The following is a 115,343-nucleotide window of genomic DNA, read 5'->3' on the forward strand; positions in this document are numbered from 1 at the left end:
GGCTATAAAGGCTGGATGGTGGTTGAGGCCGAGCAGGATCCGGCGCTGGCCAACCCATTCGAATACGCCGTAAAAGCGCGCAAGTATATCCGCGAGACGGCAGGAATCTAATCGTTGTTTTATTTTCAGGCCATACGTCGTATGGCCTGCTTTTTTTACCCCATCACTCAGCAGTAGCTCAAGACGTAGAACGAAAACAACACGTCGGTGAGGCCTCGGCCTCTGCATTCAGACTAGAGCAAATCTTCCCTCAAACAAGGCGGGTTACTGGAGTCTATTATGTCTAAGGAACAATATCTTACACTCAATAAAGCGTCGGGACCGAATAGCGAGACCCCGACAACGCCCTTTGTAAAAGTTGTCGCCCTGATCGCGACGCTTGGCGGTTTACTTTTTGGCTATGATACCGGGGTGATTTCCGGTGCCTTACTCTTTATGGGCACCGAGCTTCATCTTACTCCCTTTACCACCGGTCTGGTCACCAGCTCGCTGCTATTCGGCGCCGCCTTTGGCGCGCTGCTTTCTGGCAATCTGGCGAATGCGGCGGGCAGAAAGAAAATTATTCTGTGGCTGGCGGTGCTTTTTGCCATCGGCGCGATAGGCACTTCTATGGCGCCGGACGTTAACTGGATGATTTTCTTTCGCCTTATTCTCGGCGTGGCGGTCGGCGGGGCGGCGGCCACCGTACCGGTCTATATTGCCGAGATAGCTCCCGCGAATAAGCGCGGACAGCTGGTTACTTTGCAGGAGCTGATGATCGTATCCGGTCAGCTGCTGGCCTATATTTCTAATGCCACGTTCCATGAAGTCTGGGGCGGGGAAAGCACCTGGCGCTGGATGCTGGCGGTGGCGACGCTACCCGCCGTGCTGCTCTGGTTTGGCATGATGTTTATGCCGGATTCACCGCGCTGGTACGCGATGAAAGGGCGCCTGGCGGAAGCCCGTCGCGTGCTTGAGCGCACCCGGCATAAAGATGATGTTGAGTGGGAGCTGCTGGAGATCACCGAAACGCTGGATGAGCAGCGCAATCTCGGTAAGCCCCGGTTCAGCGAGATTATGACCCCGTGGTTGTTCAAGCTGTTTATGATCGGTATTGGTATAGCGGTTATCCAACAGCTTACCGGTGTAAATACCATTATGTACTATGCCCCCACGGTACTGACCTCGGTTGGTATGACTGATAATGCCGCGCTGTTTGCCACTATCGCCAATGGCGTAGTCTCAGTATTGATGACATTCGTTGGCATCTGGATGCTTGGCAAAATTGGCCGTCGCCCGATGACCATGATTGGTCAGTTCGGCTGCACCGCCTGCCTGGTTTTTATCGGTGCGGTCAGCTATCTGTTGCCGGAGACGGTTAACGGCCAGCCTGATGCGCTGCGCGCCTATATGGTTCTGGCAGGGATGTTACTGTTTCTGAGCTTTCAGCAGGGGGCGCTATCGCCAGTGACCTGGCTGCTCATGTCGGAAATATTTCCAACTCGCCTGCGCGGTATTTTTATGGGGGGGGCGGTATTTTCAATGTGGATTGCCAACTTCCTGATCTCCCTGTTCTTCCCGATACTGCTGGCGTGGTTAGGGCTTTCAGGCACCTTCTTTATCTTCGCCGGTATTGGCGTATTCGGTGCGATATTCGTGATTAAATGCGTACCGGAAACCCGCCACCGTAGTCTTGAACAAATTGAGCACTATCTGCGGGATAAGCTGGACACCAGTGAAGAAGGGCAGGCCGCCAGGGCCCGGCGAATAGTGGCTGAATCGCAGGCGGATAAAGTGTAACGCTGATTGCCAACGGTATCTGCAATGCTGGAGCGGTGCTCAGCGGTCTGCACGGACCGGGCTAACGAGCCGTATCGAACGATCCCCTCCCCTTGAAAAGGGGGAGGGGGCACACTGCTTCCGTACGGTATTGCAGAAGATACCTCAGCTATCTGCAGAGATAGTGAGGGAAAGGCCTACTTCACTTCCGCCAGCGCGGTCTTATCGACGTAGGGCTTCATCAGCGCATCGGCCTCCTTCTGTGCCGCCTGCACCGCGGCTTCCGGGGTGATTTTGGCATCGTTGACCACCGCGGCCAGCTGGTTTTCCATCGCTTTACGCACGGCAACGGTCTCCCAGGTGGAGTACCACGGATGGGCATACTTCAGCTGTTCGAGGGCGATAGCCGCGCGCGGATCCTGCTGCAGATACGCCTTCATTTCCGGCGTATCGTAGGCGGCCTTACGCGGGGAGAAGTAGCCGGTAAAGCGGCTCCAGGCGCCGTTGACCTGCGGGCTCACCAGATACGTCAGGAACTGATACGCCGCTTTTTTCTGCGCGTCGTTGATGCCCTTGAAGCTGACCAGGCTGGCGCCGCCGATCGGTACCGCGCGCTGCTCTTTGGCCGGCAGCATCGCCACGCCCAGCTCAAAATCTTTGCTGTTCTCGCGCATAAAGCCCAGCGCGCCGGTGCTCAGCATCGCCATTCCGACTTTGCCGGAGAAGAAGCTGGCGCAGATCTGTTTCGAATTCAGCACGCCGGAAGGCATGACTTTGTCTTTATAGACCAGGTTCTGCCAGAAGCGCAGGGCGCCGATGGTGGTTGGCGTGTTGTAATAGACTTCGCCCGGATAGTCCTCGTTAAAGTATTTCCCGCCGTTGGCGCGCACCAGCGCCGAGAAGATCCAGCCGCCGTAATCATCGTTGGTCGACGGCAGCATGATCCCCCACTGGCCTTTGCTTTCGTCGGTCAGCTTTCTGGCGTCCGCCAGCAGCTCGGCCCAGGTTTGCGGCGGCTGTTTGATCCCGGCCCGATCGAACATCGTTTTGTTGTAGTAGAGGATCGGCGTCGAGTTATGGAACGGGATCGCATAGGTGGTGCCCATCACCTGGGCGTTTTTATGCATTGCGGGCCAGAACGCCTTCACCAGAAAATCCCCCGCTTTTTGATCGCCATACTGGAACAGCTCGTCCATCGGCAGGATCTCACCCTTCAGCGCCAGATCGGTGGTGAAGTTAGCGGACATAATCACCAGCGCGGGCGGCTGCCCGGCCTTCTGCGCCGATTCGGCTTTGATCTTGGTGGTGTCGTAGTTGCCGGTAAAGATCCCGCGTACTTCGACATCCTGCTGCGACTCGTTGAATTGCTTAATGACGCGGGTCATCTCCATGGTCAGCTTGCCGTCCACCGGCGCCGGAAACATGAAGTCGATCTTCTCTTTCGCCAGCGCCGCGCCGCTCAGGGCAAGGCTGAGCCCAACCGCGAGAGCGGTGAGAGGTTTAAACATGGTTTGTCTCCATCAGTAAGCACCTGTCCACAGGCTATTTTATTTGCCAGTTTGGCCCTGGGCAGTGCTCAGACAAAACTCGTAGAGTTTTGAACACCCTTCAGGGTGGCCCGAAGGGGAAGCGTAGCGAATCATCCTCACGTACTACACGTACGCTCCGGTTCTTCCGCGCTGTCCGTGTCCAAACTGACTGCAACAATTACGCCTGATGTACCGGCGCTAAATTATGCTGTTTCTCAGCATGAAAAAGATGCACATCGGCAGGTGAAAAGCCGAGGATCAGCGAATCGCCTTTCTCCGGCACCGCGCCTCGATGGCGACGGCTAAAGCGTAAGGTGCCGATGGGGGTGCTGACGTGGAGCAAATAATCGGCTCCCATCAGTTCTCGTTGCAGCACGGTGGCGGGCAGGCGCAGATGGCTCTCCTCCACGCGGTCGCTGATATGTTCCGGGCGAATGCCTAACCATACCCGGGATTCTTCACGGTAGCGCGGCGGCAGCGGATAGCGCAGCTCACCCAGTAATACCTCACCATCAGCGCAGGGCAGTGAGAGCAGATTCATCGCCGGAGATCCGATAAACCCGGCGACAAACAGGTTGGCCGGGTTGGCGTACAGATACTCCGGTCGCCCGACCTGCTGTACGTGGCCGCCGTTCATCACCACGATGCGGTCGGCCATCGACATCGCTTCCGTCTGGTCATGGGTGACGTAGACGGTGCTGGTTCTGAGCTGCTGGTGGAGGTCCATAATGCTGTCGCGCACTTCGCTACGCAGGCGGGCGTCGAGGTTGGAGAGCGGCTCATCCATCAGGAACAGGCGCGGATTGCGCACAATCGCCCGCGCCATCGCCACCCGCTGCCGCTGGCCGCCGGAGAGCTTCGCCGGTTTGCGATCGAGCAGGGTATCCAGCTGCAGCATCTGCGCGACTTTATCCACCCGCGGCTGCCAGCTGGTCTTCTCCTCTTTGCGCACCTTCATGCCGAAGGTGATGTTGTCGCGCACCGACAGGTGCGGAAACAGCGCATAGTTCTGGAAGATCATCGCGAAGTTGCGCTCTCTGGGCGACATTTCGGTGATGTTCTCATCGTGCAGCCAGATCTCCCCCTCGCTGACCGGCTCCAGCCCGGCGAGCAGGCGCAGCAGGGTGCTTTTACCGCAGCCGGACGGGCCCACCAGCACCACGAACTCCCCTTCGCGAATATCCAGCGACAGGGCGCTGAGGGCCGGTTTACCGTCAAACTGTTTACTGATGTTTTGCAGACTAAGCATGGCGTTTAGCAATCTTCCGTTGGGCAGCTGATATTTTCGTCGTACATCCACGGTCCGGCGTAGTGGGTCAGAGGATGCTGATAGCTCACCCACTGCTCGTCGACCTGGCGATGCATCAGGCACGACGCCGGAGAGAGGTCGTAATACGGACGGGTATCTTCATGAAAGTAGGGCACCTGGTGGACGGTTCCCGGGATGGTGGAGATGATGGCCTGGCGATACTGGGTCATGGTCAGGCTGTGGTTATGGCCGCAGAAAATGCGCGTCAGCGACGGGAAACGCTCAACCAGCGCCAGCAGACGATGGCCGTTTTCGCAGGCGATAGGGTCCATCTGCGCGTTGCCCAGCGGCAGCGGCGGATGATGCATAAACACCGTCGCCGGTTTATCGCCGCCATCAAACAGCTGAGCCTCCAGCCACTTGATGGTTTCCTCGGTCAGCCAGCCTTTCGACGTACCCGCCCGGCTGGAGTCGATAAACAGCAGGCGAGTGGCAAAATCGTCTACCGCGTAGTGCATGTTTTGCGCATCGCTGCCGAGCTGCGGGCACAGCGGATGCAGATATTCCAGAAACAGCGCTTTATCGTCGTGGTTGCCGGGAATGAGATACAGCGGATAGTTCAGGCTGCCGAGGATCTGGCGGGCGACCTCATACTCTTCCGGGCGGCCGCAGTTGACGATATCGCCGCTCACCACCACTGCGTCCGGACGCTCCTGCAGGGCATTCAGCTGGGAGACGACGTCGGCATTGGCGGCGTTGACGTCAATAAAGCCGTACAGCTTCTGGCCGCGGCTGCGGAAATGGGTATCGGAAATTTGCGCTAACAGCATGAAGAGCTCCTTATTTGATCCCGGAGAAGCCGAAGCTTCGCAGGAACTGTTTCTGGAAGAGGATGAACGCCAGCATCAGCGGCAGGCAGACCATCAGCGTGCCGGCGCCGATGATGCCCCACTGACCGCCGGATTCGGCGCCCATGGCGAACGAGACCAGCCCCACGGTCAGCACCTGTTTGTCCGGGTCGTTCAGCATCATCAGCGGCCACAGATACTCGTTCCAGTGGTAGGTAATGCTGACGGTGGCGAAGGCCAGCACCGACGGCCAGGACATCGGCAGCAGCACGCGGAACAGCACCTGCCACCAGCGACATCCCTCCATCAGCGCCGCCTCTTCCAGCTCTTTGGGGATGGCCAGAAACGCCTGACGCATCAGGAACACGCCGAACGCCGAGGTGAAGTAGGGCATCATTACCCCGGTGAGGGTGTTGAGCAGGCCGAAGGTTTTCAGGGTCAGCATGTTCGGCACCATCATCACCACCGGCATGATCATCAGCTGGACGAGGAACATCAGGAACAGCGTCTTCTTGCCGCGGAACTCGTGGCAGGCGAAGACGTAGCCGGCGGTGGTGATGGTCAACAGCTGCACGAAGAAGGTGCCGAAGGTGAAGATAAGGGTATTGGCGTAGAGGCTCAGCCAGTCGGCGCTGGCCCAGGCATCGCGGAAGTTATCCAGCGTCAGCGGCATACGGGGCAGCAGCGAGGCCATATCCTCGCCGAAGGTCGTGGCGCTGAACGAGGTCGCCAGCATCCATAAAAACGGGCTCATCCACAGCAGCGCCAGGCAGCACATTAATACCGTGAGCGTAAAGGGCTGCGAGCGGCGCAGGCGCAGCCAGAGCGGGCGCGACGCGCTGTGCGATCGCAGCGCCAGCGGCGAGATTTCAGCGCTCATAGTGCGCTCCTTTCTCCAGCAGTTTGAGGTTAATCAGCGAGAAGGCAAACAGCCCGGCCAGCGTCAGGAAGGTGGCGGCGGAAGCTTTACCTAAATCATGGGTGTCCCAGGCGAGGTTCTGGATGTAGTAGAGCAGCACGGTAGTGGCGTTATCCGGCCCGCCGCGGGTCATCACCGCCACGTGGTCGATCTGGGTGATGGAGTAGATCAGCGCCGTGGTTATCACGAAGCTCAGGGTCGGGCGCAGCAGCGGCAGCGTGACCTTAAAGAACACCTGCGTGCGGGTGGCGCCTTCCACGATCGCCGCTTCGCGCGTGGAGGCCGGAATGCTTTGCAGCCCGGCGAGGAAAAACAGCATGTAGTAACCGGCGAACTTCCACACGCCAATCAGCGCCAGCGCCAGCAGCGCGCTGTTGCTGCGCCCCAGCCAGTTGTTGTTCATCGGGCCAAACAGCTTCGCCAGATAGTGGTCGAGCAGGCCAAGGCCGGGCATAAAGATAAACAGCCACAGCGCGGCGGCGCTGACCATCGGGATGATCATCGGGAAGAAGAAGGCGGTGCGCAGCCAGCGGTTGACGCGGTGATTCTCGGTCAGGGCGACCGCCAGCAGCAGGGCGAGGGTCACGCCCGGTACCACCGTCAGCAGGATATAAAGCAGGTTATTCACCAGCGACTGCCAGAAGACGCTGTCGGCGAACAGACGACTGAAGTTCTCCAGCCCGACATACTGGCCGCCGTCGCTGACCATGCGGGTATCGAACAGGCTGTCATAAATCGATCGCCCGAGGGGGAACCAGGTAAACAGCAATAAAAACAGCAGGGAAGGCGACAGTATCAGCCAGGGGAGCCAGGTTTTTCTCATGGTGGCGGACGTCTCATTCAGGCGTTTGTAGAAGCCCGGATTGTGAGAAGGATTGACTGCAAACGTATGGCGGGGAGATGACGGTTTAATGACCAGGGAAACAAGCGCCGGGCAGACGGGCCGCCCGGCATCACCCCGGTCAGTGGCGTTCAGGCCGCGCGGCTGCGGCCTGAAGCATGACGAGAAACGATCAGAAGTCGGCTTTCAGCACCACACGGTAGCGGGCCTTGCCCTCGCGAACGTGCTTCAGCGCCTCGTTGATCTGCGACATCGGGAACAGCTCGGTGGTCGGCGCGACTTTGCTGCGTCCGGCAAATTTCATCAGCTTGCGCAGCTCGGCCGGGTTGCCGGTGGCCGAACCGGAGATGCTGCGGTCGCCGCCAATCAGGGTAAAAGCGGGGACCGGGAACGGCTTCATCACCGCGCCGACGGTGTGGAAGTTGCCGCCGTACGCCAGCGCTTCAAAGTACGGCTGCCAGTCGAGGTCGACGGCGACGGTGTTGATAATCAGGTCGAACTGGCCGGCCAGCGCCTTTAAGGCTTCGGGATCGCGGCTGTTCACCACGCGATCGGCGCCCATTGCCAGCACTTCCTGCTCTTTCGCCGGATTGGAGCTAAAGGCGGTGACTTCCGCGCCCATCGCGTGCAGCAGCTTGATGGCGATATGGCCGAGGCCGCCAATACCGATGACGCCGACGCGGCTGTTGGCCGTGACGTGATGCATCAGCAGCGGTTTGAAGACGGTAATGCCGCCGCAGAGCATCGGCCCGGCGGATTCAAGATCGACGTTTTCCGGCAGCGGGATCACCCATTGCCAGTCGGCGCGCAGCTTATCGGCGAAGCCGCCGCGGTTGATGATGGTGGGCACCGAGCCTTCCAGGCAGTTCACGTGGTTGCCGCTGATACAGGCGTCGCAGTGGCCGCAGCTGCGCGCCGTCCAGCCAATGCCGACCTTCTGGCCAACCTTCAGCCCTTTATCCTGCGCCGCGCTGCCCAGCGCCGCCACCCGGCCAATCACCTCGTGACCGGCCACCAGCGGATAGCTCGACATGCCCCATTCATTGTCGATCATCGACAGGTCGGAGTGGCAGATCCCGCAGTACTCCACCTGCACTTCGACATCTTCCGGCTTAAGGTCGCCGGCATCGTACTCCCACAGCGACAGATCGGCGCCCGCTTCTTTGGCGGCGTAACTTTTAATAGTGCTCATGACAGTTTCCTTGGGTTTGGCGTAGTTAAGAAGGAAGTGTAGAGCATGGGGCGAGGGGACGCTTGGCAGAAGGAGGGGGGATGGGGGGGTATAGAGGAGGGAAAAATGTGCCCTGAAGAGGCTAACACACTGAGCCGATGAAAAATTCATCACTTGGTGGCAGGTGAATGCAACGTTGCTTGCATGGCAGCGTGCGACAGGTATAATCCAGAACGTTTTCCGTATCCTTTCCGTGCCGGAGTGGCGAAATCGGTAGACGCAGTTGATTCAAAATCAACCGTAGAAATACGTGCCGGTTCGAGTCCGGCCTTCGGCACCATACGATGCAATTAAGTCGCCTAAGGGCGGCTTTTTTTATTTCTGAAATCAGCTAGATACTCTAAATTCTGTTCGTTTCTTGTTCTCATAATATCTGATGGTATCTGTTGGCATATCGCATGATACAGGATACCGATCCGTATATCGGAAGTTCGATTTTAAGTGGTATACGGTTTTGAGCAATGTGAGCGGTTGAAAGAGGTAAAAGCCTGGAAGGTGGGGACGTCAGGGATGTGCCAAGAGGGGCGCTGTTAAGTCCGCACTGAACCGCCCCGGTTTTTTTGGAGAGTGTTTAGTCCGGAAGCTCAGGCTGCCAGATCATTATTTGTACTGGTAGCATAATAAGCTTTTTCGGCTTCTACCGGCGGTATGTGTCCTAGCCGTTCCAGTAACCTTCGATTGTTGAACCAGTCCACCCACGCCAGTGTCGCAAGCTCCACTTCCGTGTGGTTTTTCCAGCTTTTACGGTGGATCACTTCCGCTTTGTAAAGGCCATTGATACTCTCGGCCAGGGCATTATCGTAAGAGTCGCCTGTACTGCCTGTCGACGCCAACAGCTCCGCCTCCTGCAGCCGCTGGGTGTACGCCAGTGACACGTATTGGGAGCCCTTGTTCGAGTGATGGATTGTACCTGAGGGGCGACGTGCCCACAGAGCTTGTTCCAGAGCATCCAGCACGAATCTTGCTTCCATCGACGATGAGACCCGCCAGCCAACGATCGTGCCTGCGAACACATCGATGATGAACGCCACATAGGCGAAGCCATGCCAGGTGCTAACGTACGTAAAATCTGCACACCAAAGCTGATTGGGACGTTCTGCCACAAACTGGCGGTTTACCAGATCCGCTGCTGCCGCTGTTTTACGACCGATCGTGGTCTTGATGACTTTGCCACGGAGTACGCCCCGAAGACCTATTATTTTCATCAGGCGTTCAACAGTACACCGGGCGACGCTAAAGCCCTCGCGGAGCAACTGACGCCAGACTTTTCGTGCCCCATAGACACTGTAATTTTCTCCGTAAACGCGTTTTATCTCCTGGATGATTTGAGCATCGCACTTTTCTCGTTGGCTACATTTCTCAGGATGTAGCTGGCGTTGCTGATGCCAGTAATATGTCGACGGGGCAATATCCAGTTCGCGACATACCGGCCCGACCCCGTGTGTACCACTCAGACGCTGCATAAGTGGCATTATTTTTTCCAGTGGCGGTCGAGCTCCGCCTGAGCAAAATAAGCTGAGGCCTGGCGCAATATATCATTGCTGCGGCGTAGCTCCCGATTTTCACGCTCCAGTTCTTTTAAACGCTGGCGCTCATTGGTGCTCAGTCCACCATCATCAGTGCTGACGGGGCTGACACCACCACGGACATCATTTTTATGCTGACGCAACCAGGCTCGTAGGGTGTCGTAATGGCACCCGATTTTTGACGATATGGCACGAATGGCATCCGGCTCAGAGTCATACTCATCACGGTGTTCCAACAACATTCTGACAGCGCGCTCACGCAGTTCAGGGGGATAGCGTTTGGCGGATTGTGATTTCATTTTGGGTCTCCTTTCACTGAGAGTTTAGTCTCCAAGAAACCCGGTACGGTTCATAGATCATGCCTGTTCAGAACACTGAATGAAGCACGGGAAATTACCGAGCGCTGGCTGATGGAATATAACGGCGAGCGACCTCATGAATCTCTGAATAATCTGACGCCGGAAGAGTACCGGCTGATGGCTGAAAAACCGGAACTCTCAAAAAGTGCGTGGAACTAAAACAGGTGTGCTTACATTACGAGCTAGAGTAAAAAAAGGGTCAAGAGCAGTGAAGCGCTATGAGGCGAATAAACAGGCTGCTAAAACCCACCGAGGCTGACAACATCTGTCCCGACCACTTCCCTATGCCCCTGGCTTCCTCCGCTGGTGCGCCACCGCTCAGCCTGAAAAGGCAGTCGGAGGTAGGATGTTTTTACTACCGCTTTCAGGTGTTATAGCGCGGTACGTTCTCGATGCCGAAAGATTCCCGGAGACACCATGAACCTCAGACAACAGCAACAGCAGGCGTTTGACCGCAGCGGAGAAGCCCTTATTGTAGGCGACGTCAGCCACTGCCCGCTGCCACCGGAGACCCTCGCCGCGCTGGGCCCCGATTCACCGTATGTGGTGCAGGTATACGGTTCTGGCCTGACCGGTGAGGTTTACCGGTTGCGCATCGGCTGCGAGGAGTATAATTTAAAAAAACGACGCGCTGTCGCTGGCGTTGCCAACCTTAACGGCCAGCTGTCGTTTTTAAATGAAGTGCAGAGCCGGCAGGCATTGCTGCGGCTGAAGGATAACCCTGTCACCGCCCCGAGCTTCGCCCACATCGTCCCAACGCTGTATGCTGATTATCGTCTCGGCATTCTTCTCTCTCCGTGGATCGATGGCGAGCTGATTCACCAACTGACCCCGTCGCTGATCGCCCAGCTATTTACTACCCTGGAAGCTTGCGAAGAACAGGGGTTGATGGAGTGGGATCTTTGTAATGGAAATCTGTTGGTGGACCGGGAGGAGCATCTGTGGCTATTCGATTTTGGCTATATGTATCCCTTCGATCCGCTCAGGGAATTCAACAGCAACGGTCTGGCCGATCCCCTTTTTCACTTTGTCGAGCGCTTTGAGACCCGCTTCTTTTTTAACTGGCTGATGACCCAGGTCCCCGGCGCGGAGCAGCAGCTGGCGCACTATCGCGATTTGAAGCGACTAGCGGTTGAAAGCTACCGGCGTAAGCTCGCCTGGCTACGCGCCCGGTGGGCTGCCCCGCAGGTGCAGGCTCATTTACAGCAGATAACGGCACGCTGGGAATCAGCGCTGGCGGACTCTGCCGCGCTGAGCCAGTTATTTTTCCTGGAGGCCTTCCGCTCCCACGTACTGGATATCGAAGATGATCTGCATGGCCAGTCTTGTACCTTGCTCACCTTGCAACGCATTGACTGGGTTATAAACCAGATTGAACACCATTATCGCTTTATCGCCGATAAAGGCGGCCTGTTTTACGACAACGAAGGGAAATCAAAGCAAGTGCTGCTCAGCAACTATGCGCAGAAGCGGCAACAGGCGCAGCGGTACCTGCTGAACGCCTCCACGGCAGGTTAGCTACGCTCGCGCCCCTGCTTCTGCTTCGTGCTCTAGTCATTTTGAGACTGGCTCCTGTCAAAATCGATTTAGAATACTGCTATTTTGAACTGGCGAGCAATGCATCCAAGCCAATAATTTCACGACTGCTCTGAAGGTATAATGTCAGTTTAACAAAATGTGCTCCCAAGCCACCGGTAATATCCGGGTTAGTGCCTCAATACCCTTGTCACTGTTTTCGGCTTCCAGACCATCCTGCAATCGTGACAGGATCGCTGAGATGTAATAAACGATCTCGTTGGAAATCAGCCGCCCGCACCGATTACTGATGTCTGCTTCAATGTCATTTTTCACTGTTAACTCTTTCTTTCCACCGACTTTAGCGATGGCGGCACGTAGCTGGTGATAAGATTCAATCCAGTTCAAGGAACGCCGGATGTTGCGTTCCAGCTGCGGATCGCGCAAATATCTTAGCGTATAGGTGTTGCGTACCAGCCGGTCATATTCAAATACCGCCTGTCTTGTCGGATACGCCGTTGTATATGTGCACAATTTACGGATCAGCGTTCCCTGAGTCATTTCCTTCATCTCGAGCGTGGCGACGATACGCTCGAGATTGCTTTTTTCACGGGTGATAAGGTCTTCGCCACTACACCTGCAGAATCTGGAGTTGCGCAGCCATCGCATTAAGCTGATTTTTGCTATCTTAATTCTCGACATGAAGCCTTGTAATATCAGCTAATGTTTGCTCAAGGTTACACCCTGCATCAGTATAAATCTGGTTGAAGTCTTCAACGGTATTCATAATTCAATCTCATGAGTGCCTATCTTCGCCGGATAAGTAAGCTACATAGTCCCCTAGCTTATACAGTATTGCTTAACTTGAAGGCAATCGTAAGCCTTTAGTGGGTGCCATATTGCTAGTTATTTATCGGAAAAGCCAACGTCCACTGCAGGAGTTCATCAACTTAGTTGGCAGGCCTGTCACCAGAACGTAGCCAATAAAACAGTTGTAATCAATACTCGCAGGATATAAATATACTGCATCATATTCTTACATTTTTTTTGATGATATCGATAGTTCATCATTGACCATATCATTTTCAAGCTCATGAACGGTTAATATCCGGCATTTTCTTTCCGGTGCCATTTTTTCGTATTCAGTTAGATAAATATCACTATGAATATGTTCAGCCATGATTTTAACTAGTAATTTGTTATTGGTATATAAGCCATGTGTTTCTTCCCGATGGGAAAGCATTAGAGCATCTTTCATATCAATCACTAGCATGAAACGATGTGATGGATAAATCTTTTCATCTATTTCAAATCGAGAGTACAATTCGATAGATTCATGTGGTAGCGCGAGTCGGTTAAATGAGAACACGATAATCCGAACCCCGCGCTCAACGGCATTAATGAGTTCTTGAGCAATGAGTTCAAGATGGAAGTCAGTGTTCAGGTAAACTTCGATTTGAGCCAGTTCGAGCATTTCTCTGGCTTTTTGTAGTGAATTATCAAAACCAGAGACGTTATATATGAACTCTTTCTCTTCCTGTAGCATCATACGTGAGAGTTCTTTTTTTAATACATTGATGTTTTCAATGGTTTGCTTTTCTATGTTGCTGAAAATAAGCTCGGGAGATTTTGCTTGATACTCTTTAGTATTGCCATCGGCCATAAAAATGAAGCCATTTTTATATAGACTATCAATTGATGAGTAGACGCTAGAACGTGATAATGATATTTCTTTTGCTATCTTATAGCCGCTAGAACGACCGTTTTTTAGCAAGTTGATGTATACATTGGCATCTGTCTTTGTAAAGCCAAAACCCATAAGTTTTTTTACCAGTTCGTTCATTAACATAACCTCACATGCAACATAGCCCGTCTGTTAGTTTATCATTACTTACAACGCAAGGGTAGAGGTGTATTGCGCCTTTTCCTTATTAGCCATCGCCGCATCATAGGCAAAACGATATTCTTCATAATTTAAGCGAATTATTTCTGGTAGATAATTATTTGGACAGTGTCGGCTTAATACACTTTTTAGACTTAACGGAAAGTCTGAGTGTATTGTTGCTAATCCACTGAGCACTAACAATCTAGGTTTAAAAACCATTATTGGATCAAGTAAGGCTCTGGCTAGTTGATCCATCCACATTCGGTAGACTTTTTGCGCCCATGCATCACTGCCATCAACTCCCTGAATTATTTCTAAGGCACTCTTCCGCTGAAGAGAGAACTGAAAATACTGTCTTTCGATCCCGGATGTCGAAATGAATTGATGAACGCATCCTATCCCGCAGCATTCGCAAACCGGAGATATACCATCAATGAGTGGCTGATAATTTTTCAATGGGAGATGAGCCCAGGAAACATTTATTGCATGGTCAAATACGCTATCATCGTTGTATTTATCGACTACACAAAGTTCACAGCCAAAATCAACGACAATACTCATAATATTACCTTTTAGCCCTGATAATAAGGACGTATCTAGGTTTTGTAAAACAACAAGTGCTGGGCCGAAAGACTGGCAATGAATACCAGTCTTCTTATCTATAGCCATTTCGAAAAAATTGGTTATTCTATCTAACGGCCCCCAGCGGGACACGTTGCTTTGCATAATGCTGATACCGACAAAGTCAATATTTCCATAGGTCCGCTGGATACTAAAAATCATATGTAATACGGTATCTACACTTTGCTGGCAGTCTATTGGTGTTAATACCTGAGTACGATAACAAACTTCACCATCGTCTATTAACACGCCACGTATCCAGTCAATCGCAAGTGAGATACCGAGTTTCATGATATGATGTCCTTATGGTCCAGACCGATAATATAAAACCCAAAAGGTGTCAGAGATAGTGTTCTGCCCTGATAATTAATAGCTAAAGATTCATCACTATTATTAAGGAGGAAATGTACTTCTCCTCTGCTAAAAGCGACAACTGCCGGATGGTCGACATTATTCCAGTGTATTTTAGGATCATTCCATTCGGAATGTTTTTTCCTCCATAGAATAAGATCTTTAATAAATGACTTAAACTCTAAATCCTGCTTTTGTTCATCCCATATCATACATTTACGATTATCTTCCGATCCCATTGCTCTGCTGCCATTCATACCAACTTCGCTACCGTAATAAATACAAGGAGAACCCACCTGACTAAACATAAAGAGATAGGCTAACCGGGCTTTACGTTTATCATTACCACACAGACTTAATAAACGTGAAGTATCATGGCTTTCAAGAAGATTAAACATAACTTCATTAACGTTACGTGGATAGCAAAGATAGGCATGGGTAACAATATCTATAAATGTTTTTTTGTCATATGCTTGTAAAGCGAAATAGTCAGTAGTTGCTTGCATTAGAGGATAGTTCATCAAGGAGTCAAACTGGTCTCCGCGCAGCCATGGCATGCCTTCATGCCAAATTTCACCGAGAATATAACAATCAGGTTTTATGCTTTTTACCGTTCTACGGAAAGCTCGCCAAAATTCGTGGTCGACTTCATTGGCAACATCAAGGCGCCAGCCATCAATATCAAATTCTTCAATCCAATATCTCGCCACCTGCAGCAGATAATCACGACAAGCGGGGTTTTCAGTATTAAGTTTAGGCATTTCAATAACATTACCAAAGGTTTCGTAATTGAAATTACGGAAATCCCACTCATTTTTATCACCAGATGGGTATACCGGGAATTTTTTAATCCAGAACCAGTCTGCGTAAGGTGATTTATCACCATTTTTTACAACATCTAACCATAATGGTGATTGATTACCAATATGATTAAACACTGCATCCAGCATGACCTTCATTCCTCGTTGGTGAGCTTTTTGCACCAATTCTTTAAACCGATCGTTGCCACCGAAATGGGGATCAACGTTAAAATAATCTACGGTATCATATTTATGGCTAGCGTTAGCCGTAAATATGGGACAAAGGTATAAACCGTTAACGCCAAGATCTTGCAAATAATCAAGTTTGTTAATAATGCCCTGCAAATCACCGCCCATAAAGTTTTTTGAATCTGGAGGCGTTCCCCACGGTTGTACGTTTTCTGGCGATATCGATGGATCGCCATTGCAAAATCGTTCAGGAAAGATCTGATACCATATTGTTTTTTTAACCCATTCTGGCGTAGAAAGTACATCACCTGGATTGATATAAGGGAAGCAAAAAAAGTTGGACAAGTTACTCAGTTCTGTCTCTGCTACAGGTGGTTTACTTATATCAACACAGCGTCGTTCACCAAATAATAATTTTTCCCCGTTATTTCCGTATAATATAAAACCATAGCGGCTACGTCGTTTGCACGGAGTAAATGCGGCAAACCAGTGGTCATAGCTCTCGCTTTGTCCCTCTTTTTCCATGTGAACTTCGTTGCCGCCGCTCCATCCATGCGCGTCGCTGCCGCCAAGGTTTCCACCATCTAGGCCACCTTCCTCCCATTGATAGGGATCGCCGATCCACAGAGAGACTTTCGCGACCTCGCCTTTGACTGTGCGAAATCTAATATGTAGGGTTTCTTTATTATAAGCGTAGCTATCGGCACTCTTTGCGGAGTGGCTTAATGAACTAATTGTAATCATATCTTATCCTGATCTTATTCTTTTACCGCACCGCTAACCAGTCCGGTAGTAATATGTTTCTGTGTAACAATGAAAAGTAACGTTATTGGTACAGCAACTAATAATGCACCAGCAGCAAATAGCGTAAAGTTTTCAGCTGAGTTGGAGGATATCCAGCTAAAGATACCAATTGCCAGAGTCATTTTATCTTCACTGCGTAAAATTAGAGTTGGTAAAATAAAGTCCATCCATGGGCCGGTGAATGAAACCAATGCCACAAATACGAGAATAGGTTTAGCAAGCGGTAATATAATTTCAAAAAATATAGTTAGATGCCCTGCACCATCAATTTTTGCTGCTTCATCCAATGACGTAGGGATTGCATCAAAATAACCTTTAACCAGCCATGTCATAAAAGGTAGGGAACCAGTAACGTAGACTAATAGCAAACCAATGTATGTATCAATTAGATTCATCTTTGACAATAAGATATAAATTGCGGTCATGGAAAGAAATGCCGGGAACATCTGTAACACTAAAATGCTCATGAGTATTTTTTTTTTGGCTTTGAAACGATATCTTGAAAAAATAAATGCCGTTATTGTTACTACTACCAAAGAAATAAGCATGTTACAGGTTGCGAGTATAAAGGTGTTTTTGTACCATTTTAAATAAGGCGTTCCCGTAAGTAGATTATGGTAATGTTCTAATGTAAATGATATTTCAGTAAAACCAGAACTAAAAAGATTGTTCCCAGGCTTTAGCGATGACATAACTGTCCATATTACTGGCCCAAGGACAACAAGTGCATTTAATAATAAGAAAAGATAGACTAAAATCGTCATTATCTTGCTAATAATGTTTCTCATTTACATCCCCACATCTTCTTTGAATGATTTCATTCGCCTAAATTGCCAGATCGCAAATATCGATAAGAACAGGAAAATAATGATTGAGATGACAGAAGCAATTTGATATTGCTGAAAATCAAGGGTTAATTTATAGATCCACGTAATCAAAATATCAGTATGTCCGGCAAAGCGATATTCCGGGTTTATCGGCCCACCTTCTGTTAGCAGGTATATTGCACCAAAGTTATTGAAATTATGTGCAAAGGTCATAACCAATGAAGGGGCGACCTGGTGCAGAACCATCGGTAACGTGATTTCACGGAACTGTTGGAATTTACTAGCACCATCCACCTCACTTGCTTCGTATAGGTCACGGGGAATATTGGTCATTGCTCCGGTGATTAGCAGCATAAAGTAGGGAGCGCCAACCCATACACTTACCGCAATTACAGTCATTTTAGCTATTAATGGATCGGAAAGAAAACCAATTGAATCAATACCCCAGCTATTTAATGTACTATTTACTGGACCAATTCCATTCAGAAGCAGACGGAAAATAAGCAGGGTAACGAACGCCGGGATCGCATAGGGTAAGATGAATACGACTCGCCAGGCTTTCTTCGCTATAATTTTTTTGTTTTCTAACGCGAGGGCTAACAGAAATCCAAAGCTACAAGTGCATAGAGTTGCAAAAAAAGCCCATAGCACAGTCCACACACCAATACCAACGAACGTTTTAGACCAGATCCGAAGCTCAAAGAGGGTAATGAAATTCTTCAATCCGACCCAATCAACAAGATTTTTAGGTGGGATATGATGAGGAGCCGAGTAGTTTGTTAGTGATACCAAAACGGTGATGATCATCGGCATAATAATAAAGGCAATGCAGGCAATAAATGCCGGAGCCAACATGATAGTAGCAAAACGATTATCGTAAATCGTTCGTAACTGTTCCGTAAAGCTCTGATGGCACTTTTCACATACCTGCGCATCCTTAATATTTAACCAATAAACAAAAATTGAAAAAAATAAAAAAATGAATGCAACAACACCTTCAACCAACATAAAAATTGAATTGTCACCAGCTACAATATCAAACCCACTACGTGTTTGGGCCACGGTGCCTAAAGTGATGAGTCCCTGCGTTGCGTTGAGTAATAAATTGATGTTGCTAATAACTACAATCTGGAATAATAAAAAAACGGAGCCTTTTATCCAATGACCAGAAATGAGCTGCGTAGCGCCCATAATAAGAAAAGATGCCGGAAATATACGCATGCTTTTTCCCTCAGACAATAACATAGTTACTCCTGAAATTTGATTTGCTCATCAATGATATTACGAGCACGGTCAAGTGCTGCTTTTGGCGTTTGGTCATTGATCCACATATCGGTAATCGCATTTGCCAGTGGGGACCATAAATAACCCATTTCCGGAATAGATGGCATGGCATCAGAGTGAAGCCCTTGTTTAATAATTGCGCTCGTCGCTTCATTTGCAGTTGGTAGGATTTTGTTCATCAGATTCGGTACCGGAGGTATAGATTCTGTCATCTCATAGCGTTTCATTAACATTTCATCAGATGAGAGATAGTCAGCGAAAAGTTGTGCCGCCTTAGGCGATTTACTATAAGAAGAGACGACCGCCAGGCGAACCGTAGAAAACGAACGTGGCTGTTTTCCTTCAAGAGTAGGTATGGGAACAACGCCAAAATTAATTTTACTGTTGTTATATCCCTGGATTGCCCATGGACCGTCGATGATGGCAGCTACTTTGCCTTCAGAAAATAAGCCTCGACGCACCTGTGGATTACGCATATCTACCGGATTAGATGGGTTTGCAGTTTTAAGTCGTTTCATCGCTGCAAGCCCTTTTTGGGCTAATTCGGAGTTGATTCCTAGGTCCTTGACGTTTGTCCCTTCCTGACCAAATTCGTAAGCACCATACAGGGTTAGAAACATTCTTGACTCATAATAGTTTTGTACATCCCATAACAAGGTATATTTATTTTCCTTAACATTATTAAATTCAGCACTTAGCTGGATCAACTCTTCAAATTTATCTGGCGGCAACCGAAGGATATCCTTGTTATAAAATAATGCGACGGTTGCATAACTTACTGGAAAACCATAATTATTTCCTTCATAGCGTGAAGCATTTATTGCATTAGACATAAATTTTTTATTTATACGTTCTGCCGAGATCAGATTTTCCATTACGCCACCGGCAACAACCAGTCGGCCTAAAAGATCGTGCTCGATTTCGGCAACGTCAGCAACGCGCGTGGATCCACCATCCTGTATCATTCGCGAGGCGGCATCTATTGGCGCCAATCCCCTAAACGTAAATCTTACCTGGCTGTTATATGTTTTATTAAATTTTTCAGCAGCATATTTCATATAATCTAGCGTAGAAATATCCGTCCATATTAGAAGATTTGCTTGTTTTTCAGGTGCAATACTCTCTCCCCAAGCTGCGGGAACAAGGGCCGTCAGACCGAAGAGCAGAACAGCGTCTAGCAATTTTATTTTCATAGTTACTCATTTTAGTAGTACGTAGTGTACCACTATGATGCATGCGTCCTTTTTTATGTCAACATGCGGTCTACCCAGATAGGTTTATTTGTGATGTTTGTCAAAAAACATCAGATGTTTGAACAATTTTTGTGATTCTGTTTTCCATTTTTTAGGTATGAATCCAGTCCCTTATTGGCAGCAAAAAATAGGCTAAAAATGATATCCTGAATTTAAAAAAAACATAAAACGTGATTTTGGTCACAATTTTATCGAAAGATTAGTGACTTGAATCTCGTTTACGTTATTGCCATGAGGAAAAAAAAATTAAATGAGAGAAATTTAATAGGCGTCCATGAGGAACTACTAATCATGATAAAATTTAACGCTATCCCTCAGCATTCTCTTCCGATGTTGTGATAGCTGAATAAGGAAGCACTATGAAAAAAAAATTACTCTCTGCCTCTATTGCTCTTGCTCTCACAGCGCCCGTACATTCATTTGCAGCCAGCGATCAGCGTGGGTACAAACCTGAAGACGTCGCTTTTGATGAAAGTTTTTTTTCGTTTGGTGGCCATGTAGGGACTTCTGTTGAATATGAAGATAAGGTAACTCGTGGTTTCAATAACACGGATAAAAAGGAGAAGACGATTACCAATGAGGTTTTCAACTTTTTTTATAACAATCCACAATGGAATTTTATGGGTTTTTACTCTTTTAAAATAGAAAATAGAGAGCAAAAGGAGCCTGGTTATTATGAGAATGAAGATGGTATTAAGCAGCTTGTTTCATTGAATAAAGGTCATGATCTTGGTAACGGTTGGGCTACTGGTTTAATTTATGAGCTAGAATATACAAGAAGTAAAGTTTATTCTCCGGATGTTAGTGGTCTACGTAAAAACCTTGCCGAGCACAGCATTAGACCATATTTAACCTACTGGAATAATGATTATAATATGGGATTCTATTCTAATCTTGAATACCTTTTGAGTAAAGAAGATCGCAATGCATGGGGGAAAAGGCAAGAGCAGGGATATAGTGCATTGTTTAAACCCTACAAGCGTTTTGGTAACTGGGAGGTCGGTGTTGAATTCTATTACCAAATTAAAACTAATGATGAGAAGCAACCAGATGGAACCATTAATGAGAAAAGTGATTTTAATGAAAGATATATAGAGCCTATTGTTCAATATAGCTTTGATGATGCCGGCACGCTGTACACGCGGGTACGTGTCGGGAAAAATGAAACTAAAAATACTGATCGTAGTGGTGGCGGTAATGCTGGCATTAACTACTTCAAAGACATTAGAAAAGCTACCGTTGGTTATGAACAATCAATAGGTGAAAGTTGGGTAGCCAAAGCTGAGTACGAGTATGCTAATGAAGTTGAGAAAAAAAGTCGATTATCAGGATGGGAAGCTAGAAATAAGAGCGAGTTAACACAACATACCTTCTATGCTCAGGCACTATATCGCTTTTAGTCTTAACGTAAGGGGCGTTTATGTTCAGTGTTATGGAAATCGCCACTCTGTTATCCGGGAGCTATACCGGTGATGGAGCAATTCGGGTTAACTTTATACGGCCAATTCGCAGTCCTGATGTCGGCGGCCTGGCTATTGTTTTCGCCAAACAAGACTTGCAATTCTTATCTGGCTCACATGCTGACGTGCTGATAGGACCTGATGAAATACTGGATAGCCCAGCGAAGGCACATATTGTTATCTCACATTTGGATGTTGAGCGTCTTAATCTTTTTCTTCGTTCTTATAAAGTAAAAAGGTTTCATCTCAATGATCAAGGGAATACGTCGGCACTCTCAGATGTTTATATTGGAAAACATTGCCAAATTGGTGATGGCTGCATTTTTATGCCTGGTGTGAAGATCATGAATGGGGTTATTATTGGGGATAATGTTGCTATCCACTGCAACACTGTTATTAAAGAAGGAACTATCATCGGAAATAATGTAACTATCGACTCAAACAATTCGATTGGTAACTACAGTTTTGAGTATATGGCTTCAAGAAATGGTAAGTATCAACGAGTAGAAAGTGTGGGGCGAGTCATTATTTACGATGATGTAGAGATCGGGAGCAACAATACAATAGATCGTGGAACATTAGGTAACACGACGATTGGTCGGGGAACTAAAATAGATAATCAGATTCAGATTGGACATGACTGTCATATTGGTGAAAACTGCTTAATAGTATCACAGGCTGGGTTTGCCGGTCATACAACTCTTGGTGACCATGTTATCGTACAGGGACAGGTTGGGACCTCCGGCCATATAGCGATTGGTAGCCATTCTATTATCAAGGCAAAATCAGGTGTAAGTCACTCCTTCCCTGAGAATAGCGACTTATTTGGTTACCCGGCAAAAGATACCCGTGCTTATTACAAAAACATTGCCGTTCTTAACATTTTAACAAAAAATCATCAATTTAAAAAAAATCGATCTATATCGGACACATGGAGGAATCGTTTTTTTAATTTTTTAAACTCCTAAATTTTGAAGAGAATAGATTTTTATCGTGCCAGTACTTAGTCACTGACGTTTTTCGTCATTGTCCACTAAATTTTTGAAGGATGGTATTTGTTATGAAACGTTTAAATTTAATTATTGCTGCCGTATTCACTATGCTTTATGCCTCTGCTGTTTTTAGTACCTCAGTTAACGCACAGGGTTCCGCTGATAATCCTTTCTATAATTGTGCTCTGCCTTCCGTTGACGAGCGTGGACCGATTCGGCCTTCTTTATATGTTGTTGGTACCTTTCCTGAAGGACAATGGATTCAGCAAGAAAACCGTAAAATGCTCTATAAAGGCAATGGTATATATCAGTTAGTTATAGATGAAAAAGCCGGTAATCTTAGCGTTCAGTTCGCTACGATGAGCTGGAATCCGCAATTCACTGCAGCGGGTCTGGAGTTAACAGTTGGACAGGTTAAGGATCTGAAACGAGCAGGTTTTGCAAAAAATACAGCAGTAACGTTACCAGTTGCTGGCCGCTACGTCTGGACGGTCAAAATTGCTGAAGATAAAAAGCCACTTCAGGTTGCCGTTGCACAATGTAAATAATTAAGCTGCTTCCAGCAGAATAGTAAACATACGTCGTGGCTAATATTTGGACGATGGTAAGTATAGTCTTGTTAGCCACAGATGTCTTTCTTCTTATGGGGTAAATCATGGCAACGGTTAGTTTGCGGAAAATTGAAAAAAGATATGAAAATGGCTTTAAGGCTGTCCATGGTATCGATCTCGAAATCCATGACGGTGAATTTATGGTTTTTGTCGGGCCTTCCGGTTGTGCGAAATCAACAACTTTGAGAATGATTGCCGGTCTTGAAGATATTAGCGGAGGCGAAATTTATATCGGAAATAGAAAGGTTAATGACCTTCCGCCCAAAGACCGTGGTATTGCCATGGTTTTCCAAAACTATGCACTTTATCCGCATAAAACCGTTTTCGACAACATGGCTTTTGGTCTCAAAATGCAGAAACGACCTAAGGATGAGATTAAACGCCGGGTTGAAGACGCGGCCGAAAAACTTGAAATTACCGAACTGCTTTATCGTAAGCCGAAAGAAATGTCGGGCGGACAGCGCCAGCGTGTCGCTGTTGGCCGGGCGATTGTACGTAAACCTGATGTTTTTTTATTCGATGAGCCTTTATCAAACCTTGATGCCAAGCTCAGGGTATCGATGCGGATGAAAATTGCCCAACTACATCGTTCTCTGAAAGAGGAGGGGCATCCTGCTACAATGATTTATGTTACTCACGATCAGACTGAAGCGTTAACTCTAGGAGATCGCATTTGTGTTCTTAACCATGGGAATATCATGCAGGTTGATACACCTACTGATCTTTATAATTATCCTAATAATAAGTTCGTTGCCAGTTTTATCGGTTCACCATCAATTAATTTGATAGATACTGCTATCCGTAAGAATAATGAGAGGTTGTATGTTGAAATTGCTCCTGGCGTTGAAATATTAATTCCACATAGTAAGCAAGTGTTGCTTGAAGGTTATATTAATAAGCCTGTGTGTTTTGGTATTAGACCAGAGCATATCTCTCTTGCTAGCGATGATGATGACCTTAATACCTTTGAGGGAGTTTTAACGGTGGTTGAAAATATGGGGAGCGAAAAATTTTTATATTTTATCGTTGGTGGGAAGGAACTTATTGCCAGAGTTGATACACAAGATATTAATCCATTTCATATAGGGAAAACTTTAAGATTTAATCTTAATACTGCCTTTTGTCATGTTTTTGATTTCTATAATGAGAACAATCTGACAAATGTAAGAGTGTGATTTTTTCTTAGCTCACCTCATCACAATATATCACCACTGCACTGCAAAATATACGTGTGTAGTGGTTCCTGAATTCACGATCCTTATGAAATCGCTTTTATTGACGCTTCGATTATTTTCATCTCGCGTTGTAGTTGTAGTTGTAGTTGTAGTTGTAGTTATTTTTCAATTTAAGTGGAGTTAATATAAAGTAAAACTAATATTTTCACTAACTTTATTAGGACTAGATAATGAAAAGAAACCGTTTTTTTAATACCTCGGCTGCTATTGCCATTTCGATTGCATTAAATACTTTTTTTTGTAGCATGCAGACGATTGCTGCTGAACCAGAAGAAACTTATCTTGATTTTCGTAAGGAGACGATATATTTTCTATTCCTTGATCGTTTCAGCGATGGAGATCCAAGTAATAATGCAGGGTTTAATTCTGCAACCTACGATCCTAATAATTTAAAAAAATATACTGGAGGAGATCTCCGGGGGTTGATTAATAAACTACCCTATTTAAAATCACTTGGTGTTACTTCAATCTGGATTACTCCCCCAATCGATAATGTGAATAATACTGATGCTGCTGGCAATACTGGATATCATGGTTATTGGGGAAGAGATTATTTTCGTATAGATGAACATTTTGGCAATCTCGATGATTTCAAAGAACTGACTAGTTTGATGCATAGTCCTGATTATAATATGAAACTGGTTCTTGATTATGCCCCTAATCATTCGAATGCTAATGATGAAAATGAATTTGGTGCACTATATCGTGATGGTGTGTTTATTACTGATTATCCTACAGATGTTGCCGCCAATACGGGCTGGTATCATCACAATGGTGGGGTAACGAACTGGAATGATTTCTTCCAAGTGAAGAATCATAATCTATTCAATCTATCAGACCTCAATCAATCCAATACTGATGTCTACCAGTACTTGTTGGATGGTTCTAAATTTTGGATCGATGCTGGTGTGGATGCTATCAGGATTGATGCCATCAAGCATATGGACAAGTCTTTTATACAGAAATGGACCAGCGATATTTATGATTACAGTAAGTCTATCGGCCGGGAAGGATTTTTTTTCTTCGGTGAATGGTTTGGTGCCAGTGCGAATACTACAACAGGTGTTGATGGTAATGCTATCGATTACGCCAACACTTCCGGGTCAGCGTTGCTGGATTTTGGATTCCGCGATACTTTAGAAAGAGTTTTGGTAGGACGTAGCGGAAATACAATGAAAACGTTAAATAGTTATCTGATAAAAAGACAAACAGTCTTTACCAGTGATGACTGGCAGGTTGTTTTTATGGATAACCATGATATGGCACGCATTGGTACCGCTCTGCGTTCAAACGCCACTACTTTTGGTCCTGGAAACAATGAAACCGGTGGAAGTCAGAGTGAAGCTTTTGCTCAGAAACGTATAGACCTCGGTCTGGTTGCGACAATGACTGTACGTGGTATTCCTGCCATTTATTATGGTACTGAACATTATGCCGCTAACTTTACCTCTAACAGTTTTGGTCAAGTTGGCAGTGATCCTTACAACCGAGAGAAAATGCCAGGATTTGATACGGAAAGTGAGGCTTTCTCCATTATTAAAACACTGGGTGACCTAAGGAAAAGTAGCCCGGCAATTCAAAATGGAACTTATACTGAACTATGGGTTAATGATGATATATTAGTATTTGAGCGGCGTTCTGGGAACGATATTGTTATTGTTGCACTTAATCGTGGTGAGGCTAACACAATTAATGTTAAAAATATAGCGGTTCCTAATGGGGTATATCAGAGTTTGATTGGGAATAATAGTGTTTCAGTAGCAAATAAACAGGCAACACTAACACTTATGCAAAATGAAGCTGTTGTCATTCGCTCACAATCAGATGATGCGGAGAACCCTACAGTACAAAGCATAAACTTCACATGTAATAACGGTTATACGATTTCAGGTCAAAGTGTTTATATTATTGGTAATATACCCCAGTTAGGTGGTTGGGACTTAACTAAAGCGGTAAAAATATCACCGACACAATATCCACAATGGAGTGCGAGCTTAGAGCTTCCTTCTGACTTAAATGTTGAATGGAAGTGTGTGAAACGTAATGAAACCAATCCGACGGCTAATGTTGAGTGGCAGTCTGGTGCAAATAACCAGTTCAATAGCAATGACACACAAACAACGAATGGCTCGTTTTAATTAAAATTTAGTGGACCAGCGTTCCAATCGATGGTCCACTATTCGTACTCCGGCCATAATTATTTTTGACTAATACTCTTACAAATTTTCAACCTAGGCTGATGTGACTACATATTTTTGCTGTACGCGGACCTGGTCGTCTGCGTCTATTTAGAGTGAAGATGTATATCCATTTCACCCTCACGAAATACTAAATAGCTGCGGCTTTGTTGAATAAATCAGATTTCGGGTAAGTCTCCCCCGTAGCGGGTTGTGTTTTCAGGCAATACGCACGCTTTCAGGCATACCTGCTTTCGTCATTTTGTTCAGCGCTCGTACCAGGGCCATAGCCTCCGCAACCTGACCATCGTAGTCACGTAGCGTCAGTGAACCCCCCAACAGCTGTTTTACCCGGTACATCGCCGTTTCCGCTATCGAGCGACGGTTGTAATCTGTTGTCCATTTCCACCGCGCATTACTCCCGGTCATTCGCTGATTAGCCACTGCACGGTTACGGTCTGCATATTCACCGGGCCAGTAACCCGCACCTTTTCGGGGAGGGATAAGCGCGCTGATTTTCTTACGCCGCAGTTCATCGTGACAGAGCTGGGTGTCGTAAGCGCCGTCTGCCGATGCTGCCCTGATTTTTCTGTGAGTCTGCCGGATAAGACCCGGGAAGGCTTCTGAGTCCGTCACATTGTTCAGCGACAGGTCTGCACAGATGATTTCATGTGTGTTGCTGTCAACGGCCAGATGCAACTTTCGCCATATACGACGGCGTTCTTTGCCGTGTTTTTTGACTTTCCATTCGCCTTCACCAAAGACCTTCAGCCCGGTGGAATCAATCACCAGATGCGCGATTTCACCCCGGGTGAACGTTTTGAAACTGACATTAACCGACTTTGCGCGCTTGCTGACACTGGTGTAATCAGGGCAGCGCAACGGAACATTCATCAGTGTAAAAATGGAATCAATAAAACCCTGTGCAGCCCGCAGGGTCAACCTGAACACGCGTTTAATGACCAGAACGGTGGTGATGGCTGAAGTGGTTTACTGAATTTGGCCACCTGAACAGAGGTGATATGCTCACCTCAGAACAACACAGGTGTCATAATGAAAAAAAGAAATTTCAGCGCAGAGTTTAAACGCGAATCCGCTCAACTGGTCGTTGACCAGAACTACACCGTGGCAGATGCAGCCAGCGCTATGGATGTCGGCCTTTCCACAATGACGCGATGGGTGAAACAATTACGTGATGAACGGCAGGGCAAAACACCAAAAGCCTCCCCCATTACCCCGGAACAAATTGAAATCCGTGAGCTCAGGAAAAAGCTACAACGTATTGAAATGGAAAATGAAATATTAAAAAAGGCTACCGCGCTCTTGATGTCAGACTCCCTGAACAGTTCTCGATAATCGGGAAACTCAGGGCGCGTTATCCTGTGGCCACTCTCTGCCATGTGTTCGGGGTTCATCGCAGCAGCTACAAATACTGGAAAAACCGTCCTGAAAAGCCAGACGGCAGACGGGCTGTATTACGCAGTCAGGTACTTGAACTGCATGGCATCAGCCACGGCTCTGCCGGAGCAAGAAGCATCGCCACAATGGCAACCCAGAGAGGTTACCAGATGGGGCGCTGGCTTGCTGGCAGACTCATGAAAGAGCTGGGGCTGGTCAGTTGCCAGCAGCCGACTCACCGGTATAAGCGTGGCGGTCATGAGCACGTTGCTATCCCGAATCATCTTGAGCGACAGTTCGCCGTAACGGAACCAAATCAGGTGTGGTGCGGTGATGTGACCTATATCTGGACGGGTAAGCGCTGGGCGTACCTCGCCGTTGTTCTCGACCTGTTCGCAAGAAAACCAGTGGGCTGGGCCATGTCGTTCTCGCCGGACAGCAGGCTCACCATGAAAGCACTGGAAATGGCATGGGAAACCCGTGGTAAGCCCGTCGGGGTGATGTTCCACAGCGATAGTAATAATGCCGATGTCAGTCTTTACCACCACTTAGTTTGCCGTTTAACCAGATTGGTGTGATTACTGATGCAGTGAAGACCTTCCCGCATCCTGACTCACACAGCGATCGACCTTTTGTGTCCTGCCCTGGACCCGTCGGTTGCCGGAAGCGCCTTCATGCGAGGCATCTCCTCACCGATGCGCGTGACTCAAGAAGGGCCTGACGGCTTGTCTCGTTACTGTCCTGTCCGGGTTATCTGTCTGGAGATTCAACTCTGTTTCCTCACAGGAGCTCTGTCATGGTTGATAAAGTTACCGAAGCTGCCGTTGTGGGTGGCGTGGATACACATAAAGATTTGCACGTTGCCGCTGTCGTAGATCAGAACAATAAAGTCCTTGGGACTCAGTATTTCTCCACAACACGACAAGGTTACCGGCAGATGCTGGCATGGATGACCTCGTTTGGGACATTAAAGCGAATTGGTGTTGAGTGCACAGGTACCTATGGTTCCGGTTTGCTTCGTTATTTTCAGAGCGCCGGGTTAGAAGTTCTTGAGGTGACTGCTCCAGACCGGATGGAGCGACGCAAACGGGGTAAAAGTGACACAATTGATGCTGAATGTGCCGCTCATGCAGCATTCTCAGGCATCAGGACAGTTACTCCCAAAACGCGTGATGGCATGATTGAGTCCCTGCGGGTATTAAAAACTTGCCGAAAAACAGCAATATCAGCCCGCAGAGTCGCTCTCCAGATTATCCATTCAAATATTATCTCTGCCCCGGATGAATTACGTGAACAGCTCAGAAATATGACGCGCATGCAGCTCATCAGGACCCTGGGTTCCTGGAGACCTGATGCCAGTGAATACCGCAATGTAACCAACGTTTATCGCATTTCATTAAAGTCCCTTGCCCGACGCTATCTCGAGTTACATGACGAAATCGCTGATCTGGATGTCATGATTGCGGCAATTGTCGACGAGTTGGCACCTGAGCTGATTAAACGTAATGCTATCGGATACGAAAGCGCTTCACAGTTGCTGATCACTGCCGGAGACAATCCTCAACGGTTAAGATCAGAATCAGGATTTGCGGCACTGTGTGGTGTCAGCCCGGTCCCCGTTTCTTCTGGAAAAACGAACCGTTACCGACTTAATCGTGGTGGAGATCGTGCTGCAAATAGTGCACTTCACATCATCGCCATCGGACGCTTACGAACTGACGCAAAAACAAAGGAATATGTCGCCAGGCGTGTAGCCGAAGGACATACAAAAATGGAAGCGATACGCTGTCTAAAGCGATATATCTCCCGCGAAGTTTACACGTTACTGCGCAATCAAAACAGGCGGATCAACAGTATCCCGATAACAGCTTGACTCTTAGAAGGGCGTCCAAGGCAGCCATTATACGAGCAGGCAGTTCCGGCAGTTACTGTGGCGATACCGGATCAGGCAGAGTATGAGTCGGCGTGGAAACTGCTGGGATAACAGCCCAATGGAGCGCTTCTTCAGGAGTCTGAAGAACGAATGGGTGCCGGCGACGGGCTATGTAAGCTTCAGCGATGCAGCTCACGCAATAACGGACTATATCGTTGGATATTACAGCGCACTAAGACCGCACGAATATAATGGTGGGTTACCGCCAAACGAATCAGAAAACCGATACTGGAAAAACTCTAACGCGGTGGCCAGTTTTTGTTGACCACTTCAGGCGAGATCAGAATAGCGCTGAGGTCTTCCCCGTGATGAAGGCGTTGCCGACTCATACCAGGCCTGAATAGCTTCATCATCCAGCCAGAAAGTTATGGAGCCACGGTTGATGAGGGCTTTATTGTAGGTGGGCCAGTTGGTGATTTTGAACTTTTGCTTTGCCACGGAACGGTCTGCGTTGTCGGGAAGAAGCGTGATCTGATCCTTCAACTCAGCAAAAGTTCGATCTATTCAACAAAGCCGGCATGCGGTAATAACGATGAGCGCAAGATTGCTGTTATGTCTTGCTGATTTCGGAGCGCCTGCTTTTCGCTCAAAGCTGTCTGTCAGTTTATCAAAGAATGCCCAAATGACTTGCGAACAACAGTCAACTGACGAGCAAATGAAGCTCAAACGGTTACCATCCTGATTCAAATTGCCGTAGGATTTGTGTTAAAGAAGAATCATACGCCTCAAGGCTTACAAAAAATGCATCGCCTGAAGGCTCACTCGATAATGCTTTCACCATCATTAACGCTATGCGTTATATAAGGACTAGGCTGGGAGGCGTTGTACGGCAAGGGCTGAGAGGGAAAATGCGCAACTTAATCGATGCAACGTTGATTTTGCCATAACTTTTTATTAACTTAAAAGTATTAAGCCGTCCTTAGGGGCTGTCAGGGCTGAAACTGACAAATTACAACATCTCTGATGGCAAAGCCTGGCCGACAACAGGCAATAATGATTTAATGGCAAAACCTGGCCAGAACAGGTATCAAATCTATGGCTTTCCTAACTTTTCAGTAAGTTATGAATGTATGCCTCAAATCTATCAAATGCGATTTAGCTGCGTCATATTTCAATATGATTATGTTTTATAAGCATTTTATCAAATATACCTAACGCTAATAACTCTCACGCAGAACCCTAATCTGATGGGGATATTGCCTGCGGTAAAAACTCACAACTTTTCTTCCAGGGCGAGAACAGTCCGAGCCCGCCTGATACAGGCTAACCGGGGCGAACAGGCGCTATGGGTCATGCTATTCATAGTGGTCGCTGGCTGCAGACCGCGGACCAGATGTTCTTACAACTCAGCAGGCTTCTTATGTTCGATGCAGAAATGATAGTAAAGCAATTACAGGCAGAAACACGGCAGCGCAGGAAAAAGCCCTACAGGCGCAATAAATCGCGTCTGGACAGATATCGAATGGAAATACTTGCGCTAAGGCGGCATGGTGCTTCTGCATCTGAAATTCAGCGTTGGTTACGAAAAAAAAGAGTCTGTGTTGTTTTAACAACAGTCACACGCTGGTTGGAGAAGAATGATGGCCAAATTCTCAGTCAAAAAAACTGACCGGGAAATAGCAAAACGGCAGGCCGCTAACGTAATGAAAATTTTGCAGGCTGATGTTTTTCGCTCAGTTGGCACAGTGAGAAATTATCAGGCAGCCCTGACGCGGATTGCCCTGTATTTCAGAATAAATGGCGGAATAAACCTACAGGATGTTACGCCTGAAATGGCCACGGTTTATTTCCATCAAAGGGCTGCTGCTGTTGGTCAGAAAAGCCTGGATATGGAACGTCAGGCTCTACAGGCAATGATGATTCATCTGACGCAGGAATTACCCTCCGGAGAAGTTCTTGAGGTAGTGCATTCTTTGAAAGAGAAAGAATTATCATCGAGATCATATACATCAGAACAGATCTTCCTTATTTCATCGCATCAGTCCGATAAAAATGGTCTGGCAACACTGATTGCCTACAATGCGGGATTACGTAGCCACGAATTATTTACGATCTGTGAGTTACAGCAACGCCAACCGAATATCAGGCCTGTTTCGGCTAAAAAATTTATGGGACGGTCTGGGAAGGCGTACACGGTGCAGGGAAAAGGCGGGCTAATTCGGGAAATTAGGGAAGGTGCGAATAAGCAGGTCATTTCTTCCCAAGCTGACTCGCTGATTAAAATTTCGCGGATCTGGGCCGATTTTTTTCCCGCAAACACATCGAATCAGCCTATTTAGGCTATTTTTTCCACCATTTCTGGCGTTATTTCCGGTTTTTACTGAGATCTCTCCCACTGACGTATCATTTGGTCCACCCGAAACAGGTTGGCCAGGGTGAATAACATCGCCAGTTGGTTATCGTTTTTCAGCAGCCCCTTGTATCTGGCTTTCACGAAGCCGAACTGCCGCTTGATGATGCGAAACGGGTGCTCCACCTTGGCACGGATGCTGGCTTTCATGTATTCGATGTTGATGGCCGTTTTGTTCTTGCGCGGATGCTGCTTCAAGGTTTTTACCTTGCCGGGACGCTCGGCGATCAGCCAGTCCACATCCACCTCGGCCAGCTCCTCGCGCTGTGGCGCTCCTTGGTAGCCGGCATCGGCTGAGACAAATTGCTCCTCTCCATGAAGCAGATTACCCAGCTGATTGAGGTCATGCTCGTTGGCCGCGGTGGTGACTAGGCTGTGGGTCAGGCCACTCTTGGCATCGACACCAATGTGGGCCTTCATGCCAAAGTGCCACTGATTGCCTTTCTTGGTCTGATGCATCTCCGGATCGCGTTGCTGCTCTTTGTTCTTGGTAGAGCTGGGTGCCTCAATGATGGTGGCATCCACCAAAGTGCCTTGGGTCATCATGACGCCTGCTTCGGCCAGCCAGCGATTGATGGTCTTGAACAATTGACGGGCCAGTTGATGCTGCTCGAGCAGGTGGCGGAAATTCATGATGGTGGTGCGATCCGGCAGGGCGCTATCCAGGGATAATCGGGCAAACAGGCGCATGGAGGCGATTTCGTACAGGGCATCTTCCATGGCACCGTCGCTCAGGTTGTACCAATGCTGCATGCAGTGAATACGCAGCATGGTCTCCAGCGGATAGGGCCGTCGGCCATTGCCCGCCTTGGGATAAAACGGCTCGATGACAGCGGTCATATTCTGCCATGGCAGAATCTGCTCCATGCGGGAGAGGAAAATCTCTTTTCGGGTCTGACGGCGCTTAGTGCTGAATTCACTATCGGCGAAGGTGAGTTGATGGCTCATGATGTCCCTCTGGGATGCGCTCCGGATGAATATGATGATCTCATATCAGGAACTTGTTCGCACCTTCCATAATAAACGTCTTTAACCGCAAATTAAGAATTAACAGAATGCGTGATGCTATTAATTAGCGCCTGTGGAAAATGCCTTTCCTGATATTGCTGAAATAACCGCAAAGCAGATTCAAAAAACAAAAGCGAGATAATGCGCGCAACAGGATGCCTATGCCCAATTATGGGCACCCCATCTCTTTAGCCAGCGTCCCCTTCCGGGACTTCAGGCGGCGGGCGATACTTGTCGGCAGGGTGGACCAGAACGAGAGCGCCGGATGAGTCCGCTGCTCAATCTCCTCCACCGTCACTTGATAATCACAAAAACTGGCGCTTTTGGGCGTTGCCTGATCCAGCAAAAACGCCGCGTATTCGCCTTTATCCGGACTGGAGCCGATAAAAATAATCTTCCAGTAGCCGCTGGGAAGCTCCACCTCGGGCGCGGCGGGCAGGGTGGCGATATGCCGTTCGAACAGCGGCCCGGTAACGGACCACACCGCCGCCACGTCGCGGCGCTCGGCGAGGGCGCGCTCCTTATCCTCCAGCCGCGCCCACGCCCCCTGATTCAGGTCGGAGGCCTGCGGGGTGATATTGGAAAGATAGTTTAACGCCTGCCAGTCTGCGCTGGCGCCGAGCCCGGCGAGCGGCGCCTGATGCCCGCGATCGACCGCCAATGCTGCGCTGGCCCCTTTATATGCCACGGGGGCAAGGGTATCCGCAGCGGGTAAATCCGGATCGCGCTTCCAGCTGCGCGAACGCCCGCTGGCCAAGCTGGCTTTGGTGATTTTATACGCCACCCAATTAGCGAATTTGCGGTGGCTGTTGTTATTGAGCGTATAGGCTTCACGAACCAGCGTCTGCGCGCTTCCGCCGGTCGGGCAGCCCACTTCACAATGATCCACGCCGGATGATGCGGCAGCGCACGCGACGGCAAAAAATAGCGACGGCAGAACGCTGAATACTCGGGATAGCTTCATATTATTGATGACGTCAAAGAAAAGATGAACCGATGCATAAAAGAACACCCTGAATAGCCAGAGCGGAATTCACCTATGAATCGCAAAGATGAAGTGAGAGCGTAAAAAGAGTTAGCCGGTCGCAGCCGCGCGGAATATCACAAGATGATTTAACATCACGGCGGATGTTATTTTGTGAACCCAGAAATGATGTTGAATGAGGTAATCAGACTCGCTGCCCGCTATTTTCAGCCTGGCTGAACGGGTGGGAATATGCTCGACGAAGCGTAAAGCGGTGCGGCATCCATGTCGTTGTCTGAAAAATGTCGCGGCAGGGGAAAACGCTTCTCTCTGAGCGGGGGATTATTCAGACTACGCGGATGACCGATTAAGGAGAGAAGGTATGAAAAAGGAACTCTGGAGAGGCGTGCTGGCACTGGCCGTACTTAGTCTTCCCGCGCTGGCGGAAACAGGCGTTTCATTCAGCCACAAAGACTGGGAAGTGGTGTGTGATAACACGCTGACCTGCCGGGCGGCGGGATACAGCGCTGAAGAAGGAAGCGGAGGTTCGGTGCTGCTGACCCGCCAGGCCGCAGCGGGCACCGCCGTCTCGGGAGAGCTGATGCTGGCGGAGGTGACCGACGGCGACGTTCTGCCGGGCAAACTGACGCTGTGGATCAACGGCCAGCCGGCAGGCGATGTGAAGCCCGTAAAAGAGAGCTGGCCGCTGTCGGAGAATCAGGCCCGGGCGATCGTTAACACCATCAAAGGCAGCGGGAAGGTCGAATTTACAGGCGGGGAGGCGCCGTTTGAGCTTTCCGGCGAAGGTGCTTACGCGGTACTGCTGAAAATGGACGATGTTCAGGGGCGAATCGGCACGCCGGGCGCGTTGACCAAAAAAGGCGACAGGCCGGAAAGCAGCGTCCGGGCGGCGATTCCTGCCCCGATCATTCACCGGGTCATGCCTGAGAAGGCGCAGGAGAGAGCGTTAACCGCGCCTGAGCTGGCGGTGCTCAAGCCGAAGCTTCTGGCCACGCTAAAGAACGATGATTGGTGCGATCGCCTTCAGCCTGAGGAGGGAGAGAAGGCTGAAGCTATTAGCCTGACGCCGCTGGATAACGCGCATTCACTTATTTCGGCCTTGTGCTGGCGGGCGGCCTATAACGAGGGATATGGCTATTGGGTTGTGGATAGCAAACTTGAGGGCAATCCGACGCTTATCACCGTCTCCGGTTCTGAGTATGGTGACGGCGAGATTTTTATGAGCCAGAAAGGGCGAGGGCTCGGCGATTGCTGGGGGACGGCAAGCTGGCTCTGGGATGGCACAACGTTCCGTAAAAGCCGTGAAGCGACCACCGGGATGTGCCGCTATCTTCGCCTCGGCGGGACATGGGATCTCCCCACCTGGGTGACCGAGGTTAAACCGGCAAAATGAAATAGCGCGGCCAGAATCTCTCCCGGCACACATGCCGACAGAGAGGACAGGGAAGGATCTTAACGATCGTCCGCGTAGCGGGATCGCGATCGACAGCGCCAGTGGCGTCAGAAAACTGACGCCTTGTTCAAAATAACAGCGCGGCTAATGTATTGCTAACTCGAATTAGTTTATGATTAAGCCGTTCTGTTCGTTATGGAAAATGAGTTTATGGCCAAAACCGTTGAGCAAGTCGCCAGGGCGCTGGAAATTTCGATTACCACCGTGCGCCTGGTGCTGGGTGGCAAAGCTGAGCAGTATCGCATCAGCGCCAAAACGCAGCAGCGTATTAATGATTACATCGCCGAGAACGGGCTGGTCGTTAACCATATCGCCCGCAGCCTGAAGCTCAATAAAACCGAGACCTTAGGGCTGGTGATCCCGCGTTTATCCAACCTGTTTTTCTCCACCCTGGCGGAAAAGCTCGAAGCCTGCTGCCGTCAGGCGGGGTATCAGCTAATGATTGCCTGCACCTACAGCGACAGCGAGCATGAAAACAGTCTGGTTGAAGGGCTGCTGGCGCGCAACGTTGACGGGCTCTTCGTGGTGCCCTCTACCCGGGAAACGCAGCTGCATCACCAGAAGGTAGCGCGCAAGCGGCCGCTGGTGCTGCTCGACCGCGATTTTGGCGAGAGCGACGTGTCGCTGGTGGTGAGCGATAACTACAACGGCAGCAAAAAGCTGGTGCAGGCGATGACCCAGGCGGTGGACGTCTCGCCGATTTTTTTTATCGCCGGGGATACCCAGCAGCCGTCGATCCAGCGTCGTCTGCAGGGCTACCTGAGCGAGCTGCCCGCCGGCAAGGAGTGGATATTGTCCGCCAGCCATAACCGTCAGGAAGAGGGCAAACAGCTGATGCTCGATTTTCTCCGTCAGCACCGCGAGCCGCCGAAGGCGTTTATCGCCTCCTCTCTGCCCATTCTGGAAGGGACGCTGAGCGCGCTGCGGGAAACCTACGGCTTTATTCCGTCGGATATTCCCATCGGCACCTTCGATGAACATCAGATGCTGGGATTTCTGCCGAACGCGGTGTGGTCGATGCGCCAGGATGAGGACGCCTGGGCGCAGCACGCGTTTCATTTGATGCAGCAGAAGCTGCAGGGGGAAAATGCCGATGTGAAGATCACCGTGCCGATGACCCTGATTCACCGCCCGCTGTCGGTGGAGAAGCAGCGGAGCCAGTAAATGACACGGCTTGTGTGAACACGTCAATCCCCGGCTGCGCTATGCTGGCCGGGGCTACAGATACCGCATCCTGCGCGCGCTGGTAGCCTGGATAAGGCGCGGGCGCCGCAATCCGGGAACCCTTAACGATCCCTCATCAAGTCAATCGCTGAACAAACCGCGCCGCCAGCCCGGCGTCCAGCTCCGGCGGCAGGCCGCTGATCCCGACGCCGCCAATGGCCAGCCCGTCGACGATCACCGGCTCGCCGCCCGGCATCGCCAGCAGCTGCGGGTCGTTAAATACCGCCAGCTGCAGGGCGCCGGCGCTGACCTCTTGCGCCAGCGTTGCCGTCGGACGGCGAAAGCGCAGGGCGCTCCAGGCCTTGCGCTGTGCCAGCTGGCGCGGTAGCGGTGGGCAGCGAGCGTGCGCGCCAAAGGCGATGAGCTCGCCCTCCGGCCCGACAACCGCCACCGCCAGCCCCCGGGTTCGCGTATCGCTTTCCGTCTCCTGTAAAAACCGCGCGACCTGCTGGCATACAACGCTATCGTTCAGACGGACCTGGGGACAGAGCGCGTCATTGTCCGGCATCGGCGATATACCCCCGTAAGCGCAGATAGAGGTCATCCAGCTCGCCTTTCTGCGCCGCCGTCAGCGCCACAAACGGCTCGCGGGTGGGGCCGGTATCGACGCTCTCTTTCGCGGCAAGATATTTCGCCGACTGGAACACGCCGCGCGCGACCAGCTGCTCCACCACCTCGTTGATCTGCTGCTGCAGGCGCTGCGCCCGGGCGATGTCGCCCTGCTGAAAAGCGCTGCGCAGGGCGAGAAACAGCTCCGGCTGTAGGTTAACCGTGGTGCCAACCGTGGCCGTCGCGCCCGCCGCGAGGCTGGAAAGGAAGATCTCATCGAAACCGTTAAAAAAGACTTTCTCCGGGTAGCGGGCGATCATCCGTTCCAGCGAATAGAGGTTATGCGAAGTATGCTTCACCCCCAGAACCTGCTCATCGCCGAGCAGCGCGTCGGCGCTCTGGGCGTCCAGCTCGACGCCGGTAAACTGCGGAATGTTATACAAAATCACCGGAATCGAAATGGCGTCCAGCACTCGACGGTAGTAGGCGATAATCTCCTCGCGGCTATATTTGTAGTAGTAGGGCGGCACCAGCGACACCGCGCTGGCGCCGTCCTGCTCGGCGTGCTTCGCCAGCTCGACGGCATCCCGGGTGCGCGGCGTCCCGACGTGGGCGATCACCGGCACGCGACCGCCCGCCGACTGCACCAGCGTTGCCAGCACCTGCCGGCGCTCATTGAAACGCAGTAACGGCCCCTCCCCGGAGGAGCCGCAGCAGTAAAAGCCCTCAACCCCGCGCGCCAGCTGGGCGCGGGCGAGCGCGTCCAGCGCCGCGTAGTTCACCGACTCATCGGCGTGCATCGGCGTCACCACGGCGGAGATAATGCCGCGAAAAACCTGCCATTTATCGCTTACCATGCGGTCCAGCCTCCATCCACCACCACGTTGGAACCGGTCATATAGACCGAGGCGTCGGAGAGCAAAAACACCACCGCGCCGTTGTACTCGTGGGCTTTCGCCATCCGCCCGATGGGGATACGGTTGGTGTAGTTTTTCTGGAAGCGCGGGTCCTGATCGCTGCGCTCGACGCCGGAGAGGGTCAGAGTATTGACGCGAATGCCGTCGCGCCCCCAGTAGGTGGCGCAGTAGCGGGTAAAGTTATACAGCCCGGACTTTGCCGCCGAATAGGCCACCGGTTTGACGAACGGAATGCCGGTGTCCTCTTTTTTGTAGCTATAGATATCCTGCACAGGGGAGACCACGCCGTAGATCGAACCGACGTTGATGATCGAGCCGCCTTTGCCGGCCTGTTTCATGCGCTTGCCGACCTGCTGGGTCATCAGGAAGGTGCCGACCAGGTTCACTTCCACCACCTCGCGGAACACCTCTTCCGGAAACTCTTCAAACGGGCCGGAGACTTCCGGCGGCGCGCTGGGCTGGGTGTCGACGCCCGCGTTGTTGACCAGGCCATCCGGGACGCCCCACTTTGCTTCAATGCTATCCAGCACCCGGTTAATGCTGGCTTTATCGGTAATATTCACTTCCGCGCACAGCAGGCGGTCGGAGTCCTTGATCGCCCCCAGCACGCGGTCGACGCGCGCGGCATCGACGCGGGTGGCCAGCGCCGCCACCTTCGCGCCGCGGTCGTGTAACGTCTTCACGTACTGCGCCCCCAGCTGTCCCAGGCCGCCGGTCACGATGATGACCTTGTCTTTAACCGAGAATAACGTGTCTTCCATTGTCCTTTCCCCTCACTGCGTGGTTAGATTTTGTGGGTTGCGAGGTAATCACGATCGAGAATAATGCCGTGGCCCGGCCTTTCGCTCGGCACGTAGTAGCCGTCCACCTCTTCGCCCGCTTCGGCGATGATGCGCAGATCTTTCCAGCGCCCGCCGTCGGTCATCTCGGCGTATGAGATATTCGGCACCGTTGCCAGCAGGCTGGCGCTGAGCTCCATGACAAAATGCGGCGTCATTGGCAGGTTGTGCGCGCGGGCGACGGCGGCGATATCCAGATAGCCGGTGATCCCGCCGACGCGGCCGAGATCCGCCTGGATGTAATCCGCGCTGCCGCTCTCGATGTACTGCGTAAACTGGTTTAAGTTATAGACGTTTTCTCCCAGCGCGATAGGCGTGGCGCTGCGTTCGCGCAGCCGCAGGTGGCCGGCGATATCGTCGGAGGGCAGCGGCTCCTCAATCCACAGCAGGTTGAGCGGTTCGAACAGCTTGAACGCGCGCAGCGCCTGCGGGAAGTTCCAGCCCTGGTTGGCGTCCACCGCCAGCGGGAAGCCCGGCACCGCCTCCTGAATCTTACGCAGCCGCTCCACGTCCTCCTCCAGCGTCGGTTTGCCCACTTTCACTTTCGCCGCCAGGTAGCCGGTGCTTTTCCAGCGTTTGACCTGGTCAATCACTTCCTCAATGGACAGATGCAGGTTGATGCCGCTGCCGTACAGCGGAACGCGATCGCGTACGCGGCCAAGAATGTCGATAATCGGCGCATTGAGGGTTTTACCTAACAGATCCCAGTAGGCAATATCCAGCGCCGCCAGGGCATGGGTGGTGACGCCCGCGCCGCCGACGTCGTGTACGTGTTTATACGAGCGATGCCACAGGCCGCGCGGGGAGAGCGGCTGGCCAATAACGTCCGGGATAATCTCGGCAATCAGCGCGGAGATGGTTTTCCCGCACCAGCCGGAAGTGTGGCTAAAGCCGGTGCCGACGTGGCCGTTAGAACCGTAGACGTCAACAATCGCCACTTCGATATCGGTGACGTGGTGAATCTGATCCCCCCACGGGCCTTCCGGCAGCGGAACGCGGGCGGTCATCAGTTCGATATTTTCAATCACGGGCATTTTTGTGCTGTTCATCTGATTCCTTCCTTTATGGGTTCAGCGGGGGCCGCCCCTGCGGCCCGGGCGGTTAATGTTTGGAGGCCGGGGATTCATGCCCCTCCAGGGCGATTGCCGGGCTGGCGTCATGTTCTCGATCGTTCTCGTCGCCCACCGCATGGCCGAAGACTTCCGGCAGCAGGAAGATGGAGGCGAGGAAGGCGCAGAACGGCGCGATAGCGATAATCATCGAGGCGACCGGTACGCCGACCGCTTCAAACAGGGCCGGGAAGACCAGGGTGGTAACGAAGGCGGTGACCTTGACGATGGTGTAGCCGATGCCGGAGGCCACGCCGCGATAGCGCGGTTTTGCCACCAGCGAGATCACCGTCATGCCGCTTTCGGAATCCCAGTAGTGGCCCCACAGCATTAGCGCCGCGCCGAAGATGATAAATGCGAAGCTGCTGCTGTAGACGCCCCACGCCGATATCGAAATACCGATGGTGACCAGCAGGAAGCCGTATTTGCTCAGTCCCTTATGCCCGAGCTTCGGCAACAGCAGCGGGCCGACAAATGCCGAGAGCGCGGCGATACAGTTCACCGCCAGCAGGGCGAGGTTATTCTGGATCTGCCCGGAAATCCCGATGGTGACGAGGATCAGCGGCAGGAAGAAGGAGAAGGCGTAGTTTTCAAACGACTGCACGGCGCAGGAGAACCAGCCGAACAGGGTGGTGCGGCGGGTAAACGGACGGCGGAACAGATCGTGCAGCGTCTCTTTGAGCGTCGGGTCGGCGATAGTGACGTTTTCATTGGGCAGAATGTCGTCCAGCAGACGGCCATCCTGTTCGCCGTAATATTCACGGGAGGCTTTTTTCGCTTCGATAAAGCGGCCGCGTTCGACGAACCACGCTGGCGTCTCCGGCAGCTCCCGACGCATAAACAGCAGCAGGCAGGCCGGGATCGCCGGGACCGCCAGCACGATGCGCCAGATCATATCCGGGTGAACATCAAGCGCCACCAGCGTGGTGACCAGCAGAATGGCGGCGATAATCCCCAGCGCGAACATAAACTGCCAGCGGTTAGCCATTACTTCGCGCTTGCCCTTCGGCATCACCTCCATGATGTAGGTAAAGCCGTTAGCCACGTCCGCGCCCACCGGGATCCCGGCGAGGCAGCGAATAATCGCCAGCCAGTACATATTGGGCGCCAGGCCCTGAAGAACGGCGAAGATCGCGAACAGGATCATCGACCAGAGGAAAATTTTACGCCGTCCGAGCTTATCGGTCAGCCAGCCGCCGAGCAGCGCGCCGACCACCGCGCCGAGCTGGGTGCCGGCGGCGGTAAAACCAAGCAGCCAGCTGCTGGGCTCATAAATATCTTTCAGGGCGAATAAAATAAACGCCATGGAATAAATATCCCATGACTCAATTAATAATGCGGTGATCATTAGCCATCCCGCTTTGGTGCAGCCAGGGGCCTCCTGCAGATCGAGCCGTTTCTTTGCCTTCTGGATAATAAATTCAATATGTTGCTGCTGATACATATAATCCTCTCTTATCCGGGCAGGCGGAGAGCCCGCCCGGACAGATGCGCGTTGATCCGCTCTTTATGGGCGATAAAGAGACGAATGAAGCGGATGTTTGCCAGGATCGCTAACAACGTAAAAATTACATAAGCGAATCAGTTGTTATTTCATTAATAAATGCGCATCGCCTGCGATAAAGACTTTCATATTTTGCGTCAGCGCCTGGGCAATAAAGGCGTTCAGCACTTCGGATAATACCTCCTCCTCTACATAAGCCAGACTGAGATGGTTGCTCTGGTGGCCCGCCATTAAATCGTCGCGCGAAACCCCGTCGAGAACGGCGTTGAGTAACGGCCACTCGTAGTTGGTCGCCCGGCGGCGGCGTTCGAATTCGTCATGCGGCAGTTCGACGGCGGTGCCGGTGCCGATATGCAGGATCACCTGGGTGCCTTCGTAGTGCGCTCGCGCCCAGATAAAGCGTCCGGCTTTGCCCTGACCGGCAATGGTCGAGCCGCCATAGGGGAAGAACATCGCCGGCTGGCGATAGCCGGTTGCCCCGGCGATCCCGCCTTTCAGATGGGCGAACGGCACCGCGCCGGAGATCTCCAGATCCCAGTAGAACGTGCCGTTGTACTCGCTACCCCAGCGGATATCGTGAAGGGTGGTTTCGCTCGCCATGCCCAGCGCGCCGAGCAGCTTCGCCAGCATCACCTGCGGGATGGCGCTGCCCATATCCACCTCGTTGATGCAGGGGATCGGCGCGTCCGGACAGACGATCTCGCCATTCTCATCCGGGATCGGGAAACGTTCCGCGTTACCGATGGCGCCTTCGGCAAAATCCGAAGCGGCGCAGCTGTCTTTGAGCCCCTGCTGATACTGCACGCCCACTGCCGTCAGCCCGAAGCGCTTCACGAAGCGCGCCATGGCGATCATCATCGCGCACTGTTCCAGCACCTGCTCCCGGGTCAGATCCTTCGCCCCGTCGGCGCCGAACCGGAAGCGCATGCCGCGGGTCTCATACCAGTCGAGACAGGCTTCGCGCAGGGCGATCGGCACCTTGTTCATTTCAACCAGTAGCGCCGATTGCGACAGCGACTCCACCGGCATCCCTACGTCGATCATCGCTTTTTGCGGGAACACGCCGTTGATCATCCCCATACAGAAGGTATCGAACAGCCCGACAATGGCCTTGTGTTTGAGGATCGACTGCCCAACCTTCACGCCAATCTGCCCGGCTTCGCTGGCCAGCAGCGGCGCGCTGGGTGCAACCGGATGCAGATAGCCGAGCTTATGGCTGAGATGGCCGTCGCGCAGCCAGGTGTCTAAGCCACGAATAAACGCCTCGTCGGCGAAGGTTTCCGACCAAAGCCGCGAGTAGCTGCGCTCCAGGCTGGTGAGGCAGCCTGCCATACAGAGCATGCCGACGAGGCCCGGCCAGGTACCGTCAAAATTGGCGAGCAGCAAAATAGGGCCGCGATGATGTACCAGCGAAGGAGCAAGGTGATGGGAGTATTGCCAGGCGGTCAGCAGGACAATAACCGGCGCATCCGGATCGATCCCGGCGAACAGCTCGCTACCCTCTTTCTGGCTGCTGATAAACCCGTGACCGCGCTGCTCGTTGACCGGATGGGCGCGGCGCAGGCGATAGCCTAATGTTTCCAGCGCCGTTTCCAGACGCTGTTCAAACAGCTTCTGCGTGGGCCAGCAGGTGACGTTAGCCGGTTCGCGGAGATCCGCATTGGTCACCATCAACACTTCGCCTGGCTGCGGGGTAATAAGCCCGGCTTCCGCGGGTAACGTTAAATTCAGCATGTGAATTTCTCCTGTAGGGGATAGGTCGCTTGGTTATCGTTGAGCGTGCTGCGCCGGGGTAAGCGCGGCATCAATCGTTCTGTTGCTGGCTAATTTCTTTGGCTAACTCGAATTAGCAAATTAGGATAAAAAAAAGACAGGAACAAACTCTTTACCGGGGATTTGTGATGGCTATCAATGTGCAATTATTAACTTATTAATATTTAACTCTTTATTTTAAACGGTGGGTCGAGGTGACAGGGAACGCTTGCTGAGGCGGCATAAAGGCGGGCAGAAAAGCGGACGGGAAGCGCAGCGGGGACGGTAAATCAGCGTTAAATATATAATTGATTGAATTTGATAAATTATTTACGTTATGCCGTAAGCGATTTGTCTCGCGGCGCTAGGGCAGGTGTTAAAATTTAACCGATCCTGGTCACACTCTTTTAGCATTTACGTTGTGAATCTCCGTATCTTGTTATAATTAGCTAATTCGAGTTAGCTTACGGGCGATTTTCCCTCGCGACCGCGGTTAGCCAGGCGCTGCCCGACTTAACAATAATGATTCAGGACAGAGGATTTAATGATGACTATGCTTACCTCGCCCGCCATGACCCCTGCAAAAAATGAACAAACATCGCAACAAACGCATGAAAGAAGAAAGCTGCTCACCGTGCTGGGCTCCGGTCTTTCCGGCACAACGATTGAGTTCTATGACTTTTTTATCTACGGCACCGCCGCCGCGCTGGTGTTTCCGTCGCTGTTTTTTCCTAACCTCTCGCCGCTGATGGCGCTGCTGGTGTCCTTCCTGACGCTGTCGATTACCTTCGTCAGCCGGCCCATCGGGGCCATCGTATTTGGCCACTATGGCGATAAGATCGGCCGCAAAAAATCGCTGGTCCTGTCGCTGATGATTATGGGCATTTCGACTTTTTTCATAGGCTTAATCCCCAGCTACGACACCATAGGCAACGCCGCGCCGCTGATACTTATCTTTTTGCGCCTCTGCCAGGGCTTTGCCATCGGCGGCGAATGGGGTGGGGCGACGACGCTGATCACCGAGTATGCGCCGCGCCATCGCCGGGGCTTTTTCGGCACTTTTGTTCAGTTGGGCAACGTGCTTGGCCTGTTTATCGCCACAGGCGTTTTTGCGCTGGTGGTGATGCTGCCGGAGGATGACCTGATGTCCTGGGGCTGGCGCGTGCCTTTCCTGTTAAGCATCGCGCTGCTGTTTGTCGGGATGTTTATCCGCTCAAGGATCGAAGAGACGCCGGTGTTCCAGGAGAATCAGAAACAGCAGCAGAACGCGCCGAAAGCGGCGGAGCAGAAGTTTCCCATTCTCACCGTACTCAAGCATCACCGTAAAGCGGTGTTCCTGGCGATGGGCATGCGCATGGGGGAGATTGTTCTGGGCTGGCTGACGGTGGCGTTCTTTATGTCCTATGTGACAAGGGAACTCAACTTTACTCGCGAAACGGCGCTGAACGGGCTGCTGCTGGCCAGCTTTGTCGGCATTTTTACCTTTCCGTTCTTCGGCTGGCTGTCCGATAAAATTGGCCGCCGACCGGTCTATCTGGCCGGCGCCGCTATCACGCTAATCTTTGCCTTCCCGCTGTTCTGGATGATCGACTCTGGCTCGGTGAAGATGTTTATGTTCGCCACCACCTTCTGCTATTCCGTGGGGCTGGGCATGATGTTCAGCGTTCAGCCGGCCTTCTTTTCGGAGCTTTTTGACACCAGCGTGCGCTATACCGGCGTCTCGCTCGGCTTCCAGCTGGCGAACATCGTCGGCGGCCTAACGCCGATGATTGGTACCTTGCTGCTGGTGTGGTCCGGCGGCGCATCGTGGCCCATCTCGCTGTTTCTCGCCTGCATGGCGCTGATTACCATCCTGTGCGTCTGCGTGACGCGGGAAAGCTATAACGATGAGCTTAATGAGGTGAAGAAGTAGCCGGGGAGGGTTGCCCCGCCATGACCGGCGGGGTGGGCGTATCAGAACAGATTAAATTTATATTCGATAATCACTTCCGAAGAGAGCGAGTTGGCCCGGCTGTAATGGCCGTCGGTAAGCACCGGCGTTTTGCCATTCATCTTATAGGACCAGCCCGGTCCGAACATCGCCCAGACGGTGAGATTTTTCAGTCTTGGGTGCGTCGGCACCCAGCGGCTGAAGGCGTTAATTTCCCCGGTACGGACGTGGTTGCCGCGGTAGTTAAACTGGGCGATGTTGCCGGCGAGACCGATCGCCAGCTCCGGCGTCAGGTTATAATCCGACATATTAGAGAGAACCAGCTCACCGTCGCGCATATAGTCGTTACCGGCGTAAGCCATTGAGATAAAGGTCCCGCGCGAGTTTTTACTCATATGGCGCGGGTAGAAGCCCACTTCATTGGCCTTGTTCGCGTCGGTATAGCCCAGACCCCACTTGGTGCTCCAGTTGTCCGCCTGCCACTTCACATCCATGGCGATGTGCCAGGCGTCGTCGTCAAAGTCACGCTTATTCGCTGGCATCGCTTTATACTCGTCCAGCGCGTGAGTGGCGTAGACCTGAGTACCGATATTCAGCGCTTTTATCGGTTTAATATTGGTAAACAGAATATGGCGGCGCAGATAGTTATCGCTTTCACCATAGCCGTACTGCATGTTCAGGTGCTCGCTTTGCCACAGAATATCGCCGCTGGCGATATGGTTAATGTACTGTCCGCTGTTGGTCTGGAAGCGTTTCTTATCCGGCGAGTTACGATCCATCGCGCTTTCGATGTACGCGCCGCGCAGCGTGAAGGGGCCGTAGTTCACCGCGCCGGTCCAGCCCAAATAGGTGGTCGGGGAGAGGCGGGTGGAGTTGGAGATGACGCCAAAGTTTTTCATCGTCTGCCAGCCCCAGCGGGCGTTCAGATGAGTGTCCGCCAGGCGATACTGTAGCTTGATGTTGCGTTGACCAAATTTGGAAAAGCCTTCAGCGTTGCTCTTTTTATTCCCGCTGCCGTTGTTATACAGCACGCCGCGGGAGTTAAAGTAATCGCTGGCGCCGAGCTTTACCGCTCCGTAGTAAGTGGCATCAAAGCCAATAATATCGGCAAAATAGCCGGACTGATAATCGACGGCGACGCCCTGACCCCAGGCGTTATGGACTTTCTTTGGCTCGGTCTCTTCTTCCTTAAGATATTTCCAGTAGTTTTTAAACGATAAATTCATATGGGACTGGCTGAATAACGGATCGTCGAGCACGGTATCGATATAATCCCGCTCCTTCTGGCTGTTAGTGGTCGAAGCTGACCAGGCGCTGGCGGGAATAGCCAGCAGCATAATGGCGACTGTTGTCTTATTGATTTTCATAATAAACCCCAGAGTAGGGACGCAGCGATCCAGGCGAGGTGTTTTCGCCTGAAGTCTGCCGTAATAAATAATTAAGCGTGGGTATTATTTTTTATCGAGAGCCTGTTTTCCGGCTTCAACATATTTCATGGTGCCAATTTCTGGAACGGTATATTTGCCGTCTTTATAAACAATTTTAACCACCGCGGCATTGGCAAGCGGCTTGTTTTTCGCGTTATCGTCGGTTAAATCGGAAATCATAATCTGCATTGCGGTACCGGATGAAATTGCCAGCACGTTTTTATCGCCCCGGGCCTGCGCGTTTTCAACGATAGTATGCAGCGCTGCTTGGGTACGGGTTTTTACCTGCTGATAGTTTTCCGCCATACCCTTTGGGTCGGCCGCTGCCAGCGCGTTCTGGTTGGTATCGACGGCCAGGGTGCCCGCTTTCATTTGGCTGAACAGCGCAGCGCCGTCTTTAAGCCCCAGCTCTCTGGCGCCGGCGTCGGCCATATCTTTGTTATAGCCACCTTCGAAACCGCCGAAGAAGGCTTCCCGCAGGCCGCTGAGCTCAGTAAGTTTGTAATCACTTACTCCGGCTTGCTTAAGGATCACCTGCATGGTTTCACGCTGACGTCCGGCATCGCTGGAATAGAAGCTATCAAACGGAATACCTTTAAGCCCCTCGCCGAGATAACGGGCGACGCGAATGCCGTCTTCGGTAAGCGGTGAGTCCGCCCAACCCTGCACGCGGTCAAACGTATTCAGCAGCGTTTTGCCATGACGGGCGAAATAGATATTCACGCCGTCATCGTTTTTAACTTCCGCCGCAGAGCAGGTTGCCGCACCTGCCGCCATCATTAATGCTATTAGCCACTTCTTCATATAACGCTCCACCTGAATGGTCTTTTTATAAGCAAAAAAAAACCTACGTCAGATATTCGACGCGAAGCATAAATAAGATTATGTTCGCTCGAACGTCTATAACGTAGGTTTCGCCTGTTCTAAACAGTAACAATCCAACAAGGGCGACGTTAGCATTAATTATGAGAAAAGACATCCTCTATTTATTATGAATGTCAATAAATGTGATCGTCTTCATGGAGGTAATTTTGTCGATTGAGTTGTATCTTAAGTTTAATTTTCAGATTAATTAGCAGTTTTCGGCTTAAATAATTTTAGAGGATTGATCTCCGTCACAGAATAATGATGTTCGGGCTGGACTCTTTTACGCTCTGGCGTTATTTTCCCAGCACTCTGGGATTGTTACTGACCACAGGCAAAACCTAAGACCCCTGTCCGCCAATTTGGCGTGCGGCAGGAGTCTTAGGTTTTTTTTTGCGCCTAAGAAATACCTCTGCTACCCAACAAGGAGTGATGATGAGAACGAAAATCCTGACTGCCGCCATTCTGGCGTTATCTGCCGCTGGCGTACAGGCTGCTGAAAAACCGCTGAAAATACTGCTGGTTAACGATGATGGCTGCCAGTCTGTGGGGACCACTTCGCTGCAGGAAAAACTGACGGCCAAAGGGTATGACGTCTGGATGGTGGCGCCGGCAACGAATCAGAGCGGTATCGGGTCGGCAATTACCTTTAAAACGGGTAAAGTTTTTGATGTCAAAAAAGCCGCTGACAAACGCTACTGCTTCCCTGGAACTCCTGCCGATGCGCTGGATTTTGGCCTGTGGGGCGTACTGAAAGACGCGCCGCCGGATCTGGTGATTTCGGGCGTCAACGATGGTCCCAATACCGGTATGGCGCAGGTTAACTCCGGCACCGTGAGCGCCGCGGCCCGCGCCGTACGCTACGGTTTCCCGGCGATTGCCGCCAGCATTGGCTACCGCTTCACGGAAGAAGAGATGAAGAACAAATGGCCGAGCACGCATAAGTACTGGCCTGATTCGGTGGATTATGTCGTCTCGTTGGTGGATAAACTTAACGCCGCGCATAAACCGGGAAGCCCGATTATGCCGCAGGGGGCCGGGTTAAGCATTAACTATCCGCCGCTGCCGTCGGCTGAAATTAAGGGCGTTCATTATATTGAGAATGAACAATTCCCTGTGCCGCAGATTGGTTATGAACTTCTGGCGGACGGTACCGCCAAACAGACGATGAATCCGGAGGCGATGAAACCGGCGGAAGGGGATAATGACTCGGGCTGGCTCAACAAAGGATATATTACTTACACCCTGTTTGATGGTTCATGGAACGCGCCGCACTACCAGGCGCAGTTTGAGGCGCTGCTCGGTAAATGATGCTGTAGCGATAGTAAAGAAGAAGGCGCGGGCTCCGCGCCTTCTTTATATGAACCGATGATGAAGTGCTATTCGTCGAAGAACCAGTAGCCCTGGTTAATCAGGCGGGTCAGATCGGCGATAAAAGCCGGATTGCGCAGCGCGGCCTCGCCTAGCTCCTCTTTACCCAGCAGGGTATAGCGGCACAGCGCGTCCAGAGCCGCGGGATCGGTTGGCTCCAGCTGTTCGCTATTCACAAAGAAGCTGTCGCCGATGTGCAGTACACGCAGGCCGCTCAGACGAGTCAGCATTTCACCGCCCGCCAGCGCGTCGACAATCTCCTCTTCTTCAAAAGGCGGTTCAGCGGGCGCAATATCCAGCTCGTGGCGCGGCGTGGTGGCAAAACGCCCAAACCAGCGGCGGAAATCTTCCGGCTGGCTAATCATCTCGATCATCATGCCGCGCAGGCGTTCCAGTTCATACTCTTCTACCCGTCCCGGATGTTCGCGGCAGGTCAAATCCGGATCGCTGTAGTGCTCGCCGCCGAGATCGTTTTCCAGCGCGTAATCGGCAAAGCTGCTGATCAAATCGCGGCCGTTTGGCCCACGGAAGCCGACGGAGTAGTTCAGCGCCGTTTCGTGAGTGATTCCGTCGTGCGGGAATCCGGGCGGAATGTACAGAATATCGCCAGGTTCCAGATCTTCATCAATGATCGGCGGGAACGGGTCGACGTGCAGCAGCGCCGGATGCGGGCAGAACTGACGCATCGGTAGCTTATCGCCCACGCGCCAGCGGCGGCTGCCCATGCCCTGAATAATAAAGACGTCGTACTGGTCGATATGCGGGCCCACGCCGCCGCCCGGTACGGAAAAGGAGATCATCAGATCGTCTAAACGCCAGTCCGGCAGCACGCGGAAGGGGCGCACCAGTTCAGCGGCGGGCATATGCCAGTGGTTTACCGCCTGAGCCAGGAGCGACCAGCCGGTTTCGCCCAGGCCATCAAAATGTTCAAACGGCCCGTTGCTGGCCTGCCATTGACCGTTCTTGAGGCTCACCAGTCGACTATCGACTTCCGGTTCCATGGCCAGCCCGGCCAGCTCATCCGGCGTAATCGGATCGACGAAATTCGCGAAAGCCTTCTTTAATACGACCGGCTGCTTTTGCCAGTACTTTTCTAAAAACTCGGGCCAGTTAATGTTGAGTTGATAAGCCATAGGTTCATACCAATAAGAAGAAACGGGCCTGATTATAGAAATATGCACCCTCAAGCCGCTTTGTCATGGGTCAAGGCTGGTGCTTAATTCATCATCTGAAGTCACGACGCGGTAAGAGAGGGGGAAACGTAAAGCGGATAACGTTGATTTTCGCAAAATGTCGCTTTTGCCTGAATTCGCTGCAGCCCGCGTGGCATCTGGCTTTTCCCCATTTTTTCTGGCGTGGAGGGAGGGTGAGAAGTTTAAATTATGAGCGTTTGATAAGTTTTTTGTATTTTAAGGGTTGCTATATCCCGGCAGCTCCCTATAATGCGCTCCCACTGACACGGCAGATGTGAATCACTTCACAAACAACCGGGTCGGTTGAAGAGAAAAAATCCTGAAATAACGGGTTGACTCTGAAAGAGGAAAGCGTAATATACGCCACCTCGCAACGGTGAGCGAAAGCCGCGTTGCACTGCTCTTTAACAATTTATCAGACAATCTGTGTGGGCACTCAAAGTGACATGGATTCTTAACGTCCTCGGACGAAAAATGAATACCAAGTCTCTGAGTGAACATACGTAATTCATTACGAAGTTTAATTCACGAGCATCAAACTTAAATTGAAGAGTTTGATCATGGCTCAGATTGAACGCTGGCGGCAGGCCTAACACATGCAAGTCGAACGGTAGCACAGAGAGCTTGCTCTCGGGTGACGAGTGGCGGACGGGTGAGTAATGTCTGGGAAACTGCCTGATGGAGGGGGATAACTACTGGAAACGGTAGCTAATACCGCATAACGTCGCAAGACCAAAGAGGGGGACCTTCGGGCCTCTTGCCATCAGATGTGCCCAGATGGGATTAGCTAGTAGGTGGGGTAACGGCTCACCTAGGCGACGATCCCTAGCTGGTCTGAGAGGATGACCAGCCACACTGGAACTGAGACACGGTCCAGACTCCTACGGGAGGCAGCAGTGGGGAATATTGCACAATGGGCGCAAGCCTGATGCAGCCATGCCGCGTGTATGAAGAAGGCCTTCGGGTTGTAAAGTACTTTCAGCGGGGAGGAAGGCGATAAGGTTAATAACCTTGTCGATTGACGTTACCCGCAGAAGAAGCACCGGCTAACTCCGTGCCAGCAGCCGCGGTAATACGGAGGGTGCAAGCGTTAATCGGAATTACTGGGCGTAAAGCGCACGCAGGCGGTCTGTCAAGTCGGATGTGAAATCCCCGGGCTCAACCTGGGAACTGCATTCGAAACTGGCAGGCTGGAGTCTTGTAGAGGGGGGTAGAATTCCAGGTGTAGCGGTGAAATGCGTAGAGATCTGGAGGAATACCGGTGGCGAAGGCGGCCCCCTGGACAAAGACTGACGCTCAGGTGCGAAAGCGTGGGGAGCAAACAGGATTAGATACCCTGGTAGTCCACGCTGTAAACGATGTCGACTTGGAGGTTGTTCCCTTGAGGAGTGGCTTCCGGAGCTAACGCGTTAAGTCGACCGCCTGGGGAGTACGGCCGCAAGGTTAAAACTCAAATGAATTGACGGGGGCCCGCACAAGCGGTGGAGCATGTGGTTTAATTCGATGCAACGCGAAGAACCTTACCTACTCTTGACATCCACGGAACTTAGCAGAGATGCTTTGGTGCCTTCGGGAACCGTGAGACAGGTGCTGCATGGCTGTCGTCAGCTCGTGTTGTGAAATGTTGGGTTAAGTCCCGCAACGAGCGCAACCCTTATCCTTTGTTGCCAGCGGTTCGGCCGGGAACTCAAAGGAGACTGCCAGTGATAAACTGGAGGAAGGTGGGGATGACGTCAAGTCATCATGGCCCTTACGAGTAGGGCTACACACGTGCTACAATGGCATATACAAAGAGAAGCGACCTCGCGAGAGCAAGCGGACCTCATAAAGTATGTCGTAGTCCGGATTGGAGTCTGCAACTCGACTCCATGAAGTCGGAATCGCTAGTAATCGTGGATCAGAATGCCACGGTGAATACGTTCCCGGGCCTTGTACACACCGCCCGTCACACCATGGGAGTGGGTTGCAAAAGAAGTAGGTAGCTTAACCTTCGGGAGGGCGCTTACCACTTTGTGATTCATGACTGGGGTGAAGTCGTAACAAGGTAACCGTAGGGGAACCTGCGGTTGGATCACCTCCTTACCTTAAAGAACCTGCCTTTGTAGTGCTCACACAGATTGTCTGATAGATGTAAAGAAGCAAGACGGCTGCGAAGTCGCGACACCTCGTGTCCCCTTCGTCTAGCGGTTAGGACTCCGCCCTTTCACGGCGGCAACAGGGGTTCGAATCCCCTAGGGGACGCCACTTGCTGGCTGTGAGTGAAAGGCACAACCAACCGATATCTCAAAACTCATCTTCGGGTGACGTTTGAGATATTTGCTCTTTAAAAATCTGGATCAAGCTGAAAATTGAAACGACACACTGTTCAAGTGTGTTCGAGTCTCTCAAATTTTCGCGACACGACGATGTTTTACGAAACATCTTCGGGTTGTGAGGTTAAGCGACTAAGCGTACACGGTGGATGCCCTGGCAGTCAGAGGCGATGAAGGACGTGCTAATCTGCGAAAAGCGTCGGTAAGGTGATATGAACCGTTACAGCCGGCGATGTCCGAATGGGGAAACCCAGTGCAATTCGTTGCACTATCGTTAACTGAATACATAGGTTAACGAGGCGAACCGGGGGAACTGAAACATCTAAGTACCCCGAGGAAAAGAAATCAACCGAGATTCCCCCAGTAGCGGCGAGCGAACGGGGAGCAGCCCGGAGTCTGAATCAGCTTGTGTGTTAGTGGAAGCGTCTGGAAAGTCGCAGGGTACAGGGTGATACTCCCGTACACTAAAACACACAGGTTGTGAACTCGAAGAGTAGGGCGGGACACGTGGTATCCTGTCTGAATATGGGGGGACCATCCTCCAAGGCTAAATACTCCTGACTGACCGATAGTGAACCAGTACCGTGAGGGAAAGGCGAAAAGAACCCCGGCGAGGGGAGTGAAAAAGAACCTGAAACCGTGTACGTACAAGCAGTAGGAGCCCACTTGTTGGGTGACTGCGTACCTTTTGTATAATGGGTCAGCGACTTATATTCTGTAGCAAGGTTAACCGTATAGGGGAGCCGCAGGGAAACCGAGTCTTAACTGGGCGTTAAGTTGCAGGGTATAGACCCGAAACCCGGTGATCTAGCCATGGGCAGGTTGAAGGTTGGGTAACACTAACTGGAGGACCGAACCGACTAATGTTGAAAAATTAGCGGATGACTTGTGGCTGGGGGTGAAAGGCCAATCAAACCGGGAGATAGCTGGTTCTCCCCGAAAGCTATTTAGGTAGCGCCTCGTGAACTCATCTTCGGGGGTAGAGCACTGTTTCGGCTAGGGGGTCATCCCGACTTACCAACCCGATGCAAACTACGAATACCGAAGAATGTTATCACGGGAGACACACGGCGGGTGCTAACGTCCGTCGTGAAGAGGGAAACAACCCAGACCGCCAGCTAAGGTCCCAAAGTCATGGTTAAGTGGGAAACGATGTGGGAAGGCCCAGACAGCCAGGATGTTGGCTTAGAAGCAGCCATCATTTAAAGAAAGCGTAATAGCTCACTGGTCGAGTCGGCCTGCGCGGAAGATGTAACGGGGCTAAACCATGCACCGAAGCTGCGGCAGCGACACTATGTGTTGTTGGGTAGGGGAGCGTTCTGTAAGCCGTTGAAGGTGGCCTGTGAGGGTTGCTGGAGGTATCAGAAGTGCGAATGCTGACATAAGTAACGATAATGCGGGTGAAAAACCCGCACGCCGGAAGACCAAGGGTTCCTGTCCAACGTTAATCGGGGCAGGGTGAGTCGACCCCTAAGGCGAGGCCGAAAGGCGTAGTCGATGGGAAACAGGTTAATATTCCTGTACTCGGTGTTACTGCGAAGGGGGGACGGAGAAGGCTATGTTGGCCGGGCGACGGTTGTCCCGGTTTAAGCATGTAGGCGGATGTTCCAGGTAAATCCGGAACGTTACTAACGCTGAGGTGTGATGACGAGGCACTACGGTGCTGAAGTGACAAATGCCCTGCTTCCAGGAAAAGCCTCTAAGCATCAGGTAACATCAAATCGTACCCCAAACCGACACAGGTGGTCAGGTAGAGAATACCAAGGCGCTTGAGAGAACTCGGGTGAAGGAACTAGGCAAAATGGTGCCGTAACTTCGGGAGAAGGCACGCTGATGGTAGGTGAAGTGACTTGCTCATGGAGCTGAAATCAGTCGAAGATACCAGCTGGCTGCAACTGTTTATTAAAAACACAGCACTGTGCAAACACGAAAGTGGACGTATACGGTGTGACGCCTGCCCGGTGCCGGAAGGTTAATTGATGGGGTTATCCGTAAGGAGAAGCTCTTGATCGAAGCCCCGGTAAACGGCGGCCGTAACTATAACGGTCCTAAGGTAGCGAAATTCCTTGTCGGGTAAGTTCCGACCTGCACGAATGGCGTAATGATGGCCAGGCTGTCTCCACCCGAGACTCAGTGAAATTGAACTCGCTGTGAAGATGCAGTGTACCCGCGGCAAGACGGAAAGACCCCGTGAACCTTTACTATAGCTTGACACTGAACACTGGTCCTTGATGTGTAGGATAGGTGGGAGGCTTTGAAGTGTGGACGCCAGTCTGCATGGAGCCATCCTTGAAATACCACCCTTTAATGGCTGGTGTTCTAACGTGGGCCCCTGATCGGGGTTGCGGACAGTGTCTGGTGGGTAGTTTGACTGGGGCGGTCTCCTCCTAAAGAGTAACGGAGGAGCACGAAGGTCAGCTAATCCTGGTCGGACATCAGGAGGTTAGTGCAATGGCATAAGCTGGCTTGACTGCGAGCGTGACGGCGCGAGCAGGTGCGAAAGCAGGTCATAGTGATCCGGTGGTTCTGAATGGAAGGGCCATCGCTCAACGGATAAAAGGTACTCCGGGGATAACAGGCTGATACCGCCCAAGAGTTCATATCGACGGCGGTGTTTGGCACCTCGATGTCGGCTCATCACATCCTGGGGCTGAAGTAGGTCCCAAGGGTATGGCTGTTCGCCATTTAAAGTGGTACGCGAGCTGGGTTTAGAACGTCGTGAGACAGTTCGGTCCCTATCTGCCGTGGGCGCTGGAGAATTGAGGGGGGCTGCTCCTAGTACGAGAGGACCGGAGTGGACGCATCACTGGTGTTCGGGTTGTCATGCCAATGGCATTGCCCGGTAGCTAAATGCGGAAGAGATAAGTGCTGAAAGCATCTAAGCACGAAACTTGCCCCGAGATGAGTTCTCCCTGACCCTTTAAGGGTCCTGAAGGAACGTTGAAGACGACGACGTTGATAGGCCGGGTGTGTAAGCGCAGCGATGCGTTGAGCTAACCGGTACTAATGAACCGTGAGGCTTAACCTTACAACGCCGAAGATGTTTTGGCGGATTGAGAAGATAACAATTTCAGCTTAGATTACAGATTTTCGGGAACGAAAGATAAAAGATTCGTTTCTGACAACAGAATTTGCCTGGCGGCACTAGCGCGGTGGTCCCACCTGACCCCATGCCGAACTCAGAAGTGAAACGCCGTAGCGCCGATGGTAGTGTGGGGTCTCCCCATGTGAGAGTAGGGAACTGCCAGGCATCAAACAAGTGAAGAGCCCATCCTGACGGATGGGCTTTTTGCGTTTTTGTCGTCTGAGAAATCCGTATTAAAGCCCGGCAAGGATCCTTTACCAGACCTTTTTCACGATAGGGCATCCGCAGTACTTAAGCGAAATAAGTATATATCGCTTTGAAATAAAAGGTTTTTTGAACTTTACCTGGCGTCACAACGAGAGCGATGAATTGTGCGGAGAGCTTGCCGGCAAAACTACTGAAAGCCGTGACGGCGAATAGCATAGATCTATTTAAACTCAATTATTTATCGAAAACTCATCTACAAAGAATTTATTTTGTGAATAAAATAATTAGCATGAACGTTATATGAAAATAAAAATAGAGATAAACGCGTTTCTGAATATTAAACAGGAATTATATTAAGAATATTACCCGCATAACGCTTAAGTTATTCTAAAGTCATCAGGTTAACAAATAGATACGAAACCCTCTCCCCTGCCGAGCACACAGGCATAACAGCTGGACTTTTTCTGCGAAATGACTTAGTGTCCTTAACACTTTGTTAACTCGATCTGGTTTAAGTTAATTCAAATTTGCTAAAAACATAGGGTGCATTGCCTGTATGGAAGCTAACCCGGTAACGTCTTTTGACGAATAGTGCATGTTACCGGCTGGCAATATGAGAATATAAATGAAATTTCTGATTAACTGGCCTCCTTTGCGCCAACTGATACATTATATCCGGGAGCGTTTTACCTTTCTGGTCCTGCTCTGCTGGCCGGCGATCATCTGGCTGGTTTGCCGGGCGCTTGTCTGGTTAACGGATGGATTAATGGTTCTTCTGGGTAAACCCACCGACCACTCGTTTACCGTGTATCTTCAGCCGCTTATGACGCTAAGTGCGCTGCTGAGAATTTCCGTCAGCTGGGTGCTGCTGCTGTTTATCCTGTTCAGCATGGCGATGGGATTCACCTGGGCTCTGCGGCGCTTTATGAATCGCCATAAATAACGCCGATGCCGCGACCGGCAGAGCGACATCGGTATTGCCTCAGGCCATTTCCCCGATCGTCTTACGAAAACGCAGTAGGGCGATAGTAAAAAACACGCCACCGATAGCCAGCAGCGTCAGAAACTGCGGCCAGACGATAGAGAAATCAGCGCCTCGATAAAGAATGGCCTGCGCCAGGCTGACAAAGTGGGTTGTCGGCATGGTGAGCATAATATCCTGTACAGCCTGCGGCATACTTTCCCGGGGCGTGGAGCCGCCGGAAAGCATCTGCAGCGGCAAAAGCACCAGAATCATCAGCAGCCCCAGCTGCGGCATGGAACGCGCCACCGTGCCCATAAAAATGCCGATTGAGGTGGTGGCAAACAGGCTCAGGGCCACCCCAAGCATAAAGAGCGGTATCGAGCCTTCTATCGGTACCTGCAGCACGCCCTGAACCATCAGGATCAGGGAGAGTCCGGAAACCACCAGCACCACCAGCCCCATTGACCATATCTTCGCCATCATGATTTCAAACGGCGTGACCGGCATAACCAGCAGGTGCTCCACGGTACCATGCTCCCGCTCGCGTATCAGCGCCGAGCCGGTCAGCACGATCGCCAGCATGGTGATATTGTTGATAATTGCCATGACGGCGCCGAAACGCTCCTGTTCCAGGTTCGGGTTAAAACGCATCCTGACGGCCAGCTCAACCGGCAGCGTGCCGTTGTCCCGGTAGCGGGCGACAAAGCTGTTCACCTCGCCGGTGACGATATTCTGGATATAGCTATTGCCGGTAAACGCCTGGCTCATTCGCGTCGCGTCGACGTTAACCTGTAGCGCGGGCTGGCGTCCGGCCAGAACGTCGCGCTGGAAATCCGGCGGAATATTGATGGCGAAAGTATAGCGTCCCGCATCCAGTCCGGCGTCCATCTCATTAGCGGTGATCAGCGCCGGCGGCAAAAACCAGGGCCGGTAAAAACCATTGATAATACGCGATGAAAGCTGCGACTTATCCATGTCGGCAATAGCGATGGGCGCCAGATGCAGCGAACCCGGCATAACGGTCGCGGAGGAGTAAACCGAGATGGTAAAAGCAAAGACAATCAACGTCAGCATCGCTTTATCGCCCAGCAGGCTGCGTAGCTCTTTCATCCCCAAATTATAAATATTGCGTAGTCCGCGCATTATCCCTCCTGTTTTTTCAACAGCCACACGCTCAGGCCCAGCACCAGCGGAACCGCGATAAGCAGCGGAATAAAGGATCCCCACAGGTCGGTCAGATTCAGCGCTTTGGAAAACGTTCCTCGCGCGATGGTCAGAAAGTGGCTGGTTGGATAAATCTGGCCAATCCAGCGCCCGGGTCCTTCCAGCGAGGCGACGGGGTCGATCATCCCGGAAAACTGCGTCGCCGGGATAAGCGTAATGATCGCGGTGCCGAAAATCGCCGCAATCTGGCTTTTCATAAAGGTTGAAATCAGCAGGCCAAGTCCGGTGGCGATAGTGACGTAGAGCAGCGCGGCGAGGGTGAGCGTCAGAAAACTCCCTTTGTGCGGTACGCCAAAAACAAAGACCGACAGCGCGCAGAGCAGGAAGAAGTTGAACATCCCCAGCACGATATACGGCACCTGTTTACCCAGCAGAAATTCGCTGCGGGTGGTTGGCGTCACGTACAGATTGATGATTGAACCAAGCTCTTTCTCGCGGACCACGCTGAGCGCGCTGAGCATCGCCGGGATCATCATCAACAGCAGCGGAATCACTGCCGGTACAATCGCCGGCAGGCTCTTCACATCCGGGTTATAGCGATAGCGGGTCTCGATGGAAATCAGTGAGGTATCGCGATTGGGGCTGGCCTGGCGGCCGGCCATCTCCTGCAGCCAGGCCAGATGCATAGCCTGCACGTAGCCGCGCACCGTCTCCGCGCGGTTCGGCATCGCGCCGTCCACCCACACGCCAATCTGCACCGGCGTTCCCCGGGCGATATCGCGGCCAAAATTAGGGGGAATTTCAATCGCTACCGCCAGCTCGCCGTTGCGCATTCTTCTGTCCAGTTCGCTATAGCTTTGCAGCGGCGGCTGTTCGATGAAGTAGCGTGAGCCGGCGATATTTTGCGACCAGCCCTGGCTGCTGACGGTCTGGTCGCGGTCGAGCACCGCAAACCGCAGATCTTCGACGTCCATACTGATCCCATAGCCCATAATAAACATCAGGATCACGGTGCCGAGCAGTGCCAGAGTCGATCGCACCGGATCGCGGCGCAGCTCAAGCGCTTCGCGGCGGCTGTAGCTAAACAGGCGCTGCAGGCTGAACGCCTGACGCGGCGCCACGCTTTCGGCTTTATGTTCCATCGCGGGAACCGGTGCAGCCTGCGCATCAGGCGGCTGCGCGGCATCCGCCGCTTCCTGTAGCCAGGCGATAAACGCCTCTTCAAGGCTGGCCGATCCGCGCTGCTCCACCAGCGCCTGCGGCGTATCGCTGGCCAGCACTTTTCCGGCATGCATCAGCGAAATGCGATCGCAGCGTTCCGCTTCATTCATAAAGTGGGTGGAGATAAAAATGGTCACCCGGTCCTGACGCGCAAGATCGACCATCAGCTGCCAGAACATGTCCCGGGCTACCGGATCGACGCCGGAGGTGGGTTCATCAAGGATTAACATTTCCGGGCGGTGGATCACCGCGACCGCCAGCGAGAGGCGCTGGCGGATACCTAGCGGCAGCGAAGCGGGCAGGGTGTCCTCAACCTCTTCCAGCATAAAGCGCTGGCTCATTTCGGCGATCCGCCCCGGGATCTCCGCATCCGGGATGTGGAACAGGCGGGCATGCAGCTCGAGGTTTTGCCGTACGGTCAGTTCGCTATAGAGGGAGAAGGCCTGCGACATATAGCCAACGCGGCGGCGGGTTTCGATATCCCTGGGGTCGACCGGCTGGCCAAACAGCCACGCCTCGCCTTCGCTGGCCGGTAGCAGCCCGGTCAGCATTTTCATGGTCGTTGATTTGCCGCAGCCGTTAGAGCCGAGGAAGCCGAAAATCTCGCCGCGGGCAATGCGAAAGTTGACGTGGTCAACGGCGACAAATTGACCGAAGCGCATCGTTAGCCCGCGCGCTTCAATCGCAATTTCGCTTTCATCGGCATTGCGCGGCGGGATGATCACCTCTTTATGCGCCAGGCGCTGGGCTTCGGGAAGCAGGGCGATAAACGCCTGTTCCAGCGTCTGACTCGCCGTGTGCGCTTTAAGCTCATCGGCGCTGCCGGTCGCCAGAACTTCCCCCGCGTTCATGGCCACCAGCCAGTCAAAGCGCTCCGCCTCCTCCATGTAAGCGGTGGCGACCAGGACGCTCATCTCCGGCTGACGCTGGCGGATGCTGTCGATCAGATCCCAAAACTGCGCCCGCGAGAGGGGATCGACGCCGGTGGTGGGTTCATCGAGGATCAGCAGCTGCGGGTCGTGAATGAGCGCGCAGCACAGGCCGAGCTTTTGCTTCATCCCCCCGGAGAGCTTTCCTGCCGGGCGGTCGCGAAACGGCGCCAGGCCGGTACTCTGGAGCAGCTCATTGATGCGGATGTCGCGTTCGGCTTTATCATGGCCGAACAGACGGGCGAAGAAATCGACGTTTTCATAGACCGACAGGGTATGGTAGAGGTTCTTCCCCAGCCCCTGGGGCATCCAGGCGATTTTCGGGCAGACGTCCTGGCGATGACGTACCTCGCTCATATCGCCGCCGAGCACCATAATGTTGCCGTGCTCAATCACGCGCGCGCCGGAGATCAGCGATAGCAGGCTGGACTTGCCCACGCCGTCGGGCCCGATCAGTCCCACCATACGGCGGGCGGGAATGCTCAGCGTAATGTCCTTCAGCGCGACGGTTGCGCCAAAGTGCTGGCTGACGTTTTCCAGGCGGGCGACGGTTTTCATTGCGGCAACCTCACCGTCAGCGCTTCAGGCCACGCCTGCTGGTTATCCAGACGAACCCAGGCCATCCCGGGCAGGCCGGTCTTCACATACTCCAGATGCTCCGCCAGCAGCTCTGGCGGAATACGGGCTTTTACGCGGAACATCAGCTTCAGCCGTTCATCGCTGGTTTCCACCGTTTTAGGCGTAAACTGCGCCACGCTGGCGACAAAACTGATATTGGCGGGGATCACCAGATTCGGCGCGGCATCGAGGATAATTCGCGCTTCGCTGCCCAGCGCCAGCAGACCCGCCTGCTCGGTAGGCAGGAAGAAGGTCATATAGACATCGGATAAGTCGACCATATTCAGCACCCGGCCGCCCGCCGCCAGCACCTCTCCCGGTTCGGCGACGCGGTACTGAATGCGGCCATCGCGCGGGGCTTTCAGCTCGCTATCGTCGATATCGGCGATAATCCGCCGTTCGGTCGCCTGGGCGGCCTCGACCCGGGTTTGCGCCTGAATGATGCTGGTGCGCGCCGCCTCAATCGCGGCCCTGGCGGCAGAGACCTGCGCTTTGGCGGATTCCAGCGCCGCCCTGGCGCTTTCTGCCGCCGCCTGGTCGTCATCCAGCTGCTGCGCGGAGACCGCGCCGCGCTGCGAGAGCGTGCTGGAGCGGACGTGACGTTTAGCCGAGGAGTTCAGCTCCGCCTGCCGCTGCTTCACCACCGCTTCCGTAGCGCGCATTTCACTTTGACGCTGGTCGAGCAGGGCTTTCGCGGCGGCAATCGCGCTCTCTGCTTCCTTGATTTGCGCGGCGGCCTCCAGCCGTTGTTCGTTGAGTACCCGGGTGTCCATACGGGCCAGCACGTCGCCCTGGCGAACAAACTGCCCCTCTTTGACCAGGATGGTGTCGATACGCCCGGCGGTTTTGGTGGCGATATCGACTTCAGTGGCTTCAATCCTGCCGTTACTGCTGGCAAAACCCTCAGGAATTCCCGGTGGGCGCAGCATCCACCATGCCGCTGCGGCAATCACCACCGCTAAACCAATAACGTATCCAACCCAACGCCGTTTGATTTTGTCCATACGCGACTCGCTTTGTTCCATAGGCTGAGTGGTGCGCGCTTCTCCTCCGCATGGCGGAGTTTCGTCTCTTCAGGGAAGGGAGAAATCGGGGATAAGGCCGACCGGCGCAGGGAGCCTGCAGCGCTGCTAACCGGTCAGAAAGAGGTGCGATCAATGTGGTCATCATCAGCAATCCTCGCCTTAAATGAAACACGCATATTTATTGCTACCGTCAATGTCATACTAACACCCGCAATGAGTATGTCCATACACAAAGCAGGGTCTTGTCGTCGGGTTAACATAAAAACAGCGAGGAGCGCGATGGAACAATATTACCCATAATGCCTATTGGGGTTAATGCTCCGGATACCGGCGCAGATAATCTTAATCGTTCTTCATTAAATCATCGTACATATAAGCTATTCCTTAGCGCTAATAACCAGAGGATATTATTCCCTGGCGACTGGCGCATTTTTAATCTGGTTGCCCCAGGAGAACTGTTGTATGATCGGCGGCCCTGAAAATACACTCACGCCGGGCGAGCGCTTTATTCAATGAAAGATGAAAGCCAAAAATATATCTCGATTATTTTTAAGGAGTGGTTGCCGCTGTACGACAGCCTGACGCCGGAAGTGAGGGCGGTACTTAAAAATATTGCCGGGCAGCAGGCGGAGGCGTTAGCGACCCGTTTTTATGATTTTATTTTCCAGGACCCGGACATTGCGCGGCACCTTAGCTATGACTTAGTTCAGGAGCGGCTCAGCAGCTCGCTGGCCGGGTGGGTGAAAGATATCCTGATGTGCGATAAGGAAAATCTGCAGGCGCTGGCGGAGCGGCAGTACCTGATCGGCAGCATCCATTCACGCATCGGTATCCCGGCAGAGGCGGTACTGCGCGGCGCGCGCCAGCTGAAAGCCGGGCTGATTGAAAATATCCGCGATAGCCAGCTCGATCGCGAGACCAGCGTTGCCGCCATCTACTACGCCATCATGGCCATTAACATGGCGGTAGAAATGATGTGCCACGCCTATACCCTGTCGCACTATCGGGCGACGAAAAATGAAGAAGCGTACCGCCTGTATAGCCTGATGGATAACGTGCCGCTGGAATATGGCAAACAGCAGGCCTCGCTCTCCGGATGGGAAAATACCGCTATTTTTAATATCGTTAGCGATAATAAAAGCGATATTAACGGAGCGTTATTATCTGATTCTGAATTTGGCCTGTGGTTCCGCCATAAATGCGTGCGTTATTTTAACAAAAATCCGCAAATGCAGGAAATCGCCGACTTAATTAGCAAGGTGGATGCGCTGTTATCCGCCTGGAAATCCTCGTCTGAGGGTTCTGAGTATAAAAACACGCAGGCTTTGCTGCAGGGGATCCATATCCATTGCCAGCAGATCGGCAGCCAGATGGGGGTGCTGTTTAGCAGCCTGTCGCAGATGCAAAGCGGTAAGGATACGCTGACCAGCCTGCTTAACCGCCGCTATCTGCCGGTTGTCCTCAAGCATGAAGTGACGCTGGCGATGGAATATGAACTGCCGATGACGGTGGCGATTATCGACATCGACCACTTTAAAGAGATCAATGATAGCTGGGGCCACATGGTCGGCGACCGGGCGATTAAGCACGTTGCGGAGCTGCTCAGCGATAATATTCGATCCAGCGATTATATCTTCCGCTACGGCGGCGAGGAGTTTCTGCTGGTGCTGGTGGAGACCGGCGCCGCGGAAGCCTTTACTATCCTTGAACGGCTGCGTAAAAAAATCAGCCAGCTGGCGTTTAGCGTTGGCGCTGACAATGAGATTTCGATTACCGCCAGCATCGGCTACGCCGTCCACACCGGTCATCCGGATTACAATCTGCTGCTGCGCGATGCCGACAGCGCGCTGTACGTCGCCAAGCGCGATGGGCGCAACTGCGTGAAGCTGCATGAAGGCGACGGCAACTAAGCTGCCGGGTCCTTCCCGGAGGCGGCGCGCTGCGCCTGTCCGGGCTACTGGATCGCAGACGGCAGTAAACCCGTAGCCCCGGTAAGGCGACAGCCGCCACCGGGGAATAAACCGCAGAATATCTTCCGATCGGGCGCCATCCCGGAGGCGGCGCGCTGCGCCTGTCCCGGCTACCTGATCGCAGACGGCAGTAAACCCGTAGCCCCGGTAAGGCGACAGCCGCCACCGGGGAATAAACCGCAGAATATCTTCCGGTCGGGCGCCATCCCGGGGGCGGCGCGCTGAGCCTGTCCCGGCTACCTGACCGCAGATGGCTGTGAACCTGTAGCCCGGGCAAGGCGCCTCAGGCGCCGCCCCCGGGAGAGATGTGGCAGCGGATTTCAGTGCGGAGAGATCGCCGCGCCTCAAAACAGCACCGGCAGCCCCAGGCCGCGTTTTACTTCATGCAGCGTCCGTTGCGTCAGTTCGTGCGCCCGCTCGCTTCCCCGGCGCAGCAGCGCCAGCAGCATGCCTTTATCCTGAATATAGGTCGCCCGGCGTTCGCGTATCGGCGCCAGCAGCTCCTGTAAGCAGGTCTCCAGCGCGTTTTTGCACTGCCTGTCGCCCAGCCCTCCGCGCCGATAGTGGGCTTTCATCTCGGCAACGAAGGTCTTATCAGCATGAAAGGCGTCGAGATAAGTGAATACCACGTTGCCTTCTGTCTGACCCGGGTCGGCGACCCGCAGGTGATTCGGGTCGGTATACATGGCGCTGACCGCACGGTGGATCTCCTCTTCGCTGGCCGAAAGGGTGAGCGTGTTCCCCAGCGATTTCGACATTTTGGCGTTGCCATCAATGCCCGGCAGGCGGCTGACGTCGCTGAGCAGCGCTTTGCAGTGCCGTAAGATCGGCGTCGTCGTCAGGCTATTCATTTTGTGCACGATCTCATTGGTCTGTTCAATCATCGGTAGCTGATCGTCGCCGACCGGCACCAGTTCGGCCTTAAAGGCGGTAATATCGGCGGCCTGGCTTATGGGATAGGCTAAAAATCCCACCGGCAGCGAGCGGGAAAATCCCTTCTGGGCGATTTCATTTTTCACCGTCGGATTGCGTTCAACCCGGGCGACGGTGACGATATTCATATACAGCGCGCTGAGTTCGGCCAGCGCCGGCAGGGCGGATTGCAGGCAAATGGTGGTCTTCTGCGGATCGATGCCGACGGCGAGATAATCGGCCATCACCTCAAGGATATTGCTGCTGATTTTTTGCGGGTTGCTGCCGTTGTCGGTCAGTCCCTGGAGATCCGCGACGAGGATAAACTGCTGGTGGTCGTGCTGGAGCAGCACGCGCTGGCGCAGGGAACCGACGTAGTGGCCGAGGTGCAGCTGGCCGGTAGGACGGTCGCCGGTCAGGATCGTTTGGCTGGTGTTCATAAGTGACTCCTTAGGATGCTATCAGGCCGAAGGGCGACACTCAGAAACAACAAAGCCGCCTTCCGGCGGCTTTGAATAGAGGAAACGTCAAATCTTGCCGCCTGTTATGCAGGCAGCCACCAACGGCGGAGGTGAGAGATGACAACGTTTCTGTTCATCTTTTTATCCTGCCACGAAAAGCCGCGGCAGTAAAAGCCCTTTTTTATTCAGCGATAAACCGGCAGCAGGTTAAAGCTGGATAAAATATGAATTATTGCGTTGGCGCCGCCGAAGCACAAAATCAGGATAATCATGGCATTGCCACCCCAGACCCGATAGTTCGGGCTGCCGAAACGCCTGCGCGAGGCGCGCGCCAGCAGGGCGGGGACGATAGCGGCCCAGACGGTGGCGGCGAGACCGGCGAAACCAATGGCGTAGATAAAACCGTTAGGCCACAGCAGCCCGCCGGCGATCGGCGGCAGAAAGGTCACCAGCGCGGTTTTAAACCGCCCCAGCCGGCTATCGTCAAACTTAAACAGATCCGCCAGATAATCAAACAGGCCAAGAGTCACGCCCAGGAACGAGCTGGCGACGGCGAAGTTGGAAAAGACCGTCAGCAGTAAGTCCAGGGTCGAACTGTTCAGCAGGCCGCTTAAGGTCTGCACCAGCACGTCGATGTTGCCGCCTTTTTCGGCGATAGCGATAAACGCCGGGCGCGGAATATTGCCCATTGTGCCGACCAGCCAGATGATATACAGCACCAGCGCCATCAGCGTGCCGAGCAGCAGGCAGCGGCGAATGATAAGCGGGTCTTTACCGTAGTACTTCATCAGACTGGGGACGTTGCCGTGATAGCCAAAGGAGGCCAGGCAGAACGGCAGCGTCATCAGGACGTAGGGGAGATAGGACGCATTGACCTCCGCGCGGTTAAACAGAATCGCGGGCTCCACGTGCCACATCAGGCCGCCGAAGGTCATAAAAAAGGTGAGGATTTTGGCGCCCAGCACGATAGTCGTCATCCGGCTTACCGCTTTCGTACTTAGCCAGACGATAAAGGCGACCACCAGCGCGAACGCCAGCCCGCCCAGGCGTGCGGGAACCGCGAGGTTCATCTGCGCAAAAGTATGCTGAATAACTGAACCGCTTGCGGAAATATAGGCGTAGGTCAGGATATATAAAACAAAGGCGACGGTCAGGCCGTTAATAATATTCCAGCCGTTTCCCAGTAAATCCTTTGTAATCGTGTCGAAGCTGGCGCCAATATGATAATTGAGATTGGCTTCGAGGATCATTAACCCGGAATGCAGCATGCAAAACCAGGTAAAAATGAGCGCCAGCAGCGACCAGAAAAACCAGGCGCCGGACATCACCACAGGTAAAGAAAACATGCCTGCGCCAATAATCGTGCCGCCGATAATCATCGCTCCGCCAATTAGCGATGGCGTATTAGTTGAGACCGCTTTTGAGACTGATAGTGTAGCCATAAGGTGCATTCCTCACGTGGCTATATATTAAATAAGGGGCTGCGGGAAAACGGCTACCCGGCGCAACCCGAATGATTGAGCTTAAAGAGATGGAATTAAATTAATGGCGCTCTCATTGCGAGAGCGCCGTGATGCGGTTTATTTCACCGGTTTCAGTCTGGCGACGAAGTGGCGCAGTACCGGTGGTTCATAGGTGAAGGTCAGGCCCTTAATCGTGGCGGCGCGCGCCTTAACGGCGATCAGCGCATCAGCGATATAGTCCATATGATCGTTGGTATAAACCCGGCGCGGAATGGTCAGGCGCAGCAGCTCCATCGGCGACGCCTTCTGTTTGCCGGTTTGCGGGTCGCGGCCCAGCAGCAGGGAGCCGATTTCCACGCTGCGGATTCCCGCTTCCAGATACAGCTCGTTGTTTAGCGCGTGCGCCGGGAACTGCTCCGGTGGGATATGCGGCAGCAGCAGCTTAGCATCGACGAACACCGCATGGCCGCCGGTCGGATACTGAATCGGAATGCCGCCTTCGCGCAGGCGTTCGCCGAGGTATTCCACCTGATTGATGCGATAAGCGAGGTAATCCTCGTTGGTCCCTTCTTCCAGGCCGATAGCCAACGCCTCCATATCGCGCCCCGCCAGGCCGCCGTAGGTGACAAAGCCCTCCATCGGCACGCAGCGGATGCGCACTTCGTTGAAGAGATCTTCGTCATCGCGGAAGCAGCAGAGTCCGCCGATATTCACCATCGGGTCTTTCTTGGCGGACATGGTCAGCATATCGCCGTACTGGTACATCTCAAGAATAATCTCTTTCACCGATTTATCGGCGTAGCCCTCTTCGCGCTGTTTAATAAACCAGGCGTTTTCGCAGAAGCGGGCGGAGTCGATCACCACCGGAATATTATTCTGGCGGGCAATCTGATACACCTCGCGCATATTCGCCAGCGATACCGGCTGGCCGCCGGAGCTGTTACAGGTGACGGTGGTAATAATCGCCGCCACGTTTTCCGCGCCGTGTTCGGCGATGGTCGCTTTCAGCAAATCAATATCAAAGTTGCCTTTCCAGTCGTACCACGAGGTGGTATCGAAGGCTTTCGGCGTCACCACGTTAATGGCTTTTGCGCCGTTGAGCTCCACGTGCGCGGCGGTGGTATCGAAGTGGAAGTTGGAAATAAACACCGGATGCGCCGACTTGCGGCGAGCAATCAGGCTCGGGAACAGAATCTGCTCCGCGCCGCGCCCCTGATGGGTGGGAATGGTATACGGATAGCCGATAATCTCTTTGACCTTTTCGCACAGATGCTGATAGTTACGCGACCCGGCGTAGGCTTCGTCGCCCATCATCAGCCCGGCCCACTGATGGTCGCTCATCGCGCCGGTGCCGGAGTCGGTCAGCAGGTCGATATACACGTCCTGGCTATTGAGCAAAAACGGGTTATAGCCCGCCTCTTCCAGCGCTTTGACGCGATCGTCAAAGGTAGTCATGCGAATGTTTTCGACCATTTTAATACGGAACGGCTCAGGGATACGTTTCATTTATTTTCTCCATGGGGATGCTGTGCCGCGTTTGTCTATTTGGCGACAAATAAAAAGCGCAACAAATAGCGACTAAACGCAGTGCTGAATTAATTTTTTTTAGGGAGTAAACAGCAGCGGAGAATTAACGAGGGAAGTCGTTGGAGATGCGGTGATCTAAATTATACCAGTCGTCCAGGCCGCCCTGGGCAATGAGGCGATAAATCGATTTTTGCGTCATGACATCGTCCTCTGTGGGTGAAGGGATGCCATAAAAATAAGGTAAAATGAGAAAATAACCACGATTAAAATCACAAAAAATAATTTATCGATAAGCGGAGTATAAAAATTTGACGCTCGTCGTCTTTTTAGCGTTATTGATTAGCAGGCAATGGTTTTTTGTTTTTTTATTACGCCAATAACGGCTTATTGAGTGAGGTTATTAGCGCCTTCACCGCAATCAATGAAGGCGCAGGCGGGACTTACATGCTGGAGAAGACGTTCATAATGATGCCGCCGGAGATGATCAGCACCATGGCGAGAATAGCCGGGATATCCGGTTTTTGCTTATAAAGGATCATTGAGCAAATCGTGACGCCGACGATACCAAAGCCGCACCACAGCGAGTAGGCGACGCCGACCGGAATGGTGCTCATCGCGCGGGTGAGGGCGAAGTAGCACAGGCCGTAGGCGCAGATCACCAGCACCGACGGCGCCAGCTTGCTGAAGCCGTTGGTCTTTTTGATCATCGACGTGCCGGTGATTTCGGAGCCGATAGACAGCGCCAGCCATAAAAATCCGAGGTTAAACATAAGCGGTTCCTTTTCTGTTAGTTGGCGACTTTTTTGTCCAGAGATGCAGCGGCCGGCTGCGCGGGCGCTTCCTCGCTCTCTTCGCTACCCATTTTGGAAAACAGGTTCATGATCACGATCCCGCTGGCGATAACCGCCATACCGATAATGGCGGCGGTGTCCGGGTGCTGGCCGTAAAACGCCATTCCCAGGGTCGACACCACGAGGATGCCGGTACCGGACCAGGTGGCGTAGGCCAGACCGACGGGAATATCCTTCACCGCGCGGGATAGCGAGTAGTAGCAGGTGCAGTACAGCAGCACCAGCAGCCCGAGCAGCAGCATTTTGCTCATCCCTTCACTGCTGCCGAACATTTTGAGGGTGGAGGTGGCTGAGGTTTCGGAAACGATAACCAGCAGCATCCATAGCCAACACTTTGTTTTTGAAGACATAAGTTAAACTCCGGGTTTACTATTTAAGGTAAGGTTCTTTTTTTCTGTTTTTTAAAAAATCGATAGCGGCATCGGTCAACTGCGCTTCAGGAGCACAGGCCAGCGCCGGATTATTCACCACGTCTGTGACAGTGAGATAACGCCGCGGGCCGCTCGCCGACGGCGCCGCCGCTTCGCGACCCGACGCCAGCTTCTCCAGCAATTCGTTCATGGTGCACAGCGCGATGCCGCATTCGGCCAGGCGGGCCAGCGTGGCCTGCATATGTCCGGCGTAAGCGCTATCAGGCTGCGCCCCGCGCAGCTGGTTAAGCTCGCTGGCGGGATCGCAGTGATAGCGCAGCGCCAGCACCGGCAGGCCGCTCAGCAGGGCATCGTGCACGCGGCGGGCAACCGGACCGTGCAGGGAACCCTTCACCAGATCCGCCGCCAGCGGGTAGTCGAGAAACGGCAGCAGCAGCGCCTTATACGAGACCGAAGGCAGCTCCTGTTGCCAGTCGGCCGCTGGCAGCGTTTTACCGATAGCCCGCCACTGCTCTCCGTCGTCAATCCCGCTATCCAGCGCCAGGTGCAGGCTCTCGCCGCAGCCGGCCAGCCGCTGGCGAATAGCGTGCCGGTAGCCCGCCGCGGCGGTCACCATCACCAGTACCGGCGGCCGCAGACGCTGGATAATGCGTTCAACCAGGTCTTCCATCTGTTGGTCGGTCATGGCGAGCCTCCGTTAGCCGATGAGCGTGACCTGCGCGCCGTTTTTCAAGCCGGCGGCGTTGGCCTCTTCGGTATCAATATGAAACTCCAGCGCGAAGTCTTCGCGTACCCGCACCACCACTTCATCAAAGGTCAGCTGGCGTTCGCCGTCGCTGCGGACGCTAACCTTCTGGCCGTTGGCGACGTTCAGCTGGCGGGCGTCCTGCGGCGACATATGGATATGCCGCCAGGCGCAGATCACCTGCGATCGCAGCTCAACGTGGCCTGCCGGGCCGATCAACAGCGCGCTGCCCGCGTTCTCCAGCTGGCCGGATTCGCGAACCGGCGCTTTGATGCCGAGGGTAAAGCAGTCGGCGCGGGAGATTTCCAGCTGCGATACCGGGCGGGTTGGGCCGAGGACGCGCACCTGGGTGAGCGAGCCCTTCGGACCGACCACGGTGACGCACTCCTGGGCCGCGAACTGCCCCGGCTGGCGCAGCGGCTTAAAGGGCGTCAGGACGTAGCCCTTGCCAAACAGCGCTTCGACGTCCTGCTGCGCCAGATGGACGTGGCGGTTAGAGATGCCGACCGGGATAGCCGGCGCAGCGTGGCCCAGGCGGGCGGCGATTTTTTCATGGAGCAGGGTGTCGATCATGCCTTCTTCCCTTTCCTCATCGCCGCGTTTTTATCTTCCGTCGGCGCAGGCGCGGCGGCGGGTTCAGTGGGTTCCCTTGTTTCTACAGCGGCGGGCGCGACGGCTTCAGCCTCAAGCGGCGCGGCAGCTTCCGCGCGCGGCGGACGGCCTTTCAGGGTGCTGAGGGCGTCCACGACGCTGCGCTCCGGACGGGCGATCGTCAGGGATTTGACCTGCGGGTCGATGAGCGCGGCGACGGCCACGCCGCGTTCGATAGCGGTGTGAATCGCGCTGATCTCCCCTTCAAAGCAGACGCTCACCAGCCCCGAACCGACTTTGCGGTAGCCAATGCAGGACACGCCTGCGCTTTTGCAGGCGGCATCCACGGCCTGAACGGCGGCAACTAACCCTCGCGTTTCAATTACGCCTAAACTTTTCATTGTCGGCTCCTGTTAATGGCGGACTAAGCGAATATCAAAATCAAACTGCGTGAAGAACGTTTCCAGCCGGTCTAACTCCTCGGCGGAATAAGTTGGGTCTCGGGTAATGGGGTAAGGCATATCGAGGCGCTCATATTTTTTGCGCCCCAGCTGGTGGTACGGCAGCATATCGATGCGGCGGATATTTCCGCGCTTCGCCAGCTTTTGTACGTAATCAATGGCCCCGGTAATGGCATCGAACGAGTCGTTATAGCCGCGAACCAGCGGCATGCGGATAATGACGTTAGCGCCGGAGTCCACCAGCCACTCCAGGTTGCGGCGAATGCCTTCGTTACCGATGCCAAATAACGCTTTATGGTGCTCGCTGTTAATTTGCTTAATATCGAATAAGAAGGTGTCGGTCACCGGCGCCAGCTTTTGATAATTGGCCAGCGGCGTGGTGCCCTGCGTTTCCACGGCGGTATTGAGCATCATCTTTTTGCATTCGCTAAAGAGCGCGACGGCAAAATCGGTCTGCAGGCTCATTTCCCCGCCGCCGATGGTGACGCCGCCGCCGGAGGAGATATAAAAGTCGTAGTCCTGCATGATGATCTCCATCAGTTCGCTGACGGTGACATCTTTGCCCATAATATCCAGCGCGTTCTGGGTGCAGATCTCTTCGCACTTGCGGCAGCCGATACAGTCTTTATTGCGGTTGACGAAATGCTTCATTTCGCCGTTTTCTTCCGCCCGATAATGAATTCCCGCCGGGCAGACGTTGACGCAGTCGCCGCAGTTAATGCATTTATCCTGTGAGAACATCACCTGAAACTGGCTATTCAGCCCTTCCGGGTTAGCGCACCACGGGCAGCGAATATTGCAGCCTTTGAAAAAAACCAGCGTGCGGATCCCATCGCCGTCATAGATCGAATATTTCTGAATATTGAATATTCGCCCGGTTAATTCTTGTTTTGCGCTCACACATACCTCCAGAAAAACGATCGGGACATCCATGTCCAAAAACGTCCGTGTCTTTATCAGAACTTCTCGATGACCGTACGGCTGATAATCTCGTCCTGAACTTCTTTGCACAGCTCAACGAAGTAGGCGCTGTAGCCCGCGACGCGGACGATCAGGTCGCGGTATTTTTCCGGCTCCTGCTGGGCTTTTTTCAGCACTTCGTTATCGACATAGCTGAACTGCATCTGGCCGTTGCCGAGAATCGACGCGGTGCGCAGCAGGGTAATCAGGCCGTGACGACCTTCCGGGGTATCCAGCAGCCCTTTGAGGAACTTGAAGTTGTGCACCATGCCGATGTTCATGGTTTCGACGTTCATCTTGCTCACCGACTTGATGACCGCCGTCGGACCCTGCTTATCCGCGCCCTGAGTCGGGCTGATGCCGTCGGAGAGCGGCATCCACGCCAGGCGACCGTTCGGCGTGGCGTTGGTCAGCTCGCCGATCGGCGTGTTGTTGGAGATGGACAGGGTGCCGTGGCTCAGGGTGGAGTAGAGCATCTTGTACTTACGGCACTCGCGCTCGGTCCACTCGGTGATATCCAGCGCATACTGATCGACGTAGTTATCGTCGTTGCCGTATTTCGGCGCGTTGAGGCAGTCGCGGCGCAGGCCTTCAAAGCCTTCGAAGTTCGCCAGCAGCGCGTCGCGCACCTGCTCGAGGGTGTATTTCTTCTCTTCAAACACCAGCTTACGAATCGCCGCCATGGAGTCGACGTAGGTCGCCAGACCGGAGAAGATCAGCCCCGGGCCGTGGTTGATCATCGCGCCGCCGGCGGCAACGTCTTTGCCTTTTTCCATGCAGCCTTCCACCAGCAGCGACATCAGCGGCTTCGGCGCCACGTCGCGGTGCACGCGTTGGCTGATGACCGTCCCGATCGCCGACAGGCGTACGATATGGGCGATCTGTTTTTTCACCGCCGCGTCGAAATCCTCGAAGGTGTGCAGGTCGCGCAGGTCGCCGGTATCCAGCCCCTGATAGCTGTCAAACAGCACCATCCGACCTCGGTTTAAAACGAACTCAATGGCGATGGGCCACTGGGTGTAGCCGGTGGAGGTCCACTGATAGATGCGGCCGGATTTCTGCGGCTCGACGCAGCCCATCAGGCAGTAGTCGCGGGCGTCTTCGAAATCGAAGCCTTTACGCAGCATCATCTTGATATGGGAGTCGTCGAAGTGGCAGGCCGGGAAGCCCATCCCCGCTTTGACGACGTCGACGATTTTTTCCATATACTTCTGCGGCGACTGGTTGTGAATACGGCAGGCCAGCGACGGCTGGTAAACCTTCACGAAGCGCACGGCGTCCATGATCAGGTAGGTCAGGTCGTTACAGGCATCGCCGCCGGAGCGCTTCTGACCGCCGACGGTCAGGTTGATAAACGGCTGATAGCCGGCGAAATATTTCGCCCCCAGCTCGCTGGACATCCACATCAGCTCGGCGCATTTGATGATAAACGCCTGCAGCAGCTCCAGCGCGGTGTCGTGAGTCAGGCGGCCTTCGCGGATATCGGCTTCAAACATCGGGTAGCAGTACTGGTCTACGCGTCCCAGGGACAGTCCGGTCTGGTTCTCTTCAATTTCAAACAGCGACTCCACGGTCCAGATGCTCTGCAGCGCTTCCTGCAGGGTTTTCGGCGGATTCGCCGGCACGTTCTGGTTCACCTCGGCGATGGTCAGCAGCTCGGCGCGACGCTGGGCGTTCTGCTCAATCGCGGCCAGTTCACGGGCGCGGGCGGCGATGCGGTGCGCGTAGTTAATCACCCCTTCGCAGGTTTCAATGGCCGCTTTGTAGTAGTAGATGCGGTCGATATCTTCCGGGTTTTCCATACTCAGGCTGGCGAGATGCGCCTCGGCGTCGGCTTTAATGCCGTTCATCCCTTTGGTAAACAGCAGCACGTCGTAGCCCGGGCAGGTGTCGCCGCCGCCGTTGATCTGGTGGTAGGAGAGGTCGCTGACGAAGGTCTCGCCGCTGAACGCCCACACCCCCGCTTCGCGGTACTGGGCTTCGCAGATTTCATCCAGCGAGCGGCCTTCCCAGAACGGCACGATCTCTTCGCGGATGGTTTTTTTATCTGCTTCGCTGATTTCAAACGGATCCTGCGGACGGGTGCTCATGGTATCGAGTTCGTCGCGCACCCAGCGCCAGGCGATATCCGGCGAGAAGGCGCCCGCGCGCGGCTTGCCGCACGGATGACCGACGATCAGCTCATCGTCCTGAATCAGAATCGGCGCGGTTTCGCAGGCGTGGCGGAAGGCTTTGGCGCGCAGCAGAATCGTCGGCATGCCGGGGTTGGCTTTGACCACTTCGGTAAAGGCCAGCGCGCGGTAGATAGAGACGCTCGGGCGCACGGTCAGGTAGTTGTTACGCAGGCGCTGCATGCGCGGGGTCAGCCCTTCTGCTGCCGGCGTCTCGCCGGCGGCGGCAAACGGGGCGGCGGAAACGTGCTGGACGCCCTTGAACAAACGCACCGGCAGATGCAGGGCGCTCAGGTTGTGCTGCGCGCTGAGGAACATGTCGGAGAGTTCGTTAATGCGCGCGTTCTCAAGGCTTGCGCCGTGCAGCAGGGCGTCGAACATCGGATAACCGTCGATCGCGCAGGCGGCGCGCACTTCGCACAGCTCCGCCAGCTTGAACCACAGCGATTCGACGATTTCATACGCCTGCTGCGGGGAGAGCGCGCCGTTGTTGATATCGTGCTGGTAGTAAGGCAACAGGGCTTTGTCGGCGCCTTCCGGGTTGACGGCGTAGCTGCCGTTATCGAGCTGGAGCGCCAGCTGGAACAGATAAAAGGCCTGGCACGCCTCTTTGAAGCTGCGCGCCGGATGCGCCGGAACGTGGTGCAGAATGGCGGCGCTGTCCAGCAGTTCCGCCCGGCGGTAAGCGTTGGTTTCCGCGGCGGCCAGCTGTTCCGCGCTGTTGGCCAGGTTTTGCGCCAGCGCCAGCAGGGCATCGCAGGCGTAGATGGCCGCGCGGCAGCCGTTGACTTCATCCATGCCGCTGCGGCTGACGGCGCTGCCCAGCGCGCGGGTTTTCTCTTCCAGCTGATGTTTTATCGCCAGTACGCCTTTTTCGACCACCAGCTTGTAATCCGGGGAGTCGAGATCGCTATTCAGGTTGAGGAACTGGAACGCGGACGGGCGACGGACGGCGCTCTCGTCGTGGAAAATCGCCCCGTGCGGTTTGCGGGTCTGGTTGCCGACGATCAGCTCGTCGGCGCTGATGCACAGCGGCAGCTGGCGCATCAGTTCATAGAAGCGGCGCGCCGGTTTGACGGCGGCGGGAACCCCGGCGATATCGCCATCAAGGGCGTTGAGCGTGGTGGCATGTTCGGTGCACAGGGTGCTTTTTTGTGAGAGTAAACGTTCTGCCAACACTTTGACGCGCGGCGTTAAGCTGTAGTGTGCCATAGGTAAGGTTCTCCAAATCTTGTTATCAGTGGCCCTGAACGGCGTTGCCGGTCCATGCCCGGCGATAGAGTTCGGTCAGTGCGTGAGCGTCCGGCGCGCGTGGGTTCGTCGGGGTACAGCTGTCGCGTAGCGCCTGGCCGACCATCTCCGCCAGCCGCTGTTCAAATTCGGCGGCAATGACGCCGGTATCACGAATGCCGGCCGGCATGCTCATTTCGTCTTTTAGCGCCTGAATGGCGACCAGCAGGCTGGCGACGCCCTGGCGGGTAGTGGCCGCGGGCAGATCCAGCAGATGGGCTAATCGGGCGTATTTGCGGGCGGCATCGGTATCGCACTGCCCGTGATAATCGGCGTTCCAGGCCACCACGTCCGCCATCAGCAGGGCGTTAGCGCGGCCGTGGGGGACGCGAAACACGCCGCCGAGCGCGTGGGCAAGGCTGTGGGTAATGCCCAGCGACGCGTTGGTGAAAGCCATGCCCGCCATACAGGAGGCGTTGTGCATCTTTTCCCGCGCCAGCAGGTCGCCACCGTTGCGCCAGCAGGTCGGCAGAAAGCGAAATACCTGCTGCACCACTTTCTCCGCCAGCGCATCGGAAAAGTCGCTGGCGGCGAGGGAGACATAGGCTTCCAGCGCGTGACACAGCACGTCCATCCCGGTATCGGCGGTGATCGCCGGCGGCACCGAGGCCACCAGCGCCGGGTCAAGAATGGCGATATCCGGCAGCAGCGACGGGTCCACCAGCACCAGCTTCTCGGCGTGGGCTTTCACCACTGAAAAGGCGGTGACCTCAGAGCCGGTGCCGCTGGTGGTGGGGATCGCCACAAAGCAGGGCGGCTCGCGGTGAGCGTCCGGACGGGTTTGCGCCAGGGCGAAAATAACCGCTTTGGCTGCATCAATCACCGAACCGCCGCCCAGCGCGATAACCAGATCCGGATAGCTGTTATCCATCCGCTTCATACCGCGCACCACGGTGGCGATATCCGGGTCGGCCACCACGTCGTCCCAGACCTGGAAAGCGATGCCGCGCGCATCGAGGATCTGCGTGACGCGATCGGCGAGGCCAAACTTAACCATCGCCTGGTCGGTGACCAGCAGCACGTTGCGGGCGGGCAGCTCGTTCAGGATGGCAAGCGCATCCTGACCAAAGCGAATCCGGGGTTTCAGCAAAAATTCACTCATTGGGTTATTGACTCCTTAAGCGTCCCGAAACACGTTCTCGACAATGGCGACCACCGACATGGCCTTGTAGCGCTCTTTGTTGAGCGCCAGGTACTCTTCGGCCAGCACGATGTCGTGCATACCTGCGCCGACGCTATCAACGGCAACCCAGGTCTGGTCTTTCATCGGCTGCTGGTCATCATCTAATTTGACGATCAGCAGCAGGTTGCTGCCCCGTAGCTCATCGCACTTCTGCGTGGCGACGACATGTCCGACTACCTTTGCGAGAATCATTGTTTTTATCGCCTTATATCAATGTGTTACTTACCAAGGCGTTCCAGCACCTGGCGGATGACGCGTTCCACGTTTTGCTCATTAATCTCGCTGTCCGCGCCGACGGCGGCGGCAGACGCAAAGCGATCGTCGGCGCTGGCCGGGTGGGCTGCGGTGGCGGCGGTCGCCGGGGCGTTAAAGCGCTCATCGTCGAAGATGCTGCGGTTCGGGCCGGCCGCCGGGCTGACGATGGTCGGCTGCGGTTCCGGGCGGCTGCCCGGCGCGCGCAGCTCATCGATGGAGCGCACGCCGTAGCCCACTTTGCGGATGTTGAGCAGGTTCATCGGCCCGACGTTGTCTGAGCTGGAGCCGCCGCCGACCGCGCCGCAGCCGAGGGTCAGGGCCGGGGTGATATTGGTGGTCGCGCCGATGCCGCCCAGCGCCGCCGGGGTGTTGATCAGAATGCGGTTAACCGGTTTTTCCAGGCAGAACTGGCGGATGACGTCCTGGTTGCGGGTGTGGATCACCAGCGTGTGGCCGAGGCCTTCGTTGGTCAGCAGCTCCACGACGCGGTGGCAGGCGGCTTTCCAGTCCTCTTCGACGTACAGGCCGAGTACCGGGCACAGTTTTTCCCGCGAGTAGGGGTTGGAATGCGATACCGTGGTCTGCGCGGCAATCAGCACCCGGGTGCTGGCCGGGACGCAGAAGCCGGCCATCTGGCTCAGATAGAGCGCGGTTTTACCGACCACTTTGGGGTTGATGGTGCCGTTGGGGCGCAGCAGCAGGGCCGCCATTTTTGCCGCTTCGCTTTCGTTCATGAAGTACGCGCCCTGAGCTTCCAGTTCGCGATGCACTTCGTCGTAGATGCAGCGTTCGACGATAATTGACTGCTCGGAGGCGCAGATCACGCCGTTATCGAAGGTTTTACTGGTGATGATATCTTTCACCGCGTGGGGGATATCGGCGCTGCGTTCGATAAACGCCGGGCCGTTACCCGGGCCGCCGCTAATGGTCGGCGTGCCGGACGCGTAGGCGGCGCGCACCATGCCTTCGCCGCCGGTCGCCAGGATCAGCGACACGTCTTTGCTGTGCATCAGCTCTGAGGTGGCTTCGAGGGTCAGCTGGCTAATGGCGTCGACGCTACCGGCAGGTGCCCCTGCCGCTTCCGCCGCGCGCTTCACGATTTCAATCGCTTTCCAGCTGCACTGGCGGGCGCCGGGATGCGGGGAGAAGATAATCGCGTTGCCGGCCTTCAGGGCAATCAGCGTTTTGTAGATGACGGTGGAGGTCGGGTTGGTCGACGGCACCAGCGCACAAATGACCCCCAGCGGCACGCCCACGTCCATCACTTTTTGTAGCGGATCGTCATGAATGATACCGACGGTCTTCATATCTTTGATGGCGTCGTAGACGCGCAGCGAGGCGAAGCGGTTCTTCAGCACTTTGTCCTGCCAGTTGCCAAAACCGGTTTCTTCCGCGGCCATTTTCGCCAGCGCTTCGGCATGATGCGCCGCTTCCTGGGCCACGTTCTTCACGATGGCGTCGATTTGCTGCTGCGAAAAGGTGGCCAGAATCGCCTGCGCCTTTTTGGCATTGCGCACCAGCTCCCGGGCGTTCTGCCGGGACTGCAAATCGTTATCCAGTTCAATCATGAGTCTATCCTTCATCAGACTAAAAGAGTGGAGACGGGGCGCGCCCTGTCAGGTCATGCTTTGTGCTGCGCCGCGATTTTTTCGATGTCGTTATGCGGACGCGCGATGACGCGAGAGGTGACGACTTCGCCGATGCGTTTTGCCGCTTCCACGCCGGAATCCACCGCGGCATTCACCGCGCCGACGTCGCCTTTCACCATCGCGGTGACGAGGCCGGAGCCGACGTTTTCATAGCCAATCAGCTCCACGTTGGCGGCTTTACACATCGCATCCGCCGCTTCAATACAGGCCACCAGCCCTTTGGTTTCGATAAGCCCTAGCGCTTCTTTCATCAGGTTTTTCTCCGGTTAATCCATGATTTTGTAATGCGAGACGATTTTGTTGATGTCGTTATGCGGGCGGGCGATAACCAGCGAAGTCACCACTTCATCGATGCGCTGCGCGGATTCGACGCCGGAATCCACCGCCGCTTTCACCGCGCCGACGTCGCCTTTCACCATCGCGGTGACGAGGCCGGAGCCGACGTTTTCATAGCCAATCAGTTCCACGTTGGCGGCTTTACACATCGCATCCGCCGCTTCGATACAGGCCACCAGCCCTTTGGTTTCAATCAGACCTAATGCATCACCCATTTGCGTTCTCCTGGCCATCAGGCCTTGTGTTTAATGACGATTTTGTTGATGTCGTTATGCGGACGAGCGATAACCAGCGAGGTCACCACTTCACCGATGCGCTGCGCGGATTCGACGCCGGAATCCACCGCCGCTTTCACTGCGCCGACGTCGCCCTTCACCATCACGGTCACCAGCCCCGAGCCGATGTTTTCATAGCTAATCAGCTCGACGTTGGCGGCTTTACACATCGCATCCGCGGCTTCAATGCAGGCCACCAGACCTTTGGTTTCGATAAGCCCTAATGCATCACCCATGGTTTCTCCTCCAGAACAGTTTTGTGATTCGGAAAACCGACCGCGTAACGGCGTCAGGACGCGGATGCGGCGTTCGGAATTCACTATAGGGAATGGCGAGTGAAGGGAAATTTAAATCTGCTAGCGTGGTATTTTTAGTCTTTTGCTCTGTGATTTAGGTTGGTTAAGGCGCTGATTTATGCATTTGTGCTGCGATGGCGGGGCGAATTGAGTGACGATTGTGGCGCTTTTTTCACCATTTAACCGGAGGCGGATTGATGTTAATAAGTTGCTAATTTATTGCAGATCGGGGGTAATTTGACGATGTATGAAGTGTGGGGGGGATCGCGTTTTCTTCGGCAGGCTAAATGCAAAACGTGCGGTTTTACTAACGGGAAAGTGAGGAAGGAAAAGCGGGTGTGAGCTTAGTCAAGCTTGCTGCCGGACTTCAGCGTGCAGACGTAGAGCGGGGAGTTGATAGAGCTGAGAAGAATGGCTTTCTCATTGAGCTTCTGCGCGTTGAGGAACAGGCCATCGTGGCTGTCGGACATCTCGCGCATAAAATAGTCGAAGATCACGTCAGGCGACTCATCGATGGACGAGGCGCTGGATTCCCACTTGCTGATGCGATAGTGGCGCTCGGTGGTGGAGATGCGTTTGCTGGTGTAGCTAAATTTGACGTAGCGCTGGAGATAAAGCCAGCCGGCGGCGGAATCGGTGTAGCCCTCGACGACCATCGACCCTTTGCCGTTGGCGGCAAAGTTGAAATGGATATTGCCGTTGACGTTCTCTTTCTCCATGTTCTCAAAGCGCATAATCGCTTTGGTCGAGCAGCTCATCACCCCGCCGTTTTCGACCGGCAGCAGCTTCCAGGCGCAGAACCCGGCGGCGGCAATAAATACCAGGCTGGAGAGGGCGAAAAAGGGGCGCGGGGCGAGTCTCATTGCGGTTTCCATGAATAGTAAAAATAGTTATCGCAGTAGCTGAACGGGTTATCTTCATGCATCGCGCAGTGGGCGAGGAATACCCGGCCCAGGCCGTTGGTTTCCAGCCGGTCGCCATAGAAGAAGACGAAGCGTTCGCCGGGCTTGCATTCCAGCTTCAGGCGCTGGCGCACGGCATCAAAATTCTTGCCGTAGGCGGTTCCGGCAACGGAGCGCAGCATCTCATCGCTGGCCAGCAGCTCGCACTGGCTGTGGCGCATTTGCGTCAGGGTGATGGGGTGCGATGTGCTGCCGCCGAGAAAACTGCAGACCACCAGCAGCAGGGCGATAGTGAGCAGGCAGCCGCCGGCGAGATACCAGCAGGTACCGCGCGCGTGGCGGCTGGAAACGGTCTTTTGTTCTTCCGGGACTGCGGCCGGGTCTGGCTCGGCTTCTGGCGCGGGCGGCTGCTCCGGCTCCGGGCTGGCGTCGAGCCTCTCGATGGTGAGATCCGGATTGAGCTGCAGCAGTCCGCGCGACACGGTGACGATAATGTTGTCGATATCGTAGTGGCGGAAGGTTTTGCGCAGCATGCTCAGGTACTGATTGAGATTGCTGTTGGATGAGGTTAACCCGTTGTCATCCCAGACTTTTTTAAGCACCTCATCGCGGCTGACCACCTCGGTGTGGCGCAGGAAGAACCACAGCAGCGCGTTGGCGGTGATGGACAGCTGGCTGTCCGCCTCATCGCTTCCCGGTAACGTTAGCGTGCCGTCCATTGCATCATAAATAAGACGGCCATGGATGTTATAGCGCATCGTGGCCTCAATCTATCACGTCATACTTCACGTTGCTGGTGCGTTGGCTGCGTTCGCTCACCTTGGTCACATAGTTATCTATGCTCCCAGGGATTCGCTCCCTTGCCGCCTTCCTGCAACGCGAATTATTTAGTGTATATATGCTTCACGCAGGAAGCGTCATCTTCGTCAGATCGCTGACCAGCGACTGCCGGTGCCCGGGGCTCATGGTGCGCCCCTCGGTTAATTCCGATAGCCAGATGCCGTCCGCCGCATAGCGCACCAGCGTGCCGGTATGGCTATTGTCCAGTTCATCGCCCTTCGCCAGATGGTCCAGCATCCAGTCGCGCCAGCATTTTCGCAGCACCGGTTCATCCGGCATGGCCAGCGACAGCACCATCAGCTGGCGGCTCTCCTGGGTATCCGTGAGTTCCGGCGCCGACAGATAGCGCAGATAGGCGCGGGTAAAGCGGCCATAAGCTCTGCAATCGCCTCTTCCATAATCGCCAGCAGGCGGGCAAAGAGGGCGAAAATCAGCGCCTGCTTGTTGGGGAAATGGTGCAGTAAACCGCCTTTGCTGACGCCCGCTTCGCGCGCGACGGCGTTCAGCGACAGCGAGGCGATACCGTCCCGGCCGGCGATGGTGGCGGCGGATTCCAGCAGTTGCTTATGCAGGCGGACGGGATCTTTTTTACGATGTTGGGCTTCCATATTCATGGCCCGAATCATACCGACCAGACGGTATGATTATTCTTGATCGCTATCAATATGCGAAGGGGCGCAGCGGGGCGGGATGACGTTATTGCGTGGAGGCTCACAGTTCACCTTATGAATTGTGGTGATATTCGCCGCACCGCGAATATCACCCACCGAGATTCACACAGGCTTCACGTGGATAGCGAGGCCGTTTTCTCCCGGCGCCAGCTCCGGACGCAGGTTCAGAGAGGGGATCAGATAGTCGCCGTGATTCTGCCGACGGAAGGGAATGGGCGGCGTTTCGGAGAGGGTATCCAGCCGCCGGGCCAGCGCCTCGCGCAGCGCGGCGAAGCGCTGTTCATCGAGTTTGTCGGTGCGGTAGAACACCACCGGCGGCAGCACATCAAAGCCGGGATAGAACAGCATCCCGTGCTGAATGGGGAACAGGATGTCGTCGATAGACCCGTTAATTCCGCGCGGCGCGTAGTGTTCCGCCCATCCGCCGGCGGTAACGACCAGCATCGCCCGTTTCCCCGCGAACGTGCCTTCGCCGTAGCGATCGCCCCAGTGGGTTTCGCTGTGCTCGCCGACGCCGTAGGCAAAGCCGTAAGCGTAGACCCGATCAATCCAGCCCTTCATGATGGCGGGCAGCGAAAACCACCACAGCGGGAACTGAAAAATCACCGTATCGGCCCACAGCAGCTTCTCCTGTTCGCCCACGATATCCGCGCTTTGCGTGCCGTTAGCGAAGGCGTACTGCGAATCCCGCGTTGCCCGCCAGCTTTCACCGACGGGCGGGGCGCTGCTGTCATCGGCATCAAATCCCGCCTTCCAGCGCATGGCGTAGAGATCGGACACCTGCACGTCATGACCGGCGTTTTGCAGATGCTGCACGGCAAAATCCTTCAGCGCGCCGTTAAGCGAACGCGGTTCTGGATGGGCGTAAACCAGTAGTATTTTCATTGAAATCACCTCTGAGCAATGGAGAGCTGCAGAGTAGAGTCCGCGACGCTATAGTAGAAATGAATTGCTTCAATAACAGGTATAGTGATGATTAATCTGCAGGGGCTGGATCTCAATTTGCTGCGCACTCTGAACGTTCTGCTCAGCGAAAATAACGTCACCCGCGCGGCGCAGCGCCTCAACCTGTCGCAGCCGTCGGTCAGCGTGCAGCTGGCGCGACTGCGGGAGATTTTCGCCGACCCGCTGCTGCTGCCGGGGCCGCGCGGTATGCAGCCCACCGCCCGCGCCGATGAACTACGCGGGCCGCTGCGCGATGCGCTGCTGGCGCTGGAGCTGGCGGTAGCGCCGGTTCAGCCTTTCGACCCGGCCACGGCGGCGCAGACCTGGCGGGTGGCGGCGACGGACTATATGGCGTCGGCGATTTTGCTGCCGGTGCTCAGTACCCTGCGCATCGCCTCTCCGGCCAGCCGCCTGGCGCTGTTTGAGCTACAGCCCGCGCGGCTGGTACAGCAGGCGGATCGCGACGAAGTGGATCTGTTTTTTCACACGCGAGACGGCGCGCCGCCCGGGCTGCATCAGCGTTTGTTGTTCCGCGAACGCTACGTGCTGGCGGGCAGGGCCGGGCATCCGGCGCTGCGGTCGCCATTAAGCCTGGCGCAGTTCTGCCAGCTGGAGCAGGTGATTGTCTCGCCGGACGGCGGTGGATTCAGCGCCGCGACCGATAGCGCGCTGGCGAATCTCGGGCTTGCGCGGCGGGTTGTCCTTTCCGTGCCACATTTCCTGTTTATGCTGGAGACGCTGCGCAACAGCGAGCTGGTGGCGGTGCTGCCGGAGCGGCTGGTGCGTGGCGCTGGCGGCCTGACGGTGGTTGAACCGCCGCTGGCGGTCGCCGGGTTTGAGATGCTGATGCTGTGGCACGAGCGCTGGCACCGCGATCCGGCGCACCGGTGGCTGCGCCAGCAAATCGTAACGTCATTAGAGGAAAAGCCATGTTAAGCGGATTAAACCATCTGACCCTGGCGGTCAGCCAGCTGGCGCCGAGCGTGGCGTTTTATCAGCAGCTTCCGGGGATGACGCTGCGCGCGCGCTGGGATAACGGCGCATATTTTTCCTGCGGCGACCTCTGGCTGTGCCTGTCGCTGGACCCGCAGCGGCGCGTCATTTCGCCGGAGGAGAGCGACTACACCCACTACGCGTTCAGCATTGCGGAAGAGGATTTCGCGCTTGTTGTCGGGCGTCTGAATGCGGCTGGCGTTCCTGTTTGGAAAACCAATAAAAGCGAAGGCGCGTCGCACTATTTCCTCGACCCGGACGGCCACAAGCTGGAGCTGCACGTTGGCAATCTCGCCCAGCGCCTGGCGGCGTGCCGGGCGAAGCCCTATAAAGGTATGGTGTTTTTTGGCGAGGATGAACAGGCGGCTGGGAACCCGTAGCCCGGCTAAGCGCAGCGCGAGCCGGGGAAAAGTGGAGGCTGTATTGCGCGTTGTTTCCCCGGAGGCGGCGCTTGACGCGCCTTGTCCGGGCTACCGGCCCGAGCGCTCGGGTAGCGCGGCTAAACGCAGCGTGAGCCGGGAACATCCTTTACAATTCCCGCTTTAAAAATGTGAAGTTTTTTCCAACGTTGAGAGTATTATCGCTGGATAATTGTCTATACTTTTTTGTATATACAATCAGGATGAATATGATGCCAATGGAGTTTGAATGGGATGCAAACAAGGCAAGAAGTAATCTAAGAAAACATGGAATCCGGTTTGAAGAAGCGGTGCTCGTCTTTGACGATCCCCGGCATCTTTCCCGACAGGATCGTTATGAGAATGGTGAATATCGCTGGCAAACTATCGGTCTCGTTCATGGGGTCATTGTTATCATGGTTGCGCATTCGGTCCGTTTTGAAAGTGGAACAGAGGTCATTCGTATTATCAGCGCCCGGAAGGCGGACAGCAAAGAGAGAAATCGTTATGAACATGGTTAAACATAAACGTGACAATCCGGATACGCTTACGGCTAAGCGAGCTGATGAGCTTAAAGCGCTGGCCAACAAAACGGATGATGAAATCGATTATAGCGATATTCCCGCCACAGACGACGCACAGTGGTCAGATGCCGTACGCGGTAAATTTTACCGACCGCTAAAAACTCAGGCTTCTGTCCGTATTGATGCCGATATTATGGAGTGGCTTAAACGTCCCGGGAAAGGTTATCAAACGCGACTGAATGCGATCTTAAGAGAAGCGATGATTCGCGATCTTAACAAGAAATAGCCTGCCTCATGATTACCCCGGAGGCGGCGCTTGACGCGCCTTGTCCGGGCTACCGGCCCGCAGACGGCTGGGAACCTGTAGCCCGGCTAAGCGCAGCGCGAGCCGGGGAGATAAATCGCGTTAGCCTTCCAGCTTCAGTTCCACATTGCGCTTGAGCACCAGGCGCATCAGCAGGTAATAGACCACGCCAACCGCCAGCCAGCTCAGCCCCAGCACCTTGGCCTGCGCGTCCATTTCATAAATAACAAAGCCGATAATGCACAGGCCAATCACCGGGAACAGCAGGTGCATCACCAGATTGCGTGACTTATTGCGGATCAGATAGTGGTTGATGACCGCAATATGCAACACCAGGAAGCCCATCAGCGCCCCGAAGTTCACCAGACGGCTGAGGTTATCGATATCGCCGTAGAACCAGAGGCCGGAAGCCAGCGAAATCAGCGCCACAAACAGGGTGCTGACGTAAGGCGTTTTCAGCCGCGGATGCACTTTCGCCAGCAGCTGCGGCAGCTGCTTGTCGCGCGCCATCGCAAACAGAATACGCGACACGGCGGCCTGCGCCACCAGGGCGTTGGCTATCCCCCAGGAGATCACCGTCGACCACATGGTGACGTACTTCAGCCAGTTGCCTCCTGCCAGATTCGCGGTATCGTAGAAGGCGGTATCGAGGCTGCTGAACGTCATGCCCTGCGCCAGATCGGCGGCGATCCACGTTTGCAGGATAAACAGCGAACCGACCAGCATCAACGCGCCCAGCGACGCCTTACCCACGGTATCTACGCCGCCTTTCGTTTCCTCCGACAGCGTGGAGATCCCGTCGAAGCCGAGGAACGAGAGCACGGCGATGGAGACCGCGCCCATCACCAGCGGCAGGCTGAACTTATCGGCGTTGTAGAGCGGGTCGAGGGTCAGATGGCCCGCCCCGGCGCCGGAGTAGAGCGCAATCAGCCCCAGCACGACGAACACTGACAGCACCACGATCTCCGCGATCAGAATCGTGTTATTGGCGCGTGCGGTAAAGGTAATGCCGCGCAGGTTAATCAGGCTGTTAATCGCGATAAAGCCGACAATCCACAGCCAGCCCGGCACGCCCGGCAGCATGGGCGCCAGCGCCGCCGCGCTGACGATATAGAGCAGCGACGGCACCAGAATATAGTCCAGCAGGATCAGCCAGCCGGCAAAAAAGCCGACAATGGGATGAATCCCGCGTTGGGCATAGGCGTATACCGAACCGGAAACAGGGAACGCGCGCGACATCGACCAGTAGCTCATGGCGGTAAAGAACATCGCCACCATGCCGATGAGATAGGCCAGCGCCACCATACCCTGCGCGCCGTCCCAGACGTAGCCAAAGACGCCAAACGGCGCGATGGGCACCATAAAAATCATGCCGTAGACCAGCAGATCGCGGAAGGTCAGCGCCCGATGCAGCTCCTGCTTATAGCCAAATTGTTCAACGCTCATGCCTGCTCCCCTTCGATGCTCAGGGAGAGCTGTTCAGCCACTGATTTCGGTAAGGCATAACGACAGGTTTTCAGCGGATCGACTACCTGACAGATTTGCAGGTCGCCGGCGATGCTCAGAATACTGATCGCTTCAGCCAGCGTCAGGGAGGTATTGTCGGCGATAAAGTGCGCCATATTGCGGGTGGCCAGGGCGGCGGCATCATCGAGGGTCAGCGCCGAGGCGAGGGTAAACAGGGTCTCGCTGTTTTCGAGCATCGGCAGCGGCAGGCGGCGGTTTTTAACCACTGTCAGTTCGACCAGCACTTCGCCAGGGATTTCCAGACCGCAGACCGAGACTTCGCCATCGCCCATCGCGGCGTGTAAATCGCCCAGCCCGAACAGCGCGCCGGGGACGTTGACCGGCAGCCACAGGGTGCTGCCGGCGGTGATCATTTTGCAGTCCATATTGCCGCCGTGGCTATCCGGCGTGCCGCAGGAGATGGCTTCCCCGGCAGGCGCGACGCCGATCACGCCGACCATCGGGTTGAGCGGGACGCGCACGTTGCCAGGCAGCACGGCATGGTCATTCTCAATGGGCACGATAGTGACCTTCGGGGCATCAAGCTCGTCGCCAATCACCCCCAGCTGCGGCGCGGTGACCATCACTGCCTGATTGCTCGTCAGGGTAATGCGCTTGATGGTGACCTTGAGCGCATCGCCCGGCTCGGCGCCCTCGACGTAGACCGGCCCGGTCGCCGGGTTAATACGCTGCCAGTCCAGCTCGTTGAACACGGCATCGGCGGAGGTGATTTGGTCGGAGAAGCAGTCGCAGGTTTCGAACAGCACTTCGCTTCCGCTGCTGACGGTAGCGACAGGAGCGTTATCCCGCGACATGGCGTAAACCACCCGATCTTTGGTAATTTTCATGACATTCATCCCGGTTATATTGTTGTGTTTTTTATATTTAGAGTTTCCCGTATAGGGAATGAGTGAATTTATCGGGATTATCACAGGAAGGCAATCAGGTCAGTTTTTTCAAAAATAAATGATATATATTTGCTGGTGAATCAGGCGGTTGTATATTTTAATTTGATGTTTTTATATGCTGGTTATTAAGTCGTTTGACTATTCAATATCTTATTACTGGTTGTCAGTGTTTCATTATTTACTGCTATTAATCGTTTATATAGCAGATTACTCTGCGAAAATTTACGTGCTGGTAATTTAGCGCAATATGCCGTGGGGGTATTGATGATAATGCCAGAGTATTTGGGCTCTCACAGAGGGGAACCCGGAGGCGGTGCTTGCGCACCTGTCCGGGCTTGTATGATTACTCCGTCAGAAAGAACCGGCCAGTTCTCTCTGATGGCGGTCCGGATGCCGTGTCCGGGCTTAGGCTTTCGCGCCTGTTCCGTAGATCCTTTGCACCGGACCGCCGTTTTTTCTCATGTGATAAACCGGACAGTATCATGGACCGGCTTTCACCGGTAACCCGTATTTGCAAGGTTGGTTTCACTATGGAAAATGAACTCCACTTCATCGGTATTGATGTCGCCAAAGCTAAACTGGATGTCGATATTCTTCGCCCTGATGGCCGGCATCGTTGTAAAAAATTTGATAATACCCTCTCCGGACACGAAGCGCTGGTCCGCTGGCTTCGCGGCCATGACGTGAACCGTGCCCATGTCTGCATGGAGTCCACCAGCACCTACATGGAAGACGCGGCCGCGCATCTGAGTGATGCCGGGTATACCGTGTCCATCATCAACCCCGCCCTCAGTAAAGCTTTCGCACAGAGTGAGGGGTTGCGCAGTAAAACTGACAAAGTGGACGCCCGTATGCTGGCTCACTTCTGCCGGGAAAAACGCCCGTCAGCCTGGGAGGCCCCTCATCCGACAGAGCGGGCACTGAAAGCCCTGGTGTTAAGGCATCAGGCGCTGACAGAGATGCAGACGCAGGAGAAAAACCGGCGAGAAACCGCGCCGGAGGTTCAGCTGGCCAGCATTGACATCCTGCTGGGATGTCTGAGCGCGGAGCTGGCACGTATCGAAAAACAGATAAAAGACCTGACGGATAACGACCCGGATATGAAACGACGGCGGAAGCTGCTGAACAGTATCCCGGGCATCGGGGAGAAAACAGCGGCTGTTCTGCTGGCGTATACGGGCCTGAGGCTGAAGTTCGGTACAGCGCGGCAGTTCGCGGCGTATGCAGGACTGACGCCGGTGCAGCATGAGTCGGGAAGCAGCGTGATGCGGGCGAGCCGGATGAGCAAAGCGGGGCCGGTTCAACTGCGCAAGGCGTTATACATGCCAGCGTTATCGGCGCTGTACCATACGGCGTGGGGAAAAGCGTTCAGGAAAAGGCTGGAAGAGAGCGGAAAGCGGGCAAAAGTCATCATAGGGGCGATGATGCGAAAGCTGGCGCAGGTGGCTTATGGAGTACTGAAGTCAGGAAAGGCGTTCGATGCGTCACAGCATGAGCTGTTGATAGCGTAACAACGTTCCCTGAGAAAAAACGACAGCACCAGAGAGTGCTGTCGTTGGTGTGCCTGTCATCCGGGAGCCGGAGAAAGTATCGGCAACTAAAAATGGTTGCAGGCGTTCACAGTATCTACCGGCCCGCAGACGGCGGGGAACCGGTAGCACCGGCCAGCGCAGACTCACCCCGGCGCCCACTCCATCGCCACCTTCACCGCCATTCCCAGCTGCACCATCACCTCTTTATGTTTATCTGTCGGCGGCAGGGCGCAGTTGATCCTTAAGCAGTTGCGGTATTTCCCGGATGCTGAAAACAGCGATCCCGGCGCGACCTGGATCTTTAGCCGGCACAGCTGCTTCGCGACGCAGACCATGTCCACCTGCTCCGGCAGCTCGACCCACAGCATAAAGCCGCCTTTCGGGCGGGTAACGCAGATCCCGCAGGGGAAAAACTCCCGCAGCCAGCAGGTGTAGATCTCCATATTACGCTGGTAGATCTGCCGCATCCGCCGCACGTGGCGGTGATAGTGGCCTTCGCGAATAAAGTTACAGGCCGCCAGTTGGGTGGAGGGGACGTTGGTACCGCTGGCGGCATACTTCATCTGCAGCAGACGATCGTAATAACGGCCGGGGGCAATCCAGCCGATGCGCAGGCCGGGAGCGATGGTTTTGGTAAACGAACTGCAGAGCATCACCCGGCCGTCGATATCCCAGGAATGGATGGTGCGCGGGCGCGGGTATTCGGTCGCCAGCTCACCGTAGATATCATCCTCAAAGATAACGATATCGTGGCGCTGGGCGAGGCACAGCGCCGCCCGCTTGCGGGCATCCGGCATGATAAATCCCAGCGGATTATTGCAGTTGGGGACCAGGATCACCCCTTTGATCGGCCATTGATCGAGCGCCAGCTCTAACGCCTCGATGCTGATCCCGGTTTCCGGATCGGTGGGGATCTCGATGGTTTTTAACCCTAATCCGCGCAGCATCTGCATGGTGCCGTAGTAGCAAGGGGATTCGACGGCGACGATATCGCCGAGCTGGCACACCGACAGCAGCGCCAGCGACAGCGCGCTGTGGCAGCCGCTGGTGAGCACCAGGTCGTTGGCGGTGACCACCGATCCGCCGTCGAGCATCAGGCGGGCGATCTGTTCGCGCAGTTCGCGACGCCCGGCCAGCTCGTCGTAGTTCAGCACTTCGCTCAGGTTGTGCTGAATTGCCCGGCTCAGCTCGCGCCAGATAGGCTTCAGGCTCGGCTGAGTGACGTCCGGCGAGCCGCCGCCGAAGGGGATAATCGATTTATCGTGGCGGGCATCGAGCATGGTCAGCACCTGATCCCACTGGGTGATCTCGACGGGGCGCTGGACCGGACGCGACATCGGCGGTACCGGCGGCTGGGCTTTACGCGGGGCCACGAAATAGCCGGATCGCGGCTGCGGCACGATCAGCTGCTGCTGTTCCAGCGTCTGGTAGGCCTGCTGAACGGTGCTGATGCTGACGCCGTGTTCCTGGCTCAGGCTGCGTACCGACGGCAGCTTTTCGCCGGGGCGATACAGCCCTTGTTCGATGCGTTCTGCCAGCAGGCTGGCCAGATGTTGATAGCGGGTCATGCTGTATCCTTGATCGTCGCCATACAGATCAATAAACCAGTACAGATTGGCGGTAAAAATGAGGTCTGCTGTACGTTTTAGCGAATCTGTATGTTAAAGAAAAGTATTTTGTGAATCTGTATTGTTTGGCCCCGGATCCGTGAAGATAAAGCCTCTGGCAAGGTGAGGAGGTAGAGGATGGAATTTCACGAGAATCGGGCAAGACAGCCGTTTATCGGCTTCGTATTTCTGGCGCGGGTGATCAAAAAATGGTGGCTTCGCGAACAAACGCGCAGAACATTGCAGCGTATGAGCGACGAACAGCTAAAAGATGTCGGGCTGCGTCGGGATCAGATCAATTAAAAAGTGCGATTTGTTACCCGGCATTTTCCCGGAGGCGGCGCTTGACGCGCCTGTCCGGGCTACCAGACCGCGCAGAACTGTAGCCCCGGTAAGCGTGAGCGCAACCGGGGATTTCCCCGGAGGCGGCGCTTGACGCGCCTGTCCGGGCTACCAGACCGCGCAGAGCCGTAGCTCCGGTAAGCGTGAGCGCGACCGGGGATTTCCCCGGAGGCGGCGCTTGACGCGCCTGTCCGGGCGACCAGACCGCGCAGAGCCGTAGCCCCGGTAAGCGTGAGTGCGGACGGCGGGTTTCCCCGGAGGCGGCGCTTGACGCGCCTGGTCCGGGCGACCAGACCGCGCAGAGCTGTAGCCGTAGCCCCGGTAAGCGTAAGCGCGACCGGGGATTTCCCCGGAGGTGGCGCTTGACGCGCCTGTCCGGGCTACCAGACCGCGCAGAGCCGTAGCCCGGTAAGCGCTAGCGCGATCGGGATAATACATTCATAGAATTTATCAATTCATGCTTATCCACTCTTCGTTTCTTGATACTTACCGTGATAAGTATTATTTTCCTCACCGTTAAGTGAGGAAAAAAAGATGACCGAAGACGACCTGTTTGCCCGCCGCCCGATGGGGATGCGCATGGCGATGGTGGTGCGCCAGTGGCGCGCGATTATTGATTCTGCCATTACCGACACCGGCCTGACCCAGTCAAGCTGGACGGTGCTGATGCAGCTGCACCAGCTGGGTGATAACGTCTCGGTCAGCGAGCTGGCGGAGGTGCAGGGCATTGAACTGCCGCCGCTGATGCGCACCCTCACGCAGCTGGAAAAGCAGGGCTATCTGCTGCGTTCTACATCGCCTTATGACAAACGCATACGCCTGCTGACGCTGACGGCGGAAGGCCGCGCTATTCTGGAGAAGCTGAACCGCGTGATTGAGACCTATCAACAGCGCGTCACCGAAACTATCCCTGAAGCGCAGCTCGCCGCCTTTAGCGCTACGTTAAATCAAATCGCCTGCAATCTGCGGACTATCCGCGAAGAAGATAACAAGATCTAAAACACTATGATGACCCCTGAACAGAAATTTGCCCGCTGGGTAAGGGTGAGTATTGCCGCCTTCCTGGCCATATTCGCCTGGTTTGTCGTTGCCGATATCTGGATCCCGCTCACGCCGGACTCCACCGTGATGCGCGTGGTCACGCCGGTCTCGTCGCGCGTCTCCGGCTATGTCTCCCATGTCTATGTGCACAACAACAGCCAGGTGAAGAAGGGCGACCTGCTCTATGAACTGGATCCGACGCCGTTTATCAATAAAGTGGAAGCGGCGCAGATCGCCCTTGAACAGGCGAAACTCAGCAACCAGCAGCTGGACGCGCAGATCGCCTCTGCCCGCGCCAACCTGCGCACCGCCCAGTACACCGCGCGCAACGATAAGGTGACCTTCGATCGCTACCAGCGCCTGAGCACCATGCAGAACGTCTCTCAGTCGGATCTGGATAAAGTGCGTACCACCTGGCAGACCAGCGAGCAGTCGGTCAGCGCGCTCAACGCCAGTATCCAGAATCTGCTGATCCAGCGCGGCGAGCGCGACGATGAGCGCAACGTCACGCTGCAGAAGTACCGCAATGCGCTGGAAGAGGCGCAGCTTAACCTCGGCTGGACGAAGGTCCGCGCGGAGACCGACGGGATGGTGAGCAACCTGCAGCTTAACCCCGGTCTGTACGCCACCGCCGCCACGCCGCTGCTGGCGCTGGTGAGCAATCAGACCGATATCGTCGCCGATTTCCGCGAGAAGAGTCTGCGCCACACCGGCGTCAACACCGATGCCGCGGTGGTGTTTGATGCGCTGCCGGGGAAAGTCTTCCCGGCGCACGTCACCAGCAGCGATGCCGGTATTCTGGCCGGCCAGGAAGAGGTCAATGGCCAGCTATCGCAGCCGGAGCAGTCCACCCGCTGGGTGCGCGACGCGCAGCGCATGCGCATTCACGTCGCCCTGGACGAACCGCTGGATAAGCCGCTGCCCACCGGCGCCCGCGCGACGGTACAGCTCTATAACAGCGATGGCCCGTTCGCCCGTACCTTCGCCGGCGCGCAGATCCATCTGGTGAGCTTCCTGCACTATGTCTATTAATACCCTGGCGCGGGTCTTCACCCCGCACGGCAACATCGTCTACACGGCGAACGATTTTCGCCAGACGCTGCGCATCGCCGTGGCCGGCACTATCGCACTGAGCATTTCGACCTTCTACGACGTACAGTACGGCGTCTTTTTCGTGGTTTATCCGCTGATGCTGCTGTCGCTGGTGCCGGTATTTAACCGTCACGTGGCGCGGCAGTTTGTGTTCAGCGCAGCGGTGAACTGCGTCGAAATGGTGTTAATCGTCGGCTATCTGTCGCAGTGGCCGGTGATTATGACCCTGGTGGTGTTTGGCCTGTACGTTATGCGCTTTCGCTTTATGAGCCAGGGGCCGCTGTTTCTGCTGGGGTCGATGGGCGTGGTGTGTCAAAGCACGATGCTCAACTTTATGAGCTATCCCACCAGCAACTGGCACACCCTGATGTTCTCCAATATGGAGGCCTGCGTGATGGCGGTGGCGCTCAGCGCATTGCTTAACTACTTCATCCCGGACGTTGAACCGCGCAAGCCGCCGCCGCGCATTGAAAAAGATGCTGCCCGTATTCGCCACGAATCGCTGCTCTCCGGCAGCGTGGCGACAATGATTTTTGTGATCTTTCAGGTCTGCGACCTGAGCGACTCGCTGTCGGCGCTGATGGCGGGAATTTTAATTCTGTTCCCGATGCACTATCGCGGCGCGGTGATCAGCTCGATCTGGCGCGTGGTGGGGGTGGTGCTGGCCTGCCTTTATATCCTGGTGGTGCAGCTGATTATCTACGACTTCAGCAATCATATGGTGCTGATGATGCCGCTGATTGGTCTCGGCCTGGCGTTTAGCGCCCGCCTGCACGTGATGGAGAAGGTGGGGGCCGGCGTTGGCTTCGCCAGCATTACCACCATCGGCATCATGTTCGGCCAGAACCTGCATCCGGACCAGGACCTGGTGTTCAGCGATCTGTACCGCATCACTTCCGTCACCGTGGCGCTGATCGTCACGCTGACCATGGTCTTCCTTATGCATCGGCTGCTGAACTGCTTTGCGCCAACCCGATTCGTAGTGACCGAATAAGCTCAGGCCGCCAGCGCCCGCTGCGCGTCCCGAAAAGCGTTGTGCAGCAGCCGCCACATATGATGCGCCGCCGGGGAAAAGCGGCGGTCGGAGTTGCGTAGCAGGTGGCACTGGGCGCTGCTGGCGATGGGATGATCGATGGGGACCGCGGTCAGAATACCGTGGGCTATTGCTTCCCGGGCGGCGTATGCGGTCATAAAAGAGATCCCCAATCCCGCCTGGCTCAGGCTCATGGCGGTGGAAAAGAGGTTGCAGCGATAGGCCGGATGAAACTGCCGTCCGGCGGTTTTAAACATGGCGTTCATATGGCGCTGCAGGCCAAAGCTGTCGGTGAGCGCGATCAGGCGATATTGCGTAAGCTCATCGATGGTGACGGCGGGCAGGGCAGCGATGGGATGCTGTGGCGAGACCACGGCGCAGATAGGGCCCCACTGAAAGCTGTGGCGTTTAAGCTCCGGGTTGCCGATGGGGCCGAAGGCGACCGCCATATCCGCTTCGCCGCTGGCGATATCGTTGAGCATCTCCTGCATGCTGCCGACAATAATATCCACGAACACGTTAGGCCAGGACTGAGAAAAGGTGCTCATCACCGATTCAATAAAGGTGGTGACCAGCCCGCCGCCAATCCTCACCGAGATAGTCCCGCCGCGCATATGGCGTAAATCCTTCAGGTGACTTTCCAGCTTTTCCCGGCGCTGACGGCTTTCGTAGTAGTCCTCCGCCAGCAGACGTCCGGCTTCGGTCAGCACCACGTTTCGTCCCTGGCGTTCCAGCAGCGGCAGCTCCAGCGCCCGTTCCAGCTGCGCTATCTGGCGGCTGATGACTGACGGGTTGATGCCCAGCATATCGGCGGCCCGGCGAATGCCTCCCTGAATCCCGACTTCATACAGATAGCTCATCGGCCTCTCATGCAACATCGTTTCTCGCTCCTTTGTTGACCTGTAGTCAACAATAACACCCTTTCACAGGTATTTATCATCCCGGCAAGTTATAGATAATCGTAATTCGGACAAAAACTGACAGGGAGGAAAATTCTCATCGCTTATTCCCGGCGCGCTATTAAGGCGGCAAGGCTCGGGGAGTTGAAGAATAAGAAATGGTGATGATGCTGATTAAGGGAATATGGAAAAGCTTATCAGTGAAAATAATAAATTCGAATAACAATAAATTGACATAATTTCAAATTGCAAACAACCGCACTAACATTTCATTATGTGAGAGGACAGGGTATGAGTGAAAATAAAACGTTGGAATGTTCCTCCGACGAAACGACAAATGAGTGGAAAGTCGGGCCCGGAGCCTGGATTTCACTGATCGTCGTATTGTTAGTTTTCTCCGGGTTGCTGTTTAAGGTTGAGGGCATGGCCTGGCTGGGGGCGTTTGACTTTACCACCCTCGGCGGCGCGTTCGGCACCATGAAAACGCCGGAAACCAACACCTTTATCGGCAGCGGCGGCATCAGCGCCAAGGCCGGCTTCCTGTTTGCCCTGTCGCTGGTGCCGACGGTGATGCTGGCGCTGGGGCTGCTGGAGATATTTACCCACTACGGCGCGATCCGCGCGGCGCATAAGCTGCTGACCCCGCTGCTTCGCCCGCTGCTCGGGATCCCGGGTTATACCGGCCTGGCGCTGATTACCGACTTACAGAGTACCGATGCCGGGGCGGCGCTGACCAAAGAGCTGTATGACAGCGACAAAATAAATCGTAAGGATCTGGTTATTATGGGCGCCTGGCAATATTCCGGCGCCGGTCTGATTAATAACTACTTCTCGATTGGCTCAGCGCTTTTCGCTTCGTTAACCATTCCTATCATTATTCCGCTGCTTTTAATGTTTGTGCTGAAGTTTGTCGGCGCGGCAATCACGCGTCTGGTTCTGAATACCGCTTATAAAAGGGATTTTGAAAATGAATAATTCGGCAAAAGTCGGCAGTAACCCGTTCGATATTTTCGTTATCGGCGCGCGCAAAGGATTTAATATCGCCATCAACAATCTGATGCCGAATGTATTAATGGCCTACGTGATCGCTGAAATGCTGAATTTGCTCGGCGTGATGCAGATCATCGGCCACGTCTGCGCGCCGCTGATGGGCCTGTTTGGCCTGCCGGGTGAAGCTATTACCGTATTGCTGACCTCCTGGCTTTCCGCCTCTGCGGGAACCGGCGTGGCGGTGAGCCTTTTGAGCAAAGGCACCCTCAACGTGGCGGATATCACGATTCTCATCCCGGCGATTTTCCTCATGGGTTCGCAGCTTCAGTACATGGGGCGCCTGCTCGGCGTGGCGGATGTCCCGAAAAAATATTGGCCGCTGCTGATGGCGGTGAGCATTATCAATGCCGTCATCGCCATGCTGGTCATGCGCGTGATTGCATAATAGAAGGCAAGGAGTAAGACGTGTCGCGAACTTTAGAGCATTTCAATTATCTGCATCAAATCCCTGAACTGGGCTTTGAGGAGCACAAAACGTCGGCATACATCGGCGATGCATTAGAAGCCGCGGGGTTTCAGGTTCAGCGCAACGTCGGCGGCACCACCGGCATTGTTGCACTGCTGGATAGCGGTAAGCCGGGGCCGGTCGTGGCGCTGCGGGCGGATATGGATGCGCTGGGCCATATCATCGATGGCCGCTTAGAGGCTCGCCATACCTGTGGTCATGACGGGCACTCTTCGGTGGTGTTGACCGCCGCGGAAGAGATCCTCGCCGAAGGGCTGGTGAAGCGCGGGAAGCTGAAAATACTCTTTCAGCCCGCCGAAGAGCTGGGCACCGGGGCGATCGCGCTGACGGACGCGGGCGCGCTGGACGACGTGGAGATGCTGTTCGGCTTCCACCTCAGGCCGCTGGAGGAGTGTCCGAAGGGCAAGGCGGTGCCGGCGATGTACTACTCCGCCTCGGCGACGGTGATGGTCGATTTCCACGGCAAAGCCGCGCATGCCGCCCGGCCTCACCTGGGCGTTAACGCGCTGGATGCCGCGTCGCACGCGGTGCAGGCGGTAAACGGGATTCATCTGGCGCCTTCGCTGACCTGGAGCGCTAAAGCGACGCGCTTTCTGTGCGATGCAGGGGTAACCAACTCGGTGCCGGCAAAAGCGCACGTGTGCTGGGATCTGCGCAGCGCGGAAAATGACGGCATGGCAACGCTGAAAGAGCGGGTGGTGCGGGCGATAGAGAGCAGCGCGGCGGCTTACGGCGCCACCGTCGATATCCAGATCGTCAAGGAGATGCCCGCCGCGATTATCGACGAACAGGCTACGGCTATCGTCAGCCAGGCGATCCGGGAAACGTTTGGCGAAACCGGCTTAACGGCGGCGAAGAGTACGCCGGGCAGCGAGGACTTTTTCCACTACCTGCGCCTGCGTCCACAGGTGAAGGGCGGGTTCTGGGGGCTGGGCTGCGACCTGCTGCCGGGGCTGCATCATCCGGAGATGCGCTTCGACCGCGCCGCGCTGGCGGATGGCGTGCGGGTGTTTAAATCCTGCGTTCGCCAGCTGCTGGGCTGAGGGAACAAACCCGGATATTGTGCTCGCTGTACGCCGCCGGGCGATGATTCGCGCCCTGGTTACGCCTGCGGCGGAAACTGAGCCAGCAGCTGATAATCATCCCCGGCGACGCGAAACAGAGCTTCCGTTTGGCCGGGGAGAATCCACTTCTGTTCTTCGCCCGGCTCACAGCTCAGATAAATGCAAAGCCCGCAGCCGCCGCGCAGCTGGCGCGGAATGTCCTTCACCCGGAAGGACGCTCCCGCCGCCTGCAGGGCTTTGCGCATCCGCACTACCCCCACCGTTGAGTGAAATAAAAACAGATATTCCGTCACCGGCGGCTCCTCTGACGTAAGCCGATCAGCGCCGCGCCGATCGCCCCGGCAAACTGCGCGTCGGGATGCGTCTGCACCGCCATACCCACGTGCCACTCCAGCCTCCGCGCGAAGGCCGCGCAGTGGCTGACGCCGCCGGTAAACAGCAGCGGCCCCTGCGCCGACAGACGGCCAATAAAATTGGCGCTGCGTCGGGCCATGGCGTTGATCACCCCGGCGAGGATCGCCTCCGGCGGCACCCCGGCCGAACGCAGGCTGATGACCTCGGATTCGGCGAATACCGTGCACATGCTGGTAATCGCATGGGGTTCAATACCGTCGGTGATGCTGTCGAGCTGCTCGACGCTGGCCCCCAGCGTACGCGAAATCACCTCCAGGAAGCGCCCGGTACCCGCCGCGCATTTATCGTTCATCAGGAAATCGGTGAGATTACCCGCTTCGTCCAGCTGGATAACCTTACTGTCCTGGCCGCCGATGTCGATGACCGTCCGGGTCTGCGGGGCCAGCAGGCGCGCGCCGAGCCCGTGGCACGAGATCTCAGTGACCTGCTTATCGGCGAAATCCACCAGCTGGCGACCGTAGCCGGTTAAGGTTAAAAAGGGGCGCTCGCTCAGGCCTGCGCGGAGCGTTTCCCACGCTTCAACGATGGCGTCGGCGGGGCGAAACGGCGTCGGGCAGAGAAAGCGGCGCTGAATCACGCCGTCTTCAAGCAGGATGCCTTTGGTGGCGGTCGATCCGGAATCAATCCCTACGGTAATGGTCACGCGCGCTCCTAAAGCATCTCGATAAAGGCCGCCACGCGGGTGCTGAGCTGGCCGATATCCGCCGTCGAATAGTCGGTCTCAATGGCGATATAGGGGATGTCGTGCTGCTGGCGCACGTGGCGTTTTATCGCCAGCGATTCCACTGCGTAGGTGTGGCAGGCCTGCAAAATGACATCCACCACGCCGTCCGCCTGATATTCATCCACCATCTGGCTGAGCAGGGACAGGCGCTGGTCGTTCGGCGAAATACAGGAGCAGCCGATGGCGAGATATTTCTCGGTCAGGGCGTCGTAAACGTCACCCGTCTCCTCCACGCAGCGCTCGGTGGCTTTCGCGCCGGTGCAGTTTTCAAAACCGACCACCCAGCCGCCGTTGTCCTCAATGGCTTTCACCACTTTTTCCGCCGCGCCGCCGATCGGGCAGCCGGTGATCAGAATACGCGGCCGCGCCTCCAGCCGTTTGCCCTCTTGCCACTGCAGGCGTACCCGATCGGCCATGTCGTTGAGCTCATCGATCAGCGCCGCTTTATCGAAGCGGAAGGTCGCGCCGTAAACCACTTTTAAGATATCGCTGCCGCTGAGCGCGGGCGGGTTGAGCTGCCCGACGCGATAAAAGTTCGCCAGCGCCCGCCGTTCGCGGTTCTTGAGGATAATCGCCTCGCGTAGGGCGGCTTCGGTAATCGGCGTACCAAAGCGATCTTCCACCACCTTCTGCAGGCGCAAAATTTCCGCTTTCCACAACGCTCGCGAGGCATCATCGCTGGCGCTGTTCGGCAGCTGCATCACGTGCACGGCTTTGAATTCGGCCATGTATTCGTACATTTTCTTTTTGCCATCGCAGGTGGTTTCGCCCACCACGAGGTCGGAAAAGTAGAAGTAGGGGCATTTGTCGGTCTTGCCAAAACCGTAGCTGCTTTTTATCAGCGGACAGAGGTTGCGCGGCAGATCCTTTTCCGCCTCTTCAATCGTCTCGTCGGAGGTGGAGCACAGCGACACCACCACCGCGCCGGCGGCCAGCGGAATTTCCTGCGGCATAAAGGTGCAGTAGGTGCCAACCAGCGGTATGTTTTGCTCTTTAAGCTCCATGACCGTGAGGAAACCCTGCTGGCGGGCTGCGGAGAAGTGGTCAAAAATGGCGGGTAGATCGGTGATAAGCGACATGGTTTTCCTTCCCCGTACACGGGAGATGATGAAAGAGGTCGCATTATAACCCTGTTTAATGTGGGTATTTATTGATCTTCCGCTAGTAGACTTTTTTCAGATCCATCTCTTCCTGAATCCGATCGCCCCACGCAAGGTGGGTGGCGATGGCCGCATCAATCCCGGCGTTATAAAACATTGGACCCAGCTCTTTCGCAATAAAGTCGACAAAGAATTCCGCGTCAAATTGCTCCAGTTCCAGCTCAAAATTCTCTTCGCAGTATTTAGACAGCTTCTCGCGCAGCAGATCGCGTTGCGGCGGGCTGAGATCGATATCGCTCATGGCGTTCCTTAATCAATATTGTTACGGTGGATCGGGGCTGCTGATTATATCCGATTGCGGAGAGTCAGTTGCGATATGGCGTGATGTTTTTGGCCGCAATAAAGGATATTGATGACCTCGCTCGGCGGAGAATTGTGACTGAGATCACAGTACTCCCGAGAAAACGAAGATAATAGGAGTTATTCTCGTAACTTTATGAATTTAAATGAGATAACATGATTTTTATGGTGTGAATAACATTTAGTCGCGCTCGCCTTTTTTCAGCATGTTCGGTATCTGGATGAATAATCTATGAACCTGATTTCAGGTTATCTGGCTTACGGAATTTTTCTATAAGTACATTCTGACGGCGATTCATTTATCAGGGGTGAAGGATGAAACGCGTAAAACTGAATATGAATGTTTTTGACGCTGCTCTGATGCGCCTGGATTGGGTATTTGATACTTTCGAGCAGGTCTGTTTATCTTTTTCGGGTGGTAAAGACTCGACGGTATTATTTCATCTGGCGGCAGCCGTTGCGCGTAAAAAAGGGAAAAAGTTTGCGGTATTGTTCGTGGACTGGGAAGCGCAATATTTATTAACCATCCAGCACGTACAAAATATGAAAGAGCGCTATCAGGACGTGGTAAGCCGCTTTTACTGGGTGGCGCTGCCGATGACCACGGTGAGCGGCGTATCGCAGCATGAGCCGGAATGGGTCGCCTGGCGGGCCGGGGAAGAATGGGTGAGGCAACCGCCGGATGACGCCATCACCGATGCCGGTTTTTTCCCTTTTTATCAGCCGGAAATGACCTTTGAAGCGTTTATACCGGCCTTTTCCCACTGGCTGGCTGCGGGGCGCAGTCTCGCTTCGCTGATCGGCATCCGCACCGACGAGTCGCTGCATCGCTATATGGCGCTCACCTCGCCGACCAAACTGCGCTTTGAGGAAGATAAACCCTGGACCACCGCCTCGCCGGAAGGGTTCAGCTATACCTGCTATCCCCTCTATGACTGGCGGACCCGCGACATCTGGATCTTTAATCATAAGTCGCGCCTCCCCTACAATCCGCTCTATGACCTGATGCACCGCGCCGGCGTACCGCTGAAAAATATGCGCGTCTGCGAGCCCTTCGGCCCCGAGCAGCGGCGCGGGCTGTGGCTCTATCACATTCTCGAGCCGGAGACCTGGGAGCGGATGTGCCGTCGGGTATGCGGCGCGCACAGCGGCGCGATTTACGCCAACGCCAGCGGCGACTACTTTGCGCTGAAGACCAAAATCCGCAAACCGGTGCATTTTAGCTGGCGCGAGTATGCGCTCTTTCTGCTCGACAGCATGCCGGCAAAAACCGCCGAGCATTACCGTAATAAAATCGCTATTTATCTGCACTGGTACCAGACCCGCGGTTTCCCTGTCGATATTCCCGACGAGCAGGAAAAAGATCTCGGCTATCGCGATGTTCCCTCATGGCGCCGCATCTGCAAGACGCTGCTGAAAAACGATTTCTGGTGCCGGATGCTGTCGTTCAGCCCGACGCAGCCAAAGCACTATGAGCGCTACTGTCGGCTGGTGAGTAACAAACGTAAAGAGTGGAGGACGCTTTGATGTCGCCGGATGTGGCTAAGACAGTGATTGAATATCTCGAGTCGTTTGATGATGTTGACCTGAAAATCAAAGCGATTAACGAGCTGAAGAGCCTGATCCACCAGCACAGTCCCTTCTGCCGCGAGCCGGTGGACTGCGTGCTGTGGGTCGAGGCCAAAACGGTTGAGGCGAATGACTACAACCCCAACGTGATGGCGACGGTGGAAAAAAAACTGCTGGAACGCTCTATCGAACTGGATGGTTTTACCCAACCGGTAGTGGTGGCTCGCCAGCAGCGACGGCACCTGGTCGTGGACGGTTTTCATCGCCATCTGATTGGTAAGAGTCGCCCGGAGCTGAACCGGCGCCTGCATGGTTATCTTCCGGTGACGCTCATCAATGCCGAACGCGAAGGGCAGAAAGAGCGCATCGCCGCCACCATTCGCCATAATCGCGCCAGGGGCAAACATCAGATCGCGGCGATGTCCGACATCGTCCGCGATTTACATCGCCAGGGCTGGGACGATCGGCGCATCGGCGAAGAGCTCGGTATGGATGCGGACGAGGTGCTGCGCCTGAAACAGATCAGCGGCCTGACGGAGCTGTTCGCCGACGAGAGCTTTAGTGAAGCCTGGACCGTGGAGTAGCCAATGTGGGCTACTCCTGCGCCAGCTCGGCTTCCGGCTGCTGGCGTATCCGGCTTAATAAACCCGCCAGACAGCACGCGGCCGCAATCCCCGCCGCCACCCCCAGCAGATGAAAAGGCAGCCTGCCGCCGTTAAACCACAGCCAGCGCGCCGCTTCGATAGAGAGCGCGCTGACGCTGAGGATCACGATATTCAGCGAAGCGGAAACGGTGCCCTTTGGCAGATCGTTTGAAAACAGGGTAAAGCGGAACAGGGTCGGGAAGATCAGCCCAATGCCGAAGGCGTAGAAGCAGGTGCCGATCACCGACCACAGCCAGACGTGCGGCCACAGCAGGTTGCCGAGGATCAGGATCGCCAGCCCGGTCATCTGGATGGGCACCGCGCGCCAGATAAAGCGCGGACGCGTCGGGTCTTTTACCCAGCGCGCCACCGACAGGTTGGCAATAATCACCGCGCTGAAGACCGGCACCTGGGTCCAGGCGAACTCGGCGGTGGTCAGCCCGCCGTCGTCAATCAGGATAACCGGCGAGACCGCAACCCAGCTCATCAGTGGAATATAGCTGAGCGAGAGCGTGGCGGCGCCGAACAGAAAAACGCGGTTGCGGAAAACATCGCGGAAATCGCGCAGCACGCCGCTGGCGCTGAAGGGGACGTCGCCGCGCCGGACGGTCTCCGGCATATTCAGCAGTAGCCCCAGCCAGGCGATAAACCCCATGACGGCAATAATCCCGAACAGCACTTTCCAGTGCACGAAGTGCATCAGCGCCGCGCCGGAGAGCGGGCCAATTATTGGCGCGATCAGCACGATCGAGGTAATAATCGCCATCAGCTTAATGGCTTTTGTCTGGCCGAACGCCTCCTGCACGGTGACGTAGCCAACCGTAGCGATAAAACAGATGCTGGTGCCCTGAACAAAGCGCGCGGCGAGGAACTGCTCCATTGAGGTGGTGAACAGGGTCGCGAAGCAGGCCAGGGTAAAGATCAGCGCGCCGGTGAGCAGCACCGGACGGCGGCCGATACGATCGGAGAGCGGCCCGAGCAGCCACTGTAGCGCCATGCCGCCGGCCATATACAGGCTGACCGAGGCGGGAGCCAGCGCCACGTCGGCGTCAAAGTCGCGCACCACGTGAATAATCCCCGGCTGGATAAGATCGGTGGTCAGATAGGCGGCAAAGTCATACAGGATCAGCGCCGCCGGGAAGAACAGCGTGGCGGAATGGCGGGCGAAAAAACGGGTCATCCATTGCAACATCGGTGGGCTCCTTGTTGAGTCTCTACGCCATAAATAGCCGTTTATGCGCGCACTATTTCAGCACTTCACACTGCAATAAATTTAGGGTCAACCTAAATATCCATGTGTTTTTAATGGTTAATATGTATTCATATAAGAAATACATTAAAAACAAAAAGTTGAATTAAATATGTAAATGCAGCAGCGAAGGAATTTGTGAAAACAGCCACAGCAGCAGACCGATAGTGCCGCCAACCAGCGTGCCGTTGATGCGGATAAACTGCAGATCCTTACCAATGTTCAGCTCGATTTGTCGCGACATATCGCGGGAGTCCCAGCTTTTGACCGTATCGCTGATATGGCGCGTCAGGAAGGCGGCAAACTCCGGGGCCACCCGGTGCGCCGCCTGCTCAAGATGTTCGTTCAGGGATTCGCGCAGCGCCTCATCGTGGAGCAGCGTTTCGCCAAACCACTGACCGGCTTCGGCAATGCGCTGCTTAATGCGTGAATCGTCGCTATTAACATCGTTTTTAACCCAGCCGCGCAGATCGGCCCATACCTCGCCCAGATAGCGGTTAAAGGTCTCATCGTTTTTCAGATACGCTTTGATATTGTCCGCTTTTTCCGCCATCAGCGGATCGGACTTCAGGTTGTCGATCAGCTTCAGCGCCGCGCGATCGAAGGCATGGCGGATCTGATGGGCGCGATCCTGACTCACTTCGTCGAGCAGCGTGTTAACCGCATCGGTAACCATTTCAGCGCTGTGCTCACCGAGCCATTCGGTAGGCAGCAGCCTGGCTTTAAGCGGATGCTCGGTCTCCAGCCAGTGCACGATACCGCGGGCAATAAACGCCCGCGAGCTGTCGCGCTGGAGCAGGGCGATCAGCTGGCTAATCAGCGAATCCAGCAGCTTCTGGTGGCGGTTATCGCGCGTCAGCCCTTCCAGCATCATAGCGCTGGTTTGGGTTAAATCGACCTTATCAATCGCTTTATGTACCGCCCGACGCAGCAGGCGCTGAATGCGCGCGTCGTCGGTTAGCTCCAGGAAGCCGCTCATCACCTGCAGCAGATGCTGGCCGACCCGACGCGCGTTTTCCGGCTGGCTGAACCAGTTACCGAGCATCAGCGCCGGTTCATAGCGCCGGATCAGCGCGACCAGAGAGGGCGTATCGAGAAATTTTTCCTGCACGAAATAGCCGAGATTATCGGCAATCCGGTCCTTATTACGCGGAATAATCGCCGTATGCCGCGCAACGAACGGCAGCGGAATACGGCGAAACAGCGCCACGACCGCAAACCAGTCCGCCAGCGCGCCGACCATCGCCGCTTCGGAAATAGCCTTCAGCGCACCGACCCATGGCGTCGGCGGCAGCACGAGGGTAGTGATAAAAATAGCGGCTGCAATCAGCAGCAGCGAGAGCGCCAGCAGCTTGGCGCGTTTCAGTTCAACGAGTTTTTCCATAAGCTTAAGCATATAGCCTGACGGCTAATGCGTAAAATCTTGGCCATTTGACGCCCTGGTCATTCGGATTCCTCTTTTTCCGACGAGAGAGACGATGAGGGTTAATTTAATTTACGTAGCTTAAATTCTATTTTTAAATAATTAAACTTAAATACATTCATAATATATATTCCACATGAGTTTTTTCTTAAGTTAGTTATTAATAAGTGATCTTAATCACATTATATTCAAGGTTAAATAAGGCATTGTTTATTTCAGAGGAAACGTTAATCAATTTCTCTTGCTACTGGTCTTTTATAAAAGGAGTTTTTCATGATTGGTATATTTAAATATGCAGCAAAAAAAGACATGGTATTAGGTATTAGCGATCAGCAAGCCGGGGCTAAGGCTGTTATCTTACCGACGTCCTCACCGTTAAATAAAATTCTGTGGTCGGTTGATGACAGGACCGGCGAGATCGTCCTGGCCGCCAGCGAGGAGCTGCTGCTGGGCATTTGCGGGGATCGTATGGGCTCAGGCGCAGCGATTGAGCTCCAGGTTCGCGGGAATAAAGCGACGCAGCGGTGGGATTTAGTCAGCTCACGTCGCTTTATTAAAAGCAAACAAAACCCGAGCTTTGTTATGGACAGCTACAACCGCGGCACGAACCAGGGGAATCCGATTATTCTTTTCGAATTTAACGGCTCGGAAGCACAGCAGTGGGTATTTGTACCGATGGATATGTTGACGGCAAATAGTCCGGAATAATTATTGTGTAAGATGGCGATAGAGTGAAGCCTCGTTTATTCCCTGCTGGGGAACGGCGAGGCTTTGTCCTTATTTGATGATTGGTAATATTAATTAAAAATAAACTGCCACACAATCCAACAACCAAAAGCCATCAATACGCCGCCGGCCGTGCGCTCGACTCGCCAGACGACGGCGGAAAGGCGGCGCTGCACCGACGGTAGCGCAATCAGCGTGACCAGCAACAGATCCCATATCAACACCACGCTGGTCATCCAGGCTCCGCTGACGGCCTGCTGCACCAGCGTGACGTTCGGGCCCAGCAGGGAGGTCATCAGCGCGAGGTAGAACAGCGCGTTTTTCGGATTGAGCAGCGAAGAACCCAGCCCGAGAAAAAGCTGTTTCACCAGCGGCGGGCGCGAAGCCGAGGCGCCGTGCAGCGCCAGCGTGGTCGGACGGCTTCTGAGCAGCAGGCTGCCAATCCACAGTAAATACGCCGCGCCCAGCAGCTCAATCACCGTAAACAGCAGCGGCGCCTGGCGCAGGATCCCCCAGCCGATAATGGCCAGAAGAATATACAGACCGTTTCCGGCGGCAATGCCGATACACAGGCCGACGCTGCCGCGCAGGCGATAGCGGATGGCGTAGCCCACCAGCAGAAAAAAATCCGGCCCGGGACTTAGCAGGGCGACAAAATGGGAGAGCGCCAGCGCGGGGAAGGCGGAGGGAAAGAGCGTAGCGAGTATGTCCATAGCAACCTCAGTATTAATCTGAGGTCACCTTACGCCAGCGTAAACGCTAATTATTGTCTGTTATTGATCGGGACTGCGCATACTGGCGCGGCGTGGCGGCGGTATAGCTGACAAAGGTTTTATGAAAGTGGCTCTGGTCGGCAAACCCGGCCTGGTAGCCCACATCGGCGATATTATCCCCGGCCCGCAGGCGCGTTTTGGCGAACTCAATCCGCGCGATATTGATAAAGCTGGCGGGCGTCAGGCCGGTATCCTGCTTGAAGGCGCGGATCAGCGTCTCTTTGCGCAGCGCAAACTCATCGGCGAGGCTATCCAGCGTCGGCGGCGCCTGCAGATTGGTTGCCAGACAACTGAACAAACGCGCGCTGGTCTGGCTAAGCGCCACAGGCGCGAGCGGGCGCAGCGGCAGGTCGCGCAGGAACCGGGCGACGCTGGCGGGTAGCGCGGCGGTCTTTTGCTGAGTCATCAACGCCACGATCTGCAGATACCGGGCAAAGAGCCCGGCATCGCGAATCACCGGCTGGGAGGTTATCAGCCGCTCGTGATGCGCATCGTTTGCCAGCTGTCGCCAGCACCAGCTTAGCTCGAGATAGAGCATATGGTAGCTGCGCGGCTGGCCGTCGCGCGGATTGCAGCTGTGGGGCGCCTGGGCGGGGATAATAATCAGATCGCCCGGCCGCAGCAGATACTCCTGCCCGTTGCAGATACAGCGCGTTTCCCCCTCGATAATCGCCCCCACGGAGAGCTGCGGATGGCGGTGACGTTTATAGGCCTGACGGCTTTGCCAGGTGCTGCGCAGCTCCAGCCAGGGCAGCTGTTCGTCGCGCCAGAAGGTTTGCTGAATATCGCGCGTATGGCTCACGGTGGGCTCCTTAGCTGAGGGGGATAGCTGTTTATAACATGCCTTCATCCTGCGGGAGAACCGCGAGTCGCGTTCAACAAAAATGTCTCGCTTGCAGCTGAAGGAAGATATCTTTCGTCGCGGCTCGTAAAGGTCAGCAACAGTGTGTGTGATGAGAAAAATGGCGCAGTAGAGTGGCGGCAGGATTTTTTTACGCAGGCGGATAGCCATGGAAAAGGGTACTACGTCAACGCCGCACGATGCGATCTTCAAACAGTTTTTACGTCAAGCTGATACCGCGCGCGACTTTTTGGATATCCATCTTCCTCCGGCGCTCAGACAGCTTTGCGACCTGGATTCGCTGACGCTTGAATCCGGGAGCTTTATTGAGGAGAACCTGCGGGCATACTACTCCGATGTTCTTTGGGCACTGAAAACCGCGGCGGGAGAAGGCTATATCTATGTTGTCATCGAACATCAAAGCTCTCCGGATGCGTATATGGCCTTCAGAATGATGCGTTACGCCATTGCTGCGATGCAGCGCCATCTGGATAACGGACATAAAACGCTGCCGCTGGTTGTACCGATACTGTTCTATCATGGCGTCGCCACGCCTTATCCCTGGTCGTTATCCTGGCTCGACAAGTTTGCTGACCCTGCTCTGGCTAAGCAGCTTTATACCATGCCGTTTCCGCTGGTGGATATTACCGTCGTGCCTGATGACGAAATTGTCCAGCATCGAAGAGTCGCCTTACTGGAGCTGATGCAAAAACATATTCGTCAGCGCGATTTGCTGGGCATTGTGGAACATCTGACGGCCATTTTGCTTAGCGGATACGCTAATGACAGGCAGCTAAAAACGCTGTTTAATTACCTGATTCACTCGGGCAAAGCGCTTCGGTTGGGGAAATTTATCCGCGAAGTGGCTCAGCGTGTTCCGCAGCATAAGGAGAAGCTCATGACTATCGCCGAAAGGTTACGTGAAGTGGGGCGCAGGCAGGGGAAGCGGGAAGGTCGCCAGGAAGGTCTCGAAAAGGGACGACTTGAGGGCGTTGAGGAGGGGCAGCGCGCCGAAGCGCAGCGTATTGCTCAAACGATGCTCGCCGAAGGTATGGCCCTGGAAACGGTGCTGAGAATTACCGGTTTGTCGGAGGCGGATATCCGGGCGGTTACTCACTAAATTATTGATATTACGGTGTTGTTTATGGGCGATTTATGCCGATAGCGCGCTCCGTTCCATTTCGGGAAAATTCCGTATCTCTCTGAGTTTGGCCGCATCCTCAGCTATCTCGACTAACCTTAATATCCTGTGCGGTATTTATGACTGCGTTAACAGCGATAACAAGGAGACATGCGATATGGCTTATCAGACGGTGAATCCTGCAAACAATCAGCTTATCAAAGCGTACCCGGCACACAGCGACGCGGACGTGGAAGCGGCTCTGCAGAAGGCGGATGCGCTATATCATTCGTCGTGGTCGAAAGGCGATATAGCGCAGCGGCTATCGGTGCTGTACAAGCTGGCGGATCTGATCGACGGCCGGGTTGACGAGCTGGCGAAAATCGCCAGCCAGGAAATGGGCAAACTCATTGAGCAAAGCCGCGGTGAAGTGAAGCTGTGCGCGCAAATTGCCCGCTACTACGCCGACAACGCCAAACAGTTTTTGGCGCCGGTAAAGTATCCGTCCGAGCTGGGTGAAGCCTGGGTCGAACACCATCCCATCGGCGTACTGATGGCGGTAGAACCGTGGAACTTCCCTTATTATCAGCTTATGCGCGTGCTGGCACCGAACCTGGCGGCGGGGAACCCGGTTATCGCCAAACATGCCAGCATCGTCCCGCACTGCGCGGAAACCTTCGCCCACCTGGTACGCGAAGCCGGTGCGCCGGAGGGCGCGTGGACTAACCTGTTTATTTCTCAGGATCAGGTGGCGAAGATTATCGCCGACGATCGCGTACAGGGTGCGGCCCTGACCGGCTCGGAAAAAGCCGGTAGCGTGGTGGCGGCGCAGGCGGCTAAACACATCAAGAAAGCGACGCTTGAACTGGGCGGCAACGATGTCTTTGTGGTCCTGGACGACGCCGATCTGGCGAAGGCGGTGAAGATCGGCGTGCAGGCGCGGCTCAACAACGCAGGCCAGGTGTGCACTGCGGCGAAGCGCTTTATCCTGCATGAAAAAATTGCCGACTCGTTCCTGAGCCAGTTTACCGAGGCCTTCCGTCAGGTGAAAATCGGCGATCCGCTGGATGAGCGCACGACGCTGGGGCCGCTCTCTTCAAAAGATGCGCTGGACACGCTGACCAGGCAGGTGAACGACGCGGTGAAAAACGGCGCGAAGCTGCACCTGGGCGGCAAACCCGCGCAGCGGGAAGGCAGCTTTTTCGAGCCCACCATACTCACCGGCATTACCCGCGATAACCCGGCCTACTTCGAAGAGTTCTTCGGCCCGGTCGCGCAAATCTACGTGGTGAAAGATGACGATGAGGCGATGAAGCTGGCCAACGATTCGCACTATGGCCTTGGCGGAGCCGTATTCAGCCAGGATATCGAAAGGGCGAAACGCATGGCGTCGCGGATTGAAACCGGTATGGTCTATATCAACTGGCTAACCGATACCGCTCCGGAGCTGCCGTTTGGCGGCGTTAAGCGCTCCGGGTTTGGCCGCGAGCTTTCCGATCTCGGGATTAAAGAGTTTGTGAATCAGAAGCTGGTGGTCGTGCATAAATAACGGCGTGAAGACAAAAACCTGCCATCTGGCAGGTTTTTTTTGGCGTTCACTGAACTTCAATCTTATCCCAGCCGCTCTTAAACATGCAGCTGTCGACGAGCGTATCCCTGCGCCCCTCATTGGCGTCCTCAACCGTATAGCTGGTGGAAATATCCTTTTTCTTGTTCTTTTTGTCCGTTTTTTCCGAGCTTGAACCGGTGACGACGTTATCCGGGGGGAGATCGATCAGCGCCTGCGCTTCGCACTCCGTGAGCTTTTTATTCATCTCCGTATCGCTGACTCCCGGCTTCACCCATTTGTACTGGACGCAGCCTGACAGCAGCACGGTGAAGCTCAGAACGCAAAGCGCGGCGAAGCGGCCGTTCATCAGAAGGTAACCCCGCCGCCGACATAGGCGCCGTCAATCAGCGTGTGGCCCGGGCGGCCATCTTTGCCGTCGACGCTGACATGGCGATAGCCCACTTTCAGCGTGACCGGGGTGATTGGCGTCCAGCTTACGCCGCCGTTGGCTTCAACGTAGTTTTTGACGCTATTGTTCAGGCCCTCCGGTGCGGCATAGCCCTCACCATAGAGATGGATGCTGTCGGTCAGGGCCACGTTGACGCCGCCGCCGATGGGGAAGGCCACGCCGTTATCGCCTTTTTTAGGACCGAGGTAGATGGCTTTCGCGCCGGCATTGAACATTACCGGGCCGAGTTCCAGGTTATAACCCGCGCCTACGCCGCCTGTCTGGGTACCGTCATCGGTATTTTTGAGCCAGTTGCTTTCCACATACAGGCCAGAGGAGGATTTCCCCATTTCCAGATTCAGGTTGGTGAAGTTCTTGCCCTGCTCAACGGTGCCGCCCATCGCGAGTGCGGATCCCGAGACGGCAGTCAACGCCGAGAGAAGAAGGATATTCAGCTTTTTCATGTTTTATGCCTCATCATTACATTACGCGGAGGGCACCTTAACAATCGATTTTTATGACTGCAAATCAGCGAGTGATGATTGTTTTATGCTAATTTTGTTATTAGATATATTTATTTGTGTTGTTTGTTAGTTGTTTTTACTGCGGAGTCAATGGGTAATCTTTAGCCGTTGAGCGTGAGTTGAATCTTTTGGCTAAATATTCGCTGAACAGGCGCGAAAAAGCGGTTGTGGACGCAATAATTGGCTTTCTAATTATTTCCAAAAACATTTCTATTGTTACATATAAGAACGAAATTTTACATTTCAGCCGCGCATTCCCCCCTCCAGAAGAGGGGGGCGAGCGACATGACTACTTGCGCAGGCTCGCAAATGCGGTGCGAATCTCATCTTCCGGAAGCTGTATTCCAATAAACACCAGGGTACTGTGCGGCCGCTCATCGCCCCACGGCCGGTCCCAGTCGGCGCTGTATAGCCGTTGAACGCCCTGGAACAGCAGGCGGTTGGGCTCGCCGTCGATCCACAGCATCCCTTTATAGCGCATCAGCTGTTCAGCAAAGGTGAGCAGCAGGTTTTCCATTACCCGCGACACGTCGCTGATATCCACCGGATAATCCAGCTCCACCACGATAGACGACACGTCGTTCTGCTTATCGGCCATAAAGTGGAAGCGCGGTTTGCTGCTGACCACGTTCTCTTCCAGCATAAAGCCGCTGGTGTTAAACAGCAGATTCAGGTCGATATCGCCGTGGGTGACGTTGTAAATCGGCGCGCGGGCGTTAATACGCATCAGCCGTTCGCGGAGCTTGTCGCTGTCGCCCGCCACGTCAGTTTTGGTGAGCAGGATACGATCGGCGTAGCCCACCTGCGACTGGGCAATGGTGAACTGATTCATCTGCTGGTCGGCATGCACCGCGTCAACCAGCGCAATCACGCCATCCAGCAGATAGCGTTCACACAGCACATCGTGAGAGAAAAAGGTCTGGATGATCGGGCCGGGGTCGGCCATGCCGGTACATTCGATCACCAGCCGGTCAAAATCAATTTCTCCGCGATCGCGGCTGTCGAGTAGATCGAGCAGGGCGTCTTCCAGTTCGTTGGAACGGGTACAGCAGATGCAGCCGTTGGTCAGGGTTTTAATCTGCGTGGCGCGATCGCCGATAAGCTGGTCATCGACGGCGACTTCGCCAAATTCGTTTTCGATAACGGCAATTTTAAAGCCGTGCCGTTCGTTCAGGATATGGCGCAGCAGGGTGGTTTTACCCGCGCCAAGAAAACCGGTGAGCAGGGTGACTGCAATCGGTGCCATGTTTGCCTCCATTAGCAGCAGCGTACGCCGCCTTTGCCGTCGCCGCCGTAGCGGGCCTGCTGGCGTTCGCGAAAGAATTCATCGTAGGTCATGTACGGCTTGTCCGGATGGTTAGTCTGCATATGCTCGACGTAATTATCGTAATCCGGAATGCCAATCAGCATTTTCGCTGCCTGACCGAGGTATTTTTTTGCCTGACCTAAGTTACCAAACATTGTGAGTCCCAGAGAACGAATAAAGCCGGATGGCGGCTAGCGCCTCATCCGGCCTACAAACATTCGTTTGTGTAGACCGGATAAGCGTAGCGCCATCCGGCATTAAGGTTTAGTGATGCGAAGAGGTCTTCACGCCGCCTTCCGGTACCGGCACGTACGGGGTCTCTTTGTCGGTACGCATTTTATTGTTGCGCACGTTGAGCCAGGTTTTGATGCCGTAGAAGATGATGCTGTAGACCACCACCAGGAACAGAATGCTCAGACCCGCGTTGGTGTAGTTGTTCACCACGATATGGTTCATGTTGGCAATCTGCTGCGCGGTCAGTTCGCCGCCGGCAGCGATCTTCTCTTTATACTGCTGCGCCATGAAGAAGAAGCCTTCCATCTGCGGGTTGGTGCTGAACAGTTTCAGGCCCAGCGCCCAGGTGGTGCACAGCAGCAGCCATGCGGCCGGGATCACGGTGACCCAGATATATTTGGTGCGCTGCATTTTGACCAGCACCACGGTGCCGAGCACCAGCGCCACGGCGGCCAGCATCTGGTTAGAGATACCGAACAGCGGCCACAGGCTCTTCACGCCGCCCAGCGGGTCGACCACGCCCTGATACAGCAGGTAGCCCCACAGGCCGACGCAGCCCGCGGTACCGATAACACCGGCCACCAGCGAGTCGGTTTTCTTGAGGAACGGCACGAAGTTGCCCAGCAGATCCTGCAGCATAAAGCGGCCTGCACGGGTACCGGCATCCAGCGCGGTGAGGATAAACAGCGCTTCAAACAGAATACCGAAGTGGTACCAGAAGCCCATATCCGCCATCGGGATGATTTTGTGGAACACGTGAGCGATACCCACGGCCAGCGTCGGCGCGCCGCCCGCGCGGTTCAGTACCGACGGTTCGCCGATATCTTTCGCGGTTTGCAGGATTTGCTCAGGTGAGATCACGAAGCCCCAGGAGCTGACGGTCGCCGCCGCGTGTGCGGTGACATCCCTCAGCTGCGCGGCAATCAGCGCGGCGTTCTCACCGCCCATTTCGTGCAGGTTCGGCATGGTGATGCCCAGACCCGCTGGCGGGGTGTTCATCGCGAAGTAGAGGCCCGGTTCGATAATTGAGGCCGCTACCAGCGCCATGATAGCGACGAAAGATTCCATCAGCATCGCGCCGTAGCCGATAAAGCGGGCGTCGGTTTCGTTAGCCAGCAGCTTCGGCGTGGTGCCGGAGGCGATCAGGGCGTGGAAGCCGGAGACCGCGCCGCAGGCGATAGTGATAAACAGGAACGGGAACAGCGCGCCTTTCCACAGCGGACCGGTACCGTCAATGTACTGGGTCACCGCCGGCATTTTCAGGTCCGGGTTGAGGATAACAATGCCCAGCGCCAGGCCGACGATAACGCCAATTTTCAGGAAGGTCGCCAGGTAGTCGCGCGGCGCCAGAATCAGCCAGACCGGCAGCAGCGCCGAGATAAACGCGTAGCCAATCAGGGTAAAGGTAATAGTGGTGTCTTTAAAGGTCAGCGCCGGGCCCCAGTACGGGTCGTGGGCAATCACGCCGCCGAAGTAAATCGACGCTACCAGCAGGACGATACCAATCACCGATACTTCGGCTACGCGGCCCGGGCGCAGGAAGCGCATGTAGATCCCCATAAACAGGGCGATCGGCACGGTCGAGCAGACGGTGAAGACGCCCCACGGGCTTTCCGCCAGCGCTTTCACCACGATTAACGCCAGCACCGCAAGGATGATGATCATTATCAGGAAGCAGCCGAACAGCGCGATGGAGCCCGGTACCGGACCCATCTCCTGCTTGATCATTTCTCCCAGCGAGGCACCGTTACGGCGCGAGGAGATAAACAGCACCATAAAGTCCTGCACCGCCCCTGCCAGCACGACGCCCGCCAGCAGCCACAGGGTACCCGGCAGGTAGCCCATCTGCGCGGCGAGCACCGGGCCCACCAGCGGACCGGCGCCGGCAATCGCGGCAAAGTGGTGGCCAAACAGCACGTAGCGGTTGGTCGGAACGTAGTTCAGGCCATCGTTGTTAATCACCGCAGGCGTGGAGCGCGTAGGATCGAGCTTCATGACCTTTTGCGCAATGTACAGGCTGTAATAACGGTAGGCGACGAGGTAGACGGAAACCGAGGCCACCACGATCCACAGCGCACTGACGTGCTCGCCGCGGCGCAGAGCGACGACCGAGAGGCAAAATGCCCCGATGATTCCAAGAATCACCCAGGGTATGTGCTTGAATAACTTTTTAGTATCCATAGTAAAACCTGGCTTAATAAGATGAATAATGGGCCGAAGCCGTCTGGGTTTAGTTAGTGTTTGAGGAGGCATTGATTAGCTATGCTGGGGACCATCTTGCCAGAACGTCGCGCGCGTAAAGTTGGGTAAATCTGTGAGTGGTTATATTCGGGGTTAAGCGGTCACTTGCGAGGGTAAGCGGTTGGGCAGGAATCCCGGTAGGTTTAAATATGTGATTGAGATCACAGGAATATTCCCGCCGTGACGATGGGGGGAAGCGAGGTAATCCCCTCTCCCGCGAGAGAGGGGAAGGCAAAACTACGCCACGACGTCCATCTCCATCATCACCGGATGGAAGCGGCGCTTAAAGTAGATCAACCCGTGGCCCTGCTGGCTCAGGGTAATGTTGCTGATTTCCACCAGATAGACCAGGTGGCTACCGATGGTCTGCACCTGGCTAATCTCGCCCTCAAGGCTCGCCAGCGCGCCTTTCAGCACCGGCTGGCCCAGCGCGCCTTTTTGCCAGCCGCTGAGGCCGAAACGGTCATCCATCGTCATCCCGGTCATGCCGGCGAAGTGGCGGGCCATCTCCTCTTGCTCGTGGTTCAGCACGTTGATGCACAGCTTGCCGTTGCCCTGGAACACCGGATTCATCGCGCTGTTAGCGTTGATGCAGACCATTACCGACGGCGGCGTATCG

At 54.5% G+C, this 115,343-nt stretch carries 99 protein-coding genes, 2 tRNA genes, 3 rRNA genes, 7 pseudogenes and 1 other annotated feature (2 of these 112 running past the window's edge); of the genes and pseudogenes, 41 read left to right on the forward strand and 70 right to left on the reverse strand.

The genetic code is table 11. The annotated features are described in order from the left end of the window. Together iolE and CDA56_RS04230 are read left to right on the forward strand one after the other, a co-directional pair. Positions 1-111 carry the end of a myo-inosose-2 dehydratase gene (gene iolE, locus CDA56_RS04225; RefSeq protein WP_004098147.1) on the forward strand. The gene continues 789 nt to the left of window position 1, outside the view, so only the last 111 of its 900 coding nucleotides appear in the window; its start codon lies off the left edge, out of view; it ends in the stop codon at positions 109-111. A gap of 168 nt (positions 112-279) precedes the next feature. Then, complete coding sequence (locus tag CDA56_RS04230; RefSeq protein ID WP_014837228.1) at positions 280-1,779, forward strand: sugar porter family MFS transporter; 1,500 nt, start codon at positions 280-282, stop codon at positions 1,777-1,779. 176 nt (positions 1,780-1,955) lie between these two features. Here CDA56_RS04230 and CDA56_RS04235 read toward each other — a convergent pair whose 3' ends face one another. The 6 genes from CDA56_RS04235 to ahr form a co-directional block, all read right to left on the reverse strand. After that, complete coding sequence (locus CDA56_RS04235) at positions 1,956-3,266, reverse strand: ABC transporter substrate-binding protein (protein ID WP_103814248.1); 1,311 nt, start codon at positions 3,264-3,266, stop codon at positions 1,956-1,958. A 199-nt stretch (positions 3,267-3,465) separates the two neighbouring features. Beyond that, complete coding sequence (locus CDA56_RS04240; RefSeq protein WP_032694862.1) at positions 3,466-4,536, reverse strand: ABC transporter ATP-binding protein; 1,071 nt, start codon at positions 4,534-4,536, stop codon at positions 3,466-3,468. Between the two features lie 5 nt (positions 4,537-4,541). Further along, positions 4,542-5,366: a phosphodiesterase gene (locus tag CDA56_RS04245; RefSeq protein WP_025107467.1), complete on the reverse strand. Its 825-nt coding sequence runs from the start codon at positions 5,364-5,366 to the stop codon at positions 4,542-4,544. Between the two features lie 10 nt (positions 5,367-5,376). After that, positions 5,377-6,264, reverse strand: coding sequence for a carbohydrate ABC transporter permease (locus tag CDA56_RS04250; protein ID WP_004108826.1), 888 nt, complete (start codon positions 6,262-6,264; stop codon positions 5,377-5,379). Next, positions 6,254-7,126 (reverse strand): carbohydrate ABC transporter permease, encoded by an 873-nt coding sequence (locus tag CDA56_RS04255; RefSeq protein ID WP_014227687.1) that lies wholly within the window; start codon positions 7,124-7,126, stop codon positions 6,254-6,256. Before CDA56_RS04255 ends, CDA56_RS04250 begins: the two co-directional genes overlap by 11 nt. 190 nt (positions 7,127-7,316) lie before the next feature. Next, entirely contained in the window at positions 7,317-8,336 is a 1,020-nt protein-coding gene (gene ahr / locus CDA56_RS04260; RefSeq protein ID WP_004128305.1) for an NADPH-dependent aldehyde reductase Ahr, read from the reverse strand. A 234-nt stretch (positions 8,337-8,570) separates the two neighbouring features. Between ahr and CDA56_RS04265 the strand changes: the two genes are divergently transcribed. After that, positions 8,571-8,655: transfer RNA gene (locus CDA56_RS04265), tRNA-Leu, on the forward strand. 304 nt (positions 8,656-8,959) lie between these two features. Here the strand turns inward: CDA56_RS04265 and CDA56_RS04270 are convergent. Beyond that, positions 8,960-10,200, reverse strand: a protein-coding gene (locus CDA56_RS04270) for an IS3 family transposase (protein ID WP_165795153.1) whose coding sequence is annotated in 2 segments (ribosomal slippage) — positions 8,960-9,885 and positions 9,885-10,200 — 1,242 coding nt in all. Because the reading frame shifts where the segments join, the coding sequence is not laid out codon by codon here. Further along, positions 9,776-9,892, reverse strand: a sequence feature (AL1L pseudoknot). It overlaps the preceding gene by 117 nt. 63 nt (positions 10,201-10,263) lie before the next feature. Here CDA56_RS04270 and CDA56_RS04275 point away from each other — a divergent pair. After that, a pseudogene (locus tag CDA56_RS04275) lies at positions 10,264-10,419 on the forward strand (integrase core domain-containing protein); the annotation flags it as partial. 258 nt (positions 10,420-10,677) lie between these two features. Then, positions 10,678-11,778: a protein kinase family protein gene (locus tag CDA56_RS04280; RefSeq protein WP_049593807.1), complete on the forward strand. Its 1,101-nt coding sequence runs from the start codon at positions 10,678-10,680 to the stop codon at positions 11,776-11,778. A 79-nt stretch (positions 11,779-11,857) separates the two neighbouring features. Here the strand turns inward: CDA56_RS04280 and CDA56_RS04285 are convergent. From CDA56_RS04285 to CDA56_RS04315, 7 genes and pseudogenes are all read right to left on the reverse strand, one after another. Continuing rightward, positions 11,858-12,402, reverse strand: a pseudogene (locus CDA56_RS04285) (Tn3 family transposase); the annotation flags it as partial. 409 nt (positions 12,403-12,811) lie between these two features. Beyond that, positions 12,812-13,618, reverse strand: coding sequence for a TrmB family transcriptional regulator (locus tag CDA56_RS04290; RefSeq protein ID WP_101869237.1), 807 nt, complete (start codon positions 13,616-13,618; stop codon positions 12,812-12,814). Between the two features lie 48 nt (positions 13,619-13,666). Further along, positions 13,667-14,572 carry an ROK family protein gene (locus CDA56_RS04295; protein WP_004136089.1) on the reverse strand — a complete coding sequence of 302 codons (906 nt, stop codon included), beginning with the start codon at positions 14,570-14,572 and terminating at the stop codon, positions 13,667-13,669. Beyond that, positions 14,569-16,365: a glycoside hydrolase family 13 protein gene (locus CDA56_RS04300; RefSeq protein WP_026055970.1), complete on the reverse strand. Its 1,797-nt coding sequence runs from the start codon at positions 16,363-16,365 to the stop codon at positions 14,569-14,571. The genes CDA56_RS04295 and CDA56_RS04300 overlap by 4 nt, the downstream gene beginning before the upstream one ends. 14 nt (positions 16,366-16,379) lie before the next feature. Then, positions 16,380-17,213, reverse strand: a complete 834-nt coding sequence (locus CDA56_RS04305) for a sugar ABC transporter permease (RefSeq protein ID WP_004136085.1) — start codon at positions 17,211-17,213, stop codon at positions 16,380-16,382. Beyond that, positions 17,214-18,497 (reverse strand): carbohydrate ABC transporter permease, encoded by a 1,284-nt coding sequence (locus tag CDA56_RS04310; RefSeq protein WP_004136084.1) that lies wholly within the window; start codon positions 18,495-18,497, stop codon positions 17,214-17,216. Between the two features lie 2 nt (positions 18,498-18,499). Then, positions 18,500-19,729, reverse strand: a complete 1,230-nt coding sequence (locus CDA56_RS04315; protein WP_049593809.1) for a sugar ABC transporter substrate-binding protein — start codon at positions 19,727-19,729, stop codon at positions 18,500-18,502. Between the two features lie 419 nt (positions 19,730-20,148). Between CDA56_RS04315 and CDA56_RS04320 the strand changes: the two genes are divergently transcribed. From CDA56_RS04320 to CDA56_RS04340, 5 genes are all read left to right on the forward strand, one after another. Then, a complete protein-coding gene (locus CDA56_RS04320) occupies positions 20,149-21,189 on the forward strand; it encodes a hypothetical protein (RefSeq protein WP_049593810.1) in 1,041 nt (346 codons plus the stop codon). A 20-nt stretch (positions 21,190-21,209) separates the two neighbouring features. Next, on the forward strand, positions 21,210-22,217 hold the full coding sequence (locus CDA56_RS04325) for a UDP-3-O-(3-hydroxymyristoyl)glucosamine N-acyltransferase (protein WP_004136081.1): 1,008 nt from the start codon (positions 21,210-21,212) through the stop codon (positions 22,215-22,217). Positions 22,218-22,309: 92 nt separating this feature from the next. Next, positions 22,310-22,789, forward strand: coding sequence for an early set domain-containing protein (locus CDA56_RS04330; RefSeq protein ID WP_004136080.1), 480 nt, complete (start codon positions 22,310-22,312; stop codon positions 22,787-22,789). A 107-nt stretch (positions 22,790-22,896) separates the two neighbouring features. Next, positions 22,897-24,027 carry an ABC transporter ATP-binding protein gene (locus tag CDA56_RS04335; RefSeq protein ID WP_004136079.1) on the forward strand — a complete coding sequence of 377 codons (1,131 nt, stop codon included), beginning with the start codon at positions 22,897-22,899 and terminating at the stop codon, positions 24,025-24,027. A 230-nt stretch (positions 24,028-24,257) separates the two neighbouring features. Further along, positions 24,258-26,225, forward strand: a complete 1,968-nt coding sequence (locus CDA56_RS04340; protein ID WP_049593812.1) for an alpha-amylase family glycosyl hydrolase — start codon at positions 24,258-24,260, stop codon at positions 26,223-26,225. A gap of 258 nt (positions 26,226-26,483) precedes the next feature. Here CDA56_RS04340 and CDA56_RS04345 read toward each other — a convergent pair. Next, a pseudogene (locus CDA56_RS04345) lies at positions 26,484-27,245 on the reverse strand (IS5 family transposase); the annotation flags it as partial. Between the two features lie 72 nt (positions 27,246-27,317). Here CDA56_RS04345 and CDA56_RS04350 point away from each other — a divergent pair. The 3 genes and pseudogenes from CDA56_RS04350 to CDA56_RS04365 all read left to right on the forward strand — a co-directional run. After that, a pseudogene (locus CDA56_RS04350) lies at positions 27,318-28,186 on the forward strand (IS3 family transposase); the annotation flags it as partial. Positions 28,187-28,458: 272 nt separating this feature from the next. Then, entirely contained in the window at positions 28,459-29,535 is a 1,077-nt protein-coding gene (locus CDA56_RS04360) for an IS110 family RNA-guided transposase (protein ID WP_032448228.1), read from the forward strand. 16 nt (positions 29,536-29,551) lie between these two features. Then, positions 29,552-29,860 (forward strand): annotated as a pseudogene (locus CDA56_RS04365) (integrase core domain-containing protein); the annotation flags it as partial. Between the two features lie 8 nt (positions 29,861-29,868). Here the strand turns inward: CDA56_RS04365 and CDA56_RS04370 are convergent. Further along, positions 29,869-30,078: pseudogene (locus CDA56_RS04370) on the reverse strand (transposase); the annotation flags it as partial. Positions 30,079-30,955: 877 nt separating this feature from the next. Between CDA56_RS04370 and CDA56_RS04380 the strand changes: the two are divergent. Further along, a complete protein-coding gene (locus tag CDA56_RS04380; RefSeq protein ID WP_071530324.1) occupies positions 30,956-31,204 on the forward strand; it encodes a hypothetical protein in 249 nt (82 codons plus the stop codon). A 544-nt stretch (positions 31,205-31,748) separates the two neighbouring features. Here the strand turns inward: CDA56_RS04380 and CDA56_RS31525 are convergent. The 3 genes from CDA56_RS31525 to CDA56_RS04395 all read right to left on the reverse strand — a co-directional run bounded on the left by CDA56_RS31525 (position 31,749) and on the right by CDA56_RS04395 (position 33,827). Continuing rightward, the gene (locus CDA56_RS31525) at positions 31,749-31,931 is read right to left on the reverse strand and encodes a hypothetical protein (protein ID WP_306821287.1); all 183 of its coding nucleotides are present in this window, start codon (positions 31,929-31,931) and stop codon (positions 31,749-31,751) included. After that, complete coding sequence (locus tag CDA56_RS04390; RefSeq protein WP_000019441.1) at positions 31,913-32,893, reverse strand: IS5-like element ISKpn26 family transposase; 981 nt, start codon at positions 32,891-32,893, stop codon at positions 31,913-31,915. Before CDA56_RS04390 ends, CDA56_RS31525 begins: the two co-directional genes overlap by 19 nt. A 229-nt stretch (positions 32,894-33,122) precedes the next feature. After that, positions 33,123-33,827: a DNA/RNA non-specific endonuclease gene (locus CDA56_RS04395; RefSeq protein WP_103815550.1), complete on the reverse strand. Its 705-nt coding sequence runs from the start codon at positions 33,825-33,827 to the stop codon at positions 33,123-33,125. 472 nt (positions 33,828-34,299) lie between these two features. Between CDA56_RS04395 and CDA56_RS04400 the strand changes: the two genes are divergently transcribed. Next, positions 34,300-35,331, forward strand: a complete 1,032-nt coding sequence (locus CDA56_RS04400) for a DUF1176 domain-containing protein (RefSeq protein ID WP_102804020.1) — start codon at positions 34,300-34,302, stop codon at positions 35,329-35,331. A gap of 210 nt (positions 35,332-35,541) precedes the next feature. After that, entirely contained in the window at positions 35,542-36,555 is a 1,014-nt protein-coding gene (locus CDA56_RS04405) for a LacI family DNA-binding transcriptional regulator (RefSeq protein WP_004117622.1), read from the forward strand. A 136-nt stretch (positions 36,556-36,691) separates the two neighbouring features. Here the strand turns inward: CDA56_RS04405 and CDA56_RS04410 are convergent, their stop codons facing one another. The 6 genes from CDA56_RS04410 to CDA56_RS04435 all read right to left on the reverse strand — a co-directional run bounded on the left by CDA56_RS04410 (position 36,692) and on the right by CDA56_RS04435 (position 43,267). After that, complete coding sequence (locus tag CDA56_RS04410; protein ID WP_102804021.1) at positions 36,692-37,123, reverse strand: GlcG/HbpS family heme-binding protein; 432 nt, start codon at positions 37,121-37,123, stop codon at positions 36,692-36,694. Next, on the reverse strand, positions 37,110-38,021 hold the full coding sequence (locus CDA56_RS04415) for a dihydrodipicolinate synthase family protein (RefSeq protein ID WP_102804022.1): 912 nt from the start codon (positions 38,019-38,021) through the stop codon (positions 37,110-37,112). The genes CDA56_RS04410 and CDA56_RS04415 overlap by 14 nt, the downstream gene beginning before the upstream one ends. After that, a complete protein-coding gene (locus tag CDA56_RS04420; RefSeq protein WP_016809991.1) occupies positions 38,015-38,842 on the reverse strand; it encodes an SDR family oxidoreductase in 828 nt (275 codons plus the stop codon). Before CDA56_RS04420 ends, CDA56_RS04415 begins: the two co-directional genes overlap by 7 nt. 23 nt (positions 38,843-38,865) lie before the next feature. Beyond that, positions 38,866-39,969: a mandelate racemase/muconate lactonizing enzyme family protein gene (locus CDA56_RS04425; RefSeq protein WP_004108723.1), complete on the reverse strand. Its 1,104-nt coding sequence runs from the start codon at positions 39,967-39,969 to the stop codon at positions 38,866-38,868. A gap of 52 nt (positions 39,970-40,021) precedes the next feature. Further along, the gene (locus tag CDA56_RS04430; protein ID WP_014227730.1) at positions 40,022-41,473 is read right to left on the reverse strand and encodes an MFS transporter; all 1,452 of its coding nucleotides are present in this window, start codon (positions 41,471-41,473) and stop codon (positions 40,022-40,024) included. Between the two features lie 144 nt (positions 41,474-41,617). After that, the gene (locus tag CDA56_RS04435) at positions 41,618-43,267 is read right to left on the reverse strand and encodes a signal transduction protein (protein WP_102804023.1); all 1,650 of its coding nucleotides are present in this window, start codon (positions 43,265-43,267) and stop codon (positions 41,618-41,620) included. A 565-nt stretch (positions 43,268-43,832) separates the two neighbouring features. On the opposite strand from CDA56_RS04435, the gene CDA56_RS04440 reads away from it, so the two are divergent. Then, positions 43,833-45,197 (forward strand): MFS transporter, encoded by a 1,365-nt coding sequence (locus CDA56_RS04440; RefSeq protein ID WP_014227732.1) that lies wholly within the window; start codon positions 43,833-43,835, stop codon positions 45,195-45,197. A gap of 41 nt (positions 45,198-45,238) precedes the next feature. Here the strand turns inward: CDA56_RS04440 and CDA56_RS04445 are convergent, their stop codons facing one another. Together CDA56_RS04445 and CDA56_RS04450 are read right to left on the reverse strand one after the other, a co-directional pair. Next, entirely contained in the window at positions 45,239-46,582 is a 1,344-nt protein-coding gene (locus tag CDA56_RS04445) for an OprD family outer membrane porin (protein ID WP_048261908.1), read from the reverse strand. A gap of 84 nt (positions 46,583-46,666) precedes the next feature. Beyond that, a complete protein-coding gene (locus CDA56_RS04450) occupies positions 46,667-47,446 on the reverse strand; it encodes a histidine phosphatase family protein (protein WP_102804025.1) in 780 nt (259 codons plus the stop codon). A gap of 495 nt (positions 47,447-47,941) precedes the next feature. Between CDA56_RS04450 and surE the strand changes: the two genes are divergently transcribed. Then, complete coding sequence (gene surE / locus CDA56_RS04455) at positions 47,942-48,817, forward strand: 5'/3'-nucleotidase SurE (RefSeq protein WP_064406610.1); 876 nt, start codon at positions 47,942-47,944, stop codon at positions 48,815-48,817. A gap of 68 nt (positions 48,818-48,885) precedes the next feature. Here surE and CDA56_RS04460 read toward each other — a convergent pair whose 3' ends face one another. Next, positions 48,886-50,010: a ribosomal protein uL16 3-hydroxylase gene (locus CDA56_RS04460; RefSeq protein WP_025107488.1), complete on the reverse strand. Its 1,125-nt coding sequence runs from the start codon at positions 50,008-50,010 to the stop codon at positions 48,886-48,888. Between the two features lie 602 nt (positions 50,011-50,612). Here CDA56_RS04460 and CDA56_RS04470 point away from each other — a divergent pair. The 5 genes from CDA56_RS04470 (at position 50,613) to CDA56_RS04490 (ending at position 56,617) form a co-directional block, all read left to right on the forward strand. Then, positions 50,613-52,152: ribosomal RNA gene (locus CDA56_RS04470) — 16S ribosomal RNA — on the forward strand. Positions 52,153-52,239: 87 nt separating this feature from the next. Next, positions 52,240-52,314, forward strand: a tRNA-Glu gene (locus CDA56_RS04475). Between the two features lie 190 nt (positions 52,315-52,504). Next, a 23S ribosomal RNA gene (locus CDA56_RS04480) occupies positions 52,505-55,410 on the forward strand. 106 nt (positions 55,411-55,516) lie between these two features. Continuing rightward, a 5S ribosomal RNA gene (gene rrf, locus CDA56_RS04485) occupies positions 55,517-55,632 on the forward strand. Together the 16S, 23S and 5S rRNA genes with 1 tRNA gene alongside form the textbook arrangement of a ribosomal RNA operon. 667 nt (positions 55,633-56,299) lie before the next feature. Beyond that, positions 56,300-56,617 (forward strand): hypothetical protein, encoded by a 318-nt coding sequence (locus tag CDA56_RS04490; protein WP_004098189.1) that lies wholly within the window; start codon positions 56,300-56,302, stop codon positions 56,615-56,617. Between the two features lie 39 nt (positions 56,618-56,656). Here CDA56_RS04490 and CDA56_RS04495 read toward each other — a convergent pair whose 3' ends face one another. The 3 genes from CDA56_RS04495 to CDA56_RS04505 are packed head-to-tail and all read right to left on the reverse strand — an operon-like array spanning position 56,657 to position 61,574. Continuing rightward, positions 56,657-57,781 carry an ABC transporter permease gene (locus CDA56_RS04495; RefSeq protein ID WP_102804054.1) on the reverse strand — a complete coding sequence of 375 codons (1,125 nt, stop codon included), beginning with the start codon at positions 57,779-57,781 and terminating at the stop codon, positions 56,657-56,659. Then, on the reverse strand, positions 57,781-60,510 hold the full coding sequence (rbbA, locus tag CDA56_RS04500; protein WP_025108467.1) for a ribosome-associated ATPase/putative transporter RbbA: 2,730 nt from the start codon (positions 60,508-60,510) through the stop codon (positions 57,781-57,783). Before rbbA ends, CDA56_RS04495 begins: the two co-directional genes overlap by 1 nt. Beyond that, positions 60,507-61,574 carry an HlyD family secretion protein gene (locus CDA56_RS04505; RefSeq protein WP_004098195.1) on the reverse strand — a complete coding sequence of 356 codons (1,068 nt, stop codon included), beginning with the start codon at positions 61,572-61,574 and terminating at the stop codon, positions 60,507-60,509. The genes rbbA and CDA56_RS04505 overlap by 4 nt, the downstream gene beginning before the upstream one ends. Positions 61,575-62,107: 533 nt before the next feature. On the opposite strand from CDA56_RS04505, the gene CDA56_RS04510 reads away from it, so the two are divergent. Beyond that, complete coding sequence (locus CDA56_RS04510) at positions 62,108-63,505, forward strand: diguanylate cyclase (RefSeq protein ID WP_009652888.1); 1,398 nt, start codon at positions 62,108-62,110, stop codon at positions 63,503-63,505. Positions 63,506-63,909: 404 nt separating this feature from the next. Here CDA56_RS04510 and trpS read toward each other — a convergent pair whose 3' ends face one another. The 21 genes and pseudogenes from trpS to CDA56_RS04615 form a co-directional block, all read right to left on the reverse strand. Beyond that, positions 63,910-64,917 (reverse strand): tryptophan--tRNA ligase, encoded by a 1,008-nt coding sequence (gene trpS, locus CDA56_RS04515; protein ID WP_014227742.1) that lies wholly within the window; start codon positions 64,915-64,917, stop codon positions 63,910-63,912. A gap of 206 nt (positions 64,918-65,123) precedes the next feature. Then, positions 65,124-66,380 (reverse strand): tryptophan permease, encoded by a 1,257-nt coding sequence (mtr, locus tag CDA56_RS04520; RefSeq protein WP_004098211.1) that lies wholly within the window; start codon positions 66,378-66,380, stop codon positions 65,124-65,126. A gap of 138 nt (positions 66,381-66,518) precedes the next feature. Continuing rightward, positions 66,519-67,907 (reverse strand): tryptophanase, encoded by a 1,389-nt coding sequence (tnaA, locus tag CDA56_RS04525; RefSeq protein WP_004128455.1) that lies wholly within the window; start codon positions 67,905-67,907, stop codon positions 66,519-66,521. Positions 67,908-68,031: 124 nt separating this feature from the next. Next, positions 68,032-68,127: a tryptophanase leader peptide gene (tnaC, locus tag CDA56_RS04530; RefSeq protein WP_004098218.1), complete on the reverse strand. Its 96-nt coding sequence runs from the start codon at positions 68,125-68,127 to the stop codon at positions 68,032-68,034. A 241-nt stretch (positions 68,128-68,368) separates the two neighbouring features. Then, positions 68,369-68,698: a DMT family transporter gene (locus CDA56_RS04535; protein ID WP_102804055.1), complete on the reverse strand. Its 330-nt coding sequence runs from the start codon at positions 68,696-68,698 to the stop codon at positions 68,369-68,371. 17 nt (positions 68,699-68,715) lie between these two features. Next, positions 68,716-69,129, reverse strand: coding sequence for a DMT family transporter (locus CDA56_RS04540; protein ID WP_014227744.1), 414 nt, complete (start codon positions 69,127-69,129; stop codon positions 68,716-68,718). A 19-nt stretch (positions 69,130-69,148) separates the two neighbouring features. Further along, positions 69,149-69,835 (reverse strand): hypothetical protein, encoded by a 687-nt coding sequence (locus CDA56_RS04545; RefSeq protein WP_049078876.1) that lies wholly within the window; start codon positions 69,833-69,835, stop codon positions 69,149-69,151. 12 nt (positions 69,836-69,847) lie between these two features. Then, positions 69,848-70,468, reverse strand: coding sequence for a phosphate propanoyltransferase (locus CDA56_RS04550; RefSeq protein ID WP_102804056.1), 621 nt, complete (start codon positions 70,466-70,468; stop codon positions 69,848-69,850). After that, complete coding sequence (locus CDA56_RS04555; RefSeq protein ID WP_004098223.1) at positions 70,465-70,887, reverse strand: BMC domain-containing protein; 423 nt, start codon at positions 70,885-70,887, stop codon at positions 70,465-70,467. Before CDA56_RS04555 ends, CDA56_RS04550 begins: the two co-directional genes overlap by 4 nt. 12 nt (positions 70,888-70,899) lie before the next feature. Continuing rightward, positions 70,900-71,847 (reverse strand): choline TMA-lyase-activating enzyme, encoded by a 948-nt coding sequence (cutD, locus tag CDA56_RS04560; RefSeq protein ID WP_014227748.1) that lies wholly within the window; start codon positions 71,845-71,847, stop codon positions 70,900-70,902. 56 nt (positions 71,848-71,903) lie between these two features. Further along, a complete protein-coding gene (gene cutC / locus CDA56_RS04565) occupies positions 71,904-75,290 on the reverse strand; it encodes a choline trimethylamine-lyase (RefSeq protein ID WP_102804057.1) in 3,387 nt (1,128 codons plus the stop codon). 25 nt (positions 75,291-75,315) lie between these two features. Beyond that, positions 75,316-76,470, reverse strand: a complete 1,155-nt coding sequence (locus CDA56_RS04570; RefSeq protein ID WP_047724629.1) for a 1-propanol dehydrogenase PduQ — start codon at positions 76,468-76,470, stop codon at positions 75,316-75,318. Between the two features lie 15 nt (positions 76,471-76,485). Then, a complete protein-coding gene (locus CDA56_RS04575) occupies positions 76,486-76,743 on the reverse strand; it encodes a EutN/CcmL family microcompartment protein (RefSeq protein WP_004098229.1) in 258 nt (85 codons plus the stop codon). Positions 76,744-76,769: 26 nt separating this feature from the next. Next, complete coding sequence (locus CDA56_RS04580) at positions 76,770-78,374, reverse strand: acetaldehyde dehydrogenase (acetylating) (protein ID WP_053086066.1); 1,605 nt, start codon at positions 78,372-78,374, stop codon at positions 76,770-76,772. Positions 78,375-78,427: 53 nt separating this feature from the next. Further along, a complete protein-coding gene (locus CDA56_RS04585; protein WP_002442217.1) occupies positions 78,428-78,706 on the reverse strand; it encodes a BMC domain-containing protein in 279 nt (92 codons plus the stop codon). 15 nt (positions 78,707-78,721) lie between these two features. Next, complete coding sequence (locus CDA56_RS04590) at positions 78,722-79,006, reverse strand: BMC domain-containing protein (protein WP_104011295.1); 285 nt, start codon at positions 79,004-79,006, stop codon at positions 78,722-78,724. A 17-nt stretch (positions 79,007-79,023) separates the two neighbouring features. Further along, the gene (locus tag CDA56_RS04595) at positions 79,024-79,302 is read right to left on the reverse strand and encodes a BMC domain-containing protein (RefSeq protein ID WP_004098239.1); all 279 of its coding nucleotides are present in this window, start codon (positions 79,300-79,302) and stop codon (positions 79,024-79,026) included. A 404-nt stretch (positions 79,303-79,706) separates the two neighbouring features. Next, entirely contained in the window at positions 79,707-80,225 is a 519-nt protein-coding gene (locus CDA56_RS04600; protein WP_004098240.1) for a FidL-like protein, read from the reverse strand. Continuing rightward, positions 80,222-81,022: a winged helix-turn-helix domain-containing protein gene (locus CDA56_RS04605; RefSeq protein ID WP_046878031.1), complete on the reverse strand. Its 801-nt coding sequence runs from the start codon at positions 81,020-81,022 to the stop codon at positions 80,222-80,224. The genes CDA56_RS04600 and CDA56_RS04605 overlap by 4 nt, the downstream gene beginning before the upstream one ends. Positions 81,023-81,167: 145 nt before the next feature. Continuing rightward, a pseudogene (locus CDA56_RS04610) lies at positions 81,168-81,730 on the reverse strand (TetR family transcriptional regulator). 147 nt (positions 81,731-81,877) lie between these two features. Further along, the gene (locus CDA56_RS04615) at positions 81,878-82,660 is read right to left on the reverse strand and encodes an NAD(P)H-dependent oxidoreductase (protein WP_064378387.1); all 783 of its coding nucleotides are present in this window, start codon (positions 82,658-82,660) and stop codon (positions 81,878-81,880) included. An 87-nt stretch (positions 82,661-82,747) separates the two neighbouring features. Between CDA56_RS04615 and CDA56_RS04620 the strand changes: the two genes are divergently transcribed. The 4 genes from CDA56_RS04620 to CDA56_RS04635 all read left to right on the forward strand — a co-directional run bounded on the left by CDA56_RS04620 (position 82,748) and on the right by CDA56_RS04635 (position 84,921). Continuing rightward, positions 82,748-83,656 carry a LysR family transcriptional regulator gene (locus tag CDA56_RS04620; RefSeq protein WP_032747747.1) on the forward strand — a complete coding sequence of 303 codons (909 nt, stop codon included), beginning with the start codon at positions 82,748-82,750 and terminating at the stop codon, positions 83,654-83,656. Next, positions 83,650-84,093, forward strand: coding sequence for a FosA family fosfomycin resistance glutathione transferase (locus CDA56_RS04625; RefSeq protein WP_064375701.1), 444 nt, complete (start codon positions 83,650-83,652; stop codon positions 84,091-84,093). Before CDA56_RS04620 ends, CDA56_RS04625 begins: the two co-directional genes overlap by 7 nt. 251 nt (positions 84,094-84,344) lie before the next feature. Next, positions 84,345-84,632, forward strand: coding sequence for a BrnT family toxin (locus tag CDA56_RS04630; RefSeq protein WP_042933975.1), 288 nt, complete (start codon positions 84,345-84,347; stop codon positions 84,630-84,632). Then, on the forward strand, positions 84,619-84,921 hold the full coding sequence (locus tag CDA56_RS04635) for a BrnA antitoxin family protein (RefSeq protein ID WP_025108476.1): 303 nt from the start codon (positions 84,619-84,621) through the stop codon (positions 84,919-84,921). Before CDA56_RS04630 ends, CDA56_RS04635 begins: the two co-directional genes overlap by 14 nt. 120 nt (positions 84,922-85,041) lie before the next feature. On the opposite strand, the gene CDA56_RS04640 is transcribed toward CDA56_RS04635, so the two are convergent. Then, on the reverse strand, positions 85,042-86,385 hold the full coding sequence (locus CDA56_RS04640; RefSeq protein ID WP_102804074.1) for an APC family permease: 1,344 nt from the start codon (positions 86,383-86,385) through the stop codon (positions 85,042-85,044). Then, positions 86,382-87,293, reverse strand: a complete 912-nt coding sequence (locus tag CDA56_RS04645) for an acetamidase/formamidase family protein (RefSeq protein WP_102804073.1) — start codon at positions 87,291-87,293, stop codon at positions 86,382-86,384. The genes CDA56_RS04640 and CDA56_RS04645 overlap by 4 nt, the downstream gene beginning before the upstream one ends. 590 nt (positions 87,294-87,883) lie before the next feature. Between CDA56_RS04645 and CDA56_RS04650 the strand changes: the two genes are divergently transcribed. After that, positions 87,884-88,864 carry an IS110 family RNA-guided transposase gene (locus tag CDA56_RS04650; RefSeq protein ID WP_032747738.1) on the forward strand — a complete coding sequence of 327 codons (981 nt, stop codon included), beginning with the start codon at positions 87,884-87,886 and terminating at the stop codon, positions 88,862-88,864. A 164-nt stretch (positions 88,865-89,028) separates the two neighbouring features. Here the strand turns inward: CDA56_RS04650 and CDA56_RS04655 are convergent, their stop codons facing one another. Next, entirely contained in the window at positions 89,029-90,453 is a 1,425-nt protein-coding gene (locus tag CDA56_RS04655; RefSeq protein WP_102803607.1) for an aminotransferase-like domain-containing protein, read from the reverse strand. Positions 90,454-90,630: 177 nt separating this feature from the next. On the opposite strand from CDA56_RS04655, the gene CDA56_RS04660 reads away from it, so the two are divergent. The 4 genes from CDA56_RS04660 (at position 90,631) to CDA56_RS04675 (ending at position 93,961) form a co-directional block, all read left to right on the forward strand. Beyond that, positions 90,631-90,795, forward strand: a complete 165-nt coding sequence (locus CDA56_RS04660; RefSeq protein WP_064507003.1) for a DUF1127 domain-containing protein — start codon at positions 90,631-90,633, stop codon at positions 90,793-90,795. 573 nt (positions 90,796-91,368) lie between these two features. Next, positions 91,369-91,833 (forward strand): MarR family winged helix-turn-helix transcriptional regulator, encoded by a 465-nt coding sequence (locus CDA56_RS04665; protein WP_014227766.1) that lies wholly within the window; start codon positions 91,369-91,371, stop codon positions 91,831-91,833. Positions 91,834-91,839: 6 nt separating this feature from the next. Continuing rightward, positions 91,840-92,907: an HlyD family secretion protein gene (locus CDA56_RS04670; RefSeq protein ID WP_103814875.1), complete on the forward strand. Its 1,068-nt coding sequence runs from the start codon at positions 91,840-91,842 to the stop codon at positions 92,905-92,907. Then, on the forward strand, positions 92,897-93,961 hold the full coding sequence (locus tag CDA56_RS04675; RefSeq protein ID WP_004098265.1) for a DUF2955 domain-containing protein: 1,065 nt from the start codon (positions 92,897-92,899) through the stop codon (positions 93,959-93,961). Before CDA56_RS04670 ends, CDA56_RS04675 begins: the two co-directional genes overlap by 11 nt. Positions 93,962-93,963: 2 nt before the next feature. On the opposite strand, the gene CDA56_RS04680 is transcribed toward CDA56_RS04675, so the two are convergent. Next, positions 93,964-94,878 (reverse strand): LysR family transcriptional regulator, encoded by a 915-nt coding sequence (locus CDA56_RS04680; RefSeq protein ID WP_049102130.1) that lies wholly within the window; start codon positions 94,876-94,878, stop codon positions 93,964-93,966. A gap of 312 nt (positions 94,879-95,190) precedes the next feature. On the opposite strand from CDA56_RS04680, the gene CDA56_RS04685 reads away from it, so the two are divergent. Genes CDA56_RS04685 through CDA56_RS04695 form a run of 3 tightly spaced genes read left to right on the forward strand, consistent with a single transcriptional unit; the run spans position 95,191 to position 97,458 of the window. Continuing rightward, positions 95,191-95,874 (forward strand): nucleoside recognition domain-containing protein, encoded by a 684-nt coding sequence (locus CDA56_RS04685; RefSeq protein WP_014227768.1) that lies wholly within the window; start codon positions 95,191-95,193, stop codon positions 95,872-95,874. Next, entirely contained in the window at positions 95,867-96,334 is a 468-nt protein-coding gene (locus CDA56_RS04690) for a YjiG family protein (protein WP_004128539.1), read from the forward strand. Before CDA56_RS04685 ends, CDA56_RS04690 begins: the two co-directional genes overlap by 8 nt. Before the next feature lie 20 nt (positions 96,335-96,354). Beyond that, a complete protein-coding gene (locus CDA56_RS04695; RefSeq protein ID WP_102803609.1) occupies positions 96,355-97,458 on the forward strand; it encodes a M20 peptidase aminoacylase family protein in 1,104 nt (367 codons plus the stop codon). A gap of 59 nt (positions 97,459-97,517) precedes the next feature. Here CDA56_RS04695 and CDA56_RS04700 read toward each other — a convergent pair whose 3' ends face one another. From CDA56_RS04700 to CDA56_RS04715, 4 genes are all read right to left on the reverse strand, one after another. Further along, on the reverse strand, positions 97,518-97,772 hold the full coding sequence (locus tag CDA56_RS04700; RefSeq protein WP_014227770.1) for a putative Se/S carrier protein: 255 nt from the start codon (positions 97,770-97,772) through the stop codon (positions 97,518-97,520). Then, positions 97,769-98,536 carry a putative 2-hydroxyacyl-CoA dehydratase activator YjiL gene (yjiL, locus tag CDA56_RS04705; protein ID WP_102803610.1) on the reverse strand — a complete coding sequence of 256 codons (768 nt, stop codon included), beginning with the start codon at positions 98,534-98,536 and terminating at the stop codon, positions 97,769-97,771. The genes CDA56_RS04700 and yjiL overlap by 4 nt, the downstream gene beginning before the upstream one ends. A gap of 8 nt (positions 98,537-98,544) precedes the next feature. Next, complete coding sequence (locus tag CDA56_RS04710) at positions 98,545-99,696, reverse strand: double-cubane-cluster-containing anaerobic reductase (protein ID WP_048262610.1); 1,152 nt, start codon at positions 99,694-99,696, stop codon at positions 98,545-98,547. Positions 99,697-99,778: 82 nt separating this feature from the next. Then, positions 99,779-100,018, reverse strand: coding sequence for a DUF2164 domain-containing protein (locus CDA56_RS04715; RefSeq protein ID WP_009652824.1), 240 nt, complete (start codon positions 100,016-100,018; stop codon positions 99,779-99,781). 374 nt (positions 100,019-100,392) lie between these two features. Between CDA56_RS04715 and CDA56_RS04720 the strand changes: the two genes are divergently transcribed. Both CDA56_RS04720 and CDA56_RS04725 read left to right on the forward strand, forming a co-directional pair. Continuing rightward, on the forward strand, positions 100,393-101,604 hold the full coding sequence (locus CDA56_RS04720) for a phosphoadenosine phosphosulfate reductase (protein ID WP_049082917.1): 1,212 nt from the start codon (positions 100,393-100,395) through the stop codon (positions 101,602-101,604). Beyond that, positions 101,604-102,230, forward strand: coding sequence for an IbrB-like domain-containing protein (locus tag CDA56_RS04725; RefSeq protein WP_014227775.1), 627 nt, complete (start codon positions 101,604-101,606; stop codon positions 102,228-102,230). The genes CDA56_RS04720 and CDA56_RS04725 overlap by 1 nt, the downstream gene beginning before the upstream one ends. Positions 102,231-102,240: 10 nt before the next feature. Here the strand turns inward: CDA56_RS04725 and mdtM are convergent, their stop codons facing one another. Both mdtM and CDA56_RS04735 read right to left on the reverse strand, forming a co-directional pair. Further along, positions 102,241-103,482, reverse strand: a complete 1,242-nt coding sequence (gene mdtM, locus CDA56_RS04730) for a multidrug efflux MFS transporter MdtM (RefSeq protein ID WP_009652859.1) — start codon at positions 103,480-103,482, stop codon at positions 102,241-102,243. A gap of 163 nt (positions 103,483-103,645) precedes the next feature. Continuing rightward, entirely contained in the window at positions 103,646-104,935 is a 1,290-nt protein-coding gene (locus tag CDA56_RS04735; protein WP_103814871.1) for a DUF445 domain-containing protein, read from the reverse strand. Between the two features lie 300 nt (positions 104,936-105,235). Between CDA56_RS04735 and CDA56_RS04740 the strand changes: the two genes are divergently transcribed. After that, complete coding sequence (locus CDA56_RS04740; RefSeq protein ID WP_046877824.1) at positions 105,236-105,670, forward strand: RICIN domain-containing protein; 435 nt, start codon at positions 105,236-105,238, stop codon at positions 105,668-105,670. Positions 105,671-105,759: 89 nt separating this feature from the next. On the opposite strand, the gene CDA56_RS04745 is transcribed toward CDA56_RS04740, so the two are convergent. Beyond that, positions 105,760-106,401, reverse strand: a complete 642-nt coding sequence (locus tag CDA56_RS04745) for a LysE family translocator (RefSeq protein WP_047724601.1) — start codon at positions 106,399-106,401, stop codon at positions 105,760-105,762. Positions 106,402-106,447: 46 nt separating this feature from the next. After that, positions 106,448-107,263 (reverse strand): AraC family transcriptional regulator, encoded by an 816-nt coding sequence (locus CDA56_RS04750; RefSeq protein WP_102803611.1) that lies wholly within the window; start codon positions 107,261-107,263, stop codon positions 106,448-106,450. Positions 107,264-107,471: 208 nt separating this feature from the next. Here CDA56_RS04750 and CDA56_RS04755 point away from each other — a divergent pair, with 208 nt between their 5' ends. Both CDA56_RS04755 and CDA56_RS04760 read left to right on the forward strand, forming a co-directional pair. After that, on the forward strand, positions 107,472-108,422 hold the full coding sequence (locus CDA56_RS04755) for an Rpn family recombination-promoting nuclease/putative transposase (protein ID WP_102803612.1): 951 nt from the start codon (positions 107,472-107,474) through the stop codon (positions 108,420-108,422). Positions 108,423-108,600: 178 nt separating this feature from the next. Beyond that, positions 108,601-109,971, forward strand: coding sequence for an NAD-dependent succinate-semialdehyde dehydrogenase (locus CDA56_RS04760; RefSeq protein WP_102803613.1), 1,371 nt, complete (start codon positions 108,601-108,603; stop codon positions 109,969-109,971). Positions 109,972-110,017: 46 nt separating this feature from the next. Here CDA56_RS04760 and CDA56_RS04765 read toward each other — a convergent pair whose 3' ends face one another. From CDA56_RS04765 to CDA56_RS04790, 6 genes are all read right to left on the reverse strand, one after another. Beyond that, the gene (locus CDA56_RS04765) at positions 110,018-110,338 is read right to left on the reverse strand and encodes a hypothetical protein (protein WP_004098289.1); all 321 of its coding nucleotides are present in this window, start codon (positions 110,336-110,338) and stop codon (positions 110,018-110,020) included. Then, complete coding sequence (locus CDA56_RS04770) at positions 110,338-110,883, reverse strand: YfaZ family outer membrane protein (RefSeq protein ID WP_004098290.1); 546 nt, start codon at positions 110,881-110,883, stop codon at positions 110,338-110,340. The genes CDA56_RS04765 and CDA56_RS04770 overlap by 1 nt, the downstream gene beginning before the upstream one ends. Positions 110,884-111,232: 349 nt before the next feature. Further along, complete coding sequence (gene yjiA, locus CDA56_RS04775; RefSeq protein ID WP_014227783.1) at positions 111,233-112,189, reverse strand: GTPase; 957 nt, start codon at positions 112,187-112,189, stop codon at positions 111,233-111,235. Between the two features lie 11 nt (positions 112,190-112,200). Then, positions 112,201-112,404: a YbdD/YjiX family protein gene (locus CDA56_RS04780; RefSeq protein ID WP_004098292.1), complete on the reverse strand. Its 204-nt coding sequence runs from the start codon at positions 112,402-112,404 to the stop codon at positions 112,201-112,203. Between the two features lie 109 nt (positions 112,405-112,513). Next, entirely contained in the window at positions 112,514-114,664 is a 2,151-nt protein-coding gene (gene btsT / locus CDA56_RS04785) for a pyruvate/proton symporter BtsT (RefSeq protein ID WP_102803614.1), read from the reverse strand. A gap of 297 nt (positions 114,665-114,961) precedes the next feature. Next, positions 114,962-115,343 carry the 3' portion of a 4-hydroxyphenylacetate 3-monooxygenase reductase subunit gene (locus tag CDA56_RS04790; protein ID WP_047724590.1) on the reverse strand. The gene runs 131 nt beyond the window's last position, so only the last 382 of its 513 coding nucleotides appear in the window; its start codon lies off the right edge, out of view — the gene reads right to left on this strand; it ends in the stop codon at positions 114,962-114,964.

This window comes from Klebsiella michiganensis (assembly GCF_002925905.1).
In the GTDB taxonomy this organism is placed as follows: Bacteria; Pseudomonadota; Gammaproteobacteria; order Enterobacterales; family Enterobacteriaceae; genus Klebsiella; species Klebsiella michiganensis.

What these genes read in the sequence shown, in the direction of transcription:
- CDA56_RS04570 (WP_047724629.1), bottom strand. Translation starts at nt 76,470, where the DNA reads ATGAGTGAATTTTTGCTGAAACCCCGGATTCGCTTTGGTCAGGATGCG.
- CDA56_RS04745 (WP_047724601.1), bottom strand. Translation starts at nt 106,401, where the DNA reads ATGGACATACTCGCTACGCTCTTTCCCTCCGCCTTCCCCGCGCTGGCG.
- CDA56_RS04720 (WP_049082917.1), top strand. Translation starts at nt 100,393, where the DNA reads ATGAAACGCGTAAAACTGAATATGAATGTTTTTGACGCTGCTCTGATG.
- CDA56_RS04295 (WP_004136089.1), bottom strand. Translation starts at nt 14,572, where the DNA reads ATGAAACTCGGTATCTCACTTGCGATTGACTGGATACGTGGCGTGTTA.
- tnaC (WP_004098218.1), bottom strand. Translation starts at nt 68,127, where the DNA reads ATGACGCAAAAATCGATTTATCGCCTCATTGCCCAGGGCGGCCTGGAC.
- ahr (WP_004128305.1), bottom strand. Translation starts at nt 8,336, where the DNA reads ATGAGCACTATTAAAAGTTACGCCGCCAAAGAAGCGGGCGCCGATCTG.
- CDA56_RS04435 (WP_102804023.1), bottom strand. Translation starts at nt 43,267, where the DNA reads ATGCTGAATTTAACGTTACCCGCGGAAGCCGGGCTTATTACCCCGCAG.
- CDA56_RS04690 (WP_004128539.1), top strand. Translation starts at nt 95,867, where the DNA reads ATGAATAATTCGGCAAAAGTCGGCAGTAACCCGTTCGATATTTTCGTT.
- tnaA (WP_004128455.1), bottom strand. Translation starts at nt 67,907, where the DNA reads ATGAAACGTATCCCTGAGCCGTTCCGTATTAAAATGGTCGAAAACATT.
- CDA56_RS04685 (WP_014227768.1), top strand. Translation starts at nt 95,191, where the DNA reads ATGAGTGAAAATAAAACGTTGGAATGTTCCTCCGACGAAACGACAAAT.
- yjiA (WP_014227783.1), bottom strand. Translation starts at nt 112,189, where the DNA reads ATGGCACCGATTGCAGTCACCCTGCTCACCGGTTTTCTTGGCGCGGGT.
- CDA56_RS04505 (WP_004098195.1), bottom strand. Translation starts at nt 61,574, where the DNA reads ATGGACAAAATCAAACGGCGTTGGGTTGGATACGTTATTGGTTTAGCG.
- surE (WP_064406610.1), top strand. Translation starts at nt 47,942, where the DNA reads ATGAGAACGAAAATCCTGACTGCCGCCATTCTGGCGTTATCTGCCGCT.
- CDA56_RS04430 (WP_014227730.1), bottom strand. Translation starts at nt 41,473, where the DNA reads ATGTATCAGCAGCAACATATTGAATTTATTATCCAGAAGGCAAAGAAA.
- CDA56_RS04360 (WP_032448228.1), top strand. Translation starts at nt 28,459, where the DNA reads ATGGTTGATAAAGTTACCGAAGCTGCCGTTGTGGGTGGCGTGGATACA.
- CDA56_RS04390 (WP_000019441.1), bottom strand. Translation starts at nt 32,893, where the DNA reads ATGAGCCATCAACTCACCTTCGCCGATAGTGAATTCAGCACTAAGCGC.
- CDA56_RS04450 (WP_102804025.1), bottom strand. Translation starts at nt 47,446, where the DNA reads ATGAAGAAGTGGCTAATAGCATTAATGATGGCGGCAGGTGCGGCAACC.
- CDA56_RS04770 (WP_004098290.1), bottom strand. Translation starts at nt 110,883, where the DNA reads ATGAAAAAGCTGAATATCCTTCTTCTCTCGGCGTTGACTGCCGTCTCG.
- CDA56_RS04255 (WP_014227687.1), bottom strand. Translation starts at nt 7,126, where the DNA reads ATGAGAAAAACCTGGCTCCCCTGGCTGATACTGTCGCCTTCCCTGCTG.
- CDA56_RS04550 (WP_102804056.1), bottom strand. Translation starts at nt 70,468, where the DNA reads ATGATCGACACCCTGCTCCATGAAAAAATCGCCGCCCGCCTGGGCCAC.
- CDA56_RS04735 (WP_103814871.1), bottom strand. Translation starts at nt 104,935, where the DNA reads ATGCTTAAGCTTATGGAAAAACTCGTTGAACTGAAACGCGCCAAGCTG.
- CDA56_RS04410 (WP_102804021.1), bottom strand. Translation starts at nt 37,123, where the DNA reads ATGCCGGACAATGACGCGCTCTGTCCCCAGGTCCGTCTGAACGATAGC.
- CDA56_RS04555 (WP_004098223.1), bottom strand. Translation starts at nt 70,887, where the DNA reads ATGAAAAGTTTAGGCGTAATTGAAACGCGAGGGTTAGTTGCCGCCGTT.
- CDA56_RS04250 (WP_004108826.1), bottom strand. Translation starts at nt 6,264, where the DNA reads ATGAGCGCTGAAATCTCGCCGCTGGCGCTGCGATCGCACAGCGCGTCG.
- CDA56_RS04645 (WP_102804073.1), bottom strand. Translation starts at nt 87,293, where the DNA reads ATGAAAATTACCAAAGATCGGGTGGTTTACGCCATGTCGCGGGATAAC.
- CDA56_RS04535 (WP_102804055.1), bottom strand. Translation starts at nt 68,698, where the DNA reads ATGTTTAACCTCGGATTTTTATGGCTGGCGCTGTCTATCGGCTCCGAA.
- CDA56_RS04640 (WP_102804074.1), bottom strand. Translation starts at nt 86,385, where the DNA reads ATGAGCGTTGAACAATTTGGCTATAAGCAGGAGCTGCATCGGGCGCTG.
- CDA56_RS04240 (WP_032694862.1), bottom strand. Translation starts at nt 4,536, where the DNA reads ATGCTTAGTCTGCAAAACATCAGTAAACAGTTTGACGGTAAACCGGCC.
- mdtM (WP_009652859.1), bottom strand. Translation starts at nt 103,482, where the DNA reads ATGTTGCAATGGATGACCCGTTTTTTCGCCCGCCATTCCGCCACGCTG.
- btsT (WP_102803614.1), bottom strand. Translation starts at nt 114,664, where the DNA reads ATGGATACTAAAAAGTTATTCAAGCACATACCCTGGGTGATTCTTGGA.
- CDA56_RS04710 (WP_048262610.1), bottom strand. Translation starts at nt 99,696, where the DNA reads ATGTCGCTTATCACCGATCTACCCGCCATTTTTGACCACTTCTCCGCA.
- CDA56_RS04575 (WP_004098229.1), bottom strand. Translation starts at nt 76,743, where the DNA reads ATGATTCTCGCAAAGGTAGTCGGACATGTCGTCGCCACGCAGAAGTGC.
- CDA56_RS04765 (WP_004098289.1), bottom strand. Translation starts at nt 110,338, where the DNA reads ATGAACGGCCGCTTCGCCGCGCTTTGCGTTCTGAGCTTCACCGTGCTG.
- CDA56_RS04320 (WP_049593810.1), top strand. Translation starts at nt 20,149, where the DNA reads ATGAAAAAAAAATTACTCTCTGCCTCTATTGCTCTTGCTCTCACAGCG.
- CDA56_RS04420 (WP_016809991.1), bottom strand. Translation starts at nt 38,842, where the DNA reads ATGGAAGACACGTTATTCTCGGTTAAAGACAAGGTCATCATCGTGACC.
- CDA56_RS04510 (WP_009652888.1), top strand. Translation starts at nt 62,108, where the DNA reads ATGAAAGATGAAAGCCAAAAATATATCTCGATTATTTTTAAGGAGTGG.
- CDA56_RS04340 (WP_049593812.1), top strand. Translation starts at nt 24,258, where the DNA reads ATGAAAAGAAACCGTTTTTTTAATACCTCGGCTGCTATTGCCATTTCG.
- CDA56_RS04235 (WP_103814248.1), bottom strand. Translation starts at nt 3,266, where the DNA reads ATGTTTAAACCTCTCACCGCTCTCGCGGTTGGGCTCAGCCTTGCCCTG.
- CDA56_RS04725 (WP_014227775.1), top strand. Translation starts at nt 101,604, where the DNA reads ATGTCGCCGGATGTGGCTAAGACAGTGATTGAATATCTCGAGTCGTTT.
- mtr (WP_004098211.1), bottom strand. Translation starts at nt 66,380, where the DNA reads ATGGCTACACTATCAGTCTCAAAAGCGGTCTCAACTAATACGCCATCG.
- CDA56_RS04400 (WP_102804020.1), top strand. Translation starts at nt 34,300, where the DNA reads ATGAAAAAGGAACTCTGGAGAGGCGTGCTGGCACTGGCCGTACTTAGT.
- CDA56_RS04715 (WP_009652824.1), bottom strand. Translation starts at nt 100,018, where the DNA reads ATGAGCGATATCGATCTCAGCCCGCCGCAACGCGATCTGCTGCGCGAG.
- CDA56_RS04585 (WP_002442217.1), bottom strand. Translation starts at nt 78,706, where the DNA reads ATGAAAGAAGCGCTAGGGCTTATCGAAACCAAAGGGCTGGTGGCCTGT.
- CDA56_RS04740 (WP_046877824.1), top strand. Translation starts at nt 105,236, where the DNA reads ATGATTGGTATATTTAAATATGCAGCAAAAAAAGACATGGTATTAGGT.
- CDA56_RS04590 (WP_104011295.1), bottom strand. Translation starts at nt 79,006, where the DNA reads ATGGGTGATGCATTAGGTCTGATTGAAACCAAAGGGCTGGTGGCCTGT.
- CDA56_RS04615 (WP_064378387.1), bottom strand. Translation starts at nt 82,660, where the DNA reads ATGAAAATACTACTGGTTTACGCCCATCCAGAACCGCGTTCGCTTAAC.
- CDA56_RS04290 (WP_101869237.1), bottom strand. Translation starts at nt 13,618, where the DNA reads ATGAACGAACTGGTAAAAAAACTTATGGGTTTTGGCTTTACAAAGACA.
- CDA56_RS04315 (WP_049593809.1), bottom strand. Translation starts at nt 19,729, where the DNA reads ATGAAAATAAAATTGCTAGACGCTGTTCTGCTCTTCGGTCTGACGGCC.
- CDA56_RS04600 (WP_004098240.1), bottom strand. Translation starts at nt 80,225, where the DNA reads ATGAGACTCGCCCCGCGCCCCTTTTTCGCCCTCTCCAGCCTGGTATTT.
- CDA56_RS04655 (WP_102803607.1), bottom strand. Translation starts at nt 90,453, where the DNA reads ATGACCCGCTATCAACATCTGGCCAGCCTGCTGGCAGAACGCATCGAA.
- CDA56_RS04675 (WP_004098265.1), top strand. Translation starts at nt 92,897, where the DNA reads ATGTCTATTAATACCCTGGCGCGGGTCTTCACCCCGCACGGCAACATC.
- CDA56_RS04670 (WP_103814875.1), top strand. Translation starts at nt 91,840, where the DNA reads ATGATGACCCCTGAACAGAAATTTGCCCGCTGGGTAAGGGTGAGTATT.
- CDA56_RS04245 (WP_025107467.1), bottom strand. Translation starts at nt 5,366, where the DNA reads ATGCTGTTAGCGCAAATTTCCGATACCCATTTCCGCAGCCGCGGCCAG.
- CDA56_RS04625 (WP_064375701.1), top strand. Translation starts at nt 83,650, where the DNA reads ATGTTAAGCGGATTAAACCATCTGACCCTGGCGGTCAGCCAGCTGGCG.
- rbbA (WP_025108467.1), bottom strand. Translation starts at nt 60,510, where the DNA reads ATGAAAACCGTCGCCCGCCTGGAAAACGTCAGCCAGCACTTTGGCGCA.
- CDA56_RS04760 (WP_102803613.1), top strand. Translation starts at nt 108,601, where the DNA reads ATGGCTTATCAGACGGTGAATCCTGCAAACAATCAGCTTATCAAAGCG.
- CDA56_RS04490 (WP_004098189.1), top strand. Translation starts at nt 56,300, where the DNA reads ATGAAATTTCTGATTAACTGGCCTCCTTTGCGCCAACTGATACATTAT.
- CDA56_RS04660 (WP_064507003.1), top strand. Translation starts at nt 90,631, where the DNA reads ATGGAATTTCACGAGAATCGGGCAAGACAGCCGTTTATCGGCTTCGTA.
- CDA56_RS04595 (WP_004098239.1), bottom strand. Translation starts at nt 79,302, where the DNA reads ATGGGTGATGCATTAGGGCTTATCGAAACCAAAGGTCTGGTGGCCTGC.
- CDA56_RS04650 (WP_032747738.1), top strand. Translation starts at nt 87,884, where the DNA reads ATGGAAAATGAACTCCACTTCATCGGTATTGATGTCGCCAAAGCTAAA.
- CDA56_RS04665 (WP_014227766.1), top strand. Translation starts at nt 91,369, where the DNA reads ATGACCGAAGACGACCTGTTTGCCCGCCGCCCGATGGGGATGCGCATG.
- cutC (WP_102804057.1), bottom strand. Translation starts at nt 75,290, where the DNA reads ATGGCACACTACAGCTTAACGCCGCGCGTCAAAGTGTTGGCAGAACGT.
- CDA56_RS04300 (WP_026055970.1), bottom strand. Translation starts at nt 16,365, where the DNA reads ATGATTACAATTAGTTCATTAAGCCACTCCGCAAAGAGTGCCGATAGC.
- CDA56_RS04280 (WP_049593807.1), top strand. Translation starts at nt 10,678, where the DNA reads ATGAACCTCAGACAACAGCAACAGCAGGCGTTTGACCGCAGCGGAGAA.
- CDA56_RS04495 (WP_102804054.1), bottom strand. Translation starts at nt 57,781, where the DNA reads ATGCGCGGACTACGCAATATTTATAATTTGGGGATGAAAGAGCTACGC.
- CDA56_RS04580 (WP_053086066.1), bottom strand. Translation starts at nt 78,374, where the DNA reads ATGATTGAACTGGATAACGATTTGCAGTCCCGGCAGAACGCCCGGGAG.
- CDA56_RS04540 (WP_014227744.1), bottom strand. Translation starts at nt 69,129, where the DNA reads ATGTCTTCAAAAACAAAGTGTTGGCTATGGATGCTGCTGGTTATCGTT.
- CDA56_RS04230 (WP_014837228.1), top strand. Translation starts at nt 280, where the DNA reads ATGTCTAAGGAACAATATCTTACACTCAATAAAGCGTCGGGACCGAAT.
- CDA56_RS04635 (WP_025108476.1), top strand. Translation starts at nt 84,619, where the DNA reads ATGAACATGGTTAAACATAAACGTGACAATCCGGATACGCTTACGGCT.
- CDA56_RS04440 (WP_014227732.1), top strand. Translation starts at nt 43,833, where the DNA reads ATGACTATGCTTACCTCGCCCGCCATGACCCCTGCAAAAAATGAACAA.
- CDA56_RS04335 (WP_004136079.1), top strand. Translation starts at nt 22,897, where the DNA reads ATGGCAACGGTTAGTTTGCGGAAAATTGAAAAAAGATATGAAAATGGC.
- CDA56_RS04620 (WP_032747747.1), top strand. Translation starts at nt 82,748, where the DNA reads ATGATTAATCTGCAGGGGCTGGATCTCAATTTGCTGCGCACTCTGAAC.
- trpS (WP_014227742.1), bottom strand. Translation starts at nt 64,917, where the DNA reads ATGAACACCAGCCAAACGATCCTGACCGGCGACCGTCCTACCGGCCAG.
- CDA56_RS04310 (WP_004136084.1), bottom strand. Translation starts at nt 18,497, where the DNA reads ATGTTATTGTCTGAGGGAAAAAGCATGCGTATATTTCCGGCATCTTTT.
- CDA56_RS04405 (WP_004117622.1), top strand. Translation starts at nt 35,542, where the DNA reads ATGGCCAAAACCGTTGAGCAAGTCGCCAGGGCGCTGGAAATTTCGATT.
- CDA56_RS04445 (WP_048261908.1), bottom strand. Translation starts at nt 46,582, where the DNA reads ATGAAAATCAATAAGACAACAGTCGCCATTATGCTGCTGGCTATTCCC.
- CDA56_RS04415 (WP_102804022.1), bottom strand. Translation starts at nt 38,021, where the DNA reads ATGGTAAGCGATAAATGGCAGGTTTTTCGCGGCATTATCTCCGCCGTG.
- CDA56_RS04630 (WP_042933975.1), top strand. Translation starts at nt 84,345, where the DNA reads ATGCCAATGGAGTTTGAATGGGATGCAAACAAGGCAAGAAGTAATCTA.
- CDA56_RS04780 (WP_004098292.1), bottom strand. Translation starts at nt 112,404, where the DNA reads ATGTTTGGTAACTTAGGTCAGGCAAAAAAATACCTCGGTCAGGCAGCG.
- CDA56_RS04425 (WP_004108723.1), bottom strand. Translation starts at nt 39,969, where the DNA reads ATGAACAGCACAAAAATGCCCGTGATTGAAAATATCGAACTGATGACC.
- CDA56_RS04380 (WP_071530324.1), top strand. Translation starts at nt 30,956, where the DNA reads ATGTTCGATGCAGAAATGATAGTAAAGCAATTACAGGCAGAAACACGG.
- CDA56_RS04755 (WP_102803612.1), top strand. Translation starts at nt 107,472, where the DNA reads ATGGAAAAGGGTACTACGTCAACGCCGCACGATGCGATCTTCAAACAG.
- CDA56_RS04325 (WP_004136081.1), top strand. Translation starts at nt 21,210, where the DNA reads ATGTTCAGTGTTATGGAAATCGCCACTCTGTTATCCGGGAGCTATACC.
- CDA56_RS04680 (WP_049102130.1), bottom strand. Translation starts at nt 94,878, where the DNA reads ATGTTGCATGAGAGGCCGATGAGCTATCTGTATGAAGTCGGGATTCAG.
- CDA56_RS04545 (WP_049078876.1), bottom strand. Translation starts at nt 69,835, where the DNA reads ATGACCGACCAACAGATGGAAGACCTGGTTGAACGCATTATCCAGCGT.
- CDA56_RS04460 (WP_025107488.1), bottom strand. Translation starts at nt 50,010, where the DNA reads ATGGCTTATCAACTCAACATTAACTGGCCCGAGTTTTTAGAAAAGTAC.
- CDA56_RS04605 (WP_046878031.1), bottom strand. Translation starts at nt 81,022, where the DNA reads ATGCGCTATAACATCCATGGCCGTCTTATTTATGATGCAATGGACGGC.
- CDA56_RS04305 (WP_004136085.1), bottom strand. Translation starts at nt 17,213, where the DNA reads ATGAGAAACATTATTAGCAAGATAATGACGATTTTAGTCTATCTTTTC.
- CDA56_RS04330 (WP_004136080.1), top strand. Translation starts at nt 22,310, where the DNA reads ATGAAACGTTTAAATTTAATTATTGCTGCCGTATTCACTATGCTTTAT.